Source organism: Sulfitobacter mediterraneus, assembly GCF_016801775.1.
In the GTDB taxonomy this organism is placed as follows: Bacteria; Pseudomonadota; Alphaproteobacteria; order Rhodobacterales; family Rhodobacteraceae; genus Sulfitobacter; species Sulfitobacter mediterraneus_A.
Genome location: NZ_CP069004.1, coordinates 229,146 through 341,188, shown reverse-complemented (window position 1 = coordinate 341,188; position 112,043 = coordinate 229,146). Strand labels below are relative to the sequence as shown.

Annotated in this window: 114 protein-coding genes, 3 tRNA genes and 1 other RNA gene (2 of these 118 cut by a window edge); 44 read left to right on the top strand and 74 right to left on the bottom strand. The window is 59.1% G+C overall.

Features of this window, described 5'->3' with window-relative positions; all coding sequences use genetic code 11:
* The 3 genes from JNX03_RS01620 to JNX03_RS01610 form a co-directional block, all read left to right on the top strand.
* On the top strand, positions 1-136 hold the 3' portion of the coding sequence (locus JNX03_RS01620; RefSeq protein ID WP_203210736.1) for an aminodeoxychorismate synthase component I. 995 nt of this gene lie to the left of the window's left edge; only the last 136 of its 1,131 coding nucleotides appear in the window; its start codon lies beyond the left edge, outside the window; it ends in the stop codon at positions 134-136.
* Positions 137-471: 335 nt separating this feature from the next.
* Positions 472-2,145 (top strand): cytochrome c oxidase subunit I, encoded by a 1,674-nt coding sequence (gene ctaD, locus JNX03_RS01615; protein WP_203210735.1) that lies wholly within the window; start codon positions 472-474, stop codon positions 2,143-2,145.
* Between the two features lie 203 nt (positions 2,146-2,348).
* A complete protein-coding gene (locus tag JNX03_RS01610; RefSeq protein ID WP_203210734.1) occupies positions 2,349-2,738 on the top strand; it encodes an MAPEG family protein in 390 nt (129 codons plus the stop codon).
* Here JNX03_RS01610 and JNX03_RS01605 read toward each other — a convergent pair.
* A complete protein-coding gene (locus JNX03_RS01605; RefSeq protein WP_203210733.1) occupies positions 2,735-3,982 on the bottom strand; it encodes an MFS transporter in 1,248 nt (415 codons plus the stop codon). The two genes, JNX03_RS01610 and JNX03_RS01605, sit on opposite strands and share 4 nt — an antisense overlap.
* Positions 3,983-4,260: 278 nt before the next feature.
* Between JNX03_RS01605 and JNX03_RS01600 the strand changes: the two genes are divergently transcribed.
* Positions 4,261-4,335, top strand: a tRNA-Gly gene (locus tag JNX03_RS01600).
* Positions 4,336-4,588: 253 nt separating this feature from the next.
* The gene (locus JNX03_RS01595; protein WP_203210732.1) at positions 4,589-5,581 is read left to right on the top strand and encodes a response regulator; all 993 of its coding nucleotides are present in this window, start codon (positions 4,589-4,591) and stop codon (positions 5,579-5,581) included.
* A 2-nt stretch (positions 5,582-5,583) separates the two neighbouring features.
* Here JNX03_RS01595 and JNX03_RS01590 read toward each other — a convergent pair whose 3' ends face one another.
* Both JNX03_RS01590 and JNX03_RS01585 read right to left on the bottom strand, forming a co-directional pair.
* Positions 5,584-5,931, bottom strand: a complete 348-nt coding sequence (locus JNX03_RS01590) for a hypothetical protein (RefSeq protein WP_203210731.1) — start codon at positions 5,929-5,931, stop codon at positions 5,584-5,586.
* Between the two features lie 2 nt (positions 5,932-5,933).
* On the bottom strand, positions 5,934-6,173 hold the full coding sequence (locus JNX03_RS01585; RefSeq protein ID WP_203210730.1) for an Lrp/AsnC ligand binding domain-containing protein: 240 nt from the start codon (positions 6,171-6,173) through the stop codon (positions 5,934-5,936).
* A gap of 130 nt (positions 6,174-6,303) precedes the next feature.
* Between JNX03_RS01585 and hisB the strand changes: the two genes are divergently transcribed.
* Both hisB and hisH read left to right on the top strand, forming a co-directional pair.
* Positions 6,304-6,891, top strand: a complete 588-nt coding sequence (gene hisB, locus JNX03_RS01580) for an imidazoleglycerol-phosphate dehydratase HisB (RefSeq protein ID WP_203210729.1) — start codon at positions 6,304-6,306, stop codon at positions 6,889-6,891.
* Positions 6,892-6,902: 11 nt separating this feature from the next.
* Positions 6,903-7,541, top strand: a complete 639-nt coding sequence (gene hisH, locus JNX03_RS01575; RefSeq protein ID WP_203210728.1) for an imidazole glycerol phosphate synthase subunit HisH — start codon at positions 6,903-6,905, stop codon at positions 7,539-7,541.
* On the opposite strand, the gene JNX03_RS01570 is transcribed toward hisH, so the two are convergent.
* Together JNX03_RS01570 and JNX03_RS01565 are read right to left on the bottom strand one after the other, a co-directional pair.
* Entirely contained in the window at positions 7,538-7,945 is a 408-nt protein-coding gene (locus JNX03_RS01570) for a DUF2147 domain-containing protein (RefSeq protein WP_203210727.1), read from the bottom strand. The genes hisH and JNX03_RS01570 overlap by 4 nt on opposite strands.
* 77 nt (positions 7,946-8,022) lie before the next feature.
* On the bottom strand, positions 8,023-8,409 hold the full coding sequence (locus JNX03_RS01565) for a DUF2147 domain-containing protein (protein ID WP_203210726.1): 387 nt from the start codon (positions 8,407-8,409) through the stop codon (positions 8,023-8,025).
* 133 nt (positions 8,410-8,542) lie between these two features.
* On the opposite strand from JNX03_RS01565, the gene hisA reads away from it, so the two are divergent.
* From hisA to JNX03_RS01550, 3 genes are all read left to right on the top strand, one after another.
* Positions 8,543-9,262: a 1-(5-phosphoribosyl)-5-[(5-phosphoribosylamino)methylideneamino]imidazole-4-carboxamide isomerase gene (gene hisA, locus JNX03_RS01560; protein ID WP_203210725.1), complete on the top strand. Its 720-nt coding sequence runs from the start codon at positions 8,543-8,545 to the stop codon at positions 9,260-9,262.
* A 93-nt stretch (positions 9,263-9,355) separates the two neighbouring features.
* Positions 9,356-10,117 (top strand): imidazole glycerol phosphate synthase subunit HisF, encoded by a 762-nt coding sequence (gene hisF / locus JNX03_RS01555; RefSeq protein WP_203210724.1) that lies wholly within the window; start codon positions 9,356-9,358, stop codon positions 10,115-10,117.
* On the top strand, positions 10,114-10,425 hold the full coding sequence (locus JNX03_RS01550; protein WP_203210723.1) for a phosphoribosyl-ATP diphosphatase: 312 nt from the start codon (positions 10,114-10,116) through the stop codon (positions 10,423-10,425). The genes hisF and JNX03_RS01550 overlap by 4 nt, the downstream gene beginning before the upstream one ends.
* Here the strand turns inward: JNX03_RS01550 and JNX03_RS01545 are convergent.
* The 3 genes from JNX03_RS01545 to rlmB all read right to left on the bottom strand — a co-directional run bounded on the left by JNX03_RS01545 (position 10,422) and on the right by rlmB (position 12,208).
* The gene (locus JNX03_RS01545; RefSeq protein ID WP_203210722.1) at positions 10,422-10,889 is read right to left on the bottom strand and encodes a CoA-binding protein; all 468 of its coding nucleotides are present in this window, start codon (positions 10,887-10,889) and stop codon (positions 10,422-10,424) included. The two genes, JNX03_RS01550 and JNX03_RS01545, sit on opposite strands and share 4 nt — an antisense overlap.
* Positions 10,890-11,110: 221 nt before the next feature.
* The gene (locus JNX03_RS01540) at positions 11,111-11,422 is read right to left on the bottom strand and encodes a hypothetical protein (RefSeq protein ID WP_203210721.1); all 312 of its coding nucleotides are present in this window, start codon (positions 11,420-11,422) and stop codon (positions 11,111-11,113) included.
* A 9-nt stretch (positions 11,423-11,431) separates the two neighbouring features.
* Positions 11,432-12,208 (bottom strand): 23S rRNA (guanosine(2251)-2'-O)-methyltransferase RlmB, encoded by a 777-nt coding sequence (rlmB, locus tag JNX03_RS01535; protein ID WP_203210720.1) that lies wholly within the window; start codon positions 12,206-12,208, stop codon positions 11,432-11,434.
* Positions 12,209-12,319: 111 nt separating this feature from the next.
* Here rlmB and JNX03_RS01530 point away from each other — a divergent pair.
* Positions 12,320-12,403, top strand: a tRNA-Tyr gene (locus JNX03_RS01530).
* A 733-nt stretch (positions 12,404-13,136) separates the two neighbouring features.
* Here JNX03_RS01530 and JNX03_RS01525 read toward each other — a convergent pair.
* From JNX03_RS01525 to JNX03_RS20595, 3 genes are all read right to left on the bottom strand, one after another.
* The gene (locus JNX03_RS01525; RefSeq protein ID WP_203210719.1) at positions 13,137-13,664 is read right to left on the bottom strand and encodes a hypothetical protein; all 528 of its coding nucleotides are present in this window, start codon (positions 13,662-13,664) and stop codon (positions 13,137-13,139) included.
* A gap of 127 nt (positions 13,665-13,791) precedes the next feature.
* Positions 13,792-15,108, bottom strand: coding sequence for a hypothetical protein (locus tag JNX03_RS01520; protein ID WP_203210718.1), 1,317 nt, complete (start codon positions 15,106-15,108; stop codon positions 13,792-13,794).
* Between the two features lie 220 nt (positions 15,109-15,328).
* Entirely contained in the window at positions 15,329-15,967 is a 639-nt protein-coding gene (locus JNX03_RS20595; RefSeq protein WP_231024116.1) for a hypothetical protein, read from the bottom strand.
* Positions 15,968-16,062: 95 nt separating this feature from the next.
* Between JNX03_RS20595 and JNX03_RS01510 the strand changes: the two genes are divergently transcribed.
* Both JNX03_RS01510 and JNX03_RS01505 read left to right on the top strand, forming a co-directional pair.
* A complete protein-coding gene (locus tag JNX03_RS01510; RefSeq protein ID WP_203210717.1) occupies positions 16,063-17,067 on the top strand; it encodes a hypothetical protein in 1,005 nt (334 codons plus the stop codon).
* A 228-nt stretch (positions 17,068-17,295) separates the two neighbouring features.
* Positions 17,296-18,585, top strand: a complete 1,290-nt coding sequence (locus JNX03_RS01505; protein WP_203210716.1) for an O-acetylhomoserine aminocarboxypropyltransferase/cysteine synthase family protein — start codon at positions 17,296-17,298, stop codon at positions 18,583-18,585.
* An 85-nt stretch (positions 18,586-18,670) separates the two neighbouring features.
* Here the strand turns inward: JNX03_RS01505 and JNX03_RS01500 are convergent, their stop codons facing one another.
* Both JNX03_RS01500 and JNX03_RS01495 read right to left on the bottom strand, forming a co-directional pair.
* On the bottom strand, positions 18,671-19,105 hold the full coding sequence (locus tag JNX03_RS01500; RefSeq protein WP_203210715.1) for a hypothetical protein: 435 nt from the start codon (positions 19,103-19,105) through the stop codon (positions 18,671-18,673).
* A gap of 151 nt (positions 19,106-19,256) precedes the next feature.
* Positions 19,257-19,958: an SIMPL domain-containing protein gene (locus JNX03_RS01495; protein ID WP_203210714.1), complete on the bottom strand. Its 702-nt coding sequence runs from the start codon at positions 19,956-19,958 to the stop codon at positions 19,257-19,259.
* Positions 19,959-20,128: 170 nt separating this feature from the next.
* Here JNX03_RS01495 and JNX03_RS01490 point away from each other — a divergent pair, with 170 nt between their 5' ends.
* Complete coding sequence (locus JNX03_RS01490) at positions 20,129-22,606, top strand: hypothetical protein (RefSeq protein ID WP_203210713.1); 2,478 nt, start codon at positions 20,129-20,131, stop codon at positions 22,604-22,606.
* A gap of 79 nt (positions 22,607-22,685) precedes the next feature.
* Here the strand turns inward: JNX03_RS01490 and hppD are convergent, their stop codons facing one another.
* Complete coding sequence (gene hppD / locus JNX03_RS01485; RefSeq protein ID WP_203210712.1) at positions 22,686-23,780, bottom strand: 4-hydroxyphenylpyruvate dioxygenase; 1,095 nt, start codon at positions 23,778-23,780, stop codon at positions 22,686-22,688.
* Between the two features lie 141 nt (positions 23,781-23,921).
* Between hppD and JNX03_RS01480 the strand changes: the two genes are divergently transcribed.
* On the top strand, positions 23,922-24,380 hold the full coding sequence (locus JNX03_RS01480) for an Lrp/AsnC family transcriptional regulator (protein ID WP_203210711.1): 459 nt from the start codon (positions 23,922-23,924) through the stop codon (positions 24,378-24,380).
* Positions 24,381-24,399: 19 nt separating this feature from the next.
* Positions 24,400-26,310, top strand: a complete 1,911-nt coding sequence (locus JNX03_RS01475; RefSeq protein WP_203210710.1) for a cation:proton antiporter — start codon at positions 24,400-24,402, stop codon at positions 26,308-26,310.
* 349 nt (positions 26,311-26,659) lie between these two features.
* Here JNX03_RS01475 and cobT read toward each other — a convergent pair whose 3' ends face one another.
* Positions 26,660-27,673, bottom strand: a complete 1,014-nt coding sequence (gene cobT, locus JNX03_RS01470; RefSeq protein WP_203210709.1) for a nicotinate-nucleotide--dimethylbenzimidazole phosphoribosyltransferase — start codon at positions 27,671-27,673, stop codon at positions 26,660-26,662.
* Positions 27,674-27,755: 82 nt separating this feature from the next.
* Here cobT and cobS point away from each other — a divergent pair, with 82 nt between their 5' ends.
* On the top strand, positions 27,756-28,547 hold the full coding sequence (gene cobS, locus JNX03_RS01465; protein WP_203210708.1) for an adenosylcobinamide-GDP ribazoletransferase: 792 nt from the start codon (positions 27,756-27,758) through the stop codon (positions 28,545-28,547).
* 51 nt (positions 28,548-28,598) lie between these two features.
* Here cobS and JNX03_RS01460 read toward each other — a convergent pair whose 3' ends face one another.
* The 5 genes from JNX03_RS01460 to JNX03_RS01440 form a co-directional block, all read right to left on the bottom strand.
* Positions 28,599-29,111: a CarD family transcriptional regulator gene (locus JNX03_RS01460; protein ID WP_025046802.1), complete on the bottom strand. Its 513-nt coding sequence runs from the start codon at positions 29,109-29,111 to the stop codon at positions 28,599-28,601.
* A 309-nt stretch (positions 29,112-29,420) separates the two neighbouring features.
* Entirely contained in the window at positions 29,421-29,759 is a 339-nt protein-coding gene (fdxA, locus tag JNX03_RS01455) for a ferredoxin FdxA (RefSeq protein ID WP_203210707.1), read from the bottom strand.
* Between the two features lie 52 nt (positions 29,760-29,811).
* Complete coding sequence (locus JNX03_RS01450; protein ID WP_203198694.1) at positions 29,812-30,198, bottom strand: RNA-binding S4 domain-containing protein; 387 nt, start codon at positions 30,196-30,198, stop codon at positions 29,812-29,814.
* On the bottom strand, positions 30,199-33,057 hold the full coding sequence (locus tag JNX03_RS01445; RefSeq protein ID WP_238936654.1) for a helicase-related protein: 2,859 nt from the start codon (positions 33,055-33,057) through the stop codon (positions 30,199-30,201). It lies immediately after the preceding gene.
* A gap of 87 nt (positions 33,058-33,144) precedes the next feature.
* Positions 33,145-33,702 (bottom strand): tetratricopeptide repeat protein, encoded by a 558-nt coding sequence (locus JNX03_RS01440; protein ID WP_203210705.1) that lies wholly within the window; start codon positions 33,700-33,702, stop codon positions 33,145-33,147.
* 75 nt (positions 33,703-33,777) lie between these two features.
* Between JNX03_RS01440 and JNX03_RS01435 the strand changes: the two genes are divergently transcribed.
* From JNX03_RS01435 to JNX03_RS01410, 6 genes are all read left to right on the top strand, one after another.
* Positions 33,778-34,068, top strand: a complete 291-nt coding sequence (locus tag JNX03_RS01435) for an SCP2 sterol-binding domain-containing protein (protein ID WP_203210704.1) — start codon at positions 33,778-33,780, stop codon at positions 34,066-34,068.
* Complete coding sequence (locus JNX03_RS01430; RefSeq protein ID WP_203210703.1) at positions 34,068-35,015, top strand: alpha/beta fold hydrolase; 948 nt, start codon at positions 34,068-34,070, stop codon at positions 35,013-35,015. The genes JNX03_RS01435 and JNX03_RS01430 overlap by 1 nt, the downstream gene beginning before the upstream one ends.
* A gap of 58 nt (positions 35,016-35,073) precedes the next feature.
* Positions 35,074-36,087, top strand: a complete 1,014-nt coding sequence (locus JNX03_RS01425) for a ligase-associated DNA damage response exonuclease (RefSeq protein WP_203210702.1) — start codon at positions 35,074-35,076, stop codon at positions 36,085-36,087.
* The gene (locus JNX03_RS01420; protein WP_203210701.1) at positions 36,084-37,682 is read left to right on the top strand and encodes an ATP-dependent DNA ligase; all 1,599 of its coding nucleotides are present in this window, start codon (positions 36,084-36,086) and stop codon (positions 37,680-37,682) included. The genes JNX03_RS01425 and JNX03_RS01420 overlap by 4 nt, the downstream gene beginning before the upstream one ends.
* 59 nt (positions 37,683-37,741) lie before the next feature.
* Positions 37,742-39,562: a M3 family oligoendopeptidase gene (locus tag JNX03_RS01415; RefSeq protein ID WP_203210700.1), complete on the top strand. Its 1,821-nt coding sequence runs from the start codon at positions 37,742-37,744 to the stop codon at positions 39,560-39,562.
* Positions 39,563-39,646: 84 nt separating this feature from the next.
* The gene (locus JNX03_RS01410; RefSeq protein ID WP_203210699.1) at positions 39,647-40,000 is read left to right on the top strand and encodes a YbaN family protein; all 354 of its coding nucleotides are present in this window, start codon (positions 39,647-39,649) and stop codon (positions 39,998-40,000) included.
* 4 nt (positions 40,001-40,004) lie between these two features.
* Here JNX03_RS01410 and JNX03_RS01405 read toward each other — a convergent pair whose 3' ends face one another.
* From JNX03_RS01405 to JNX03_RS01395, 3 genes are all read right to left on the bottom strand, one after another.
* Complete coding sequence (locus JNX03_RS01405; protein WP_203210698.1) at positions 40,005-40,274, bottom strand: DksA/TraR family C4-type zinc finger protein; 270 nt, start codon at positions 40,272-40,274, stop codon at positions 40,005-40,007.
* A gap of 215 nt (positions 40,275-40,489) precedes the next feature.
* Positions 40,490-41,386, bottom strand: coding sequence for an RNA polymerase sigma factor RpoH (gene rpoH / locus JNX03_RS01400; RefSeq protein WP_203210697.1), 897 nt, complete (start codon positions 41,384-41,386; stop codon positions 40,490-40,492).
* A gap of 182 nt (positions 41,387-41,568) precedes the next feature.
* Positions 41,569-42,600, bottom strand: a complete 1,032-nt coding sequence (locus JNX03_RS01395) for an RluA family pseudouridine synthase (RefSeq protein ID WP_203210696.1) — start codon at positions 42,598-42,600, stop codon at positions 41,569-41,571.
* Here JNX03_RS01395 and JNX03_RS01390 point away from each other — a divergent pair.
* On the top strand, positions 42,599-42,886 hold the full coding sequence (locus JNX03_RS01390) for a DUF6476 family protein (RefSeq protein WP_203210695.1): 288 nt from the start codon (positions 42,599-42,601) through the stop codon (positions 42,884-42,886). The two genes, JNX03_RS01395 and JNX03_RS01390, sit on opposite strands and share 2 nt — an antisense overlap.
* A 137-nt stretch (positions 42,887-43,023) precedes the next feature.
* Entirely contained in the window at positions 43,024-43,653 is a 630-nt protein-coding gene (locus tag JNX03_RS01385) for a hypothetical protein (protein WP_203210694.1), read from the top strand.
* A 120-nt stretch (positions 43,654-43,773) separates the two neighbouring features.
* On the opposite strand, the gene JNX03_RS01380 is transcribed toward JNX03_RS01385, so the two are convergent.
* Both JNX03_RS01380 and JNX03_RS01375 read right to left on the bottom strand, forming a co-directional pair.
* A tRNA-His gene (locus tag JNX03_RS01380) sits at positions 43,774-43,850 on the bottom strand.
* 66 nt (positions 43,851-43,916) lie between these two features.
* Entirely contained in the window at positions 43,917-44,399 is a 483-nt protein-coding gene (locus JNX03_RS01375) for a GNAT family N-acetyltransferase (RefSeq protein WP_203210693.1), read from the bottom strand.
* 81 nt (positions 44,400-44,480) lie between these two features.
* Here JNX03_RS01375 and JNX03_RS01370 point away from each other — a divergent pair, with 81 nt between their 5' ends.
* Positions 44,481-44,669, top strand: a complete 189-nt coding sequence (locus JNX03_RS01370; RefSeq protein WP_203210692.1) for a DUF6324 family protein — start codon at positions 44,481-44,483, stop codon at positions 44,667-44,669.
* 3 nt (positions 44,670-44,672) lie between these two features.
* Here the strand turns inward: JNX03_RS01370 and JNX03_RS01365 are convergent, their stop codons facing one another.
* The gene (locus JNX03_RS01365; protein WP_203210691.1) at positions 44,673-45,143 is read right to left on the bottom strand and encodes an MmcB family DNA repair protein; all 471 of its coding nucleotides are present in this window, start codon (positions 45,141-45,143) and stop codon (positions 44,673-44,675) included.
* Positions 45,144-45,379: 236 nt separating this feature from the next.
* Here JNX03_RS01365 and JNX03_RS01360 point away from each other — a divergent pair, with 236 nt between their 5' ends.
* The 3 genes from JNX03_RS01360 (at position 45,380) to ssrS (ending at position 46,317) form a co-directional block, all read left to right on the top strand.
* Positions 45,380-45,700, top strand: coding sequence for an ArsR/SmtB family transcription factor (locus tag JNX03_RS01360; RefSeq protein ID WP_203198683.1), 321 nt, complete (start codon positions 45,380-45,382; stop codon positions 45,698-45,700).
* Positions 45,697-46,119: an SRPBCC family protein gene (locus tag JNX03_RS01355; protein WP_203210690.1), complete on the top strand. Its 423-nt coding sequence runs from the start codon at positions 45,697-45,699 to the stop codon at positions 46,117-46,119. Before JNX03_RS01360 ends, JNX03_RS01355 begins: the two co-directional genes overlap by 4 nt.
* A 43-nt stretch (positions 46,120-46,162) precedes the next feature.
* Positions 46,163-46,317, top strand: a non-coding RNA gene (gene ssrS / locus JNX03_RS20705) — 6S RNA.
* 14 nt (positions 46,318-46,331) lie between these two features.
* On the opposite strand, the gene JNX03_RS01350 is transcribed toward ssrS, so the two are convergent.
* The 6 genes from JNX03_RS01350 to JNX03_RS01325 form a co-directional block, all read right to left on the bottom strand.
* Complete coding sequence (locus tag JNX03_RS01350) at positions 46,332-46,625, bottom strand: hypothetical protein (RefSeq protein WP_203210689.1); 294 nt, start codon at positions 46,623-46,625, stop codon at positions 46,332-46,334.
* A gap of 54 nt (positions 46,626-46,679) precedes the next feature.
* Complete coding sequence (nusB, locus tag JNX03_RS01345) at positions 46,680-47,162, bottom strand: transcription antitermination factor NusB (protein WP_203210688.1); 483 nt, start codon at positions 47,160-47,162, stop codon at positions 46,680-46,682.
* Positions 47,159-47,710: a 6,7-dimethyl-8-ribityllumazine synthase gene (locus tag JNX03_RS01340; protein WP_203210687.1), complete on the bottom strand. Its 552-nt coding sequence runs from the start codon at positions 47,708-47,710 to the stop codon at positions 47,159-47,161. The genes nusB and JNX03_RS01340 overlap by 4 nt, the downstream gene beginning before the upstream one ends.
* Positions 47,711-47,715: 5 nt before the next feature.
* The gene (gene ribB / locus JNX03_RS01335) at positions 47,716-48,840 is read right to left on the bottom strand and encodes a 3,4-dihydroxy-2-butanone-4-phosphate synthase (protein ID WP_203210686.1); all 1,125 of its coding nucleotides are present in this window, start codon (positions 48,838-48,840) and stop codon (positions 47,716-47,718) included.
* A 111-nt stretch (positions 48,841-48,951) separates the two neighbouring features.
* The gene (locus tag JNX03_RS01330; protein ID WP_203210685.1) at positions 48,952-49,527 is read right to left on the bottom strand and encodes a hypothetical protein; all 576 of its coding nucleotides are present in this window, start codon (positions 49,525-49,527) and stop codon (positions 48,952-48,954) included.
* Positions 49,524-50,117, bottom strand: a complete 594-nt coding sequence (locus tag JNX03_RS01325) for a riboflavin synthase (protein ID WP_203210684.1) — start codon at positions 50,115-50,117, stop codon at positions 49,524-49,526. The genes JNX03_RS01330 and JNX03_RS01325 overlap by 4 nt, the downstream gene beginning before the upstream one ends.
* 137 nt (positions 50,118-50,254) lie before the next feature.
* Between JNX03_RS01325 and JNX03_RS01320 the strand changes: the two genes are divergently transcribed.
* The 3 genes from JNX03_RS01320 to JNX03_RS01310 all read left to right on the top strand — a co-directional run bounded on the left by JNX03_RS01320 (position 50,255) and on the right by JNX03_RS01310 (position 54,843).
* Positions 50,255-51,547: a capsule biosynthesis protein gene (locus JNX03_RS01320; protein ID WP_203210683.1), complete on the top strand. Its 1,293-nt coding sequence runs from the start codon at positions 50,255-50,257 to the stop codon at positions 51,545-51,547.
* A gap of 116 nt (positions 51,548-51,663) precedes the next feature.
* Positions 51,664-52,797, top strand: a complete 1,134-nt coding sequence (locus JNX03_RS01315; protein ID WP_203210682.1) for a polysaccharide biosynthesis/export family protein — start codon at positions 51,664-51,666, stop codon at positions 52,795-52,797.
* Positions 52,798-52,806: 9 nt separating this feature from the next.
* Positions 52,807-54,843: a capsular polysaccharide biosynthesis protein gene (locus JNX03_RS01310; RefSeq protein WP_203210681.1), complete on the top strand. Its 2,037-nt coding sequence runs from the start codon at positions 52,807-52,809 to the stop codon at positions 54,841-54,843.
* A gap of 5 nt (positions 54,844-54,848) precedes the next feature.
* Here the strand turns inward: JNX03_RS01310 and ribD are convergent, their stop codons facing one another.
* From ribD to JNX03_RS01230, 16 genes are all read right to left on the bottom strand, one after another.
* Positions 54,849-55,937, bottom strand: coding sequence for a bifunctional diaminohydroxyphosphoribosylaminopyrimidine deaminase/5-amino-6-(5-phosphoribosylamino)uracil reductase RibD (gene ribD / locus JNX03_RS01305; RefSeq protein WP_280526495.1), 1,089 nt, complete (start codon positions 55,935-55,937; stop codon positions 54,849-54,851).
* On the bottom strand, positions 55,934-56,404 hold the full coding sequence (gene nrdR, locus JNX03_RS01300) for a transcriptional regulator NrdR (RefSeq protein WP_025046768.1): 471 nt from the start codon (positions 56,402-56,404) through the stop codon (positions 55,934-55,936). Before nrdR ends, ribD begins: the two co-directional genes overlap by 4 nt.
* Positions 56,405-56,556: 152 nt before the next feature.
* The gene (locus JNX03_RS01295) at positions 56,557-56,967 is read right to left on the bottom strand and encodes a secondary thiamine-phosphate synthase enzyme YjbQ (protein ID WP_203210680.1); all 411 of its coding nucleotides are present in this window, start codon (positions 56,965-56,967) and stop codon (positions 56,557-56,559) included.
* 40 nt (positions 56,968-57,007) lie between these two features.
* A complete protein-coding gene (locus tag JNX03_RS01290) occupies positions 57,008-57,421 on the bottom strand; it encodes a hypothetical protein (protein ID WP_203210679.1) in 414 nt (137 codons plus the stop codon).
* Entirely contained in the window at positions 57,418-57,807 is a 390-nt protein-coding gene (locus tag JNX03_RS01285; protein WP_203210678.1) for a hypothetical protein, read from the bottom strand. The genes JNX03_RS01290 and JNX03_RS01285 overlap by 4 nt, the downstream gene beginning before the upstream one ends.
* Positions 57,801-58,241: a hypothetical protein gene (locus JNX03_RS01280; protein ID WP_203210677.1), complete on the bottom strand. Its 441-nt coding sequence runs from the start codon at positions 58,239-58,241 to the stop codon at positions 57,801-57,803. The genes JNX03_RS01285 and JNX03_RS01280 overlap by 7 nt, the downstream gene beginning before the upstream one ends.
* A gap of 161 nt (positions 58,242-58,402) precedes the next feature.
* Complete coding sequence (gene rpoD / locus JNX03_RS01275; protein WP_203210676.1) at positions 58,403-60,391, bottom strand: RNA polymerase sigma factor RpoD; 1,989 nt, start codon at positions 60,389-60,391, stop codon at positions 58,403-58,405.
* Between the two features lie 136 nt (positions 60,392-60,527).
* Positions 60,528-62,495 carry a DNA primase gene (gene dnaG, locus JNX03_RS01270; RefSeq protein WP_203210675.1) on the bottom strand — a complete coding sequence of 656 codons (1,968 nt, stop codon included), beginning with the start codon at positions 62,493-62,495 and terminating at the stop codon, positions 60,528-60,530.
* An 81-nt stretch (positions 62,496-62,576) separates the two neighbouring features.
* The gene (locus tag JNX03_RS01265; protein WP_203210674.1) at positions 62,577-62,885 is read right to left on the bottom strand and encodes a hypothetical protein; all 309 of its coding nucleotides are present in this window, start codon (positions 62,883-62,885) and stop codon (positions 62,577-62,579) included.
* 53 nt (positions 62,886-62,938) lie between these two features.
* Positions 62,939-63,481 (bottom strand): sarcosine oxidase subunit gamma, encoded by a 543-nt coding sequence (locus JNX03_RS01260; RefSeq protein WP_203210673.1) that lies wholly within the window; start codon positions 63,479-63,481, stop codon positions 62,939-62,941.
* Positions 63,474-66,410: a sarcosine oxidase subunit alpha family protein gene (locus JNX03_RS01255; RefSeq protein ID WP_203210672.1), complete on the bottom strand. Its 2,937-nt coding sequence runs from the start codon at positions 66,408-66,410 to the stop codon at positions 63,474-63,476. Before JNX03_RS01255 ends, JNX03_RS01260 begins: the two co-directional genes overlap by 8 nt.
* Entirely contained in the window at positions 66,407-66,679 is a 273-nt protein-coding gene (locus JNX03_RS01250) for a sarcosine oxidase subunit delta (RefSeq protein ID WP_037909270.1), read from the bottom strand. Before JNX03_RS01250 ends, JNX03_RS01255 begins: the two co-directional genes overlap by 4 nt.
* A gap of 73 nt (positions 66,680-66,752) precedes the next feature.
* Positions 66,753-68,006: a sarcosine oxidase subunit beta family protein gene (locus JNX03_RS01245; protein WP_203210671.1), complete on the bottom strand. Its 1,254-nt coding sequence runs from the start codon at positions 68,004-68,006 to the stop codon at positions 66,753-66,755.
* A 115-nt stretch (positions 68,007-68,121) separates the two neighbouring features.
* Complete coding sequence (locus JNX03_RS01240; RefSeq protein WP_203210670.1) at positions 68,122-68,886, bottom strand: isocitrate lyase/PEP mutase family protein; 765 nt, start codon at positions 68,884-68,886, stop codon at positions 68,122-68,124.
* Positions 68,880-69,962, bottom strand: a complete 1,083-nt coding sequence (locus JNX03_RS01235; RefSeq protein WP_203210669.1) for a bifunctional transcriptional activator/DNA repair enzyme AdaA — start codon at positions 69,960-69,962, stop codon at positions 68,880-68,882. The genes JNX03_RS01240 and JNX03_RS01235 overlap by 7 nt, the downstream gene beginning before the upstream one ends.
* A 133-nt stretch (positions 69,963-70,095) precedes the next feature.
* A complete protein-coding gene (locus JNX03_RS01230; protein WP_203210668.1) occupies positions 70,096-71,526 on the bottom strand; it encodes a Glu/Leu/Phe/Val family dehydrogenase in 1,431 nt (476 codons plus the stop codon).
* A gap of 349 nt (positions 71,527-71,875) precedes the next feature.
* On the opposite strand from JNX03_RS01230, the gene JNX03_RS01225 reads away from it, so the two are divergent.
* The 3 genes from JNX03_RS01225 to JNX03_RS01215 are packed head-to-tail and all read left to right on the top strand — an operon-like array spanning position 71,876 to position 74,420.
* Entirely contained in the window at positions 71,876-73,300 is a 1,425-nt protein-coding gene (locus tag JNX03_RS01225; protein ID WP_231024114.1) for a Tad domain-containing protein, read from the top strand.
* A complete protein-coding gene (locus JNX03_RS01220) occupies positions 73,297-73,836 on the top strand; it encodes a TadE/TadG family type IV pilus assembly protein (protein WP_203210667.1) in 540 nt (179 codons plus the stop codon). The genes JNX03_RS01225 and JNX03_RS01220 overlap by 4 nt, the downstream gene beginning before the upstream one ends.
* Positions 73,836-74,420 (top strand): TadE/TadG family type IV pilus assembly protein, encoded by a 585-nt coding sequence (locus tag JNX03_RS01215; protein WP_203210666.1) that lies wholly within the window; start codon positions 73,836-73,838, stop codon positions 74,418-74,420. Before JNX03_RS01220 ends, JNX03_RS01215 begins: the two co-directional genes overlap by 1 nt.
* On the opposite strand, the gene JNX03_RS01210 is transcribed toward JNX03_RS01215, so the two are convergent.
* The 5 genes from JNX03_RS01210 to JNX03_RS01190 all read right to left on the bottom strand — a co-directional run bounded on the left by JNX03_RS01210 (position 74,417) and on the right by JNX03_RS01190 (position 77,042).
* Positions 74,417-74,917, bottom strand: a complete 501-nt coding sequence (locus JNX03_RS01210) for a hypothetical protein (RefSeq protein ID WP_203210665.1) — start codon at positions 74,915-74,917, stop codon at positions 74,417-74,419. The genes JNX03_RS01215 and JNX03_RS01210 overlap by 4 nt on opposite strands.
* 86 nt (positions 74,918-75,003) lie before the next feature.
* The gene (locus JNX03_RS01205; RefSeq protein WP_203210664.1) at positions 75,004-75,513 is read right to left on the bottom strand and encodes a periplasmic heavy metal sensor; all 510 of its coding nucleotides are present in this window, start codon (positions 75,511-75,513) and stop codon (positions 75,004-75,006) included.
* A gap of 4 nt (positions 75,514-75,517) precedes the next feature.
* The gene (locus tag JNX03_RS01200) at positions 75,518-75,871 is read right to left on the bottom strand and encodes a hypothetical protein (RefSeq protein WP_203210663.1); all 354 of its coding nucleotides are present in this window, start codon (positions 75,869-75,871) and stop codon (positions 75,518-75,520) included.
* The gene (locus tag JNX03_RS01195; protein WP_419584921.1) at positions 75,858-76,448 is read right to left on the bottom strand and encodes an RNA polymerase sigma factor; all 591 of its coding nucleotides are present in this window, start codon (positions 76,446-76,448) and stop codon (positions 75,858-75,860) included. The genes JNX03_RS01200 and JNX03_RS01195 overlap by 14 nt, the downstream gene beginning before the upstream one ends.
* A 48-nt stretch (positions 76,449-76,496) precedes the next feature.
* On the bottom strand, positions 76,497-77,042 hold the full coding sequence (locus JNX03_RS01190; protein ID WP_203210662.1) for an EF-hand domain-containing protein: 546 nt from the start codon (positions 77,040-77,042) through the stop codon (positions 76,497-76,499).
* A gap of 228 nt (positions 77,043-77,270) precedes the next feature.
* On the opposite strand from JNX03_RS01190, the gene JNX03_RS01185 reads away from it, so the two are divergent.
* Genes JNX03_RS01185 through JNX03_RS01175 form a run of 3 tightly spaced genes read left to right on the top strand, consistent with a single transcriptional unit; the run spans position 77,271 to position 78,815 of the window.
* Positions 77,271-77,663, top strand: coding sequence for a DUF983 domain-containing protein (locus JNX03_RS01185; protein ID WP_231024167.1), 393 nt, complete (start codon positions 77,271-77,273; stop codon positions 77,661-77,663).
* A 38-nt stretch (positions 77,664-77,701) separates the two neighbouring features.
* Entirely contained in the window at positions 77,702-78,397 is a 696-nt protein-coding gene (locus JNX03_RS01180; RefSeq protein ID WP_203210660.1) for an NUDIX hydrolase, read from the top strand.
* 13 nt (positions 78,398-78,410) lie between these two features.
* Positions 78,411-78,815: an ACT domain-containing protein gene (locus tag JNX03_RS01175; protein ID WP_203210659.1), complete on the top strand. Its 405-nt coding sequence runs from the start codon at positions 78,411-78,413 to the stop codon at positions 78,813-78,815.
* 9 nt (positions 78,816-78,824) lie between these two features.
* Here the strand turns inward: JNX03_RS01175 and JNX03_RS01170 are convergent, their stop codons facing one another.
* Positions 78,825-79,742, bottom strand: a complete 918-nt coding sequence (locus JNX03_RS01170; RefSeq protein WP_203210658.1) for a DMT family transporter — start codon at positions 79,740-79,742, stop codon at positions 78,825-78,827.
* A 14-nt stretch (positions 79,743-79,756) separates the two neighbouring features.
* Complete coding sequence (locus tag JNX03_RS01165; RefSeq protein ID WP_231024113.1) at positions 79,757-80,731, bottom strand: fatty acid desaturase; 975 nt, start codon at positions 80,729-80,731, stop codon at positions 79,757-79,759.
* Between the two features lie 98 nt (positions 80,732-80,829).
* Here JNX03_RS01165 and JNX03_RS01160 point away from each other — a divergent pair, with 98 nt between their 5' ends.
* Positions 80,830-81,690 (top strand): helix-turn-helix domain-containing protein, encoded by an 861-nt coding sequence (locus JNX03_RS01160; protein WP_203210657.1) that lies wholly within the window; start codon positions 80,830-80,832, stop codon positions 81,688-81,690.
* Here JNX03_RS01160 and JNX03_RS01155 read toward each other — a convergent pair.
* From JNX03_RS01155 to JNX03_RS01140, 4 genes are read right to left on the bottom strand one after another with little or no spacing between them, the layout of a single operon-like run.
* Positions 81,687-82,433 carry an SDR family oxidoreductase gene (locus JNX03_RS01155; RefSeq protein ID WP_203210656.1) on the bottom strand — a complete coding sequence of 249 codons (747 nt, stop codon included), beginning with the start codon at positions 82,431-82,433 and terminating at the stop codon, positions 81,687-81,689. The genes JNX03_RS01160 and JNX03_RS01155 overlap by 4 nt on opposite strands.
* Positions 82,430-83,902 (bottom strand): carnitine 3-dehydrogenase, encoded by a 1,473-nt coding sequence (locus JNX03_RS01150; RefSeq protein WP_203210655.1) that lies wholly within the window; start codon positions 83,900-83,902, stop codon positions 82,430-82,432. The genes JNX03_RS01155 and JNX03_RS01150 overlap by 4 nt, the downstream gene beginning before the upstream one ends.
* The gene (locus JNX03_RS01145) at positions 83,899-84,372 is read right to left on the bottom strand and encodes a lipocalin (RefSeq protein ID WP_203210654.1); all 474 of its coding nucleotides are present in this window, start codon (positions 84,370-84,372) and stop codon (positions 83,899-83,901) included. The genes JNX03_RS01150 and JNX03_RS01145 overlap by 4 nt, the downstream gene beginning before the upstream one ends.
* On the bottom strand, positions 84,369-85,280 hold the full coding sequence (locus tag JNX03_RS01140) for a 3-keto-5-aminohexanoate cleavage protein (RefSeq protein ID WP_203210653.1): 912 nt from the start codon (positions 85,278-85,280) through the stop codon (positions 84,369-84,371). The genes JNX03_RS01145 and JNX03_RS01140 overlap by 4 nt, the downstream gene beginning before the upstream one ends.
* A 33-nt stretch (positions 85,281-85,313) precedes the next feature.
* Between JNX03_RS01140 and JNX03_RS01135 the strand changes: the two genes are divergently transcribed.
* On the top strand, positions 85,314-86,309 hold the full coding sequence (locus JNX03_RS01135) for a GlxA family transcriptional regulator (protein ID WP_231024112.1): 996 nt from the start codon (positions 85,314-85,316) through the stop codon (positions 86,307-86,309).
* A 24-nt stretch (positions 86,310-86,333) separates the two neighbouring features.
* Here JNX03_RS01135 and JNX03_RS01130 read toward each other — a convergent pair whose 3' ends face one another.
* Positions 86,334-87,377: an aldo/keto reductase gene (locus tag JNX03_RS01130; RefSeq protein WP_203210652.1), complete on the bottom strand. Its 1,044-nt coding sequence runs from the start codon at positions 87,375-87,377 to the stop codon at positions 86,334-86,336.
* A 171-nt stretch (positions 87,378-87,548) separates the two neighbouring features.
* On the opposite strand from JNX03_RS01130, the gene JNX03_RS01125 reads away from it, so the two are divergent.
* Together JNX03_RS01125 and metG are read left to right on the top strand one after the other, a co-directional pair.
* Positions 87,549-88,769 carry an MFS transporter gene (locus JNX03_RS01125; protein WP_203210651.1) on the top strand — a complete coding sequence of 407 codons (1,221 nt, stop codon included), beginning with the start codon at positions 87,549-87,551 and terminating at the stop codon, positions 88,767-88,769.
* Between the two features lie 81 nt (positions 88,770-88,850).
* Complete coding sequence (gene metG, locus JNX03_RS01120) at positions 88,851-90,563, top strand: methionine--tRNA ligase (RefSeq protein ID WP_203210650.1); 1,713 nt, start codon at positions 88,851-88,853, stop codon at positions 90,561-90,563.
* 129 nt (positions 90,564-90,692) lie between these two features.
* On the opposite strand, the gene JNX03_RS01115 is transcribed toward metG, so the two are convergent.
* Both JNX03_RS01115 and JNX03_RS01110 read right to left on the bottom strand, forming a co-directional pair.
* Positions 90,693-93,290 carry a methyl-accepting chemotaxis protein gene (locus JNX03_RS01115; protein WP_203210649.1) on the bottom strand — a complete coding sequence of 866 codons (2,598 nt, stop codon included), beginning with the start codon at positions 93,288-93,290 and terminating at the stop codon, positions 90,693-90,695.
* 173 nt (positions 93,291-93,463) lie between these two features.
* Positions 93,464-94,369, bottom strand: a complete 906-nt coding sequence (locus JNX03_RS01110; RefSeq protein WP_203210648.1) for a hydrogen peroxide-inducible genes activator — start codon at positions 94,367-94,369, stop codon at positions 93,464-93,466.
* A gap of 94 nt (positions 94,370-94,463) precedes the next feature.
* On the opposite strand from JNX03_RS01110, the gene katG reads away from it, so the two are divergent.
* Together katG and JNX03_RS01100 are read left to right on the top strand one after the other, a co-directional pair.
* Positions 94,464-96,689, top strand: coding sequence for a catalase/peroxidase HPI (gene katG / locus JNX03_RS01105; protein WP_203210647.1), 2,226 nt, complete (start codon positions 94,464-94,466; stop codon positions 96,687-96,689).
* 146 nt (positions 96,690-96,835) lie between these two features.
* Entirely contained in the window at positions 96,836-98,881 is a 2,046-nt protein-coding gene (locus tag JNX03_RS01100) for an NADH:flavin oxidoreductase (protein WP_203210646.1), read from the top strand.
* Positions 98,882-98,884: 3 nt separating this feature from the next.
* On the opposite strand, the gene JNX03_RS01095 is transcribed toward JNX03_RS01100, so the two are convergent.
* The 12 genes from JNX03_RS01095 to JNX03_RS01040 all read right to left on the bottom strand — a co-directional run.
* A complete protein-coding gene (locus tag JNX03_RS01095) occupies positions 98,885-99,838 on the bottom strand; it encodes an FAD:protein FMN transferase (RefSeq protein WP_203210645.1) in 954 nt (317 codons plus the stop codon).
* 18 nt (positions 99,839-99,856) lie between these two features.
* Positions 99,857-100,384, bottom strand: a complete 528-nt coding sequence (locus tag JNX03_RS01090) for a nitrous oxide reductase accessory protein NosL (protein WP_203210644.1) — start codon at positions 100,382-100,384, stop codon at positions 99,857-99,859.
* The gene (locus JNX03_RS01085; protein WP_203210643.1) at positions 100,381-101,211 is read right to left on the bottom strand and encodes an ABC transporter permease; all 831 of its coding nucleotides are present in this window, start codon (positions 101,209-101,211) and stop codon (positions 100,381-100,383) included. The genes JNX03_RS01090 and JNX03_RS01085 overlap by 4 nt, the downstream gene beginning before the upstream one ends.
* A complete protein-coding gene (locus JNX03_RS01080) occupies positions 101,208-102,110 on the bottom strand; it encodes an ABC transporter ATP-binding protein (RefSeq protein ID WP_203210642.1) in 903 nt (300 codons plus the stop codon). The genes JNX03_RS01085 and JNX03_RS01080 overlap by 4 nt, the downstream gene beginning before the upstream one ends.
* A complete protein-coding gene (locus JNX03_RS01075) occupies positions 102,107-103,372 on the bottom strand; it encodes a nitrous oxide reductase family maturation protein NosD (protein WP_203210641.1) in 1,266 nt (421 codons plus the stop codon). Before JNX03_RS01075 ends, JNX03_RS01080 begins: the two co-directional genes overlap by 4 nt.
* A gap of 11 nt (positions 103,373-103,383) precedes the next feature.
* A complete protein-coding gene (gene nosZ, locus JNX03_RS01070) occupies positions 103,384-105,300 on the bottom strand; it encodes a TAT-dependent nitrous-oxide reductase (RefSeq protein ID WP_203210640.1) in 1,917 nt (638 codons plus the stop codon).
* A 72-nt stretch (positions 105,301-105,372) separates the two neighbouring features.
* On the bottom strand, positions 105,373-107,580 hold the full coding sequence (locus tag JNX03_RS01065; RefSeq protein ID WP_231024111.1) for a NosR/NirI family protein: 2,208 nt from the start codon (positions 107,578-107,580) through the stop codon (positions 105,373-105,375).
* A 135-nt stretch (positions 107,581-107,715) separates the two neighbouring features.
* Entirely contained in the window at positions 107,716-108,582 is an 867-nt protein-coding gene (locus tag JNX03_RS01060; protein ID WP_231024110.1) for an alpha/beta fold hydrolase, read from the bottom strand.
* Positions 108,579-109,661, bottom strand: coding sequence for a branched-chain amino acid ABC transporter permease (locus JNX03_RS01055; RefSeq protein WP_203210639.1), 1,083 nt, complete (start codon positions 109,659-109,661; stop codon positions 108,579-108,581). Before JNX03_RS01055 ends, JNX03_RS01060 begins: the two co-directional genes overlap by 4 nt.
* Before the next feature lies 1 nt (position 109,662).
* Positions 109,663-110,655, bottom strand: coding sequence for a branched-chain amino acid ABC transporter permease (locus JNX03_RS01050; protein ID WP_025046718.1), 993 nt, complete (start codon positions 110,653-110,655; stop codon positions 109,663-109,665).
* Between the two features lie 9 nt (positions 110,656-110,664).
* Positions 110,665-111,369, bottom strand: coding sequence for an ABC transporter ATP-binding protein (locus JNX03_RS01045; RefSeq protein WP_203210638.1), 705 nt, complete (start codon positions 111,367-111,369; stop codon positions 110,665-110,667).
* Positions 111,366-112,043: the 3' portion of an ABC transporter ATP-binding protein gene (locus JNX03_RS01040; protein ID WP_203210637.1), read on the bottom strand. The gene runs 90 nt beyond the window's last position; 678 of the gene's 768 nt are visible here — the last part of the coding sequence; its start codon lies off the right edge, out of view; the stop codon is at positions 111,366-111,368. The genes JNX03_RS01045 and JNX03_RS01040 overlap by 4 nt, the downstream gene beginning before the upstream one ends.

Sequence of the window (112,043 nt, the reverse complement as noted above, 5' to 3'; positions counted from 1 at the left end):
CGTGGCAATCCGCACTTTGATCTGTGGACCCACCGGCCAGGCGCGGCTGAATGTCGGCGGCGGGGTGGTGTATGACAGCAACGCCCAAAGTGAATATGACGAAGCCTTGCTCAAATCCGCCTTTGCGCAACTTTAGCCCCCTGCCCGATCAGCTCCTGCAGGGATGACCCTTTGGCACGATTGAGCGCGATCACCGCACGTTTCATTCGGCGGGGAATCATTGTGCAGGCAGATCCCCCCCTTGGCGGTCCTCCGCGCTGCGAACTCCGCCCGATTTTGGGCATTCCGACGCTTTGCCCCAAGATCAAGGCAAATCGGCACGCTTTCCAACGGACTTGGCAAAAATAACCTGCTCCTGCGGCAAACCCGCCCATTGCCCCCCAGCGAAAGCCGCACTAGAACAAACGGGACTGCGCACCGCGTCAGCCAACAGGCGTGGTGTATCAAAAATCTTTATCTAGGAGGCACCGCATGGCAGACGCAGCCATTCACGGCCAAGACCACCATGACGATCGCGGGTTCTTTACCCGCTGGTTCATGTCCACAAACCACAAAGACATCGGTATTTTGTACCTGATCGTGTCAGCCGTCGTCGGCTTTATCTCGGTCGCGTTCACCGTTTACATGCGGCTTGAACTGATGGATCCCGGTGTCCAGTACATGTGTATGGAAGGCGCGCGTTTCTTTGCCGATGCATCGGCAGATTGTACGCCAAACGGCCACCTGTGGAACGTTCTGATCACCGGCCACGGCATCTTGATGATGTTCTTCGTGGTTATTCCGGCGCTCTTTGGCGGCTTTGGCAACTACTTCATGCCATTGCAGATCGGCGCACCTGACATGGCGTTCCCGCGGATGAACAACCTGTCGTTCTGGCTTTATGTGGCCGGTACAACACTGGCTGTTTGCTCGGTTCTGTCACCTGGCGGCAATGGCCAGCTGGGGTCCGGCGTAGGCTGGGTTCTCTATCCGCCGCTGTCCGTCAAAGAAGGCGGCATGTCGATGGATCTGGCGATCTTTGCGGTGCACGTTTCTGGTGCCTCGTCGATCCTGGGTGCGATCAACATGATCACCACCTTCCTGAACATGCGTGCCCCGGGCATGACCCTGTTCAAGGTGCCACTGTTCAGCTGGTCGATCTTTGTCACAAGCTGGCTGATCCTGCTGTCACTGCCTGTTCTGGCGGGTGCGATCACCATGCTGTTGATGGACCGTAACTTTGGCTTTGCCTTCTTCGATCCAGCGGGCGGCGGTGATCCGGTTCTTTACCAGCACATCTTGTGGTTCTTCGGCCACCCCGAAGTGTACATCATCATTCTGCCCGGCTTTGGTATCATCAGCCACGTGATCGCCACCTTCAGCCGCAAGCCGATCTTTGGCTATCTGCCAATGGTCTGGGCGATCATCGCGATTGGTGCATTGGGCTTTGTTGTGTGGGCGCACCACATGTACACCGTGGGCATGACCCTCAACCAGCAGGCTTACTTCATGCTGGCCACGATGGTGATTGCGGTGCCGACAGGGGTTAAAGTCTTCTCTTGGATTGCCACCATGTGGGGCGGTTCGGTTGAGATGAAAACACCCATGCTTTGGGCCTTTGGCTTCTTGTTCCTGTTCACCGTTGGCGGCGTGACCGGTATCGTTCTGTCGCAGGCTGCTGTGGACCGCTATTACCACGACACATACTACGTTGTGGCGCACTTCCACTATGTGATGAGCCTTGGTGCGGTGTTCGCGATCTTTGCAGGGGTATATTTCTACTTCCCCAAGATGACGGGCCGTATGTATCCTGAATGGGCGGGCAAGCTGCACTTCTGGGCGATGTTCATTGGCGCCAATCTGACGTTCTTCCCACAGCACTTTCTGGGTCGTCAGGGCATGCCACGCCGCTACATCGACTATCCTGAGGCCTTTGCCTATTGGAACCAGTGGTCGAGCTGGGGCGCGTTCCTGAGCTTTGCCTCGTTCATCTTCTTCTTCGGGATCATGGCTTATTCCCTGCGTCGCGGCGCGATCAGCACGGCCAACAACCCATGGAACGAATATGCCGATACGCTTGAGTGGACTTTGCCAAGCCCACCACCGGAGCATACCTTCGAAATCCTGCCCAAGCAGGAAGACTGGGACAAACAACCCGGCCACTAAGGTGACGTTTAAATAACAGCAAAGGCTCCAACGGCGGTTGGGGCCTTTTTCTTTGGCGGGTTGGCGCCCACCGCTGCGGGTGCGTTTCAGGCAAATCGGGCTCTTGAGTTTTTCTTGCCAAATGAAGCAGCGGGCGGCGCGACGCAGGGTCAGGCTTTGCCACTTGGCAAAACGGGTTAGGGTTGGCGCAAAGGAGCCCGATCATGACCCTGTCCATCACGCCAATTTATGCCGCCCTTATCGTCTTGCTGTTCCTTGGCCTCAGCTGGCGGGTGATCCTGTACCGGCGGGCGAACCGGTTGTCCCTCGGCGATACCGGAGACAAGAACCTGCTCAAACGGATGCGGGCGCAAGCCAATTGCGCGGAATATGCGCCGCTGGCCCTGTTGCTGATGGTGATGAGCGAGTTGATGGGCAGCCCTGCCGTGGCGCTGCATTTGATGGGGCTGACGCTGGTGGCGGGGCGTGTGCTGCATGCGCTTGGCTTTGCCGCCACGCCGCAAAAGATCATCCTGCGGCAGTTGGGGATGCTCTTGACCCTGTTGATGATGGCGGTGACTGCCTTGGGCCTGTTGGCCCATGCGGTGATCTAGGCAGGGAACCAGCGGTTCAGGGCGCGCCACCCCATTGCCCCCAAGGCCGCCGCCCCCAAGGTGCCGACCCAGAACGGCGCGGTCAGGGCCAGATCGCGGCCAAGCGGCGCTTCGGCAATGCGGACAATTACCCCGGAAAGCAACAATCCGACGGGCATCATGCCCCAGGCCATCAAACGATACAGGCTGTTCACCCGTCCCAACATCGCATCGGGGATCGCGCGTTGCCGGTAAGACACCGAAACCGTGTTCCAGACCAGACCGGTAAAGCTGAAGAGCATCAGCACAACACCCAAGGCCACAGGACCGGGCGCGAGGGCCATGCCGGCAAAGGCCGGTGCCGACAGTGCCAGCATCCATTGCGCGGTGCGCTTGCCGCCAAAGCGGCGGATGATCGGATCGCCACACCAGCCGCCAAAGATGCCGCCCACCGCCCCTGCCGCGAGGATCAGGCCATAGGCCTGCGCCCCGATGTTCAGGTTCTCCTGTGCGTGCAGGATCAGCCCGATGGCGACCATTTCATAAAGCAGGTTCCAGAAGCCGGTGATCCATGCCAACGCCATCAGCAGCGGCTTGCTGCGCAGAAAGTGCACCGCCTGCATCAATTCGCGCCGCCAGTGGCGGTCGGGCTGGCTCTCTGGGCGGAAGCTTCCTGCCATCTGCCAGATCAGAACAACGGCCATCACATAGGCGAGCGCGTTCAGGGCAAAGGGCAAGGGCACGGCAATCGCGATCAGCGTCGCCCCCACGGCAGGGCCCAATAGCGCATTGCCGACCAGTTCGACGCTCCACAACCGGCCATTGGCCTTTTCCAAAGCCTCATGCGGGACAATCGCCGGCAGCATCGTTTGGGCGGCATTGTCGCGGAACACCTCCGCGACGCCCACCGCCATTGCGGCCAACAAAACCATACCGAACACCGCAGGATAAGATGTGCCGGTCTGCGGCGCATCCACCAGCGGTGCAACCGACCACAGCACCAGCGCAACAACCACGAAGGCCAAGCCGCGCAGGACATCCATCCACAAGATCAGTTTGCGGCGGTCGACCCTGTCGGTGATGATCCCCGCTGGAATGGCGCAAACAAACCACGGCAGCCTCAAGGCCACAGGGACAAGGGCAATCATCAAAGGATCGCGGGTCAACAGCGAAGCCAGCCAGGCCCAGGCCACTGTCGCGACACCATCTGCAAGGTTGGTCACGCCGCTGGCTGTAATGAATCGGACAAGAAGTGACTTTTGCATCGGCGCCCCTTTTTGGGCAGGCCACGATGAATACCGGGCAAGGTCAAGCGCCGATCGCCTTCGCGGCAACAACAGGGCGCGGGTGTTTCGAAAGAACCGCAGAGCCCTGCCAATTTACGCCCTGCCCCGGCAGACAGGTCAAAATTCCAATGCAGACTGGCCGCCCCAACTCGGTCAAAACAAACAAAATCCGGATCAGATAAAAAAAGTGCAGTTTGGCTGTTTTTCCCTCTTGCAGCCCCCAGCGCAGATGGGTATTCCCCCCATATCCGAAGGATGCGGGCGTAGCTCAGGGGTAGAGCATAACCTTGCCAAGGTTAGGGTCGGGCGTTCGAATCGCCTCGCCCGCTCCATTCGGATCCTGTCACCCAACAGGACATCAAAAGGCCGCCTTCGGGCGGCCTTTTTGGTTTTTACGGACGGATTAAGCGATCTTGCAAATCGGCAACAATCTGCGCGTGTGCCACATATCACCTCGAAAAACCCAAAATGTGCGGGCAATGTGGGCAACAGCGTCATAATTTCGCCGATTTCTCAGGGTTAATGGATAACAAGAACGACAATCCACTTGCCAGAAGGCGCGGGAATAAATCGGAAAGGTACGCAATGAGACTCTTGGCTGTTGATGATGATCCACTGATCCTTGATCTTTTGCCGCTTGTGTTCAAACAAGCTGACCTGCCGGATATTACCCTGGCCAGCAACGGGCCGGCCGCGCTGAACCATCTGGCCGATCCGGATGTTGAATACGATTGCCTTTTGCTGGATGTCGAGATGCCTGAAATGGATGGTATCACATTGTGCGAGCGCATCCGCGCCCTGCCCCGGTATCGCAATACGCCGATCCTGATGCTGACCTCGGTTACAGATCACAAACGCATCGAAAACGCCTTTGCCGCGGGTGCCAACGACTACATCACCAAACCTTTTGACGTCAAAGAGATGGTTACACGGGTGCGCGTTGCCCGCCGGATGACAGAAACCACGGACCTCGTCCCGCGTCTTGATCCGCTGGAGCAGATCGTCGCAGAACCGGGCCAACACCCCTTTGACCTGAGCGATCCTGTCCGGATTTCCCATCTCAACCAGTTGATCCTGCCGTTTTCGCTGGGCAATTACCTGTCGCAGCTTTCGCGCCGCCGGCTCGACGCCTGCACCATCTTTGCCACCAAGATCGAAGACATCGACGGGCTGTTTGCCCGGTGCCAGACCCATGAATTTGCCATTGCCTTGACCGAGGTTGTCGATGCCATTTCAGAGGTTGTCGATTGTCCACATATGCTGATGAGCTATCAGGGCGACGGCGTGTTTTTGTCGATCATGCAGGGCAGCGAGCCACCACAATGGCCCGAAATCGAAGATCAGGTGCATGCGGTTCTTGACCAGGGTGCGGCCCTCTTTGATGACGGCACCTCGATGGGGCTCAGCGTGTCTATCGGCAATCCGATCACCCCGAATGCCAGCCGCAACCAGCGGGTCAAAAAGACATTTGACCGTGCCATTGGCCGCGCCATGATGCGCGAAAAGAGCAAAGCCAAGATTGGCCGGGCCTCCGCTGCGGCGCGCAAGGCGATCACACCGGGCGTTCATCTGGTCTGATCCTAGTTGATCGGAAATTGCGCCAGACACCGTGCGGCGTTGCGCCTGTAGTCTTCCAGAGTGTCGGGAAAGCTGCGCCGGTCGCGGACAATCTCCAGCGCGGCTTTCTTTTGCCGCCATGTGCCGCTGACGTGCCGCTCAAGGATCAACACGGTCACGCCCAGCATGATCTCTTTTTCCTGATCCCCGATCAGATCCGCCCCGGCCAATACAACAGCGGTCAGCGCCAGCATATTGGCACAGCGCAGCGCCGCGGCCTCCTCCCCTTCGTAGGTGCGCGCGGCAGAGGCCGGATACGCAAGCAAACAAACCGCGAGAACCGCAGCCCATAGCGCCAAAGGTCGGCGCAAGATCAAAAGACCTTGAATGTCATCGTGGTGAGCGAGCGTTCAATCCCGTCGATATCCAGCAATTTGTCGTTGATATAGACGCCAACATCCTCCCCCTTGGGGATATAGAGCTTCATCAACAGATCAAAATCGCCCGACGTCGAATACAGCTCCGAATGGATTTCACGCAGGGCGATTTCTTCGGCCACACGGTAGGTCGAACCGGGACGGCAGCGGATCTGGATAAAAACACAAGTGGTCATGACAGCCTCATTCTGGTTTGGTCCAGACTCTCACATGCCCCAATGCGCCGCAATCCCTGATCGCAGGTGCCATTGCCCTTGGCCTGCCCGCCTGCGCTGGTATAAGGGCGCGAAACCGCAGGAGATCCCCATGCGCACAGCGACCCTGACCCGCACCACTGCCGAAACCGATGTCACGGTTGAGATCAATCTCGACGGCACCGGCGCATATGATAACCAGACCGGCGTTGGCTTTTTCGATCACATGCTCGATCAACTGGCGCGGCATTCGCTGATTGATATGAAAATCCGCGCCAAGGGTGATCTGCACATTGATGATCACCACACGGTTGAGGATGTGGGCATCACACTGGGTCAGGCACTGGCCAAGGCCTTGGGCGACAAACGTGGTATCCGCCGTTATGGCGCCTGTCTGCTGCCGATGGATGACGCACAGATCCGTACGGCGCTGGATCTGTCGGCGCGGCCCTTCCTGATCTGGAACGTGGATATTCCCACCTCCAAGATCGGGACTTTTGACACCGAACTGGTGCGCGAGTTCTTCCAAGCCTTCGGCACCCAGGGCGGTATTACCCTGCACGTTGATATGCTGCATGGGATCAACAGCCACCACATCGTCGAGGCGGCGTTCAAGTCCGTAGCGCGGGCGCTGCGCGAGGCGGTCGAGGTTGATCCGCGCAAATCGGGTGATATTCCGTCGACCAAAGGCGCACTCTGAGGAAAAGCTCCATGCTGACCGCGATTATTGACTACGAATCCGGCAATCTGCATTCCGCGCACAAGGCGTTTGAGCGGATGGCAGGCGAGGTTGGCGCAGGCGAGGTGATCGTCACTGCCGACGCCGATGTCGTGGCAAAGGCCGACCGGCTGGTGCTGCCCGGCGATGGCGCATTTCCGGCCTGCATGGCGGCGCTCAAGGGCTCGGGCGGGCTTTATGATGCGATGGTCGAGGCGGTTGAAGAGAAAGGCCGCCCCTTTCTTGGCATCTGCGTCGGGATGCAGCTGATGGCGACATTGGGCCGCGAATATGCTGACACGCCGGGTCTGGATTGGGTTGGCGGCGAAGTGACCAAAATCACCCCGGCGGACCCCGGTTTAAAGGTGCCGCATATGGGCTGGAACGATCTGGTGATCGATCATCCTCACGCGGTGTTTGATGGGATCATGACCGGCGATCACGCCTATTTTGTGCATTCTTATCATATGGTTGTGCAAGATGAAGCACAGCGGCTCGCACATGTCGATTACGCCGGTGATGTGACCGCGATCATCGGACGCGGTACCATGCTGGGCATGCAGTTCCACCCGGAAAAGAGCCAAGCCACTGGCCTGCGGCTGATCGCCAATTTCCTCAATTGGAAACCTTAACGCAGCCGTTTCCAAACCATATCTCGGCACCCTTCCTCACCGCAGGCCCGCACCTGCAATTTACCAGCACGTTCCTCGATCCGTGTTTCAGGATGCCAGATGCCGCGGGTGTCGATCATTTTGCCCAGAAAGCTGCCGTCGGGCTGCGGCTTCATATCCCAAAGTATCTTTTGCCCCACCATGGTGGAGGGCGTGTCATAGCCGCGCCGGTCCTTGACCCGCTCCACCCGGCCGCACATCGCGCGACCGCATGGTTTGGTGCGTACATTCAACACCACGCCGAGGCGGTCCGGCTCTGACTTCCACAGGCCCAGCGGCACCTCAACCTGCGCATTTTGCGCCAGCGCGGCTCCGCCTGACATCATGGCAAGGGCCGCAACGGCAATCAATTTGCAAAGGCTCATGTTCAGCTTCTCCCCCAACAGAAAAGGCGCAGAAAGAAATACCTCTCTGCGCCTCAACTTTCAATGTCTCGCCGAACCTAGTTCAGTCGCTGCCATGTCTGTTTTGAGCAAATCAAACCGCCGGCGACGCAACCAGACAGTTTCAAAGAATTGCCAGAGACCGCCATCTTGCCGATATAGATCTTGTCATTGGAAGGCCGCCAAACCTTGCCTTTGTATTTGCCGCCCCCCTCCGGTTTCATGTCGATCACAAGGGTCTTGCCCAGATTTTTGGATTTGTATTCGCCGCTGTCATTGAACGTGCGAGCGATTTTGCCGCAGACTGCGTTGCCGCAAGGCGCCATTTTGACATGGGCATATGCCCCGTCATCGACTTGTGTTTTCCACGTACCAATCGCAGGTTCGGCCAACGCGCCCCCTGCCAATCCAAAGGCAAACAGCGCCGCAGTGATTATCGTTTTCATGTCATTCCTCCCCGTTTTCTGAGGCCAGTTTGTGCGATCACCCCCCTTTCAGGCAAGGCTGACCTTGGGTCGCGTTGCAAATCGCCCCGCAACATGCATAACCGGACCCAACTTCAGATCATAAGGACAGGCCATGATCCTCTATCCCGCAATTGACCTCAAAGACGGCCAGGCTGTGCGCCTTGTACATGGCGATATGGACCGCTCGACCGTGTTTAACGACGATCCCGCCGCGCAGGCCCGCAGCTTTGTTGAGGCGGGCTGTGAATGGTTGCATCTGGTTGATCTCAATGGCGCTTTTGCCGGAACACCTGTGAATGCGGCGCCGGTTGAGGCGATCCTGAAGGCTTGTGACGTGCCCGCGCAATTGGGTGGCGGCATCCGCGACATGGCCACCATCGAGGGCTGGCTGGAAAAAGGGCTGGCGCGGGTGATCCTTGGCACGGTTGCCGTCGAAAACCCCGATCTGGTGCGCGAGGCTGCAAAGACCTTTCCGGGCCAGGTTGCAGTGGGCATTGATGCCCGCAATGGCCGCGTAGCCACCAAAGGCTGGGCCACAGAGACCGATGTGATGGTCACCGATCTTGCCAAATCCTTTGAGGACGCAGGCGTTGCGGCCATCATCTACACTGACATCATGCGCGATGGCGCAATGGGCGGGCCAAACATCGAGGCCACCGCCGAACTGGCCCGCGCGGTCTCGATCCCGGTGATTGCCTCGGGCGGCGTGTCTTCGCTGGACGATCTTATTGCGCTCAAACAGACCGGCGTGATCGAGGGGGCCATTTCAGGTCGCGCACTTTATGATGGCGCCATTGATCTCAAGGCTGCTCTCTCGGCCCTCGCCCCCTGACTTCATTTGGCTCAAAAACCTCTGCGGGGGGTCCGGGGGGCGCAAAGCCCCCCGGCGCTTGCCCCAAGGACAACAGCGGATTAAACCACCCTCATGCTCAAAACCCGCATCATCCCCTGCCTTGACGTTGCCGATGGCCGCGTTGTCAAAGGCGTGAACTTTGTCGGCCTGCGTGATGCGGGCGATCCGGTGGACGCCGCCATCGCCTATGACGCCGCTGGCGCGGACGAGCTGTGCTTTCTCGACATTCACGCAACCCACGAAAACCGCGGCACCATGTTTGATCTGGTGCGCCGCACAGCCGAACATTGCTATATCCCGCTGACAGTGGGGGGAGGGGTGCGAACTTCTGCCGATGTGCGGGCGCTGTTGTTGGCGGGGGCGGACAAGGTCAGTTTCAACTCCGCTGCCGTGGCCAACCCGGATGTGATCGCCGAGGCCGCCAACCAATTTGGCAGCCAATGCATCGTCTGCGCGATTGACGCCAAAACAGTCTCGCCCGGCAAATGGGAAATCTTTACCCATGGCGGCCGCAAGCCCACAGGCATAGACGCGGTGGAATTTGCCCGCACCGTGACAGCGAAGGGCGCGGGCGAGATCCTGTTGACCTCAATGGACCGGGACGGCACAAAACAGGGGTTCAACCTGCCGCTGACCCGCGCCATTTCGGACGCTGTCCATGTTCCGGTGATCGCCTCTGGCGGGGTTGGCACGCTTGATCATCTGGTGGATGGCGTGACCCAAGGCGGCGCCTCTGCGGTGCTGGCCGCCTCGATCTTTCACTTTGGCGAATATACCATCGCCGAAGCCAAGGCGCATATGGCCGCCGCTGGCATCCCGATGAGGCTGACATGACCCTGGACGATCTTTACGCTACCATTCTCGCCCGCAAGGATGCGGATCCATCCAGCAGCTGGACCGCACAGCTTTTGGCCAAAGGCCCGGAGAAATGCGCCGAGAAATTTGGCGAGGAGGCCGTGGAGGCCATCATCGAAGCGGTCAAGGGCGACCGCGATGCCCTCACCGGCGAAGCGGCAGATGTCCTCTATCACCTGCTGGTGATGTTGGCTGCCCGTGATGTGCCGCTGTCCGATGTGCTGGAGACGCTCGCCGCAAGGCAAAGCCAGTCTGGCATCGCTGAGAAAGCTTCTCGCGCGCCCTAAAGCTTGCTGGAAATCACGCCCGTGGCAAAGCCGCCCTGCCGCAGTTCTCCGAACAGCCGTTGATATTCGATTTTGGGACAACGGTTTTGTACCACATCGACGCCGCGCGCCTCGGCCTTGGCCGCAGCTTCGGCGTGCTCAACCCCGATCTGCATCCAAATGGTTTGCAGGTTGGGAAACGCCTCCAGCGCCTCATCGACAATTTCCGGCACCGCTTCGGAGCGCCGGAAAATATCCACCATATCAACGCTGCCTTCGATCTGCCGCAGATCGGTAACCACCGTTTGGCCAAACAGCGTTTCACCGGCATGGCGCGGATTGACCGGGACGACCTGATAGCCGCGCAGGCCAAGATACCGCGCCACATAATAGCTGGGGCGCACCGGATTCATGGAAACACCCACAACAGCAATGCGTTTGGTGCGGGTCAGGATGGTTTTCAGCCAGGCATCAGAATAGGTCATGTCTCACCCTACCCTCGTGCATCAAAAGAAAAAAGCGCCCCGATTGCCAAAGGGCAAGGGGGCGCGAAGGTACGGAACGAGGGACAGTAAAGCATCAGCCGGCGGTTCCAATCCGGCCTGCACATAAAAGGTAAGTTTCCTGCGCTGCTTTCAAAGGGGTAGCAGGGCGCAGATGAACAATCTGTTAAAAAACGGGCAATATCCCGCCGATCCGCGCGGTTTCAGTCAAAGATGTCTTCGACAAAATCGAACAGATCCTCGGCGAAGTCCTTGAACTTGCCACCGAAGATCTTCTTTTTCTTGGGCTTTTTTCGCCGCTTGCGCTGCGGCTGCGCCTGCCCTGCAAAATCGCGCAGGGCCGGCTGATGGCTGATCGCCGCCGGACGCGGCGCGGGTTTCACCGGCAAGGCCTTCAACTGCCGCAGGGGTGCGCCGCAGCTTGCGCAGGACAGCTCATGCCGTCCTTTGCCCAGTTTCAGTGCCGCCTTGCTGCCGCAGTGGCAGCAGGTCGCGATCTTGGTTGGCCCGGCCATTGCGCCCTCTTAGAAATGCTCCTTGGTGGCATATAGGGCGATTGCGGCGGCATTGGAGACATTGAGCGATCCAAACTGCCCTGATGCGTCAATCCGTACCAGTGCATCCACCGTTTCGCGGGTTTTTTCCCGCAAGCCCGGCCCCTCGGCCCCCAACACAAGCGCTACGGGGCGGTCGCGTTTGCCCTCCACTGCCGCCTCGATGGTTTGGGTCGCCTCACCGTCAAGGCCCAGTACCAGATAGCCCATGTTCTGTAACGCCCGGATCGCATCGGCCAGATTACGCACCCGCAAGTAAGGCTGCCGTTCCAGCGCACCAGAGGCGGTTTTGGCCAGCGCCCCGGTTTCCGGCGCGGAATGGTGCCGTGTGCCCACCACCGCAGAGGCGCCCAGCACCTCGGCAGAGCGCAGGATCGCGCCCACGTTATGCGGATCGGTCACGCGGTCCAACAACAGCACACGCGGCGCTGAATCGCCGATGCAGACATCCTCAAGCCGCCCCCAGTTGAGCGGTTTGACCTCCAAGACCGCCCCCTGATGGACCGAACCGGGGTCAATCGGCGGATGGAACTTGCGCGGATCGACGACCTGCGGCGTGATGCCCGCAGTTGCAATGGCCTCTTCCAGTTTGATCTGCGCATTTGGTGTGACCATCAACGTCAATTTCTCCCGCGCGGGGTTCACCAACGCATCACGCACCGCATGCAAACCAAAGAGCCAAAGCGTCGTATTTGCCTCGGCTTTTTTGTCCTGCTCTTTCTGCACGACCCACTTTGGTTTTTTCATTGTGCCATCCTCAAAAAATTGTCGCGCCCTTTGGTCGGTTTTCGCCTTGACGCCTGTCAGGGTCGCTTGTAATCACGCCTCCACGTTCGGTGCAATGCACAGAAGGTAAGTGGGCGACAGGCCGCAAGGTGTGGCAGGGGACTGTAACTCCCTCGCGGAGACGCACGCCTGGTTCGATTCCAGGGTCGCCCACCATCAAACCATTTTTCAGCGAAAAAATTGTTTGAGTGCGCAAAGTCATTTTGCACACCAAAATTACAGCGCACAGCCTCTCAAATCAAACGCCAAGAACACCCCGATTGATCCCCCGGATCAATCCTGCGCGTTTCTTCGTGGCAGGGGCCACCTGCGGTTCCCTCGCGGAGACGCACGCCTGGTTCGATTCCAGGGTCGCCCACCATCAAACCATTTTTCAGCGAAAAAATTGTTTGAGTGCGCAAAGTCATTTTGCACACCAAAATTACAGCGCACAGCCTCTCAAATCAAACGCCAAGAACACCCCGATTGATCCCCCGGATCAATCCTGCGCGTTTCTTCGTGGCAGGGGCCACCTGCGGTTCCCTCGCGGAGACGCACGCCTGGTTCGATTCCAGGGTCGCCCACCATCAAACCATTTTTCAGCGAAAAAATTGTTTGAGTGCGCAAAGTCATTTTGCACACCAAAATTACAGCGCACAGCCTCTCAAATCAAACGCCAAGAACACCCCGATTGATCCCCCGGATCAATCCTGCGCGTTTCTTCGTGGCAGGGGCCACCTGCGGTTCCCTCGCGGAGACGCACGCCTGGTTCGATTCCAGGGTCGCCCACCATCAAACCATTTTTCAGCGAAAAAATTGTTTGAGTGCGCAAAGTCATTTTGCGCAGCAAAGTGACAGCGCACACCCTCTCAAATCAAACGCCAGGAACACCCCGATTGATCCCCCCGGATCAAAGCCGTTTGAATTTCGTCAAATCGAGCGGAGTCCATGTGGTGACCGACAACCGTCCCTCTTTGTAGGCAAAGGCCAAACTGAAGGAATTGCGCACAACACGTATGTCAATTGCGCCGATGGGCCACATGTTGCCTTCAAACAGAACTCGGGCCGATCTTTCGGCTGTGACATCCATGATATGAAACCGGGCCTTTTTGGGAAAAGACTGGCGAAAGGTCTTCTTGATGTCTTTCTTGGAACGCCACAATGCACTGCCGATGGCAAAATGCTCGTCAAACGGGCCGATAATGTACCAATCGAGCACATTGTCGCCGCCCATCAGGTTCAGATTTGCGAAGATGGTGTCCATCTCCTCCTGCGTCGTACCCGGGCTGACATGAACGCAAAGCATCCTGCTGCCAAAAAGACCAACGATGCCAAAGCATTGCGCGATACCGGGGAACCTGACGCTTTCTTCCGCGATCCCCATCACATATTCGGTAAGATCCTGGTCGGCGGCTGGGTTCTTGACCCTAATTCTCATGTTTTTTCCAATGGTTCAGGCCGTTCGCAGGCGGTTATGCTGGGGGGCATGGTGGTTTGGTCTTGCAAACCAATCAAGCGATTTAGTGATTTTCGGCGTTTTGCCCGTCACGGAACGTCTATCCGCCTCAACAATACAGCCGGATATGCGCCCGCGTCATCGCGTTCACCAGCAGCGCCAGTTCGGAGTTCATCCGTTCCGGCAAAAACCCAATAGCGCCGCGCCACCCCGTGCCGCCTGCCCTTTGCTCTTTCACCGCAGATTCGTAATTTGCCATCAATTGCGGCAATTGGACTTGCGCGGTGGCATAGTATTTTGACAACCATTCGAGCCGCCGCGCATAGGCCGCCGTGAACCCGGTCACATGGGTCTGGGCATGGCTATATTTTGCGTCCAGGTCAGACAGGCTCTCGTTCAACTCCCGCGTGACCGCCTTGGCCGACGCCAGACTGGTGATCGATTTGCGTATGCTGGTCAGATCGGTCTCGCCCGTTTCAGCGCCAACCGCAACGCGCAGCATCATGATCTGTTTGGTGGTCAGGGCCGATCCGCCGATCTTGGTGTTATAGGCCTCCTGCTTGGCCGAGACTTCGGCCAGTTTGTTGGCCTCCTGGAATTGTTCGATCGCATCAACAATGGCCACCAGCGCCTCAATGATATTGCCAATGATGCCAAGCGTTTCCATCCCGCCAACGAACTGATCGGCAGAGGCTTTCATCGCCGCCTTGGACGCGCCGGCCTTGAACATGCTGCTCTGCTCGATCTCTCGGCAGGCCAGCAACAGGGATTTGGTTGCCTTCATCATTTTGACCATGACATCGGCGGCAGATTTCATCGAGGCGTCCGGTTTTCTGTCTGACAGACCGGCAAGCGCAAAAACCGTGTCAACGATATCGGCAAAATCCCGCGTCGCACTTGATAATTTCAAAAGCGCCTGCCCGCCTTTCTCGCCAGCCTCTTTGCCCTTGCCCGCTGCCATCGCCCGAACCGCCTCTTGGCTGTCCTTGCCAATGTCCAATGCGGTCTTCAGCCCTTCGGCCTTTGCAAATATCTTGGACCCCTTGGTCAGCGCCTCAAACTTTCGTAGCACCTTGGCCCCGGCGATAAAGCACTCCGCCAGCTTGCCTGCCGCAACCAGCGCATAGGCCGTTCCGGTGGCCCGGCGGATCGTGACCCCCTCGCGCTGCAATGCCAGTTGTTCGTTCCCTGCCCGGACAAGCTGGTGATAACCGGTGTACATCCGGACCGCACTGGCCCGCGCCTCGGACAGTTCAGCCAGCCGTTTTGGCGCCCAGTCTTCCATCTTTTTGCCCTGTGCGTATCGTTGTTCCAGCCGTGTCAGATCTCGCAGGCTGTATTCGATTTCCTTGCGGGTCTGTTGAGCGGCTGTGAGGATTTGATCGGCAGTACTGGCAACTTGTTTTTCATTGGCTGTGGCCGGCATGGCGGTGTCCTTCCATTGGTCTGTATGAGATCAGAATTCAGCAGGCGGCATTGCCCTTCGCCGCATGCGCCATGCGTCAAAGGGGGATCCAATGGTGCCTGCGCCAATGGGTCGGTTGGGTAACTTTAGTGGAAAACGGGCTTCAGGTCCAACGCCGCGACGCTCAGGGCCGGGCTTGCGCACCGCCGAAGCGGGCGCAAATGCATCCAGGGCCGCCCCATCAGGGGATCAGAACATCGCCGCGCTGGAAGGTTGCGACATCCATGCTCAGATCATCATAGACAACTTGGATCGTGATAGAATGCACCGCGCCTTGCTTTAGCTTGAGATAGGGGAAACCGTCATCTTCCAAAATCGCGTTGGGCGTTGAAAACTGCGTGTGACAGGGCGGCAGCGGCCAATTCTGCATCGGCTCGTTATTGACGGAGATCGCCATCGCCGCCAGCCCGCACCGCCAGCTCCAAAGGTGCGTGACATACAGCAGATCATTGCCATCATAGTCGCGCACCGCCACCCAATTGCCCTTCGTCGCATTCAGGATCGGCTTGACCTCGGCTGCGGTGGTGAACTTGCCGGTCGGGGTCTGTGGTTCAGCAACCAGCCCGGCAGGCACAACGGCCATGTTGAACCCCGCCCCGACTGCGGGCGCCTGCACCTGCGGCACTGCGGGCACAGCAGGCACGCTGGCGGTTGCCGTTGCGCCGCCAATTTGAACGCCCTCGCCCATCACAACGGATTGCTCTGAAATCACCACGCTGGGCGCGGCGCTCTGGCTCTCGGCCAAGGCGCTCTCGTCCGCGCCGGATCCGTCCGCCGCGTTCAACCCTGCCGCCATCATCGCGAAAAAGAAATCGATCATATTCTATCTCCCCCTGGCCGCGGCTCAATTGCCGTCTTTTGCCATGCAACATCTGCCCCTATAGTGGTCACAAAAGACCAAAGGGCAGAACAAGTATGGCACGCAAAACGGCCAAGCCGCAAACCTTCAACGTTGTTGTTGTCGGCCAACAGGGCAGATTGTCTTATGAAGCACTGATTTTTGCTGCCTCCCTGCGCCAGTGCAGCCCCGATTTTTCCGGCCGCCTGCTGATCGCGGAACCCCAAGCGGGGTCCCTGTGGGAGGGAAACCCCGCAATCCAGAACGTCGCCCTGCGGGAGGCGCTTGAGGACCTGGGTGCCGAGATCATCCCGTTCAGTAATGCGGTTTTTGGCGAAAACTATCCCTATGGCAACAAGATCGAAATGCTGCAGGCCCTGCCCAAGGGGGAGCCATTTGTGTTCTTTGACACCGACACGCTCATCACGGGCGATCTGTCCCGCGTGCCGTTCGATTTTGACAAGCCCAGTGCCTCTTTGCGCCGCGAAGGCACTTGGCCCCAGCCCCAGCTTTACGGTCCGGGCTATGCTGGCCTGTGGAAGTCTCTCTATGACAAATTTGGCTTGGATTTCGACAGCAGTCTCGATCTCAGCCAACCGGACGAATACTGGAAACGCTACCTCTACTTCAACGCAGGTTTTTTCTTTTACCGCTGCCCGCATGAGTTTGGTGCGTTGTTCCTCGAATACGCCCGCGCCATCCGCGACACGCCCCCCGTGGAGCTTTGCGCCCAAAGCCTTGATCCATGGCTCGACCAGATCGCGCTGCCATTGGTGATCCACGCGCTCGGCGGCGGGCGCGATACGCTGCCAGAGGGCCTTCTGGATGGCGAGGTGTCCTGCCACTACCGGGTTCTACCGCTGCTATACGCCCGTGAAAACGACCGCGTGGTCGAGGTGCTCGAACAGGTGACCGCACCCAACAAGATTAAAAAAGTGCTCAAGGGCTATGACGCTATCAAACGCATGATCTATCAGGGCCGCGGCCAGAAAGTCCGCGCCCTCTTTGATCGCGACAACCTGCCCCGCAAGGAACAGGCGATCCGCAACAAGATCAAATCCAACGGCTTCTGGATGCGCTGACCGCTGTCCCTTTTTGGCAATAAATACTCCACGGGGGTCTGGGGGTGTGAAACCCCCAGCGGCTGGCCGCAAATACCATCCAAAACATATGTTCGCGAACGCGCGCCCAGACAGAACGCAGGTTCTTTCGCGCATCGCCACGCCGCATAGGTTCCCTGAAAAACACCCTTCTCTTGTGCGCCCATAGCCATTGCCGTAACCATATTCCCAAACAGAGGAGAGACACCCATGACAGATGCCACATACGGCTTTGACACCCTGCAAATCCACGCCGGCGCAAGGCCCGATCCGGCCACCGGCGCACGGCAAACGCCGATCTACCAGACCACCGCCTATGTGTTTCGCGATGCCGATCACGCGGCGGCGCTGTTCAACCTGCAGGAGGTGGGCTACATCTACTCGCGCCTGACCAACCCGACGGTTGCGGTATTGCAGGAACGCATTGCCACCCTCGAAGGCGGGGTTGGCGCGGTTTGCTGTTCTTCGGGCCACGCGGCGCAGATCATGGCGCTGTTTCCGTTGATGGGTCCGGGCAAGAACATCGTCGCCTCAACCCGGCTTTATGGCGGCACGGTCACCCAGTTCAGCCACACGATCAAACGCTTTGGCTGGTCCTGCAAATTTGTTGATTTTGATGATCTGGACGCGGTGCGCGACGCCATCGACGATGACACCCGCGCAGTCTTTGGCGAGGCGATCGCCAACCCGGGCGGCTATATCATGGATGTGCGGGCCGTGGCCGATGTGGCCGATGCCGCTGGCATTCCGCTGATCATCGACAACACCTCGGCAACGCCGTTCCTGTGCCGCCCGATTGATCTGGGCGCGACATTGGTTGTGCATTCCACCACCAAATACCTCACCGGCAACGGCACCGTCACGGGCGGCTGCGTTGTGGATTCGGGCAAGTTTGACTGGTCCGCCAATGACAAGTTCCCCTCGCTCAGCCAGCCGGAACCGGCCTATCATGGCCTCAAATTCCACGAGACCTTTGGCAATCTTGCCTTCACCTTCCACGGCATTGCCATCGGCCTGCGCGATCTGGGCATGACGATGAACCCGCAGGCGGCGCATTACACGCTGATGGGCACAGAGACCCTGTCCCTGCGGATGGAACGCCATGTGGAAAACGCTGTGAAGGTTGCCAAATGGCTCGAAGCGGACGACCGCATTGATGCTGTGACCTACGCCGGTCTGGAGTCCTCGCCCTATTATGATCGTGTCGCCAAGGTTTGCCCCAAGGGCGCCGGTGCCCTGTTCACCATTGCGGTCAAGGGCGGCTATGACGCCTGCGTCAAGCTGGTGAATTCGCTTGAGATCTTCAGCCATGTGGCCAACCTCGGCGATACCCGTTCGCTGGTCATCCACTCGGCATCCACCACCCACCGCCAGCTGTCCCCGGAACAGCAAGAGGCGGCCGGCGCAGGTGCCAATGTGGTACGGATTTCAATCGGTACGGAAAATGCCGATGATCTGATTGCCGATCTCGATCAGGCGCTGGCCCAAGCGACAGGCTGATCGCCTGCCTCATGCGTGTTTTGGCCCCGTCTGCAAAGGCGGGGCCTTTCTTATGTGAAGGATTGTCAGCTCCGAGCCCATATCGTTAGAGGTTACCTGTTCCACATAGCCAAACTATGATCCAATCGTATTTACGGACTGGACGTGATTTCGCATGGGCATCTTCGTAATACCCATCAGTCACTCGATAACCTTCTTTCAAATGATCGACATACAGTACTCGTGAGGTAGATGGACCCAGGAAGCCTCTTACCTGTGCCATACGAATTCGACTTTCCGGCTTTTTTATATCTCTACGATAACTGGTAATCCCGTCTTGGCTTGAAAGTTTCGCAGATGCCTCAAAACACACAACAAATTCTTCGTAGCTGCCCTTAAATTGTAGTGCCTTCGGAAATGGAACAACTGATAGAACTGTAGTTTGAAGCGCGCACAGAAATATGAATGCGGATGCAATGAAGATACCAATCCACTTTGAAATTCTTTCTGCGGATTGTTGCCGTTTTTGCCAAGCTTCCATGTTTTAGCTCTTCCAGAGTACTAGATCACAATCCAATGAACTGCACCTCAAGGTGTTAATCACATACGGCCATACCAAATGGCTTTCAGTTCGCACCTCAGATATTAAGCATAGACCACAGGCAGCCGCGCCACCGTCCAGCACGCAATTTTTAAGGCTGGCGGATTTCAAACACCAGCGTCACCCGCGCCTCTACGCCCACTTCTCCGCTTGCGATGGCGCTGTCCATACTGGCGCGTCCAGCCGACATTTCCATCATCCGCGGTCCGGCATGGCTGCCGACCTCGCTGAGCCGCACCAATGGGCCAAGCTCAATACCGGCCGCCTGTGCCAGTTCTTCGGCCTTGGCCCGCGCATCCGCCACGGCAAGTTGCCTGGCCAAGGATTGCGCAGCGCTGGGATCTTGAAGATCGAATCGCAAGCCATTGAATTCATTCGCTCCGATCTCAATCACCGCATCAAGGGTCGATCCCAGAATCGACAAATCCCTTACCCGCACCGTCACAGTGTTTCCGGCCTCATAACCCACAAGATCAGGCGGAGATCCATCGTTGATACCGCGGGAGTTATAGACCGGTCGCAGGTAAAACCCGCTGGTCTGTTGATCGATGCCTGCGACGCCCAAATTGGTCAATGCGCCCAGAATGCCCGCGACGTCTGCAGTCACCCGCGCCATCGCCTCTTGCGCCGTGTCTCCTCTGTGGCGCACGCCCAGGGTGATGGCCGCCATATCCGGCGCCAGGGCCACCCGCCCCTCACCCGTTACGATGATCCCGGTCTCGGTGGCGGATTGCCCCCATGCGGCAGGCACTGCCAACAGCCAGATCGCAGCCGCCCAATTGATCCATCTCATACCATTTAACCTTTCATGCGCTATAATTGGTCTCACAATGCCCCCGCGCCATCCATGGGGGCAAGCCTCGCCGCCGCCTTTCCCTTTCCTTAGGCAAAGACCCGCGCTATTCTTGAACCTGACCGGAGCTGTCTCGATCCGGGTCCGTGCAATATGTTAAAGATCGCCCAATGAAGCCGAATTTTGCCCTATCCCTGTCATTCCAAGGAATCAGGCTCTTGCACCGTGCGGCGGGTGGCTGGCGCGTGGTGGGCGAGGTGCCGCTGGATGTCGCCGATCTGGGTGCTGATCTTGAGGGCTTGCGCCAAAAGGCGCTGACGCTCGATCCCGGCGGGGTCGAGACCAAGCTGATTTTGCCCAATGACCAGATCAAATATCTGACCATCGACACCCCCGGACTGGACGCGGCGGCCCGCCGCGAGGCCGCCGCGCGGGCGCTGGATGGGGCCACCCCCTATGCAGTGTCCGATCTGGCCTTTGATATTTGCATTGATGGCGACCAGACCCATATCGCCGCAGTGGCGCGTGAGACGATGGCCGAGGCCGAAGGTTTTGCCACACAATACCGGTTTCACCCGCTGTGCTATGTCGCGGTGCCGGACGACAACCCCTTTTTGGGAGAGCCCTTTTTTGGACCAACCGCCGCTTCCGACGATCTGCTGGAGCCGGGTGACACGGTAGAGCCGGACGGCATTGCCGTTGTGGTGATCGGGGATGTGGAATGGCCCAAGGCCAATGCCGAAGACCCCGCCGCCGTACCAGCGCCTGAATTGGTTGACGGTTCAGCAGCAGAAGAAAAAGACACCGACATCGCTGATGTCTCCCGAACATCTGCGCCGGAAGACGCGGCAGAAACAGAACCGGTTGCGGATCAATCTATTGGTCAGGGCGAAGGTCACACCGATGCCGCGCCGCAAGAGGACAGCCCTCTGCCGGTGCTGCCGCCGCTGAACGGTGTCAAAGAGGTCCGCAGCGACGCGCCGCCCGTTGAGGATTTGCCGCCCCCGCCCAGTCGTGAAGGCGCCTCTGCCGGATTTGCCAGCCGTCGCGGCAATGGTGCATCAAAGGCTCCGGTTCTGGGGGCCGCCAGTCGGGCAGTGCCGCCGCCACCGGTTCCTGCCCCGGATGCATCCGTCACCGCGCCGGGCATTCCGATCGAGCCTGACAGCAGCTCTTTTGCGGATCCTGATCCAGCACCCCCAACCGCCCCGGCCAAAAGCGGCTTTCTGAGCCGCCGCAAGGCCAAGCCTGAAGGATCCGTCACCGCGCCGCAGGGCGACAACGCCACCTCCGAGACAGAACGGCTGACCGTGTTTGGCGCACGCAAATCCGACGTGCGCGGCAAGCCGCGGTTCCTTGGCTTGATCCTGACTGCCGTGTTGCTGATCTTCCTGGCAGGTGTCGCGGCCTGGGCCTCCGTGTTTCTCGATGAAGATTTCAGCCTGTCACGCCTCTTTGGCGGCAAAGCGACCGTGGAACAGGCGCAGGATACACCACCAGCCGCGCCTGCCGAAGATCCGGTAACAGAGGCGGCCATTGAAACAGCCTCCCTTGATCCGGCGCTGTCGGATGAGGACGGGGCGGTGCTGGATGCCCTGCGTGAGCCGGTGCAGCCTGCTCCGCCAGAGGTGATGACCGAGGCAGAGCTTGAGGCGCATTATGCCACCTCCGGTATCTGGCCGCGCGCCCCTGACGTACCGCCAGAGCCTGCAAGCCTGATCGACATTGACGACTTTTACCTGACCAGCATCGACCCTGTGAGCACAGCAAACGATGCGGTCGCCCTGCCCCCCGCTGACAAATACGCAACCGACGTGGCCTTGGCGTCCGTGTCATCGCCGGTGGCCGCTGGCACCCGCTTTGCGCTGGATGCACGCGGGCTGGTGCGGCCCACGGTTCAGGGGGCCCTCAGCCCGGATGGCATTACCGTATTTTTGGGCAAGCCGCCGATTGTTCCGCCCGCCACGCCAACCCGTTTTCAATCTGCCCCGCAAGATTTGGGTGTGCGAGATGCGCTGGCCGCATTTAGGCCCAAGCTGCGCCCCGGTGATCTGGAAGAGCAGACCGAGCGCGCCCAACTGGACGGCTTAACCCGCAGTGAATTGGCAGGATTGCGCCCGGTTCTGCGCCCCCTGTCGGTGCAAGAAGCCGCCCGTGCCCAATTGGTCAGCCCAGCCGACACCAACGAAGCGGTCGCAGCTGCGCTGGCCGTGCCAGAAGCGACCGAAGACCCATTTGACAGCGCCACACGCCAAGCGGTTGCCGCTTCTATCCGGCCCGATACCCGCCCGCGGAACTTTGCGCGGATCGTCAAACGCGCCGAACGTAGCGCCCCCAAAGACGAGGTGCGCGTCGCCAGCGCGGCCGCCGTGGCACCGCGGACTGTCAAACCCAAGATCCCGACGAAAACGTCCGTTGCCAAGCAGGCAACCGTGAAAAACGCCATCAACCTCAAGAAGGTCAACCTCATCGGCGTTTACGGAAAACCGTCCAGCCGCCGCGCCTTGGTCCGGCTCAGCAATGGCCGCTACAAAAAGGTTGTTGTGGGAGATCGGATCGACGGAGGCCGGGTGTCCGCTATCGGTGACAGCGAATTGCGCTATACCAAACGCGGGCGCAACGTTGTCCTGAAGATGCCCAAAGGATAACGCCGCACCCAGTGGATGCGGCGTTCCCAGTCAGGGGTTGATCCCCTGTTGTCCGAGGCAGAGAGGCCCCTCGGTTTTATTATGTTTCTGCAAGCTCGCCCGTGTCGATCTGCTCTTGCTCGATGCTTTCAAACAGGGCTTTGAAATTCCCCTCGCCAAAGCCGTCGTCGCCTTTGCGTTCGATGAACTCAAAGAAGATCGGACCAACCATGGTTTTCGAGAAAATTTGCAGCAGGATGCGGGTTTCGCCGCCGTCCACCACACCTTCGCCGTCGATCAGGATGCCGTGTTTCTTCATCCGGTCGAGCGGTTCTTCATGGCCCGCAACGCGGTCCTTGCTCATCGTGTAATAGGCATCCGGCGGTCCGGGCATGAACTTCAGGCCGTTCTCGGCAATCGCATCGGTCGAATCGTAAATGTTGTTCGAACCCACCGCGATGTGCTGAATGCCTTCGCCGTTGTATTTTTTGAGATAGGCCACGATCTGGCCTTTCTCGTCACGGTCCTCGTTGATCGGGATACGGATACGCCCGCAAGGCGAGGTCAGCGCGCGGCTGGTCAGGCCGGTGAACTTGCCCTGAATGTCGAAGAACCGGATTTCCTTGAAGTTGAACAGATCACCGTAGAACTTGAACCAGACGTCCATATTGCCTTTGAAAACATTATGGGTCAGGTGATCGAGGTAATAAAACCCCACACCCTCCGGCTTGGACTGGGCGATCCAATCGTATTCCCAGTTGTAGGGCGAGGTGTCGTAATACTGATCCACAAAATACAGCAGCGAGCCGCCGATCCCCATAATCGCAGGTACATCCAGCGCCTTGCCGGGACCGGTGTATTCTTCGGCACCATTGGCCACCGCATGGGCCAATGCCTTTTGCGCATCGACAACGCGCCAGCCCATGGATGGGGCGCACGGCCCATGCTTTTCCACAAATTTGGCGGCAAAGCTGTCGGGATCAGCGTTCAGAATATAGGTCACATCGCCCTGCTGCCACAGCTCGATCTTCTGGGTCTTGTGATTGGCGACATGGGTGTAACCCATGCGAAGGAAGGAATCGCGCAGCTCTTGCGGATCGGGGCTGGCGAATTCAACAAATTCAAAACCGTCGGTACCGGCAGGGTTCTCTTCAGAGATCACTGATTTGGGGGCGTCGTGAGGGAAAGGGCCCATTGTGTCACCTTTTCTTAACATGAGGGGTATTAAAGCGAAGATATGCACAAGAGCTTGCCAATTCTGCGCATTGATGGGCTTCTTTCTGGCAATTTTTACGGATATGCCGCATGATACCGGAAAAACACGCGGGAAACCTGCATGAATTTGGATGAAACCGACACCAGGCTGCTGGCCGCGTTGCAAAAGAACGCCCATCTCACCGCACAGGAGCTGGGCGAACAATTGCACCTGTCTGCCTCGCAGGCCGGACGGAGGCGGCAACGGCTGGAGGCGGAAGGATTTATCCAGGGCTACACCGCCCGGCTTGATCCGGTAAAGCTGGGCCTGAACGTGCAAGGCTTTGTTCAGGTGCATCTGGACACCCACGGCCCGCAAAACTCGGCGACATTTGGCCGATTGCTGGCCACCCGCCCCGAGATAGTGAGTGCCTGGACCATGACAGGGGATGCGGACTATCTCTTGCGGGTCTATTGTGAAGATCTGCCCAGCCTGAACCGGCTTATCCATGAGGTGCTGTTGCCCCATCCGGCGGTCTCACGGGTGCACAGTCAGATCGTGATGGACCAACTTAAACGCGACGGGCCTTTGCCCACCTGATCCTCCTGAAAGGACCACAATGGAAGGTTTCCTGTTTCAAGCAAGTATCTATCTGGCGGCGGCGGTCATTGCGGTGCCCATCGCCTCGCGCTTGGGGCTTGGGTCTGTGTTGGGCTATCTGGCGGCGGGCATCCTGATTGGTCCGGTGCTGGGGCTGGTCGGCGCAGAGACCAAGGATCTGCAACACTTCGCCGAGTTTGGCGTGGTGATGATGCTGTTCCTCATCGGGCTTGAGCTGGAACCGCGTGCCCTTTGGGACATGCGGCACAGATTGTTGGGCCTCGGCGGGCTGCAGGTGGCACTGTCCACCGCCGCGCTGATGGGTATTGCGATGGCCTATGATCAGGCGTGGAATGTGGCGTTGGCCATTGGTCTGACGCTGGCACTGTCCTCCACGGCGATTGTGTTGCAGACCTTATCGGAAAAGAACCTGATGCAAACCAGCGGCGGGCGTTCTGTCTTTTCGGTGCTGCTGACGCAGGATATCGCGGTCATCCCCATCCTTGCCTTTTTGCCGCTCCTGGCGGTGGACACAATTGGCGGGCTGTTGCCGGACGGATCGATATCGCTGAACCCGGAAGAGGTGGAAAAAGCCCATGAACACGGCGGCCACAGCGGATCAGAAGCCGCCGACGCCGCGTTCAGCTTTGTACAAAGCCTGCCGGGCTGGGGCGTGACCCTGCTGACCATCGGGGCGGTGATTTCCATTATCGTAGTGGGCGTATTTTTTACCCGTCCCGTGTTCCGCTATATCCATTCTGCCAAGCTGCGCGAGATGTATACAGCGCTGGCGCTGTTGATTGTGGTTGGCATTTCCTTTGTGATGATGCTGGTGGGGCTCTCCCCTGCCCTTGGCGCATTTCTGGCTGGTGTGGTCTTGGCCAGTTCCGAGTTCCGTCACGAGCTGGAAACCGACCTTGAACCCTTCAAGGGGCTGCTCTTGGGCCTGTTCTTTATCACCGTCGGGGCGGGCATCAATTTTGAGCTGCTGTTTGCGGATTTCGTGATCATCATGGGCATGGCCCTGCTGGTGATCATCGTCAAAGGGTTGATCCTTTATGCGCTTGGCTGGGCCTTCAAACTGCGCGGGCGCGACCAATGGCTGTTTGCGCTGGGTCTGGCGCAGGCGGGTGAATTCGGCTTTGTCCTGATCAGTTTCTCCGTGGCCACCGGCGTGATGCCCAATGGCGTCGCGGAAACCCTGCTGTTGGTGATTGCCCTGTCGATGTTGATCACACCGTTGCTGTTTATCCTGCACGAGATGATCAGCCGCCGTTTTGATGAATCTGCCCCCTTCGTTCCCGATGAGATTGATGAAGAAGGCCCAGTGATCATCGCGGGCATTGGCCGCTTTGGCCAGATCGTGAACCGGCTGTTGCAAGCCAGTGGCTTTCAAACCGTTGTTCTTGACCACAACCCCGAAACCATCGCCGTGATGCGGCGGTTCGGGTTCAAGGCGTTTCTGGGCGATCCCACCCGCCCCGACATCCTGCGCAAAGCCGGGTTGAAAGACGCACGGGTTCTTGTCGTCGCGCTCGACAGCCCCGAAGCCGCGCTGCAACTGATCACCTATGCGCGCAAGCAACGGCCGGATCTGCACATCGTCAGCCGCGCCCATGACCGGACGGATGTCTACCGCCAGTATCAGGCCGGTGCCAATGACATCGTGCGCGAGATGTTCGACAGCTCGCTGCGGGCGGGGCGTTATGTGCTCGAAAACATGGGGCTATCGGAATACGAGGCGGCAGAGGCGCAGCGCATGTTCTATGCCCATGACCGCCTGTCGGTGCGTGAATTGGCGGCGCTGTGGCGGGCCGATGTCGAGCCATCGCAGAACAAGGCCTATGTCGAGCGGGCCAAGGAGCTACAGAAAGATCTGGAAACCGCGTTTCTGAACCGGGTTGATGAGGAGGATCAGAAACGGGCCTAGGCGGGTTTTGGGCAGTGGCGTGGCATTGTTTGGCTGCGCCATGAGCGGGAACTGGTTGATCGAACGGCTGACTGGAATTGCCAGATGTTGGCTTGGAGCCCCAAAATGCCCTTAGAAACGGAGCACGATTTGCCAAATCACCGATTTGGCAGCGCCCGAACCGCCCCGTTTTGCCGAAGGCAAACCTACGGTTTGACGGGGCGGGCGCTTTGCTTCCTGCCCCTCGGTTCGGGCGCGGTGGCACTTTATGGGCAACAAAGTCCACCGAGCCGACATTGCCCCAGCCCTAGGATAAGCATGACCCGTCCAACGCACCGCAAAAAATGTGCCATTGCCAGAAGATCCAGCCCTAGCCGTCGCTGACGCCCGCTTGGGCAAATGTCGCCATGCCCGCATGACATGCCATTGCCCCCTTCATCACCGCAATCGCCAAGGCGCCGCCGGAAGCCTCGCCAAGGCGCAGGCCCAGTTGCAGCAGGGGGTCTTTGCCCAAGGCCTCCAGCAGGCGGGCATGGCCGCCCTCGGCGCTTTGATGGCCAGCCACTGCGTGATCCAGCGCGCCTTTTTGCGTCTGCTCAAGGCACAGCGCCGCTGCGCAGCAGATGAAGCCGTCGAGGATCACCGGAATGCGCAGGGCACGGGCCCGCGCCATCGCGCCTGCCATTCCGGCCAGTTCACGCCCGCCCAAGCGGCGCAAGGTCTCAAGCCCGTCGCCCTGCCCGCCATGCAGCGCCACACCTTCGGCAACCACGGTGGTTTTCAGCGCCAGCCCTGCATCATCGACGCCGGTGCCGCGACCGGCCCAGTCACCGGCCTCTCCGCCAAGCAAGGCACATGACAGCGCCGCCGCCGATGTGGTGTTGGCGATGCCCATCTCGCCCACCACCAGCAGATCGGCGGTTTCATCTACCTGATCCCAGCCCGCCTTGAGCGCAGCCACCAGATCCTCCTCCGACATTGCGGGGCCTTGGGTGAAATCCTGTGTCGGATTGTCCAGATCCAAGGCCACCACATCCAGCTTGGCCCCGTTTGCGCGGGCAATCTGGTTGATCGCGGCGCCGCCATGCTGAAAATTCAGCACCATCTGTTCGGTGACTTCCGCCGGAAAGGCCGAGACACCCCGCGCGGCGACGCCATGGTTGCCCGCAAAGACGATCACCTGCGGCGCGGAAATCTCGGCCCGATCGCCGCCGCGCCAACCGCGATACCAGATTGCCAGATCCTCTAGCCGCCCCAAGGCACCGGGGGGCTTGGTCAGCTGCATGTTGTGATCCTGTGCCGCTGCTGCGGCGGCCTCGTCAACAACATGTTGCGCGGCCAGAAGGGCGCGGAATTCAGGCAGGGTTGCGAAAGACTGGGACATGGGCACGCTCGGCTTGCAAATTGAACTGCGCCCATGTCTAGCTGCGGCAGGGCCGGGCCGAAAGTGCGGGAGGGGCAAAATAATGGATGATAGCGACATCAAAGGGTTTGGAGCAACGTTTCGGCGTTCAGATCTGACCGTGGCGCTGGGTTTGTTGACCCGTCTGCCGCTGCCCTATCCGGCTTGTGACGCCAGCTCAACACGTCCCGCGGCGCATGCGGCCTGGGCCTATCCTCTGGTCGGCGTGGTGATTGCGGTGATTGCGGCCCTCATTGGCGGGATTGGCCAATGGTTTGGCCTGCCGCCGATGGCGCAGGCCGTGCTGGTCTTGCTGGCTCTGATCGTCACAACGGGGGCGATGCATGAGGATGGTTTGGCCGATTGCGCCGACGGGTTCTGGGGCGGCTGGACCCGCGAGCGGCGTCTGGAGATCATGAAAGACAGCCAGATCGGCAGCTACGGTGTGATTGCACTGGTGCTGTCCCTGCTGCTGCGGTGGGCGGCGATCAGTCTGGTGATTGAACAGGGCGTTTTATGGCCCGCGTTGATTGGCGCTGCGGTTCTTTCGCGCGGGGCGATGGTGGCGGTGATGTACCAACTGCCGCTGGCCCGCAAAGGCGGGCTTTCGGGCCAAACCGGGCGGCCAAGCGGGACAGCCACACTGGCCGCAGGGGCGCTAGGCCTTGTGGCGGCACTGTGTCTCCCGGGGGGTTCGTTTCTTTGGATTTTGATGACAACAGCGGCGATCCTGCTGGGCCTTGGCAGGCTGGCAAAATCCAAGATCGGCGGACAGACCGGCGATGTGTTGGGCGCCACTCAGCAGATGACAGAGGTTGGCGTCTGGCTGTGCCTGATCGCCGCACACAGCCCCTAAACGCAAAACGCCGCACCAAAGGCGCGGCGTTTGGTCTGATTTTTCAAAAGCTTAGGCTGCGACGCGGCTTTCCAGAACGTCACCAACCTGTTTCGCAGCAGCCAGTTCGTCACCACCGCCAACAGCAGCGACTTCGCGGGTCAGCCGCTCGAGGGCGGCTTCGTACAACTGACGCTCGGAATAGCTTTGCTCACGCTGGTCATCGGTGCGGTGCAGGTCACGCACCACTTCGGCGATGGCAATCAGATCACCGGAGTTGATCTTTTGCTCATATTCCTGTGCGCGGCGCGACCACATGGCGCGTTTGACCTTGGCCTTGCCCTTGAGGGTCTTCATCGCGTGGGTGATCACATCCGGCGAGCTGAGCGCGCGCATGCCGATCTCGGTTGCCTTGTGCGTTGGCACCCGCAAAGTCATCTTGTCTTTCTCAAACGCAATCACAAACAGCTCCAGCGTGATGCCGGCGACTTCCTGCTCTTCAATGGAGACAACCTGCCCAACGCCATGCGCGGGATAGACGACAAACTCATTGGGGCGGAAATCAAGCTTTTTCGATTTGGTCATGTAGTGGCTCCTGTGGCGCGGGCGGACCCGCAGTTGAATTCATGGGCTGAAAGACGTCAAAAACACAGGCGGGCGGCGGCCCCTTGGCCCGCGTCCGGTTGCGTTATTCTTAGGATGTGGGTGTCAACCTTGGCAGCTTGGTTGTGTCACACGTATGTCCGTAGAGTTCGACCGTCAGTTTCAGCTTTGGATAACTATACCACAAAAACCGGCCCACCGAAAGCTGCCCCTACGGAAACAACGAGAAAACGGATATTTCTCAGTAATTTGCAGCATTTTCTTCACGTATCACGCGAATCAAAGGCCGAATCAGCCACCCTCGCCCGGCGCTTCGGAAAAGTACTTTTCCAATTTGCCGGATTCGCCGTCACGCTCTTCCGCTTCGGGCAGCGGGTCTTTCTTGGTGATGATCACCGGCCACATTTCGGAATACTTGCGATTGAACTCGACCCATTTTTCCATATCCGGCTCCGTGTCGGGGCGGATTGCATCGGCCGGGCATTCAGGCTCACAGACGCCGCAATCGATGCATTCATCGGGGTGAATCACCAACATGTTTTCCCCCTCGTAGAAACAATCCACTGGGCAAACTTCCACGCAATCGGTGTATTTGCAGGCGATGCAGGCGTCGTTGACGATATAGGTCATGTGATGATCTTCATCCGATTTGTTTGTGGACTAGCTATTCCAGAGTGCCCGATCATTCAAGATGGCGCGATTTAGAAAGATCAAGCTGCCGCCGGTCACGTTTGGTCGGGCGGCCTTTTCCCTCAAAGGCGGGATTCTCGGGGGGTTTGTCCTTTGAACGCGGCTCTGGCGGGGACAAATCGGTGTAAAGCGCCTGTGCTTCGGGCGCCGGTCCCCGGCGGGTGCCAAGCGCATCGATCTGGATCACGCGGATATGATCGCCCTGTGCAAAGGTCAGCACATCACCGGGGCTGATGGTGCTGGCACGTTTCTGGGTGATGTCTCCATTGATGCGCACAGTACCCGCCTGTACGCGGGCTGCGGCAAGCGATCTGGTTTTGAAAAATCGCGCATGCCACAGCCATTTGTCCACGCGCAGTTTTGCGCCCGGTTCTGCCACTTAGGTCTTGTCCTTGAGCCCCATGAGGGCGGCGGCAAAGGGGTTGTCCGGATCGATGGGCTTTTCCTTGCGGGGCGGACGCGCCGAGAAACTCTTGGCTTTGTCGCCACCCTTGTCGCCGCGCGGGCCACCTTTGCCGCGACCTTTGCCTTGGCCTTGCGGGCGGCCTTTGCCGCCTTTGCCCTGCGGGCGCTCACCACCACCGCGGCGGGCGTTTTGCTGCCCGCGTGGGGCGCGGCCCCAAGTGAAGGTATAGAAGGTCTCCATCTCGGTGTCTGCAATGGCCGCATCGGCGGCAGTGCCTTGCGGCACCTCCCCTTCGGATTGGGCGGGGATCCCATCGGCAACCGCAGGCGTTTCCGCCGCTTCGGCCGCAACAGGTGCAACGCCTGCATCCGGAATATCGGCAAGCTCAGCCGGTGTGTCTGCCGGTGTTGGCGTCTCTGCAACCTCGGTTACGCCGCCTTCGGGGACATCTGCGGCCACATCCATAACCGGCGTGTCGCCCGCGTCTGCCGTACCTGCCCCGTCTTTGGGCACAACGGCATCCACCGCCTTGACCTTCACCCGTTCACCTTTTTCGGCCTTGTAGCCGAGACCCTGCATCAGCTCCGAGAATTGTTCCAGCGTCATACCCGTGATCGACAGCATATCTGCCTTGGCCTCGAACCCGCCGCGCGAATCCTCTGCCCGCAGCATGTCAGCCAGGCGTTCCAGCATGTCGATGCGGATCGCGCGGCTGCCTGCGTTGCGGTAGCCGGACATCGTGTCGGCCCCTTCGGGCGCGTCTTTTTCAACAGGGATCGTGACCAGACCGGGAGGCGGGCTTTCCGGGAATTCGGCCAGACCTTTGGACAGCGACCACAGCACCAGACGCAGGCGCGTAGGTGCGGGCTTCAGCAAAAGCGGCATAAAGATCGTGAATTGCCCAAACCGGATGCCGTGCTTGCGCAACGCGCCGCGGGCGTCCTGATCCAGCGCTTTGACGTCATCGGCCACCTGCGCACGCGGCAGCAGGCCAAAGTTCTCGACCATCTGGAAGGCAAAGCCGCGAGCAAGCCCCGTCAACGCTTCGTCTTTGGACAGGTTCAGCAGCGGTTCAAACAGGGCCGCGACTTTGCGATCAATGAAATGCTGCAAGCGGCGCTGCACCTTTTGGGCGACTTCCGGCCCGGCCACATCATCCACAAAAACCTCGACCTGCGGCTTAAGCGCATCAGAGCCTGCCACCAATTTACCAACCGCAGAGTTGCCCCACATCAGGCCGCCCTGTTCGGTGAAATCAATCTCGGTGTCCGGCGCGTTATAAAACCGATCCGCCCGCAGATGGAACTGGGGTGCCAGCGCCTGCAATGCAGCCGCTTTGATGGTTTTCTCTTCGGCCCCGCCAGCGCCCTTGTCTGCGCGGAAACGGAATCCGTCCAGCTTGCCTACGTATTCACCTTCAACGGTGACTTCACCGGTCTCGTTTACATCGGCCACCATGGCTTCCTTCTGTCCTAGCCGGCGCAAAAGCACGGATGTGCGCCGGTCTACAAATCTTTGGGTCAGACGTTCGTGCAGCGCATCTGACAAGCGGTCTTCTACGACACGAGTGGCCCCGCGCCAATGGCTTTCGTCTTTGGTCCAGCCCTTACGTTGAGCGACATAGGTCCATGTGCGGATAAATGCCAATCGCTTGGACAACGCATCAATGTCCCCGTCGGTTCGATCAATGCGCTTGATTTGCCGGGCAAGCCAGTCATCGGGGATTGTACCACGCTGATGCAGATCGTTGAAAATGATCTCCAGCAAATTTGCGTGTTCGGCATGGCTGATGCCGCGAAAATCGGGAATGCGGCACACATCCCAGAGCAATTTCACCGATGGACCATCGGTGCAGCGGGCAAAAACCTCATCCACCTGCCCCAGCACCTTGAGCGCCCGAAGGTCGTCCGCTTCACGCGCCTTGACCAATCGTTCGTGGTCCGGCGGTGCCTCAAGTGTCTGGATCAATCGGTCGATGGAGCCAAATTGCAGCGCCGGATTGCGCCAGTTGATCTTGTTTTGCGGCGTGAACGAATGATCCATGATCGCCCGCGCCACACTGTCATCCAGGGGCCGCGCATCGCCGGTGACGCCAAATGTTCCGCTTTTGAAGCCGCGCCCGGCCCGGCCAGCGATCTGCGCCAGCTCATTGGGGGCCAAGGGGCGCATGCGGCGTCCGTCAAACTTGGCCAGCGCGGAGAAGGCCACGTGATCCACATCGAGGTTGAGCCCCATGCCGATGGCATCTGTCGCAACGAGGTAATCAACCTCGCCGTTCTGGTACATGTCTACCTGCGCGTTGCGGGTGCGCGGGCTGAGGGCGCCCATGACCACCGCCGCGCCGCCCTTTTGCCGGCGGATCAGTTCCGCGATGGCGTAGACGTTTTCTACGGAAAATCCGACAATGGCAGAGCGGGGGCGCATGCGGCTGATCTTCTTCTGACCGGCATAGACCAGCTCTGACATCCGCTCGCGGCGGATAAATTCGGATTCGGGCACCAATGACGCGATGGTGCCGCGCATCGTATCAGCCCCCAGAAACAGCGTCTCATGCAGGCCGCGCGACCGCAGCAACCGGTCGGTGAACACATGCCCGCGCTCGGGATCGGCGCAAAGCTGGATCTCGTCGATGGCAACAAAATCCGCGCCCATCCCTTCGGGCATCGCCTCGACCGTGCAGACCCAGTATTGGGTGCGCGGCGGCACGATGCGTTCCTCGCCCGTGACCAGCGCCACGACAGAGGGGCCGCGCAGGGCAACGATCCGGTCATAGACCTCACGCGCCAAGAGCCGCAGGGGCAGGCCGATGATCCCGGTCCGATGGCCCAGCATCCGCTCAATGGCATAGGTTGTCTTGCCAGTGTTGGTCGGGCCCAATACGGCCACGACACGTCCATTCCTTGCCACGTTGTTCCCCGTTCAGAGTTCGCGCCCGATACCGTCCCGTTTCAGACGGGACAGCGCGGTTTGTGCATTTTCATGATTGGGGTGAATTGCCAAGACACGGCGGTACAATTCCGCCGCGCGGCGCAGATCTCCAAATTCCTGCACCATCACGGCGAAGCCAAAAATTGCCTCGTAATGCTGCGGATCGAGCGCCAATGCGCGTTCCAGATCGGCGAGCGCCGGCCCATAAAGATCGCTGCGGAAATAGGCACGGGCGCGAGCGTGGAACCCTTCGGCAAAGTCAGGAGCGTGGTCGGTCAGCGCGGTGAGATGTTCGATAGCCAGCCGGTTGTCGCCTGCCTCCATCGCCTCACGTCCCCGTTTGAGCAGCAGATCCATCGAAGCAGAGCCGGAGCGCGACCAGATCCGCGTCACTTCGCCTTCGATCCGCTTAGCCTCCGCAGGTTCGGCCTCGCGCAGCTTGTCGAACAGTTCTGGCGGCGGCACATCGGCCAAAGCCATGCCGGACAGCAACAGCAACGGCCCAATTGCCGCAACGGTATGTTTGAGGTTGACGGGTCTGTTGCGCATAACAAGAGTGAATGTAACAGGCTGCCGCCGCAATTCCAGACGTGACGGTGACCAATTAGGCAAAAAGGGCCCAAAATGAGCGATATTGTGAACGAAGCGGTAACCGCACTGAATGCAAAGATGGCAGATGCCGATTTTGACGGCACGGCAAAGTTCGACATCGAAGGCGAAGGCGCAGTGATGATCGACGGCTCCGGTGCACGGGCTGCCGATGAAGACGCGGATGTGACATTGAGTGCGGACGCAGAGACCTTTCGCGGCATTCTTGAGGGCGACACCAACCCTACGTCTGCTTTCATGACCGGCAAGCTGAAGGTTGACGGCGACATGGGTATGGCGATGAAACTGGCCTCTGTTCTGTCTTGATGGAACTTGCCCCTGCCCCCTTTTTTACCGATGTGTACCCCGGACCAGAGGGGGGGCAGGCCCATTGGGCGCAAACGTCTGATGGAAAACGTATTCGTGTGGGCCACTGGCCTTTGTCCGGGGCCAAGGGCACGGTGCTGCTGTTTCCCGGACGTACCGAATATATCGAAAAATATGGGGTGATTGCACAGGATCTGGCGGATCGCGGGCTGGCCACCATCGCCATTGACTGGCGCGGTCAGGGTTTGGCGGAACGTTTGTGTGATGATCCGCGCATCGGCCATGTGGATGCCTTTTCCGATTATCAAAAAGACGTCTCGGCCATGTTGAGGGCGGCCCGTGAGCTGGCTTTGCCCCGGCCCTATTTCCTGCTGGCGCATTCGATGGGTGGCTGCATTGGCCTGCGGGCCGTGATGGAAGGGCTGCCGGTCAAGGCGGCGGCATTCACCGGCCCGATGTGGGGCGTATTTATTGCGCCACATCTTCGGGCGGTGGCTGGCATGATGGCCCGGGTGATGCCCGCCCTCGGCAAGGGGTTAAGCTTGCCGCCCGGCACCAAGATCGATCCTTACGTGACGGTGCAACCCTTTGAGGACAACATGCTGACCACGGACAGCGAAATGTACGACATGATGCGCGATCAACTGGCCGCGCATCCCGAGCTGGCCCTTGGTGCGCCCAGCTTTATCTGGTTGCGCGAGGCGCTGGCCGAAACCCAGCATCTGGCGGGGCGATCCGCGCCCAATTTGCCCGCCGTCAGCTGGCTTGGCAGCAACGAACGCATTGTTGAAACCGGCCGCATTCATCAACGGATGGAAACATGGAAGGGTGGCCGCCTTGAGATCGTCGAGGGCGGCGAACATGAAGTTTTGATGGAAAGCCGTGCCATGCGTACCCCCATTATGGACGATATGGCCAAGCTGTTTCTGGACACCGTCACCAGCTAAACGTGCAAAAATCGCTTGCGGGTCTGTTCCTTTCGGCATGCCCGCCTAGATTGGATGCATGACACAAACCGGCGTGCTGATCTTTACCGACAAGGGCATTTATTGCCCTGCGGGCGATTTCTATATCGACCCGTGGCGGCCCGTGGCGCGGGCCCTGATCACCCATGGCCATGCCGATCATGCAAGATCGGGCATGGGCAGCTACCTTGCCACCCATGCCGCCCTGCCGGTGATGCGTCACCGCTTGGGCGAGATCAACGCCGAAGGCATCGCCTATGGTGAGGTCAGGCGCATTGGCGGGGCAGATGTGTCATTTCACCCTGCCGGACATGTGCCGGGTTCGGCGCAGATCCGGGTTGAGGTTGCCGGTGAGGTCTTTGTCGCCTCTGGCGATTACAAAATCATTGATGATGGGTTTTCCGAAGCCTTCGAGCCGATCAAGTGCCACCATTTCATCACCGAAAGCACCTTTGGCCTGCCAGTGTTCAACTGGCAACCACAAGCGCGGGTGGCGGATGAGATCAACACATGGTGGGCAGGCTGCGCCGCACAGGGTAAAACCGCGTTTCTGGGCGCCTATGCCTTGGGCAAGGCACAGCGGCTCTTGTCGATGTTGAACCCAGAGATTGGCCCGATCCTCACCCACACGGCGGTGGAAAACACCAATGCGGTGTTGCGCGGCCAAGGATACGGACTGCCCGAAACGGTGCTGGCCGGACCCGACATTGCACCCAAGGGCCACCCTGGCGCTTTGGTTCTGTCGCCGCCCTCCGCGTTGGGCAGTCAATGGGCGCGTAAATTCGGCCCCTCGGAAAGCGCGTTTGCCTCAGGCTGGATGGCATTGCGCGGCGTGCGCAGGCGCCGTGCGGGAGACCGCGGATTTGTCATTTCCGACCATGCAGACTGGCAAGGTTTGATTTGTGCAATCCGCGAAACAGGTGCGGAAAATATTTACGTTACACATGGTTACACTGATGTCTTCACGCGGTTTTTGAATGACAAGGGCTGGAAGGCTCAAGTTGTCCCCACCCAGTTCGAGGGGGAAAGTTTGGACAGCGGAGATGCCGCATGAAGGAATTTGCGAAACTCTTTGCCGCCATTGACCAAAGCACCAAAACCACGGTGAAAGTGGCCGCACTGGCCGATTATTTCGGCGAGGCTCCCGAAGAGGACCGTTTGTGGACCGTTGCGCTGTTTTCCGGCCGTCGGCCCAAGCGGGCCGTGACCACCACCCGCCTGCGTGAATGGGCGGCCGAGATCGCAGAGCTGCCACTGTGGCTGTTTGAAGAAAGCTATAGCGTTGTTGGCGATCTGGCAGAAACAATTGCCCTTATCTTGCCGCCGAACCCTTCTGTGGACAACCGATCTTTGACGTTCTGGATCAATGCCTTGCGGGGGCTTGCGGATGTGGACGATTCCCAGCGCAAGACCTTTGTGCTGGAGGCCTGGCAACGGCTTGGCGGGGCGGAGCGATTCCTGTTCAACAAGTTACTCACAGGCGGTTTCAGGGTGGGGATAAGTCAAAAACTGATGACCCGCGCGCTGGCCAGAGCCACCGGCAAGCCCGAGGCGGAATTGGCGCACAGGTTGATGGGCAACTGGCACCCCGACGAGGTAAGCTGGCACAGTCTGATCGAAGCCGAAGACGCCAGCGCGGATGCCTCCCGACCCTATCCGTTTTATCTGGCCTATGCGCTGGAAGACGGACCAGAAGCCTTGGATGATCCTGCGAACTGGCGGGCCGAATGGAAATGGGACGGCATTCGCGGGCAATTGATCCTGCGCGATGGCAACTATTTCGTGTGGTCACGGGGCGAGGAGCTGATGACGGATCGCTTTCCCGAACTCGCCCGCGCCATTGATCACCTGCCGCCCGGAACGGTGCTGGACGGGGAGTTGCTGGTCTGGCAAGAGGGCGCTGAAAAACCTTCCTCTTTCAACGCGTTACAGAAACGGATCGGGCGCAAAACCGTGCCGAAAAAGCTGCTGGCGGAGGCACCCGTGGTGCTGCATGCCTATGACCTGCTCGAATGGGAAGGTGCCGATGTACGCGATCGCCCCTTTTCCCGGCGGCGCGGCCTTCTGGAACAGGCCACATCCGCCCTGCCCGACGATGCGCCGGTGCGCCTGTCGCCGCAACTGACGTTTGACACATGGGATGATCTGGCCGCCTTGCGCAGCGGCGCACGGGAGGCCCATGCCGAGGGTCTCATGCTCAAACGCGCAGACAGCCCCTATCTGGCAGGTCGCAAAAAGGGCGATTGGTGGAAATGGAAGCTAGAGCCGCTGACCATCGATGCGGTGATGATCTATGCGCAGGCCGGATCAGGGCGACGGGCCAACCTGTTTACTGATTTCACCTTTGCGGTCTGGAACGGCAATGATCTGGTGCCCTTCACCAAGGCCTATTCCGGCCTGACGGACGCAGAGTTCCGGCAAATCACCGCTTGGGTGCGAAAAAACACCCTGCAACGGTTCGGTCCGGTGCGGCAGGTCACGCCGCAGCATGTGTTTGAAATTGCCTTTGAAGGGATCCAGGCCAGTCCGCGCCACAAATCCGGCGTCGCCTTGCGGTTCCCGCGTATGAAACGCTGGCGTCAGGACAAGCCCCTGCAAGAGGCCAATACGCTGGATGATCTAAACGAAATGCTGCGCATATACGGGTAAAAGGTTGTTCCCCCTGCCCCTCGCGCATAGGTATTCCCAAACACCAAATGAGGTCCAATATGTTTCAGCTGCCCTTTCCTGTTCGTGATGCCAATGCCGCCGGAGGCAACAGCCCCTTTGGCGATCTGCCCGAATGGGATCTGAGCGATCTTTACACCGGCGAGGATGCACCGGAACTCAAACGCGATCTCGACTGGTTGGAGCAGGCCTGTGCCAGCTTTGCCGCGGATTACGAAGGCAAATTGGCCGATCTGGACGCGGCAGGTTTGCTGGATTGTGTGCTGCGCAATGAACGGATCAATATGATCGCCGGGCGCATCATGTCCTTTGCCGGGCTGCGCTATTACCAGCTGACCACCGATGCGGGCCGGGCAAAATTTATGTCTGACTGCCAGGAGAAGATCACCAATTTCACCACTCCGCTGGTGTTCTTCACGTTGGAACTGAACCGGCTGGAAGACAACCATCTGGACGGGCTGTTAGCGCAGAACGCGGATCTGGCCCGTTACAAGCCGGTGTTTGACCGCATCCGGGCGATGAAGCCCTATCAATTGTCTGATGAGCTTGAAAAATTCCTGCACGATCTGGGGGTTGTGGGGGATGCATGGGAACGGATGTTCGACGAAACCATCGCCGGGCTTGAATTTAATGTGCTTGGTGAGCCGTTGAATATCGAAGGCACTTTGAACCTGCTCACCGATCCGGACCGCGAAAAGCGTGAGGCCGCCTCGCATGAGCTGGCAGATGTTCTGGGCGCGAATGTCAAAACCTTTGCGCGGGTGCACAACACCCAGACCAAGGAAAAAGAAATCATCGACCGCTGGCGCGGCATGGAAACCCCGCAGACCGGCCGGCATCTGAGCAATCAGGTGGAGCCCGAGGTGGTCGAGGCGCTGCGCAATGCGGTTGTGCAGGCCTATCCCAAGCTGAGCCACCGCTATTATGAGCTGAAACGCAAATGGCTGGGTCTGGACGTGATGCAGGTCTGGGACCGCAACGCGCCCCTGCCGATGGAAGATCCGCGCGTGGTGGATTGGGACACGGCGCAAAAGACCGTCATGGATGCCTACACCGCCTTTGATCCACGTATGGGAGAGCTGGCCGAGCCGTTCTTTACCAAAGGCTGGATCGACGCGGCGGTGAAACCGGGCAAGGCGCCCGGTGCCTTTGCGCATCCTACGGTAACGGATGTGCATCCTTACGTGATGCTGAATTATCTGGGCAAACCGCGTGATGTGATGACCCTGGCGCATGAATTGGGCCACGGCGTGCATCAGGTTCTGGCGGCGGGACAAGGTGAAATGTTGTCTTCCACCCCGCTGACGCTGGCCGAAACCGCCAGTGTGTTTGGCGAGATGCTGACCTTCCGCAAGATGCTGGACGGGGCCAAGACCAAGGACGAGCGCCGGGTTCTGCTGGCCGGCAAGGTCGAAGACATGATCAACACCGTGGTGCGGCAGATCGCGTTCTACGACTTTGAATGCAAGTTGCACGAGGCCCGCCGGGGCGGAGAGCTGACGCCCGATGACATCAACGCGCTTTGGATGTCGGTGCAGGCGGAATCGCTTGGGCCTGCCTTTGAATTCATGGATGGCTATGAGACCTTCTGGTCCTACATCCCGCATTTTGTGCATTCGCCGTTTTATGTCTACGCCTATGCCTTTGGCGACGGTTTGGTGAACGCACTTTATGCGGTTTACGCCGAGGGTGAGGCGGGCTTTGAAGAGAAATACTTCGATATGCTCAAAGCGGGCGGCTCCAAACACCACAAAGAGCTGCTGGCGCCCTTTGGCCTTGATGCCTCGGACCCGGCGTTCTGGGATAAAGGCTTGTCGATGATCTCGGGCTTTATTGATGAGCTGGAGGCGATGGAGGAGTGATCCTTTTTCAACGGCGCGGCACCAACTGATAACCGCCGCGCCACCTTTGCCAAGCGAGCGACAGCCGGAGGAAAGACAGACAGAATGACCAAACTGATCTGGACGGCCTGCGGACTTATCGCCCTTGCATTGGGTGCGATTGGCGTTGTGCTGCCCGGATTGCCAACCACGCCCTTCATCATCCTCGCGGCGTTCTGTTTCACCAAAGGGTCACCGCGGTTGGCGGCGATGTTGGATGGTCATCACATCTTTGGCCCGATTTTGGAGGACTGGCGCGTGCGGGGGGCAATTGCCCCGCGTTTCAAGGCGATTGCCGTGGTGATGATGGCACTGACCTTCGCCGTTAGTCTGGCGCTGGGTTTGCCAATTGTGCTTCTGGTCATTCAGGCGATTTGCATGTCGGGCGCGGCGGTCTATGTCCTCAGCCGGCCGAATTGACCCCTCACTTCAACTGACTGTCCTTCGATCCACGCCGGTTGATCCCGCCCCGCGCCTTGAACTGGGCATCCCGTTCCTGCACGCAATCGATGCATAGCTTTACCCCCGGAAGGGCCACTCGCCGCGCCTCCGGGATCGGCTCTTCGCATTCCGCGCAATGTGTAAGGCTCTCGCCCTGCGGCTGTTTGCGGGCCTTGAGACGGGCCAGTTCATCGTTGATCGACGCCTCAATCTGTTCGCTCACCGCGCCGTCTTTTGCCCATCCGCCTGCCATGACATGCTCCCGCTGATTGTTCGCCCTACGGTACGTCACCCTTGCCCAGCCGCCAAGGTTGATAAGCCTGCGGGTAATTCATTGCGGAACCGGACGGTTTCCAAAAAGCGGTTGGGGGACGTTTGGCGCCTTCGTTGAAATTGACGGCGCGTCTGATCTCTAGTCCGCCGCCTGCCATTGGCAGACGGCGGCGTCTCTTTCAGCTCAAGCCGGGATCAGGCGTTGGCAAGCATCCCTTTTTCCTTGGCCAGTTCGCGCATCCGCTTTTGCAGCTTTTCAAAGGCGCGGACTTCAATTTGCCGAATGCGCTCGCGGCTGACGTCGTATTGGCTGCTCAGGTCTTCGAGCGTGATGGTCTCGTCCGACAGGCGGCGTTGGGTCAGAATGTCCTTTTCCCGGTCATTCAGCACATCCAAAGCCTCAGCCAGCATCTCGCGGCGGGTCTCCAGCTCATCCTTCTCGGCGTAATCACCCGCTTGATCGGCGTCTTCGTCTTCGAGCCAGTCCTGCCATTGCATCGTGCCTTCACCGTCAGAGCCGACCTGCGCATTCAGTGACGCATCGCCGCCCGACATCCGCCGGTTCATGGAAATCACTTCGGCTTCGGTCACGCCCAGATCGGTTGCAATCCGTTTCACGTTTTCGGGGCGCAGATCGCCCTCTTCCAAGGCGCCGATCTTGTTCTTGGCCTTGCGTAGGTTGAAAAACAGTTTTTTCTGCCCCGAGGTCGTCCCAAGTTTGACCAAAGACCAGGACCGCAGGATATATTCCTGAATAGAAGCCCGGATCCACCACATCGCATAGGTCGCCAGACGGAACCCCTTTTCTGGGTCAAACCGTTTGACCGCCTGCATCAGGCCGACATTCGCCTCCGAAATCACTTCGGCCTGCGGCAGGCCATAGCCGCGATAGCCCATGGCGATCTTGGCTGCCAGACGTAGGTGTGATGTGACCATCTTGTGCGCGGCTTCGGTATCTTCCTGCTCAACCCAGCGCTTGGCGAGCATATATTCCTCTTCAGGCTCCAGCAGCGGGAACTTGCGGATTTCCTGCATATAGCGGTTCAGCCCGCCTTCCGGTGTTGGTGCCGGTAAGTTTGCATAATTGGCCATCTTTGTCCCTTTCCCCATTGTTTCGGGGCTCATGTTTATGAGCTTAACATAGATATGGTAGCGGTATCGGCGGTTTCAAGACCCTGTCTTTACGCTTGTTGCGTTAATATTGGCATAAGACATGTGAAAGATAAGTTACGTTACCGTGTCCTCACGGGCTCGTGCACTTCGCAACATCTGGCTCAGGACGTACTGCGCAAGGCACAAAGCAAATCCTGCATATCCAGTGGCAATGGCGCTTCGAACCGGAGGTTTTCTTTGGTTACAGGATGCTCAAATCCCAAAACCGCCGCATGCAGCGCCTGACGCGGAAAGTTGCGCACATGGTCGGCTGCGGCTTCGGGCATGGCCGCCTTGGGCAACTTGCGCTTGCCGCCATAAGTGGGATCGCCGACCAATCCGTGTCCCGCATGCGCCATATGCACTCGAATCTGATGGGTGCGCCCGGTCTCAAGCCAGCATTCCATCAGGGCAATCACTTCGGGCATTCCAAAGCGTTCCACCGTCCGCGCCCGGGTCACCGCGTGACGCCCACCGTTGAACAGCACCGCCTGTTTCTGGCGATCGGTCTTATGGCGGGCCAATTGCGTGGTCAGCTTGAGAATATTGCCCGGCTCGAAGGACGCCCCCTTGATACCGCGCAACCGCGGATCATTGGCATCGGGCACACCGTAGACAACTGCGCGGTAATAGCGCTCCACCGAATGGGCCTCAAATTGCTTGGCCAAACCCTGATGCGCGGCATCCGATTTGGCCACGACCAGCAGACCGCTGGTCTCTTTGTCGATCCGGTGCACAATGCCGGGGCGCTTCAAACCGCCAACGCCGGACAGATTGTCACCACAATGGGCCAGCAAGGCATTGACCAAAGTGCCCGACGGCGTACCGGGCGCAGGATGCACCACCATGCCGGAGGGTTTGTTGATCACGATCAGATCGTCATCCTCAAAGATCACGTCCAGCGGGATCGCCTCCGGCAGGATATGGCTGTCCTCGGCCTCCTCCACCGCGATGGCGACCCGGTCCCCCTCGGCCACCTTGGCGCGGGGGTCTTGCACAACCTGTTCATTGATCTGAACAGAGCCGGCCTCAATCAGACGCGCCATGCGGGTCCGTGACAGGTTTGCATCCTCTGGCACATCCCGCGCCAGCGCCTTATCAAGACGGGATGGCGGCGCTTCGCCAAAAACAAAGGTAACAAGGCGGTGTGACATGGATGATCCGATTGAGCCTGCAAATCTGCGGTTTCTGCGGCGGCTGGTAACTGTGCTGACCACCGTAATGATTTGCGGGGTTCTAGTGGTGATTGGCCTGCTTGTCACGCGGCTGAACCGCAATAGCCCGATTTTGCCCCAGGAAATCGCGCTGCCAGAAGGCGCCAGCGCTGTTGCCTTCACCCAAGGGCCCGATTGGTACGCCATTGTCACCAACCGTGACGAGATCCTGATCTATGATCGCCTGACCGGAACACTCCGCCAAACGGTGACGATCACCCCCTGAACCCTTTTTGGCCCTAAATACTCCGGGGGTATGGGGGCTGGCCCCCATGCACGCCCGCCGCAGGCGAATAGTCCAGGCCATTTCACCTTACAGGGAAATCAGTCTATTATCCTTTGGCCCGTGCGAAGGACGTTACAATGCCGATCAACGATGCCGATTATCCAGATGGCCAAGCAAGCCAGGACGCAAAACTGGGGGCCCTGGGCTTTGACAGGTCAGGCCATCGCGGCGGCGGTATAGAACGGCCCATCGTGGTCACGTTGCCGGCAAATGCTGTTCTGCTTCGCCTCTATAAGCCGGTGCTGAACAAGAGGGATACGCCCGGCGATTTCGGCGCTTGGTGGTTTACACCCTTCGAGTACCGGCGGATCAGCGACCATTTTGGGGTGGACGGCAGCGCTCTTGTTCAGGGACGTTCTGCCGGGGCTTCGGCGCTGCATGGCGTTCTGGCCCTTTTGCATGAATGGTACGGCGGGGATCCCGCGCAACTTTCCTATATCAACGCTGTCCGGCTGAAGGCGCCATTGTTGGCCTGCTATGGGCCAGGTGCACCCGCCAATGCAGACGGCTACAGCCGGACGCTGAAACCTATCCGTTTGAACGGCGGCACATCCGCGCGGCAGGTCTATATTCACAAATGCTGGCAGTATCAGGCGGCGATGGAACGGCTTTTGCCTGTCAATGCGCTGACGGACAGTGTTTTGGGGGCCGTGCAAGGCGCCGGAACGGGGATTGCAGCAGCGCCCCGGCTTGGATTTGAGGCTTGAAGACGGCTTTGCTTGAGCCAAAAGGTATCGCCTGCGGCGGACGCATATGGGGGCCAGCCCCCAAACCCCCGGAATATTTAGGGCCAGAAAGGCGCAAAAATTACAGATGGGGGTGAAGGGTGGTACCACCTCCCCGGCTCGAACGGGGGACCTCCTGATCCACAATCAGGCGCTCTAACCTACTGAGCTAAGGCGGCACTGGGGCGGATTTAGCTGCCGTGCCCAAAGATTGCAAGACCCTAAGCGCCCGATCAATTGAGAAGTTAGAGGGCAATCCGCCAGGTTTGTTCGACATTTTCCTTGCCGAATGAGATCACATGCTTGGTTTCTCCCAATTCCCAACCCGCCTTGGCATAGAGCGCCCCTGCCGCGCGGTGAGATTCGTGGGTCCACAGTTGCATCTTCCGGTAGCCTTGGGTGCGGGCAAAAACCATGCAGGTGTCGAGCATCCGGCGGCCCAGTCCGGTGCCGCGGGCCTGGGGCACCAGCAGGAACAGCCTGAGTTTGGCGGTTTGTTCGTCGAGCTTCACGCAGAATACACTGCCAAGCCGCTGTCCCCCCTGCCATGCGATCCAGCCGGCCTCGCAGCTTGGATCGTGATCTGCTATAAAATCATCGAGGATCGAGCCGACCAGCGCTCCAAAGCTGTCATCAAAACCCTCTTCAGTGGCGTAATGCACTTTGTGCTGCTCATGCAGCCAATCCCGGTCCTGCGGGGTAAACTTGCGAATCTCTATCTTGTCCATCGGTGTAGTCTGCGCCGCAGTCCGCTTGCCTTTCAAGGCCGGGCAGGATAGCGATATCGCCCAGCAAGACCGGAGAGTGACATGGGTATCAACACCGAACGCGATATCGAAGCAAACCTGCAAATCGGGCCAACCGATGCAGGAATGGTGCGGCTTTTTGTCGAGGGTGACGGCATCGAAATTCCGATGGATTTCACGCCGGAAGAGGCCATCGAAATTGCCGAAGAAATCACAGCGGCTGCGCATCGCGCAGGCGGCGGCAAGCGGTGATCTCTAGCTGTCGCTGAACCGCATTTCCGGGTCGCGCAGGTGGTGCAGCCTGCGGGCGGCGTGAAATGCGAACTTTTGCAACATGACTTTGCGCCGCGCCGGGGCCAGTTTGGTTTCCGGCCCCATGCGCAGGATCTCTCCTCCATAGGCATCGGCAATGATCAGCCCGGTCTCATCCGGCAGTAGTTCTGTCGGGAAGACATCATCCACGGCCCAAAAAAACCGGTCGGCCCATTCCAGATAACCCCGCCATTTGTTGTCTGATGTAAAATCGGCGCGGGAGGATTTGCATTCCACCACCCAAATCTCGCCTTTTGGGCCAAGCGCCATCACATCAACGCGCAGCCCGCGTGCCGGCACCAATTCCTCAACGCAGGCAAAGCCGTGGCTGACCAGATGCCGCGCCACGCCACGGGCCAGCAATTGCCCGGGTTGCGGGGTCGGTGTGTCGGGGGAGAGGTCAACATATGCCATGGTTCAATTTATGAACATTACGTGAACATTTGCAAGGCCACCTATCGAATCTGAAGGTGTCAGGCCGAATCTCGACCCCTTAGCAGCGGCTATCTGGCTTTCCAGCGGTTAATAAAAACGGCAATTTTCCTAGCAAAAACAGTGCTCTGAGGCCGCTCTTTTGCCAGAGTTGACATAATACCATATGGTTTCTAATTTAATGATACCAAAAAGTATCACAAAAGGACCCCGACACGATGCCCGATCCCGCACAGCTTTGCTTTCGCGCTTTGGCAGATCCGACGCGGCGCGACATTCTCAAGATGCTCAGTCAGCAAGACATGACCATCGCAGATGTTGCGGGGCGTTTCGATATGACCCGCGCAGCCGTCAAAAAACACCTCACCGTTCTGAGTGATGGCGGTCTGATCACGGTCGAGCCGCGTGGCCGCGAACGCATCAACAGCATCAACCCGCTGGGCTTTGGCCCCGTTCTGAGCTGGTTCGACTATTTCGACGGCTTCTGGGACGACCGCCTGAGCGATTTGAAAACTGCCATTGAAAAGGACAAGACATGACTGAGACAAACATCCGCAAAACCATCTTTCTGGAGGCCGATCGCGCGGCGGTCTGGGACTATCTCACCGAGCCAGAACATCTGGCCAAGTGGTTTCATGCGCCCAAGACAGCATTGGCCGCCGGGGCAAAGCTGGAAATGTTTGGCACCGAAAGCGGTGATTTGCTGATCTGGGGCGAAGTGACGTCAGCCCGCAAGCCCGAGTATCTGGAATATTCCTTTACCGTCAAACCCATGGGTGATGCGGTCAGTACCGTCAAATGGACCCTGACCGAGGTGCCTGGCGGCACGAAACTGGCGCTGGAGCATGACGGATTGCCACAGGGCGAAGCGGCATTCGGCCTCACACTGGCGCTCGACAAAGGGTGGGACGATCATATCGGGCGGATGCGCGCGCACATTCACGAAAAAGCGGACTGACCCCTTGCCGCCTCCCCGTTACGGGCCTACCTAAGGTCCGTGACGGGTACTGCCCTGTGCGTGTGACGCTACATTCCAGTGGCCTTAAGCAAATCCGAGGGAGCTGGCTCTGTCTGAGCCCTGGTTCATTTATCTGGCGCCCACCTGTATATACAGGTCCTCGGGAATAAAAAGCTGACCGGCAGGTGCGGTCCCGTCACACTCCCCCGATTTCAAGGTCGGCGTGCCTGAGCCAAAACCGGCACAGCGATGCCTTTGCCGCCCTTTGGTCCGTCGTCTTCGTCGCTTTCGCTCATCAACAGGACGGCCACGGCGGTTTGGGCCCCTGAAAAGACAATCCCATTGAAAAACCAAAGCAAAAACCCGGCCAGCAGCCCGATGTCAGAGGTGCTGATCAGGTGCCAGAGGTTGGCAACGTTGAAATAGAGCAGCCCCGCGATGAATGCAGCTGAGGTGACAAATCCAATGATGGTGTGTTGAATGTAGAACCGAACGATCACGGGCATGGGCAGTCCTCCTGCAATGAAGACTAGCCCATTTTGCCTAAGGGTCAAAAGGTGTCAGAATGCCTCGGGCTGGGCCTCACGGGCCATATGATCAAGGACCGCGTTCACAAAGCTGGGTTCTTTGCCATCGGGAAAGAACGCGCCTGCGATGTCGACATATTCCTTGATCGCCACACGCGGCGGCGTGTCGTTGCCGCGCAGTTCAGCGCCAGCGGCGCGAAACAGGGCCCGCAATGTCGGGTCGATCCGCGCAATCGGCCATTTTGCCACCAGCGCCCGGTCGGTCATCTGGTCAATCGCCGCCTGATGGTTGACGGCGGTTTCCAGCACGGTTGAGAAATGATCCAGATCGCCGTCCAGCATTTCGCCGTCTTCATAGACAGCGCCAAAGCGGTGTTCGATAAATTCGCGGCGCACGAGGTCAATGGTCTGCGAGGAATGTTCCATCTGGAACAGCGCCTGCACGGCATAAAGCCGCGATGCCGATTTCATCTTGCGTTTCTGGTTGCCGGACAGGCCGGGTGCCGATTGGGTCATGCGTGTGTGTTTCCGTCCGTATCGCCCGCCATAAGCGTGTCAGCGCCCAGCGGTTTAAAACCGATGCCTTTGCTTTGGCTGCCCCACTTACGGCTGAGCGCAATGAGATGCAAGGCCGCTGCCGCCGCACCGCCGCCCTTGTTTTGCCCGCCCGGATCGGCACGCACCTCGGCTTGGCTGCGGTTTTCCACTGTCAGGATGCCATTGCCGATGCACAGCCCCTGAAGGCCCAGCAATTGCAGCGCCCGAGAGCTGTCGTTGCAGACGGTTTCATAATGCGTGGTCTCCCCCCGGATCACACAGCCCAGCGCGACATAGCCGTCAAAGTTGCTGCGCCGGTCCGAGATGCCGATGGCGGTGGGGATTTCCAGCGCGCCCGGCATTTCGACCACCTCGTAACTGGCCCCTGCCGCCTCAAGCTCGGCTTTGGCACCGGTCAGCAGGCCGCCCGCGATATCGCTGTAATAGGGTGAGACAACGATCAGAACCTTCAGCGGTTTGTCAAAGCTGGGACGCGCCAGAACGGTGTGATCTTCGGTTGCTGCCATGTGAATTACTCCGCCGTGATGGGCCGGGTGCCCACGATTTCGATGTTATAGGCATCAAGGCCCAGATAACGGGTTTCGGGATTGTCGGTCAGCAGGATCAGCTGATGCAGCCCCATGGAAGAAAGGATCTGCGCGCCAAGGCCAGTGCGTTTGACGGTGCGCGGCGCGTCTTCTTCGTCGTCGTCCAGACGCAGGCGCGGGAATGGATCGCGGAACAGGATCACTGCGCCTCGGCCTTCGTCCGCGATAATCTGCATGGCGCGGGGCAGCTCGTCCGCAGGGCTGGGCCCCAGTCCAAGGATATCTTCGAGTGCATTGATCGCATGGGTCCGAACCAGCACAGGCGCATCGGTGCTGATGTCACCTTTGGTCAGGACAACGTGATCGGTGCCGGTGATCTCGTCCGCGACAATCCGCATATCCCATTCCCCGCCATAGGCGGAGGTTACTGTGCGGCGGTCGCGTTCTACCAGCAGGTTGTCATGCTTGTGGCGGTAGGCGATCAGATCGCTGATCGTCCCGATCTTGAGGCCATGCTCTGCGCCAAAGGTCACCAAATCCGGCAGGCGGGCCATGGTGCCGTCTTCCTTCATGATCTCGCAGATCACGCCGGAGGGGTGCAATCCGGCAAGGCGGCTGATGTCCACGGCGGCCTCTGTGTGACCCGCACGGACCAGCACGCCGCCGTCACGGGCCCGCAGGGGAAAGACATGGCCGGGGGTGGCGATGTCCGCCGCGCCGAGGTCTTCGTTGATGGCCGTGGCCACGGTCAGGGCACGGTCGCCAGCGGAAATGCCGGTGCTGACCCCTTCGCGGGCCTCGATGCTGACGGTAAAGGCGGTCTCGTGGCGGGAGGAATTGTTGACCGCCATCATCGGCAGTTCCAGCGTCTCAATCCGTGCAGCCGTCATCGGAAGACAGATCAGGCCGCGGCCGTGGGTGGCCATGAAATTGATTGCATCGGCATTCGCAAACTGTGCCGGGATCACCAGATCGCCCTCGTTTTCGCGGTCCTCGTGATCAACCAGAATAAACATCCGGCCTGCGCGGGCCTCTGCGATGATCTCTTCGATCGGGGCAATGGCGCTTGCCAGCCCTTCTTCGACCGGTCCGGGTGTTTCAAAATTCATGACATATCCTATCGCCGTTCTCGCCCGCACATAGCTCAAGCGCCCGGCGATGGCCAGAGGTGCCGCAGCATCACTGCCGTCAAAGCCCAACAAAATAGAGCGGATTTGCCCTCAAGCGCCCGCGCCGAAATACCGCGCGGCATCGACATATCCGGCGGCGCGGGCGGCGGCGCTCCAATCTCGCTCAAACGTGGTGTCGCCGATGATCAGCACCTGATCCGAAACCAGCCTGCGGCTGGTGATCACCCTGCCCAGATGATCACGCATGTCTGACCAGCTGTCTGTGAACTTTGGCGCCGCATCCACATGATCCAGTGCCGGATTGGCCTGCGCCACCTGCCCCGCATGCAAGGGCCGATGCACGAGCGCCAGTTTCTGTGCACCTTCGATGGCTGAGACGGCCTCACTGCGTGGCAAGGGCATCTGCGGCTCTGATGCCTTAACCACGCGCAGCGCGTTGGAGGAGAACAACAAGCCCATAATGTCACGACCGCTGGCTTTGCGGATTGAGGCATATGTCGGATAATCAAGCCCCAGCGCATGGGCGCGCCGCACATGCATGCGCACCACCATCAAAGGCATGGTCTTGGGCATCGCCGCCTCACGCGCCTTTTTCCACTGGAAGGCGCGGAACCTCTGGCCGCGCTCCATGCTTGGCCCCTGATTATGCCCGATACCCGGTGTCACGACATTTCTGCCAGCCGCGCGACATAGCGGGCCAGCGTATCGATCTCAAGATTGATCTGATCGCCCACTTTGACATCGCCCCATGTGGTGACGTCCTTGGTGTGGGGGATGAAGTTGATGCCAAAATCGCAACCGTCCACCTCATTTACGGTCAGGGACGTGCCGTTCAACGCAACAGACCCTTTGGGCGCGATGAACCGGGCCAGATCGGCAGGCGCACGCAGGGTCACACGGGTGCTGTCGCCCTCGTCCTGCATCGCGACAATCTCGGCCACCCCGTCCACATGGCCCGACACGATATGCCCGCCCAACTCGTCGCCGACTTTCAAGGCCCGCTCAAGGTTCAGCCGTTTGCCCTTGTGCCAGCCATTGCCGCCAATGTTGGTTTTCTCGACCGTTTCCGCACTGATCTGAACCTCATACCAATCTGGCCCAAGATCCACGACCGTCAGGCAAACCCCGTCGCTGGCGATAGAGGCGCCCATATCAATGCCGGAGGTGTCATAGCCGGTTTTGATCCGCGCCCGCAGATCGCCTTCCTGCTCCAGCGCGATAACCTCGCCTACGTCGGTGATAATCCCGGTGAACATGGGTTTTCCTCTTTTTCGCAATCGTCGTTAACTTTCCGTAACCTTCACCTGTGGTACAGGCAAGTGAAAGCACAGTGTTGTTGCGACAGGGGCCATATCCTGATTAAAAATATGGCATGCAAAGATGAAAGGGCAGAATGTCCTCTGAAGATTGCCAAAACCGGGTCTTTTTGTTCCTGCAAGGGCCACACGGGCCGTTCTTTGACAGGCTTGGCCGGATGCTGCGCCTTGCGGGCGCTGAGGTCTGGCGGGTCGGATTCAATGCGGGGGATCAGGCGTTTTGGCGCGACAAGGCCAGCTATATCCCGTTTTCCGCGCCCAGTGACGATTGGGAGCCTTTCCTGTCCGATCTGATGGTCGAAAAATCTGTGACCGACATCGTGCTATATGGCGACACGCGCCCGATCCATGCCTGCGCTGTTGCGGCGGCCAAGGCGGCAGGCATTGCGGTGCATGTCTTTGAGGAAGGCTATATGCGGCCCTATTGGGTCACTTACGAACGGGGCGGCAGCAACGGCAATTCGCATCTGATGGGGATGAGCATCGACCAGATGCGCAGCGTCATGGCCCAATCCGACATGGAAGCGCCCCTGCCCCCCGGCCATTGGGGCGACATGCGCCAACACATCTTTTACGGGGCCGCCTATCACTGGTTCGTTATGTTCGCGAACCGCAAGTACCGGCATTTCCGCCCCCATCGCAGTTTGCCCGTATCGAAGGAATTCCAACTCTATCTCAAACGGTTGCTCTTGATGCCGGTGATCTGGTTACAGCGGTTCCTGGCCACCTGGCGGGTGAGAAACGGCGGCTTTCCCTATCATCTGGCCCTGCTGCAACTGGAACATGACAGCTCATTCCAGATGCATTCGCCCTTCGGCACGATGACGGAGTTTCTGGCGCTGGTAATCGACGGATTTGCCAAGGGGGCGCCGACCCATCATCATCTGGTGTTCAAGGCGCATCCGCTTGAGGACGGCCGCGTGCCCGTACGCCGCGATATCAAACGTCTGGCCCGGACAGCCGGTGTCGCAGACCGGGTGCATTTTGTCCGCGGTGGTAAGCTGGCCCGACTTTTGGACGATGCCCGCACCGCTGTCACGGTCAACTCGACCGCCGGACAGCAGGCTCTTTGGCGCGGCATTCCGCTGAAGGTGTTTGGCGATGCGGTCTATGCCAAGCCCGAGTTTGTCTCAGATCAATCCCTGCCAGAGTTTTTCAAGGGGCCAAGCCGTCCCGATAGCCGCGCCTACAAAGATTACCGCCGCTATCTTCTTGAAACCTCACAAATTCCGGGGGGTTATTATTCCTCCAAGGGGCGGCGGCAATTGCTGCGTCTGGTGGTGGATATGATGCTTGCTGGCGAGGATCCCTATCAGGCCTTTGATCAGGGTACCGCGGCCCCAAGGCAACAGTTGCGCATCGTCACCTGAGCCAAGCACCTCTGCACGCTAGATTTTTACAGACAACTGCGGTAGCTTGGCCGCAATTACGCCGAAAAAACCGGCGAATACTGAGGCAGAAGTGAATAGGTCGAGGAGACCGGGCAGTGAAATCCGTATCTTTCCGGTGGGCGCACCCCATCGCAGCAATCGCGGCGTTGGCCGTTGTTTCGTCTTGTGGTTTGCCGCAGGTCGGCCCCAACAAACGCCAGATTTTCGCAGGATCCGTGCAAAAGGAAGGCGACGCCTTTGTCGTCTCCGTCAATGACCGCGTGACCCGCGCCACGGCCCTGACCCCGGCCTTGGGCTTCTCTGAAGAGTTCAAACGCGCAGCTCCGCTTGGGTCTGACACGATCCGTCCTGGCGACGTTCTGGGCATCACGGTCTATGAAAACGTTGACGATCCGCTTCTGGGCGTCGAAGGCTCCCCCGCGACCCTGCTCGAAGAAGTGCAGGTTGATGGCGCGGGCTTTATCTTTATCCCCTATGCAGGCCGGATCAAGGCGGCGGGCAATACCCCTGACGCCATCCGCCGTATCATCACCACCAAACTGGGCGAACAGACCCCTGACCCACAGGTCGAAGTGCGCCGCGCCGCCGGAGATGGTTCAACCGTTTCGCTGATCGGGGCGGTCGGGGCGCAGGGCGTTTATGCGATTGAACGGCCGACGCGCACCTTGGGCACCATGATGGCCCGTGCGGGCGGTGTTTCGATCGAACCCGAGATTGCCCAGATTACGGTGATCCGCGGCAAGATGCGCGGCAAAATCTGGTTGCAGGATCTGTACGATCATCCCGAACTGGACATCGCATTGCGTGCCGGAGATCGCATCCTTGTCGAAGAAGACACACGGTCCTTCACCGCATTGGGCGCCACCGGCAGCCAGGCGCAGGTGCCCTTTGAGTCGCAAAATCTGTCCGCGCTTGAAGGTATCGCACAGGTTGGCGGGCTGAGCGCGTCTTCGGCGGATCCGACCGGCGTGTTCATTTTCCGCAACGAACCGGCAGAGATTGCCGGGCAAGTGCTGGGTCGCAACGATTTTCAGGGCGCACAGCGGATGGTCTATGTTCTGGACCTGACCAAACCCAACGGCATGTTCATGGCCCGCGATTTTGTGGTGCGGGACGGCGATACACTTTATGTGACAGAGGCACCGTTCACGCAGTGGAGCAAGGTCATCTCGGCCATCACAGGCACAGCCGGATCTGCGGCCAGCCTGACATCGCTCACTGGCGAATAACCCCTGATCATGGCTCTCGGGCCTGAAATATATGACACACCGGCCGCCGGACCTGACAGGGACCGGCGGCTTTTTGTCTATAATGGCGGGTTCCTGACCCAAAGGCGCGTCCGCCGCATTCTGCAGCTTTCGGGCTATTCCCTGCATCTGGGACTGCCAAAGGAAGGCGATGCCGTTGCGGTTTGGGGCAATTCGCCCACCGCGCATCGCGGACTTGCTGTTGCCGCCAAACATGAGGCCCCAATTGTGCGGGTTGAGGATGCATGGATCAGATCCTTGCATCCAGGGCGCGCGGGCGAGCCGCCCTTGGGCCTGTTGGTGGACCATCGCGGCGTACATTTTGATCCCGCACAGCCATCAGACCTTGAGATGCTGCTGGCCGAACACCCACTGGATGACACCGCGCTTTTGAACCGCGCACGTGGTGCGATGGCACGGATGGCCGAGGCGCAACTGACCAAATACAGCGGGTTTGATCCGGGTGCCCCGGCCCCGCCGCCCGGCTATGTGCTGGTGATTGACCAGACACAGGGCGATGCCTCTGTCACCGCCTCTGAGGCCCACCGCGGCCGGTTCCTTGAGATGCTGGTGTTTGCACAAGAGGAACACCCCGGCGCCAGGGTCATTATCAAAACGCACCCCGAAACTGCGCAGGGCCATCGCGTGGGGTATTTCACCGAGAAAGACATCAATAACAAGATCTCTCTGCTTACTGATCCGGTCAGCCCCTGGGCACTGTTTGAAGGGGCTGTGGGGGTCTACACCGTGTCCTCACAGCTTGGCTTTGAGGCAATTTTTGCGGGCCACAAACCGCGCGTGTTTGGCAAGCCGTTCTATGCCGGATGGGGCCTGACCACGGATGAATTTCCGGTGCAGCGCCGCCAGCGCAGCCTGACGCGGGCCCAGTTGTTTGCGGCGGCGATGATCCTTTACCCAAAGTGGTATGATCCGCACCGTGATCAGCTTTGCGAGCTGGAAACCGCCATCGAGGCGCAGGCCGCGCAGGCCCGTGCGTGGCGCGAAGATCATCGCGGCTGGGTGGCCTCAGGTATGCGGATGTGGAAACGTCGTCCGCTGAACAAGATGTTCGGACAGTTCAAACCGCTGATATTCCAAGATGATCCGGCCAATGCGCGCAATACGGGACGTCCCTGGATGGTTTGGTCTGGTCAGGCACAGGTCGGCCATGAGGATGCCATACGGGTCGAAGACGGCTTTTTGCGGTCCAAGGGATTGGGCGCCGCGCTGGTGCCGCCGCTGTCGTTGGTTTGTGACGATCTGGGCATTTACTACGATCCCTCCCGCCCCAGTCGTTTGGAACATTGGATCGAAACGCGGGCACAGATGCGGCCCGATCAGACAGCTCGCGCCCGCGCCTTGATCACCGCGCTGACCTCAGCCGGGCTGAGCAAATACAATACAGGTGCGGCAAGTGATTTGGGCGATGGTCTCGAGCAAAAGCGCATTCTGGTGCCCGGCCAGGTGGCCGATGATGCCTCTGTCCGTCTGGGCACGCAGGACATCTCGGACAATCTTGCGCTATTGCAAGCCGCCCGTGCGGCCAACCCCGATGCCTACCTCATCTACAAACCGCATCCAGATGTGGAAGCGGGTCTGCGCGATGGTGTGATTGATGCCACCGGTCTTGCCGATCACATCGCAGCAGGCATTGATCCGGCGGGTTTGCTGGGCCAAGTGGATGGGGTTTGGACCATGACTTCGCTCTTGGGGTTCGAGGCGTTGCTGCGCGGGGTGCCTGTCGTGACCTTTGGCGCGCCGTTTTACGCCGGATGGGGGCTTAGCGAAGATCGCGGCGATGTGCCACCACGGCGGCGGATTGACGTGCCGCTTGAAGGGTTGGTCCATGCAGCCCTGATTGATTATCCGCGTTATTTCGATCCGCAAACCGGCTTGCCCTGCCCCGTGGAGGTGATCGTCGACCGCCTGATTGCGGGCGAGGTGTCCGCGCCGGGATTGGGCCTTCGGATTTTGTCAAAATTACAGGGACTTATGGCCAGCCGCGCCCATCTTTGGCGGGGCCGTTGAGCGGTCTAGGGCCGTGTCCAGACGTGCAGGATATCCGGACCGCAAGCCAGTGTTTGGCGCAGATCAAAACGGGGCGCGTTGCGCAGGGTCTCCAGCCCCATCGCGCCAACCCCCGGCAAACCCTCGGCCCCGATCACCAGACCGGCGGTGAAGCCGACCAATTCATCCACAAGATCGGCTTCCAGCAAAGACGCCGCCAAGGCGCTGCCACCCTCACAGAATACGCGGGTCAGCCCATGGGCGCCAAGTTGTTGCATGATATCCGCCGGATCAAGCTGTCCGCCCCGTGCCGCGCAAGGCAGCAAAACCGCACCCAGATCGCGCCATGTTTGCACCAGCATCGGATCGGCGTCTTTGCCATGGCACAAAATCACCGGGATCTCAGCCGCCGTGCGGGCCAGTTGCCCCATCAATGGGATATCCAGGCGGCGGGATACCACCACGCGGGCGGGTTGGTGATCCACACCCAAATCTCGCACTGTCAGACTGGGATCATCCGCCCGCGCGGTGCCGCCGCCCACCATTACCGCATCATGGCGGCTGCGCATGGCATGTACCACGCGCCGCGCTTGCGGGGCGGTGATCCATTGGCTTTCCCCCGTGCCGGTGGCAATGCGGCCATCAAAGGAACTGGCCAGTTTGAGGGTCAGCAGCGGCCGCCCCAATTCAACACGCCGGAAGAACCCGGCATGATCACGGCGGGCCTCGGCCTCGCCCACTCCTAGGGTTACCTCGATGCCTGCATCACGCAGCATTTGTAGACCCTGCCCATTTACCCGCGCGTCGCTGTCGGTGGTGGCCACGACGACACGCGCCACGCCCGCGTCGATCAGGGCCTGTGCGCAGGGCGGGGTTTGTCCGTGATGGGAACAAGGCTCAAGCGTGACGAAGGCCGTCGCACCGCGCGCTGCAGCGCCCGCTTGCGCCAACGCTTCAACCTCGCCATGGGGCCGCCCGCCCGGTTGGGTCCAGCCCCGCCCGACGATCCGGTTTTGCGACACGATCACACAGCCGACCGCCGGATTGGGCCAGACACGCCCCTGCCCGCGCCGCCCGAGGGACAGCGCCAGCGCCATGTATCTTTGGTCGCTCACTCTTCTTCTACAGGGTGATCTGGCCGCAATTCCTGAACAAATTTGTCGAAATCGTCTGCCGCCTGGAAATTCTTGTAAACGCTTGCAAATCTCACGTAGGCAACGGTGTCGATCCGGGCCAGAGCCTCCATCACGATCTCGCCGATCTGTTTGGAGCCTATGTCGGTTTCGCCCATGCTTTCGAGGCGCCGCACGATGCCGCTGATCATTTGATCAATCCGTTCGGGGTCAATCGGACGTTTCTGCATGGAGATGCGGATGGAGCGTTCCAGCTTGTCGCGGTCAAAGTCTTCGCGTTTGCCGCTGGTTTTGATCACCACCAGATCGCGCAGCTGGACCCGTTCGTAGGTGGTAAATCGCCCGCCGCAGGCTGGGCAGAACCGGCGTCTTCGGATTGAAACGTGATCTTCTGCCGGACGGCTGTCTTTCACTTGGGTGTCGATATTTCCGCAAAACGGGCAGCGCATGGGCCGTCCCCCTCTTTGTCATTCCGCCTCTATAGGGGCGCAACCCGCCCTCTTGTCTAAACTTATAGGGGGTTCACGAGGTTTTGGGTAGGGGGCAATTTGACCACTACATCTGGGGCCATGATGCGACTAAACTGCGGCTTTCGCCAACCTCAGGCAAAATGCGCTGCGATCTGGCGGCTGTGCGGGGCCGTGCGGTGCTCAAAAAGATAAATGCCCTGCCACGTGCCAAGGGCCATGCGCCCTGCGGTGACCGGAATGTTCAACGATACCGGCATCATCGCGGCCTTGATGTGGGCGGGCATGTCGTCCGGTCCCTCCATCGTATGCCGCAGATAGCGCATGGCTGGATCATCCGACGGCGGCACAAGCCGGGCAAAATAGGCCAAGAGATCACGCTGCACATCTGGATCGGCGTTTTCCTGTATCAAAAGCGAGGCAGAGGTGTGCTGCACGAACAATGTCAGCAGGCCATCGCCCTGCCCCTTCAGCCACGAGGAAACTTGCGGCGTAAATTCGTAAAGACCCTGACCATGGGTCGAAATGGAGAACCGGGTTTGCATGGGCAAAGGGTGACTTGCACGGGCCGGAATGGCAATCGCTCTATTTTGTGGAACGGGTAAATGCATCACGGCAATACCGCCGCGCATTGACTGATTTCACCATCGCGCCCGGCTGTTTGACAGTGAGCGTCAACCGCGCGGGGTCATCGGGCGGCAGGCCGGCTGCGCTGAGGGAAAAGGTCACGGCCTTGCGCCCTGCCGCGGTCCGCGACGGGCCTCGTGGGCGTTTGAGATAGATCGGGGTGGTTTCGGACAGGCCAAGGCGCCGCTCAACATAGCTGGCCGCGCCGCACCAGAACTCTGCCGCGCCCATGTTCATGCCTTGCACTACCTCGAAATCCGAAGTGGTCAGCGGGTTGATCACCAAGATCCGGTCTTCCTCTCCTTCGGTGCCAGCGCCTGCTGCGATGGGCAAATACATCGCCAACAGTGCAAAGCAGACCCCGCGTATCATCGGTTGATCAGACGCGCATCTGCACAAAAGCTTTGCGCATGGGCCAAGGAAAGGTTGGCCCCGGCAACGCGCAGAGATTGCGAAAGGATCTGGACTTGCCTGGGAGAAACGTCCGACGGATCGAGCGAGAAGGTCACAGGCGCATCAAATGAAAGGCGCGGCCCGACCACATAAATCCGTGCAGTGCTGCGGGCACCCAGAACGTCATCGGCGTAATCCGCGGCGGCGCACCACATGCCGCGTGCGCCAAAGCCCGCACCATCCGCGATTTGAAATCCGCCAGCTACAGGCGTGACCGTTACACGGTTTTCCGCTCGGAAATCCTGTGCTGTTGCGGTGGTGGCACCGGCAAGGGCGAGCAAAAGGGCAGATGCAAATTTTACCATGCGTCCGCCCCCAACCGGCGAAGTTTGATGTCGCGCAGTTCAATCAGATAATCTTTGCAAAAGAGATAGGCATGCTGGATCGGAAGGCCCTGACCGACCTGACGCACGCTGACCGACACCGAGGCGCTTGGCGGCACAGACAGGGCGGAGGGATCAGCCGTGAACACCACGCCCTTGCGGCCCAGACCGCTGATCGAAGGGCCGCGCGCGGTATGTACATAGATGCGACCACCCTGTGTCAGCCCCAAACGTTTCTGGGCAAAGTCAGATGCCGCGCACCATATGCCCCGCGCGCCCTCGCCGCGAGCTTCGATCACTTCGAAGGTGCTGTTGTTGAGCGGAACCACCTTAAGCTGGTTCACAGCGGTGAAAGATTGCGCAGCGGCAAGGCCGGGCGCGAGTGTGATCGCAAGCGCAAGAAGAGCAGACCGCATAAGGAGACCTTTCATTGTTGCCTTACAAATAGGTGCTCCGGGCCGGAGTTCAAATTCAAACCGTCTCACATCGGCGGCATTTGGCGCAGGCATCACCAAACGCCATGCACAAAAAAACGCCCGGAAACCGGGCGTTTTCTGTCTGTTCACGTCAGGCTATCTTACTGATCGAGGAACGACCGCAGCTTGCGGGACCGGCTTGGGTGCTTGAGCTTGCGCAGCGCCTTGGCCTCAATCTGGCGGATCCGTTCACGTGTTACGCTGAACTGCTGGCCGACCTCTTCAAGTGTATGGTCGGTGTTCATGCCGATACCGAAACGCATCCGCAGAACACGTTCCTCACGCGGGGTGAGCGAGGCCAGAACACGCGTCGTGGTTTCCTTGAGGTTTTCCTGAATGGCACTGTCGAGCGGCAGCACGGCATTCTTGTCCTCGATGAAATCGCCCAGTTGGCTGTCTTCTTCGTCACCGATGGGGGTTTCAAGGCTGATCGGCTCCTTGGCGATTTTCATCACCTTGCGGACCTTCTCAAGCGGCATCTGCAGCTTTTCGGCCAATTCTTCCGGCGTGGGCTCGCGGCCAATCTCATGCAACATCTGGCGGCCTGTGCGCACCAGTTTGTTGATGGTTTCGATCATATGCACCGGAATACGGATCGTGCGGGCCTGGTCGGCAATCGAACGGGTGATCGCCTGACGGATCCACCACGTTGCATAGGTGGAGAATTTATAGCCGCGGCGATATTCGAATTTATCGACCGCCTTCATCAGGCCGATGTTACCTTCCTGAATCAAATCAAGGAATTGCAGACCTCTGTTTGTGTATTTCTTCGCGATGGAAATCACGAGGCGCAGGTTTGCCTCGACCATTTCTTTCTTGGCCTGACGGGCCTCTTTTTCGCCTTTCTGAACCTGCTGCACGATGCGGCGGAATTCAGAGATATCCAAACCGACATATTGGCCCACCTGCGCCATATCGGCGCGCAGTTCTTCAACCTTGTCGCTGGAGCGTTCAATGAACATCTGCCAGCCGCGGCCGGTCTTTTCGGCCATCCGCTCCATCCAGTTTGGATCGAGCTCATAACCGCGATAGGAATCCACAAATTCCTTGCGGTTGATCCGGGCTTGGTCGGCCAGCTTTACCATCGCGCTGTCGATCTGCATGATCCGGCGGTTGATGCCATAAAGCTGGTCAATCAGGGCTTCGATACGGTTGTTGTGCAGGTGCAATTCGTTCACCAGCAGCACAATCTCCGCCCGCAATTTCTGATAGGTGTCTTCCTGCTTTTTCGAAAAGGAGCCATCCTCGTTCAGGGTCGCCGAAATCCGGCTGTCCTGCATCTCGCTTAGCTTGACGTAGTCGTCCGCGATGATGTCCAGCGCCTCAAGCACCTGCGGTTTCAGCGCCGCTTCCATGGCTGCGAGAGACATGTTGGCCTGTTCGTCCTCATCATCGTCGTCGTCGGTGGTGATGGGGTTGCCGTCCGCGTCCAGCTCTTGCTTGGTCTCTTCGGTCTTGGTTTCGGACGCTGCGGCACCGGCGGCAGGAACAACAGGTGTTGTTTCTTCTTCGTCGCCCATCTGGTTGCCAAAGGTCGCCTCCAGATCGATCACATCACGCAGCAGGATGTCTTCGGACAAAAGTTCGTCGCGCCAGATGGTGATCGCCTGAAAGGTCAGCGGGCTTTCGCACAGGCCCGCGATCATCGTGTTCCGGCCAGCCTCGATACGCTTGGCAATTGCGATCTCGCCTTCACGGGACAGCAGTTCAACCGACCCCATCTCGCGCAGGTACATGCGCACCGGATCGTCGGTGCGGTCCAGTTTTTCGCTGGTGCCAGAGGACAGCGCGACCTCTTTGTTGCTGTCGGTCGTTGTCAGCTCGGTAGAGCCCTTGGCCTCTTCCTCTTCGGCGTCTTCATCTTCGATAATGTTGATGCCCATCTCAGACAGCATCGACATCACGTCTTCGATCTGTTCAGAGCTGACCTGATCGGGCGGCAGAACGGTGTTCAGCTGATCATAGGTGATATAGCCCTTCTCGCGGGCCTCACCGATCATCTTTTTGACGGCAGCCTGGGACATATCCAGCGAATGGCCGCTGTCGTTCTCGTCCCGCTTGGCGTCGTCGTTTGTATCCTTGGCGGCCATGTCGTCTCCTCCGGCGCAATCGCGCGAATCATCTGGGGGTGATTCGAATTTTCCGAATCATGAGGGGTTCGGGGTGATTCTTAAACCCGTTACCCTGCTTTTTCCTAAAGTACCTGCCAAAAGGTCACGGAGCGGTTTACCTCCGGCGTTTTGGCTTTTCGTATTTGATGTTTCCAAGCAGTGTATCCAGCGCACTGCGTTCGTCTCTGCTCATGCGGGCGCCATTGTCGCCCACCTCGTATTCCGCCTTGTCTTCCTGCCCTGTGCGGGTGGCTTGGTCCGCGGCCCGTGCCGCTTCGCTGAGCCGCCAAGTGACGCCTTCGTCGGCCACGCCGGTCAGGTCTTCCATCGCTTCGGCAATTTCTGCATCCAGTCCCCGCATCGCGCTTAACTTGGCCAGTTCTTCGGCCACGGTCATCGCGGCCATCTCAGCATCGCCCGGATTTCGAATGCAGGGTGTAATGGCGACATGGCGCTGTGTGATCAGGTTTTCAAGGGCGTCATAGCCCAGTGCGTCGGATATTTTTTCGCGCAACACCACTTCGCCGTCCGGGCCATACCGGAGGATAAGATCACGCAGGCGCGCATGAAAGGGATCAGCGCAGGTCATCGTTTCCAGCCCGCTTTCAAAGTCTTCGACGATTTGCGGACAGGTCAGGAACGCCGCCAAGATCACCGCCTCGCGCAGGTGTTCTGTGGTTCTGTCATCCGCTGCCTTGGCCAGCACCGATGCTTTGGTCGATGGCACGGGTGGCTGTGGCGCATTGGATTGCCAGCGGCCCTTGCCGCCCCGCCCCATAGGCCGCGATGCGTTGCTTTTCGGGCGAAACAGCTGCCAACGCAGATCTTTGATTTCCTGTCCGTAGTGGCTGCGGATGGACGGATCTTTGATCAGTTTGATCTTTTCGCGCAGCGCCTTGTCGAGCGCCGCCTTGCGTTCTGGGCTGTCAAACACCTTGCCGTCCGTTTCGCGCTGCCACAGCAGCTGAACCATCGGCATCGCCTGATCAATCAGTTTCTGCAAAGCCGGTGCGCCCTGCGCCTTGAGCAGGTCATCTGGATCGAGCCCCTCTGGCATCACCGCAAAGCGCAGTGATTGCCCGGCCTCCAGCAGTGGCAGCGCCAAATCCACCAGCCGCATCGCTGCGCGTTGGCCTGCGGTGTCACCGTCCAGTGTGATGATCGGTTCGGGCGCGATGCGCCACAGCATCTGAAGCTGGCTTTCGGTGATGGCGGTACCAAGGGGCGCGACCGCCGCCTCGAACCCCGCGCCATGCAGGGCAATGACGTCCATATACCCTTCAGCGACCAACAGCGGCATGCCCTTGCCCGCCGCAGTGCGGGCCTCGCGCACGTTGTAGAGGCTGCGGCCCTTGTCAAAAAGTTCGGTCTCGGGTGAGTTGAGGTATTTGGCGTTGTCGTTGGGGTCCATCGCCCGCCCGCCAAAGGCGATCGCCCGGCCCCGCGCATCCCGGATCGGGAACATGATCCGCCCGCGAAACGTGTCATAGGGCTTGCCGCCCTTGGTCGACGGCTTGGCCAGACCCGCGCTCAGGATCAGGTCATCTTCGACCCCTTTGCCTTTGAGCGCATCCCAAAGTCCCTGCCATTGATCCGGTGCAAATCCGATTTCCCAGCGTTCCAGCGCATCGGCGTCTAGCCCGCGCCGGTCCAAGTAATTGCGTGCCTCCTCCGCCGCACCGGTGCGCAGTTGCAGCCGGAACCAGCGCACCGCCAATTCCATAACCTCGGCAAGCTGCGTGCGTTTGTCCGCTTTTTCCTGCGCTTTAGGGTCTTGCTTGGGTACCGGCATCCCGGCCTCACGGGCAAGGATCTCCACCGCTTCCATGAAGCCGACATTCTCTGTCTCGCGCACAAAGGAAATGGCATCGCCCTTGGCGTGACAACCAAAGCAATAATAAAAGCCTTTTCGGTCATCCACATGAAAAGACGCAGATTTTTCCTGGTGAAAAGGACAAGGCGCCCACATGTCGCCCTTGCCCTGATTGGATTTGCGCGGATCCCATATAACTTTGCGGCCGACCACCTGTGACAGGCTGGATCGGCTGCGCAATTCGTCCAAAAATCCGGGTGGCAGGCTCATACCACTTTATATTGGGTCCCGTGGATCAAAGTCCACAGAGCGGCGCTGCCTTTTGCAAATTAGCACCGCCTTGCGTGAGCATCAGTTTGCCAGACAGGCTGCTTTCCACTGCGCGCCCAGATCGGTCTTGCGCAGATCACGCTTTTTCAGCTTGTAGATCTCTCCGGTAAACAGCGGAATCGCGGCATTGTAGCGCTCTGGCCATGTGACCTCACCGGCCAAGACTGCCTCTTGTACCTTGCGTTCCTTCACCCGGTCCATGCGGGCCTTCTGGATCGCCGACACAATCGCCGCCTGATGGCCGCAGTCTTCTTCTTTGGCCGCGTCTGCCGCCACGGATCCTGCGCTCAGGGCCAATGCCCCAGCCAATGCCAATGCAACATGCTTCATCGTTAATGGTCTCCACTTAGGTTTACCTGCGGGATTCGCACCCCGCCCATAGGTTAACCGCGAGAGGCCACCGCTGCCATAGCCGCCTTGAGATCATGCACCAAGGTGCCTGCCATCGACCGAAACACCAGGATCATGAACTTCTCCGGGCCAAGCCGGGTAATGGATGCCGCCATGTGAAAGACCTGCGTCCGGATGGAATGGCCGCGCTTGAACTGGCTGTCGCGCAGGTCCGCAGGCACCAACCGGGCCAGAACATCAACCGCCGCCGGCCCTTCGAGCAAGGCCACCGACCAGGCATCGGATATATCCACCACCGCGCCATGCTTGTTCAGGCTTGCGTCCGGTGCAGGCCCCATCAAAAGCGCCTCGCCCCGGCCAAACCAGATGCACCTTGCCCCCTCTTTGCCGGTGGACCGGTTGGGCTTTGGCAAGGCCATTCCATGCGCCTTTTCAAGCGCCGCTGCCATCGCCTTTTCCTCACCCAATGGCGACAGGGAGGTTAGGTTGCCCGCATCCATTTCTGTCAGCTTGGCCTGACCAATGGTCAGCGGAAGCAAGCCTTCAAACGGTGTTTTCGCTTTGAGTTCAACCACGTACCCGCTCCCCTTCTTGATCGACAAAGACTGTGCTGCACACCTCGACATCGCTTTCCAGCCCGCGCACATGATCCACCATGCGGATCACCTCCCCCATGCGGTCACGGCCCCGTTTGAGGAACCCCATGCCAATAAACGTGCCCACATCCGGCGAGAACCCGACCGAAGAGATATGCCCTTCCAGATTGTTTGCGACGGCCTCTGCGCCCTGCGGGTAAAGCTGTGCGCCCGCGGTCAGTTTCTTGACCGCGCCGACAGGCTTGAGGCCCACCAGTTGGGGACGATCTTCATCCACCAAGCCGGGCCGCGCGGCCATGGTCTTGCCGACAAAGTCTTTCTTTTGTGACATCATCCCTTGCATCCCGATGTCAAAGGCGGTCGCCCGACCTTCGATCTCAGCGTGCGTGAGAAAGCCTTTCTCGATCCGCAGCACGTTCAACGCTTCCATCCCGTAGGCGCCGCCGCCCATCTGGCTGGCGCGTTCCACCAGCAAATCAAACAGCGCCGCGCCGTAGCGGGCTGGCACAGCAACCTCATAGGCGTGTTCACCCGAGAACGAGATACGGAACAAGCGCCCGTCGACACCGCAAACCTTTGCCGGACCACAAGCCATGAACGGCCAGCTTTCGTTGTCAATCTCCTGCTCCAGAATGCGGTTCAGCAGATCGCGGGATTTTGGCCCCGCCACGGCAAACTGCGCCCATTGTTCGGTAACAGAAGTAAAGGACACCTGCCACTCCGGGTGCAAACACTGGGTCACAAAATCCAGATGCCGCATCACCAGCCCCGCCGCAGCGGTGGTGGTGGTCATGACATAGTGGTTTTCGCCCAGCCGCGCACAGGTGCCGTCGTCCATGACATAGCCATCTTCGCGCAGCATCAGCCCATAGCGCACCCGCCCTTCCTTGAGGGTCGAGAACATATTTGTGTAACAAAAGTCGAGCAGCGCCGCGGCGTCCGGCCCCTGAATGTCGATCTTGCCCAATGTGGATACGTCGCAGATACCAACCGCATTGCGCACATAGCCAACCTCGCGGTCGCACGATTGCCGCCAGTTGGTTTCGCCCGATTTCGGGAAATAGCTGGGGCGATACCACAGGCCGGCCTCGATCATCGGCGCGTTCATGCGCAGGCTGGCTTTGTGGCTGGTGGTGAACCGCTGCGGGGCAAACCCCTTGCCCTGCGCCCCTGCCCCCATCGCGGCAATGGCCACTGGTGAATAGGGTGGACGGAATGTGGTCGTGCCGGTTTCGGGAATGCCGCGCCCGGTGGCATCTGCCAAAACCGCCAGCGCCCCCACGTTGGAGTTCTTGCCCTGATCGGTTGCCATCCCTTGCGTGGTATAACGCTTCATATGCTCGACCGAGCGGAAATTTTCGGTGGCCGCCTGTTTGACATCCTTGACCGAAACATCGTTCTGGAAGTCCAGCCAGGCACGCCCCTTGCCTGCCACAGCCCAAAGCGGTGAGAGGTTATAAGGTGCATCCTCGGCTTGCGGCAAGGTCACATCGGCCGACTTCTTGCCCAATGCAGACAAGGCGGTTTTTGCGGCCTCAACCCCTGCCTGCAAACAGCCGTGGGTCGAAAACGTGCCGTTACAGGCCCCAGCCACGGTCATATCGGGGATCATGCCTTCGGTTGGCACAAACGCCTGAATGTCTGGCCGCCAAGTGGGCCGCCCGTTCATGTGACAGGTCAAATGCACCGTCGGGTTCCAGCCGCCGGACATCGCCAGACAATCGGTCTGGATGGATTGCTCGCCGCTGGTGGTGCGGATGGTGATGCTTTCCAATTCCTTGCGCCCACCGGAGTTGCAAACCTGCGCACCGGTATAGACAGGGAAATCCGCCCCTTCGATGGCCGCGTCATGGCGGCTGTCGATCAGGGCCGCAACGCGCACACCTGCCGCCGACAGATCAAGGGCGGTGCGGTGCGCATCATCGTTGTTGCCAAAGACGGTGACGGATTTGCCGGGGCTGACACCCCAACGGTTCAGGTAAGACCGCACAGCGGAGGCCGTCATGATGCCCGGACGGTCGTTGTTGCGGAACGCCACGGGGCGTTCAATTGCACCTGCGGCCAGGATCGCCTGTTTCGTGGAAATCCGCCAGAAGGTCTCCATCGGGGCGCCGCCGCCGCGTTTCCCGGTGTGGTGGTTGACCCGTTCAAGCGCGCCATACATCCCGCCGTCATAGGCCCCTGTGACCGTGGTGCGGGTCATCAGGCGCACGTTGTCCATCGCGCCGAGTTCCGCAACGATCTCTGCCGCCCAAGCCGCACCGGACTGGTGGCCGATCGCGCCGGTTTCGGCATTCAGCCGCCCGCCCATAATCGCGTCTTCGTCGGCCAGGATCACATCCGCGCCGGACCGCGCGGCGGTCAACGCGGCCATCAGGCCCGTTGGCCCCGCGCCGATGACCAGCAAATCGCAATAGGCATAGGCCCGCTCGTAACTGTCTTCGTTGGTCTCGCCGCCCAGCGCCCCGAGGCCCGCCGCATTGCGGATGATTGGCTCATAGACCGCTTCCCAAAACTTTTTGGGCCACATGAAAGTCTTGTAATAGAACCCAGCGCCCAGAAATGGTGCGGCCAGATCGTTGATCGCCATGACGTCAAAATCCAGCGACGGCCAGGCGTTCTGGGACCGGGTAACCAGCCCATCATAGAGCTCTTGTACAGTGGCGCGGACGTTTGGATCCTGCTGCGCACCGCGCCCCACGGTGATCAGGGCGTTTGGTTCTTCGCTGCCTGCGGTCAGAGGGCCACGGGGGCGGTGATATTTGAAGGACCGCCCCATCAGCTTGACCTCATTGGCCAGCAAGGCCGAGGCCACCGTATCCCCGGCATAGCCGCGATAGGACTTTCCATCAAAACTAAAGCTGACCGGTTTGGACCGGTCGATCAGACCTTTGCCATTCACTCTCATGACATCGCCCCCTTCACATCACTGGCCAGCTCGACCTTGTGAACCGCATGGGTGACTGTATCGCGGGTGACCACAAGCCATGACCCGCAACCGCCCTCATGATGCCACAGATCGCGGGTCTCCCCTGCCGGGTTGTCACGCAGATGCACATAGCTGTCCCAGGCCGCCTCGCCCGCGTCCGGCGCCGGGCGATCCAGCGCCACAGCGGCACCTTGATAGTAAAACTCACGCCGGTCACGGCTGCCGCAGATCGGACATTCAATTCTCACAACAGGCTCCCCGAGGGGCGCTGCGCCCCTGCTTCATCTGGCCAAAAAAACTCATATTCCATGCTCTCAACCCTCAGTGCAGGTTGTGCTGAGACCCGGTGGCCTCTTCATCCATGATCCCGCGTCCAGTGCGGAACCGGTCAAGACGGAACCGCGCGGCAGGCGCATGGTGGTTACCAGTCGCCATCAGATGCGCAAAGCTGAAGCCGGATCCCGGCACCGCCTTGAACCCGCCGTAACACCAACCGCAATCAATGAACAAACCATCCGTGTCAGTCTTGTCGATGATCGGGCTGCCATCAGGGGTCATGTCCATGATCCCGCCCCAGGACCGCAGTACCTTGGCCTTGGCGATCATCGGCATCAGGGTCATGCCCGCTTCCATCACATGTTCCATCATCGGCATGTTGCCGCGCGAGGCATAAGAGGCGTAGAAATCCAGATCGCCGCCAAAGACGAGACCACCCTTGTCCGACTGGCTGATATAGAAGTGGCCCATGCCAAAGCTGACCACATGGTCGATCACCGGCTTGATGCCTTCGGTGACAAAGGCCTGAAGGATGTGGCTTTCGATCGGCAGGCGCATCCCGGCCATCGCCGCGACCTGTCCTGACCGGCCCGCCACAACGATGCCGACCTTCTTGGCCTTGATCGCGCCGCGGGTGGTTTGCACGCCGCGCACCTGACCGTTTTCGATATCAATGCCGGTGACTTCGCACTGCTGGATGATGTCCACGCCCCGGTCACTGGCCCCGCGGGCATAGCCCCAGGCCACCGCGTCGTGCCGCGCTGTTCCGCCTCGCCGGTGCAGCAGCCCGCCGTAGATCGGAAAGCGGACGTTGTCGAAATCGAGATAAGGCAGGTGTTTGCGCACGCCTTCGCGGTCCAGCAATTCGGCATCATCGCCCTGCGCAATCATCATATTGCCGCGCCGCGCAAAGGCATCGCGCTGCCCGTCGGAATGGCACAGGTTGATGATCCCGCGCTGCGAATGCATGGCGTTGTAGTTCAGGTCCTGCTCCATCCCCTCCCAGAGTTTAAGGGAATGGGAATAGAACTCCGAGTTGCCCGGCTGCATGTAGTTGGCCCGCACAATCGTGGTGTTGCGGCCCACGTTGCCGCCCCCGATATAGCCTTTTTCCAGCACCGCAATGTTGGTCATGCCGTGGTTCTTGGCCAGATAATAGGCCGTGCTGAGGCCATGACCGCCGCCGCCAATGATGATCGCGTCGTATTCCGCCTTGGGTTCGGCATCCCGCCAATGGGGGGCCCAACCCTTGTTACCGGTCAAACCTTCACGCAAGACGCGCAAGCCAGAAAACCGCATCAGATACTCCTGTTTCGTGCAGACTGTTCACTCTAGTCAGCTTGAGACAGAACTATCAACGTCCCTGCCGGATTTTGCAGCAATTAGCGTCATGGATCATCCTAGCAGCGACCAATCACTGGTAAAGCTGGGCCGCTGCTTTGGTCAGGGTCTCCATGGCCGCGATATAGGGGCCGGGGCCATGGCTGATCCGGGCGGCACCTGCCGACGCCAGGTCAGCAATGGCTGTGCCGCCGCCCATCCGCATGATGTTCACCGGCAGGCTTTGGGCGTCGCAAAGTGATTTGATCAGGTTCAGATCTGACAGTCCGGGAACAAAGATCCCGTTTGCCCCTGCCTCTGCATAGGCGGCCGCGCGGGTCAGGGCCTCTTCCATCAGATCGGCATGTGGCAGACTGTCTTTTTGAAAGAACACATCGCTGCGGGCGTTGATGAACAATGGCACGCCCGCGGCATCAGCCGCGGCGCGGATGGCGGCGATCCTGCGAGCCTGATCTGCCACGGGATGCAGTCCGTCGCCCCCTACAATCCGGTCCTCGAAATTCAGTCCAATGGCACCGGTCTCCAACAAACGTGCCGCGTTTTTCCCGACCTCATCTGCCTCAACCCCATAGCCGCCCTCAAAATCAACACTCACCGGCAAATCAACAGCGCCAACAATCTGACCGGCGGTTTGCAAGAGCAGATCCAGCGGCAAGGCCTGCCCGTCCGCATAGCCCTGCGCCGCTGCGACCGACCAGCTGCCTGTTGCAATCGCGGATGCACCGCCCTGCGCCACGGCCTTGGCTGATCCTGCGTCCCAAGCATTGAACAAAACCAGCGGTGCGCCTTTGACGTGCAGTTTTGCAAAGGCCAACGCCTTGTCTGTTTGATTTACCATCGGGATGTCCTTTTCTGAGGGGTATCTGCACCAAATTGGCGTTCCAGATCAATCAGCGCCTGCTTGCGCCACAGCCCGCCGCCATATCCGGTAAGCGCCCCATCCGCCCCCAGTATCCGGTGGCAGGGGATGGCAATGGCAATCGGATTTGCACCATTGGCGCGGGCCACGGCGCGGGTGGCATCGGGGCGGCCCATGGCGCGGGCCAGATCGGAGTAGCTGCGGGTCTGGCCCGCGGGGATCTCTCGCAAGGCCTGCCAGACCTGTTTCGAGAATGGCGTACCAAGAGGGGCCAGCGGCGTTTCAAAGCGGGCGCAGCGCAGATCAAAAAACGCCTCCAGCTCTGCTTCGATCTGGTCGGTGGGGGCAAAACGGCCAAAGCCAAGACTGCCCTTGGACATGGTATAAAGTTTCTTAAGTTCACCCGGCAAAGCACGGCGTTCAGCAAATTCGAGCAGGTGCAGCGCGTGGGCGTCACTGACCGCAATCATCACACCCAGTTTGGTGTCGATCCAATCGGCGCGCAGCATGGCATCCTTGGCAAAACGTCCGGGCGGCATCCCCATCCAGCGGGCAAAGGCACTGCGGAACGCGGCGGGGCTGTCGTACCCGGCCTCAAGCTGTGCGTCGATCACCCGTGCCCCATTGGGCAACTCAGCCGCCCCCGTGCGCAGCCGCGTGAGCCGGGCCAATTCAAGAAAGGTCATGCCGAAATGCCGTTTGAAACTGCGGCGCACGGTGGAAGGGTCAAGGCCCAGTGCCTGCACATCCGCCTCACCCCAACGGCGCGCGGGATCGGCCTGCAACGCCTGCATCAATTGCACGATCATCGGGTCTGCCTCTGCCGCCGTGCCGATGGGATGGCAACGTTTGCATGGTCTGAACCCGGCCTCGACACAGGCGGCAACGGTTCCAAAAAAGCGGCAGTTCTCGCGCTTGGGTTTGCGGGCCGGACAGGTTAACCGGCAAAAGACGCCGGTCGAGGTGACCCCGACATAGGCGCGGCCATCAAAATCCGCGTCACGGTCCAGCAACGCTGCATAAAGCGCGTCGTCATCAGGCAAATCAAACAACATAGCCGCACCTTATGCGCAGGTTCGCAGGCTGTCCGCCTCAGATCGGGCAGCTATTCCAATAAGTGCCGATTTGGGAAAATTGGGCTGGTGGCAGCAGGGCGAGAACGCCCGCCCTGCTCCGGTTGTCATTGGATCACAGACCTTTGGCGCGATAGCTGGCGGCAACCTTGTCAATCGACACCAGATAGGCTGCGGTGCGCAGATCATCGACATCATCGCGGCTGTGCCAGACCTCTGCCATGGAATCGTAGGCCGTCGACATCGTGTCATCGAGGCCGGAGCGGACCAATTCCAATTCACCCGCGCCGCGCAGGTATTGTTCCTTGAAATTGGGGCTCAGTTGCCAGCCGATGCCGCTGTCCGCAGACAGCCGCTCCAGCTCGTCCACCACCAGCTGGTGGCGCGATTCCTCTTGGCGGCGCTGCATCCGGCCAAAGCGGATATGGCTGAGGTTCTTGACCCATTCGAAATAGGACACCGTTACGCCGCCTGCGTTTGCGTACATGTCAGGGATGATCACCGTGCCCTTTTTGCGCAGGATCTCATCCGCACCCGCCGTCACCGGACCGTTGGCCGCCTCAATGATCAGCGGCGCTTGCACACGCTCGGCATTGCTGAGGTTGATAACGCCTTCCAGAGCGGCAGGGATCAGGATGTCACATTCCCCCTCCAACAGCTTGGCACCATCGGCCTCGCAATTGGCGCTTGGATAGCCGGTGATGGTGCCATGCTTGGCGATCCACTGATAAACGGCATCGACGTCGAGACCATCATCGTCATGCAACGCGCCGTCGCGTTCGATGATGCCGACAACCTTGCAACCATCCTCTTGGGACAGGAATTTCGCCGCGTGATAGCCCACGTTGCCCAGACCCTGAACAATGACCTTTTTGCCATCCAGCTTGCCCTCAAGGCCGGCTTTCTTCTTGCCCTGTTCGTCGCGGAAGAAGGCGCGCAGCGCATATTGGACACCGCGGCCCGTGGCCTCTGTCCGGCCTTGAATGCCACCCGCGTTGGTCGGCTTGCCCGTCACACAGGCCACGCCATTGATGTCGGTGGTGTTCATGCGTTTGTATTGGTCCGCAATCCACGCCATCTCACGCTCGCCCGTGCCCATATCGGGTGCGGGTACGTTTTGCGCGGGGTTGATCATGTCTCGTTTGATCAGCTCATAGGCAAAGCGGCGGGTGATCAGTTCCAGTTCATGATCGTCATATTCGCGAGGATCAATGCACAAACCGCCCTTTGACCCGCCAAAGGGTGCCTCAACCAAAGCGCATTTATAGGTCATCAGCGCCGCAAGCGCCTCCACCTCGTTCTGGTTCACGGCCATGGAATAGCGAATGCCACCCTTTACCGGTTCCATATGTTCCGAATGCACCGAACGGTAACCTGTGAAGGTCTGGATCTTGCCGCGCAGGCGGACCCCGAAACGCACGGTGTAGGTTGCGTTACACACCCTGATTTTCTCTTCCAGGCCCGGCGGCAGGTCCATCAGTGCAACAGCACGATTGAACATCATATCAACGCTGTCGCGAAAGCTCGGCTCGTTGGAGGGGTTCATTGGGGGCTCCTGTATTATTCCAGTGATGCAACCTATGCAGGACGACTCAGTTGGTGTTACCCTGCGTCACCACACTAACCGCCAGAATTGCAAGGTGCGACAATATTCATAGTTAATGCTCAATTTGTAAGCACAAGCGGTGATTCGCCGGAAACCGGCCTTTTTGTTCCCAGGCTGGAAACAGAGCAAAGCAAGCATCTGCATTGACGCTAAAATGTCCGTCAAAAGGGCCCGCATTGACACGCAATGGCCCTATTTAAGACACGTTTCAGGATCACAACCTTCTTAAGGCTAAGTGCGTAATCCGCGCTGCGGGCTGGAAACAGCCTATCCATGAAAAGGTGACGAAATGAAACCAGATATGAACCTACAAATGATCGATGCGATCATGCGGCAACCGCGGAAATTTGCCCGCGAAGAGGACGGTACAATTACCATCTTCGCGATGTTCATGGTCTTGATGATGGTGATGATCGGCGGCATTGGCGCAGACATGATGCGCCACGAAATGGAGCGCACGCGCATTCAAGCTGTCTCTGACCGGGCCGTGCTGGCCGCGGCCGACCTTGACCAGACCCTGGATCCCGAAGCCGTTGTGCGCGACTATTTCGATAAATCGGGCATGGCCGGTTATGTGTCAAACGTCGACGTCGACGAGGGGCTGAACTACCGCACAGTGACTGTTGATGCCGAGATGACCATGAACACACAGTTTATGGACACCATGGGTGTCGAAGAGCTGAACGTGCCCGCCCGTTCAAGAGCGCAGGAAAAAATCAACAAAGTCGAAATCTCTCTGGTGCTCGATATCTCCGGTTCGATGAAAAACAACAACAAGATGGAAAACCTGCAAGATGCGGCCTCTGATTTCATCGACACTGTCTTGACGCCGGGCAACCGTGATTTGATCTCGGTCTCCATGATCCCCTATTCCGAACATGTGAATGTGGGCCAAAAGATTATGGACCAATTGAACGTCAATCAGGTTCACAACTTCTCGCATTGCCTCGAAATGCCTGACACAGAGTACAGCCACGCGTCCTTGAACCGTGGGCGGACCTACGACCAGATGCAGCATTTCCAGTGGAACTATTATTCCAACGAGTCCGGCAGCACGCGTAACACACGTTACGACACGGTCTGCCCGCGCAACTGGTACGAAGAGATTGTGCCGTTCAGCCAGGATGCGAACGATCTGAAGAACCGGATTGATCGGTTCAAGCCACGTGCCGGTACGTCGATTTTCCTTGGCATGAAATGGGCCGTTTCGATGTTGGACAATTCCTTCACGACCATTACCGGCCAATTGTCCGACGCAGGTCACGTGGATGCGGTCTTTGCCGACCGTCCAGCGACTTATGGTGATCACGAAACTCTGAAAACCATCATTCTGATGACCGATGGCCAGAACGACCAAAGCTATCGGATCTCAGACCGCTACTACAACTCCGACAGTGAGTATGCGCATTGGAACCGCTATAACCTGCAGTACTACCTGTACAACTCCGTCAGCTCGTCGCGCCGTTCGCGTTACTACTGGCGCCGGTACACCGCATCGCTGGGTGACAGCCTGCTGGACAACATCTGCGACGCGGCCAAGGTGCACAGAATGGTTATTTGGTCCATTGGCTTTGAGGTCACCGACCACGGTGCATCCGTGATGCGTAACTGCGCCTCCTCGCCCAGCCACTTCTTCCGTGTGGAAGGTGTGGAAATCAGCGAAGCCTTCTCGGCGATTGCCCGCCAGATCAACCAGTTGAGGCTGACTCAATGAAGACGGTTCTTAAAAAACAGTTGCGGCGCTTTCGCCGTGACGAGGACGGCTCGGCGCTGGTCATCGAATTCTGCATCTTCGTGCCTATCTTGTTTGGTGCATTCCTGATGTCGGTCGAAATGGGCCTTTATTCCATGCGCCAGATGTATCTGGATCGCGGGCTTGATATTGCCGTGCGCTATATCCGGTTGAACACCAATGTCGCCATGACCCATGACCAGATCAAAACCATGATTTGTGACAATGCCGGGTTCCTTGAGGATTGTGATTCCTCCCTGCGCCTTGAAATGACGCCGGTCGATCCGCGCAACTTTGCAACCTTTGATCAGCAAGCGGACTGCGTGGACACCGCAGAGCCGGTCCAGCCGGTGCGCGGGTTCACATTGGGCCAACAACACGAGCTGATGATGCTGCGGGCCTGTGTGCGCTTTGATCCGGTCTATCCGACCAGCGGACTTGGCTATGCGTTTGAAAAGGACGGTTCTGGCAAGGCCAGGATGCTCTCATCCTCCACATTTGTTCAGGAGCCGGGTTAATGCTTTACCAGCGTTTCAAAGTCACTCTGAGATACATCGCACGCGCGGACTTCATGCGCCGCGAGGACGGTGTGATCGCCCTTGAGGCCATGATCATTCTGCCCGCCATGTTCTGGGCATTCCTGACGATGTTTTCGATCTTCCATTCGTTTCGCACCCACGGTCTGACGCAGCGGGCGGCTTACTCCCTGGGCGATGCCATTTCTCGCGAGACGGTTCCGATTGATGGGGAATACCTGACCGGTTTGCACCAGCTGTTTGAATACCTCAGCAACAGCCAGGGCGATTCAACGATCCGCGTGACGTCGATCTTGTATGATCAGTCCGAGGATCGCTATTATCGGGATTGGTCGCAAACCCGTGGTGGCGGTGCTCTGCCGCTCAGCAATTCGGATGTCGAGAACTGGCACAATGTTTTGCCGGTGATGCCCGACCGCGAACGCATTATTGTGGTTGAGACATTCACGACTTACGAAGCCCCTTTCAAAACTGGGCTGGAAGAGCGTGAGATCCGCAACTTTGTGTTTACACGGCCCCGTTATGCACCGCGCGTGTGCTGGGAAACCTGCCCGGACGGCACCTAAATCTCAGGCATATCCGCATCGCGGGTGGCCATCATTGCCGAGATAATCTCGGACATGAATTTGGTCTGGCTGCCGGGGGTCATCCCGCCGATGCCGATCCGGCGGCCAAATCGCCACCACAGCCCCGGTCGCCAGTTGCGCGTGCTGCCGCTGCTGACCTTCAGCAAAAACCCGTTTGATGGTTTGAACGCGAAGAATCCGCGGTCCATTCCGACGATATCCGCCACCTCTGCAATCACGGTGCCATCCGCATCGCGCAGCACCAATGGCGTCAGCTCAACCGCGCTGGCCGTGGCCCGCCACATCGCCTGCGCCATCCAAAGCGACGCGGCACCGATGCCGATGAGGAACAGCTGCCATTCCCAGCCCGGAGAGCGCAGCATCGCGATATAAATCAGCAACACGCCCAATATCCCAAGCGAGACAACGCCCAAAAACCGCCGTCCTGAAGACGCCTGCACAGTGGCAAGCACTTCGTCATTGTCTTTGAACTTCATCGGCTGCTCCAATTCATACCGCCTGTGCCTATCGCGCCGGTCCAAAGAGAGCAAGTCAAGCGCGACACGGTCAGGGACACCTGACCCTAGTCTCGCAGCGGCTTGCGCAATTTACGTTTGGGCTTTTTCAGCTCCCGCTCAAGCCGGTCTGCGTAGGATTGCCGTTCTTCTGCAGACATGGCGCTGATCCGGTCAAGCCATGCGCGATGCGCAGCCGTTTGCATCCCGTGGGCAGCAGCGCCCTGCGCCTTGAGAATGTCCTGCACGGCGTCAACCTCGAACGGCTCGGCCCGAAGCACGGACAGCATGTTGTCATACTGGGCGCGCCGCTCTGCCCGTGAGGGCCGCCCAGCGCCATTGTTCTTCTTCAGATACGCGTGCAGGTCACGTCGGTCCTTGCGGGGCAAGGCGCGAACGTAAGGGGTGCCATAGCTGCGCAGGTCGGGGGCGTGATGCCGGTCCAGCCCAGGCCCGCCCGCGTTGCGATAAATCGCGCCGCCAATGGCACCGACAAACAACAGGTTCACTGCCAGCGACAGGCCCAAGGCCCAGCGCATCTTTCGGCTGGCCTTGGATGTGGGTGTCTGATGGTCCATAGATCTATCCCTCTTCGATATCCCAGCCAAAGCTGGTCAGATCGCTGTCGTCAATGTCCGCGCTGGATTGCAGGTTCAACAGTTGCCCGGCCAGATCTGGTAGATTGGAAGGCGGTGCGACGCCGATCCAGAACCCGACACAGGTGGCGAAAACCAGCCCGCCGACACCCGGCCCCCCGCCCAAGGCCCGCAGCCACGACATCACGCCGCCTTGCACCGGCTGGACCGGCTGCATTTGTTGCGCATCGGCCAAGACCCGCATCATCAGGGCATCCGGCACGCGCGGCGCGGCGGATCGCGCCGTGGCGAACAAAGTTTCGATATCTGTTTCGGATGTGTTCTTGTCAGATGCTGTCATCTTCAAACCCCAATGCGTCCCTTTGCCCCTCAAGTGCGGATTTCAGCGCCCGTTTGCCTCGCGCTGTCAAACTTTCCACGGCCTCCACGCCGATCTCCAGAATAGCGGCGATCTGCATGTTGCTAAGTCCGTCAATATGGCGGAGCACAACCGCCTGTCTCTGCCGGTCCGGCAAGGTATCGAGCGCGGTTTGCAAGGCATCAAGCCTTTTTGCCTGTTGCATGCCCTGCACAGCCGAAGGTGCCGGATCGGCCGGTTCGGCGACATCGTCAAGCGGGACACCGCCGCGTTTGCGCAGGCGGTCAATGCACAGATTGGCCACCACACGGTACAGCCATGTGCTGACCTTTGCCTCGCCTGCCCGCCACTCCGGCGCAATGCGCCAGAGCCGCATCATCGCATCTTGCGTCACGTCCTCGGCGTCGGCCTGATCTCCCAAAACCCGAAGCGCATGGGCAAATATGCGCGGCGTCACCTGTGCAGCCAACAGTCGGGCCGCCGCAGGATCACCCGCCGCGTAGCGGGTCAGAAGCTCCGCCTCAGTGTCCGGTTCGGTATGGCCCGCGTGCATATTCATCAGTGCTAGGCTGTGGGGGCGATCATGACAAGCGCCCCCTGCCCGATCTCAGTCAGAGCCGTAATTGCCATGGCGTTTCTTGCCATGTTTGCGCATTTCGGCAAATTCATCGGCGCTCAACGTGCCGTTGCCGTCCTTGTCCAAGGTTTTGATCATCTTGGCCGGATCCCGTCTGGCGGTCATTTCCTCCAGCGCCAGCTTGCCATCGTCATTGGCGTCCAGACGCGACATCATACGTTTGCCGCGTTTGCCTTGGCGGCTTTCTGCTGCGGCCTCAAGTTCGGAGGCATCCAGCGATCCATTGCCGTCTTTGTCGAGTTTCTTGAGCATCTTTTCGGCATGTTTACCGCCATGTGCCTTGCGGGCCGACAACATCTCATCGGTGGTCAGAAAGCCATCACCATTGCTGTCAGCCGCAGCAAAGCGGGCGGCGGCATGGGCGCGCATTTCGGCCTCGGTCACCTGTCCGTTGCTGTCGCTGTCGATCTCGGCAAATTTGGATGCCTGGCCATCGCCCTTGGCCACGGCGGCCTGGCCCCCGATGGCAATCAATGCGGCCAAAGACACGATGTGAAGGGTTGCTCGAACAGTCATGTGTGATCTCCTTGGTTTCGTTTTCTGCGCCCCCTTTTGAGGTGCGATACAGGTCAAACGGAGCCCAACAGAATTTCCGTCGAAGTTTTTTTGATAAAATCCTTGAAGAGAATTTGCGACATCCCGCCGCAAGCGAGAATTGCCCTCTTTCTTTTTGCCCGCGTTCCCCCCATTTAGGACCGATCAAAGGATGCTGAAATGACCCAGAACGTGATCGCAGAGGCCGATATGCAAACCTACGCCACAGATGCCGAAGGCGGACGTGCGCGCGGCGCGGCAATGCTGCGCGGGTGGCGGCGCAAATGCCCCAACTGCGGGTCTGGTCCCTTGCTCAAGAGCTACCTGAAGGTCAGCGACAATTGCACTGTTTGCCATCAGGAATTCCACCATCACCGCGCCGATGACGGCCCTGCCTATCTGACGATTTTGATCGTGGGTCATTTGATGGCGCCGCTGCTGCATATCGTGTTTGTGCAATGGCGCCCCGAGCCGCTGACGCTGTTCACGATTTTTGCGGTTGGATGTGTCGGCCTGTCGCTTTACCTTCTGCCCAGACTGAAGGGGGCCATGATCGGCTTTCAATGGGCCAAGGAAATGGGCGGCTTCGGCAGCGGCACCTGATCTGTCCCTTCGGTCCGAGGCAGGACGGGGAACCACAGATGACCATCGACAAAAGCAAGATCCGCAATGCGGCCACCGTGATCGTTTTGCGTGATCGCCATGACGATCCCAAGATCCTGATGGGTCAACGCGGCGCAAAAGCGGCGTTCATGCCCAATAAATTTGTGTTTCCCGGCGGTGCTGTGGATGCAGAAGATGCACAAATCCCGCTGGCCGCCCCTCTTCCCGAAACTTGCGCCGCCCGCCTGCGCGAAGACGCAGATCCGGCGCTGGCCCATGCAGTTGCCGTGGCCGCGGTGCGGGAGTTATGGGAGGAAACCGGTCTGATCCTTGGCCAACCCGGCACATGGGACATCGAGCCGCCCGCCGATTGGGCCAGCTTTGCTGCCACCGGGCATTTGCCCCATGCCGCGCCGTTGCAGTTCGTGTTTCGTGCGCTCACGCCGCCGGGCCGCCCGCGCCGCTTTGATGCGCGGTTCTTCCTTGTGGACGCCGAAGACATCGCCAGCGATCTGGATGATTTCGGCGCCGCCTGTGATGAGCTTTCACACCTGCAATGGGTCGCGCTGAGTGAGGCACGTTCCTTTGACATGCCGTTCATCACAGAGGTGGTCCTGGCAGAAGTGCAGGCCCGCGCCCGCGATCTGGCCCCGCCCGCATCGGTGCCGTTCTTCAAAAACAACGACGAAGAAAGCCTGTTCTTGCGTTTGCGCGGCCATCCGATGACCGATTGAGAAAGGCAGATTGATGCCAAAGATCGCCCATACCGCCGCCGATATGATCTCTGGCATGTCGCCTGAGTTGCGACCGGGCATTTTTGTCTTTGCCACTGTGGATGATCAGTTGGCCGCCGGCCTGATCGGACAGGCGATTTCGGTGTTTCGTGAGGATGAAGGGCTGTCCTTGCTCTTGCCCGTGTCAGTTGCCAAGGCGGCAGGCCTGCCCGTAGATCACCCCATGCGCTGCATCACCCTGAACGTCTATTCATCGCTGGAAGGGGTTGGCCTGACGGCGGCGGTTGCCACTGCCCTGGCCGCCAACGGGATCGCCTGCAACATGGTCGCCGCCTTCCATCACGACCATGCCTTCGTCCCCGAAGCATTAGGCGAGACCGCGATGCAGGTGCTGAAAGCATTGCAATCGTCCGGCTGACAATACGTTTTAGATTACGAGGACCAGCATCAAGATTGACCCCATCAGGATCGCCATACCCGCCCATTCGCGCGGGGTGATTTTCTCTTGAAAAAACAAGGTGGAGGCTGCGACAGACAGGATCAGCTCTGCCTGACCTACCGCCTTGACGTAGGCTGCGTTTTGCAAGGTAAACGCAATAAACCAACACAGCGAGCCCCCCATCGAGGTCAGCCCGATCCAGATCGCAACCTTGCGGGCAGACCAGACCGCAGTGATTTCTCCGGGTTCGCGCAGACGCAGCCAGATCACCATGATCAGCGTTTGCATCGTCACCACCGCCGCCAGCGTGACCGCCGCCCGCAGGATCGGGTCGGTTTCAACCACGGTCAGAGACGCGCCCCGATAGCTGACCGCAGAGATCGAAAACAAAATGCCCGAAGCCAGCCCAAGGCCCGCCGCACGGTTGCGCAAATCGCCAAGTCGCCAGCCCTTGGCCTCTGGCCCGCCAGACAGCAACAAAAGCCCCACGATACCAAGTGCAATCGCGGCAAATCCAAGGGTCGACACCCCCTCGCCCAGCAGGATCCATCCCATCAGAACGGTTTGAATAACTTCGGTTTTCTTGAACGTGATGCCCACGGCAAAGTTGCGCTGTTTGAACAGCAGGACCACACAGACAGTCGCCAAAATCTGCGCTGTGGCCCCCGCCAAACCATAGATCCAGAACCCCGCACCGATCTGGGGCATCGGCTTGCCAGAAATCAACAAATACGCTGCCAGCAGCGCCAGAATGAAAGGGATCGAATAAAGAAACCGCGAAAAGGTCGCGCCGCCCGCCGACAGGGTTGCCGTCGCAAGGTGCTTTTGCAGCATGAAACGGACAGTCTGAAAGGCGGCCGCAGCCAGAGAAACGATGATCCAAAGATCAGGAAACGGGATGTTCATCCCTTCCTATAGGCTCATTCGCCCTTCGGCTTCCAGAGCGGATGCGCCACCGGATCTTTGCTGCGCAGCAGGAACTTTCCGAAAATCTCGGCGTATGATGAAAAGACATAGCCATGATTGCGCCGCAAGAACCGATCCTTCTGGGCGCGGTACAGACCCGGCAGACGATACCATGCAACGGTGGGGTGCATGTGATGCACCACATGCAGGTTGTTATTCAAAAACAGCAAGGCAAGCGGCCCGCGATCCTCAATCACCACCGATCGTCCCGAAGCGCGTTCATGGGCCTGATGTTCCAGAAACGTGCGGATTTTCAGGATCGACAGCGCGGCATAGCAGGCCAAAAGATAGACCCAGAGCGGCAGCGCCGAAAGGCTCACCAGCCAAAGCGTCAAGACAACGCCTGGCAGATGCAAAATCCAGTGCATCGCCACGTCCAGATGCCCTTGCCGGATCTGCTTGATATCTGATTTGACAAAACACAGGGTGCCAAAGGCCGGACCAATCAGCATCCGGCCCAGCAAAGTGTTGTTGAACAGAAGGATCTGTTTTTGCCAGCCTGACATCTTTGCCCAAACGGCCGGATCAAGGTAGTTGGTTTCGGGGTCGTCATAGGGATCCGTCAGCCGCGCATCGTGATGGTGCGCAAGGTGCAGCGCCTTGAACCGCAGATAGGGCACAAACAATCCCGGCTGAAACAGCCCGAGCAAGGTGCAGGCCCATTCGGCGCGAAAGGGATGCCCGTGCAGGATTTCATGGCTCAGCGAGGAATGCTGCGCCAAGGCCGGCACCAGCAAAAGCAAGGCCAGCGGCCACCATCCCGCAGGCAGGGCAAGCGCAACAATCCAAAGCGCGGCGCAAATTGCCAAAAGGCAAACCGTTGGCCATTCGAAAGACAGGTTCTGGGTATTCGGGACGGGGTCTGTGTCCATCCGGTCAGGAAAAATTGTCGCCTGCACCTGTTCCGCCTGCATATAGTCCCGCTTCATTTTTTGAATTGTAACGGTTTTGTGATGACTGGATTTTTCCCGTCTGCCCACCCAGATAATGATTAACAAAGCGATCAGACTGTGACAAAAGTCATCAAATGAGTAGTAAAGACAGCAAACTCGACCGCGCCGCCCAATTTCGCGCCCGCCTGACGCAGGCCATCAAGGATGCCAGCATTTCGCAAAGCGCCCTTGCACGTGCCATAGGGACAGACAGATCCACCTTGTCTCAGGCCCTGACAGACAGCGGCGCACGGATGCCGGGCGCACATGTGGTAGCGGCCTGTGCACAGGTTCTGGGGGTGTCGTCCGATTGGCTTTTGGGTCTGTCAGACCGGCCCGAAACGGCGGCTGATCTGGTAACCAACAGCTTTGAAGTATCCCAAGCCCCCCGCGCATTGGTGGATGAACAGATCTTCAGCTGGCATCGGGAGGCTGCAGGTTACAAAATCCGCCATGTGCCCGCGACCCTGCCGGATATGCTCAAGACGCAAGACATGCTGGAATGGGAATACGGGCCGCATCTGGGCCGAACCACGCAGCAGGCAATCAATGCCTCTCGGGACAGGCTGGATTGGATGCGCGGTGCGGGGTCGGAATACGAGATTGCCATGCCCCTGCCGGAGATCGAATGTTTTGTGCGCGGTGTCGGATATTATTCCGGGTTATCGGCCCCTCGGCGCATTGCCCAGACCGACCAATTGATCGCCCTGTCGCGGCAATTGTACCCGCGGTTGCGCATCTACCAGTTCGACGCCCGCCAGATGTACAGCGCCCCTGTTACCGTCTTTGGCCCCTTGCTGGCGGTGCTGTATACGGGCGGTCATTACATGGCCTTTCGCGACCGCCAGCGGATCGAAACCATGACCGAAGATTTCGACAATCTGATCCGCGAAGCCAGCACCACCGCCCGCGAGTTTCCCGATTTCCTGACCGAAATGCGGGCGCTGATCCGTTAAAGTTTCGGGTCGGGGTTTTCCGTATGGCCATCCACTGCGATCACCTGACCTGACACCATCCGCGCCTGATCTGATCCCAGAAACACCGCCATATCTGCGATATCCTGCGCGGTCACAAAGCTGCGCATCGAGGTGCCAGCGGCGTAACCTTCATAGACCTGATCACGGGTCATGCCCTTGGCTGCCGCTTCGCGCTCCAGCACCCCTTCCATGCGTGGCCCTTCCACCGCGCCCGGACAAATCGCATTGGCGCGAATGCCAAAGGGGCCCAGCTCCATCGCGAGGGTTTTCATCAGTCCGATCACCGCCCATTTCGCCGCCGCGTAGGGTGCACGATTGGGATAGCCATAGATCCCTGCCGTAGACGAGGTCAGGATCATTGCGCCGGATTTTGCCCGTTTCATCAGGGGGGCGGCGTATTTCGCGGCCAGAAATGCCCCTTCCAGATTGACGCTGACACAGGCCTGCCAGTCGGCCAAAGCCACATCCTCAACCAATGCTGTTGGTCCGGCAATCCCTGCATTGGCGCACAGCACATCCAGATGATCCATCTGGTCAAACACATCCCGCACGGCAGTTTCTTCTGCTGCATCGGCGTGGTGGCAGAGCCAGTGATCGGGGCATTGATCCAAGGCGTCCGCATCAACATCCGTCACCCAGACCTCATAGCCCGCCGCATCGAACCCATCGGCCATGGCGCGGCCAATACCGGCCGCGCCTGCAGTGATCAGCGCCCGCTTCATCGTGGCGCGCCAATGGCCCGGCCTAACCCATCGGGCGCGGGCAGTTGCGCATGCCCCTTGGCAAACCGCACAAGATTAGCCTCAATCTGTGGCGACGGCGGCGAGGGCTTGCGGGTCTTCAGGTCCACATGGAGCAGGAAATGTTCCCCGGTCGCCAACAACCGATCCCCTTCGCGCATTTCATGGAACAGGTGCATCTTCTTGCCTTCTCCCAAGACAACCCGTGTTGCGATCGTGATCACCGCCCCGGCATGGACCTCATCGAGATGGCGAATATGGGTTTCGGCCGTGAAATAGCTGCCTCCCGAAGAGATATAGGCCGCATCACAGCCGATGAGTTCCATGAACCGGTCCGTGGCATCGGCAAAGGCGTGCAGATAGCGGCTCTCGGTCATGTGGCCGTTGTAATCGGTCCAATCGAGCGGCACTGTGCGCCGCGCCGTTGGCACGGGCTGGTCCGCTGGCAGGTCGGCGGCGCTTGCCCCAAGATCGGTGCCTTGCCGCATCAGGGCTTCTTGCTGGTTCAGCAACGCCCCTGCCCCCCAATCCTGCGCCTTGAGCCCGCGCATCATGGTCACAAGATTGTTGTCGCGTGTCCGTTCCAATTCCCGGATAGACATATGGCCCGATTGCGCATCCGACTGGCCCGCGATCAGGTCAACCAGTTCGTCGGTAAACTCCGGCACATCCATCAGCTTGGTCCATGGCCAGCTCAGACAGGGGCCAAACTGCGCCATGAAATGTTTCATGCCCGCCTCACCACCCGCCACGCGGTAAGTTTCAAACAGCCCCATCTGCGCCCAGCGAATGCCAAAGCCATAGCGGATCGCATTGTCGATTTCTTCCGTCGTTGCGATGCCGTCTTTGACCAGCCACAGCGCCTCGCGCCAGACCGCTTCAAGAAAGCGGTCCGCGACATGGGCGTCGATCTCTTTCTTGAGGTGCAGCGCATACATGCCGATGCCGGACAGCAATGATTTGGCCTGCTCAATCAAAGCCGGATCGCCCGCATCCCCCGGCACCAGTTCCACCAGAGGCAGCAGGTACACCGGGTTAAACGGATGGGCGACCATGATCTGGCCCGGGCGGCTTACCCCCTCCTGCAACTGGGAGGGTTTGAAGCCCGAGGTCGACGATCCAATCACAGCATTCGCCGCGCAGTGGGCCTGTATTTCGGCAAAGGTTTTGTGTTTGATCTCAAGCCGTTCCGGAACGCTTTCTTGAATCCAGTCCACGCCTGCCACGGCTTCGGCGATTGTGCGGCAGAACCGGATCTCGCCTTCCTCGGGCAAAGCCACATCGGTCAATCCAGGCAAAGACCGGCGCGCGTTGGCCATGACCTCACCAATTTTACGCTCCGCTTCCGGGTCGGGGTCAAAGACATTCACCGTCCACCCGTTCAGCGCAAACCGCGCGGCCCAGCCGCCACCGATCACGCCGCCGCCGATAATTGCTGCTGTCTTGGTCATTTGTTCACTTTCCGAAGTTGGCTGATGTCCCAGCCGTTGAAATCCAATATCTCAGTGGCCGCCTTGATCCGGTCAGGCGAGGATGTGGCGCTGCGGTCAAGGATCGCGGCCCAGCGGCCATTGGCATCCCCAACGGCGGCCGTCCTGAACCCTTCGTCCACCCACATCACCACAAGCGTTTGTTCAGGCGTTTCAGATCGCAGAACGCCGGGGGCCGTGACGGTGAACAGAGTTTGATCCGCCCCGGTCTGCCGCCGTATTTTCCCGCTTGCACCAAGGTCATAGCGCACCTGCGCCGCGCAGTCCCCAAGGCAGCGCAGCACATGCCAATCCCCGGCAAATCGGGCCGCGTCAAACCGGCTGGTTCCGCCGATGGGCGCGGTTGGGTTGCGCAAGCCGATACCGACATCCTGCAAAGGCGCTGCCGCGCACCCCGCCAGCATCAGCACAAGGGCCAGCGCCCGTTTCACTTGGGCGCCCGTTTGGTCAGGCCCAGTTTTTCGCGCACCTCAGCCGGGCCAATGACCCGCGCACCCATGTTTTCGATGATGGTTTGGGCGCGTTCCACCAGTTGGTAATTCTCGGCCAAAACGCCCTTTTCCAGCCACAGATTGTCCTCAAGACCCACCCGTACATTGCCGCCAGCCAGCACCGCAGCGGCCACATAGGCCATCTGGTTGCGCCCGAGACCGAAGGCAGAAAAGGTCCAGTCGTCTGGCACGTTGTTGACCATCGCCATAAAAGTGTTGAGATCATCGGGCGCGCCCCATGGCACGCCCATACAAAGCTGCACCAAGGCAGGGCTGTCCAGAACACCATCGGCAACCAATTGTTTTGCATACCAAAGATGGCCGGTGTCGAAGGCCTCAATCTCGGGCTTGACCCCCAGATCGGTCATCATCCGCCCCATGGCTGTCAACATACCGGGGGTGTTGGTCATCACATAATCGGCCTCGGCAAAGTTCATGGTGCCGCAATCCAGTGTGCAGATCTCCGGCAGGCATTCGGCCACATGGGCGACCCGTTCCGATGCACCGGCCATATCGGTGCCTTGCTGTGACAATTGCATTGGATGTTCCACATCGCCGAAAACCAGATCGCCGCCCATGCCTGCAGTCAGGTTCAACACCACGTCTGTGTCGCTATCCCGCACCCTGTCAGTGACTTCGCGGAACATGCGCAAATCGCGGCTGGGCGCACCGGTTTCAGGGTCGCGCACGTGGCAATGCACAATCGCCGCTCCTGCCTTGGCTGCCGCGATGGCGCTGTCGGCGATTTGCTTGGGGGATCGCGGCACATGCGGGCTGCGATCTTGGGTGCCTCCCGATCCGGTCACGGCACAGGTGATAAAAACATCTTTGTTCATTTTGAGCGGCATTGTCAGGCTCCCTTGATCTGAGTTGAGACAACTATGAGACAGCTTGATCTTGCAGACTTTGCGAAATACGAAGATGACTTGATGAAATCCGGTAAAATCACACACACCACTCTTCTGGTTCTCGACGATTGCAACACGCTGAGTTTTGCGGCGGCGGTTGATCCGTTGCGGGCCGCGAACCGGCAAGCGGGCCGGACCCTGTTTGACTGGCAATTTGCGACGCCTGGCGCGGCCCCCGTGACCCTGACCAGTGGTGTGACGATCCCCGCCGCGCCCTTGCAGAAGGTCACGCGCACCGATCTTTTGATCATCGTTGCAGGTTTTGACCTTGAGGCCCAATCGACCCCGGCCTTGATTGCCAGTTTGAGGCGCCTGGAAGGGCAAGGCAGTGTGATCGCCGGTATTGACGGCGGGCCTTGGGTGATGGCAATGGCCGGGCTATTGGATCAGCATCGCGCGACAACCCATTGGGAAGACTTGGAAAAGTTTACGGAGCGTTTTCCGCTGATTGATGTGGTCAACAGCCGGTTCGAGATCAGCGGCAGCCGTCTGACCTGCGCCGGCGCGGCCCCGGCGATTGAGATGATGCTGGATCTGATTGGCAGACAGCATGGGGTCACATTGGCGCAAAAGATCGCCGGGACGTTCATCTATGATCCCGCCCCGCCAAAGCCGCAAAGCCGCAGCAGCGATCCGCGCCACAACGCAGTCACCGCGAAAGCCCAGCAATTGATGGAGGCCGCACTTGATGAACCGCTGCCCGTCGCGCAGCTTGCACAGCGGCTTGGCCTCAGCCAACGGGCGCTGCAATTGCAATTTCAAAAGCGATTGGGCCGCAGTCCGCAGGCGCATTACCTGCAACTGCGTTTGACAGAGGCGGAAAGACTGGTCCGCCAGACGCAGCACAGCTTGCAGGATATTGCGTTCGCAACCGGATTTGCGTCTCAGGCCAGTTTTGCCCGCGCATTTCGGGCCCAATTTGGGATGTCTGCCACCAAGATGCGCCAAGAGCAAAGCGGCGGGCGCTGATACACGCCGCGAAACCGGACCCACTCAATACGGGAGCGGGTGCGATTTATGTGCGTCATCAATGGCACTGATAACCTGATCCGGCAAATCCAGATCCCCTGCCCCGATGGCACGCTCAAGCTGGTCCATATTTGTTGCGCCAAAGATGACAGAGCCCATGAAGGGGCGCTGCCTGCACCAGGCCAGCGCCATCTGTACCGGATCAAGGCCGTAAGCCTGCGCCAAGGACAGATAAGCATCCACCGCATCAAAGGCACGTTCGGTCTTGCGCCCGCCCAGTTCCGCATTGAGCGACATGCGTGATCCGTCAGGGACGGCGCCGCCTTGGTACTTGCCGGTCAACAGCCCCGCCGCGAGGGGGGAAAACGCCAGCATATCAATGTCCTCGTTGATGCAAGTCTCTGACACATCGGTATCGGCCATCCGGCACAGCAGCGAATATTCGTTTTGCACTGACACCGGGCGTGGGCCGCCAACCCGCTCTGCCACGTTGACCCACTGGGTCAGACCCCAGGCGCTTTCGTTGCTGAGACCAAAGGCGCGGATCGTGCCGCGTTTGACCTCTTTTTGCAGGGCTTCCAGCGTGTCTTCCATATGGGCAATTGTCTCTGCCCGGTTTTGGTTTGAGGGATCATAGCTCCAGTTCTTGCGGAACATATAGCTGCCGCGGTTGGGCCAATGGAATTGATAAAGGTCGATATAATCGGTCTTGAGGCGGCGCAAGGAGCCCTCAATCGCCTCGGGAATGGTTTTTGAGGAGATTGGCGCACCATCGCGGGCATGGGTCATCCCCTCGCCCGAGTGTTTGGTGGCCAGCACCATATCGCTGCGGCGGCTGTCGCGTTCGAACCACAGGCCGATAATGCGTTCGGTTCGGCCAATGGTCTCTGCATTCACCGGATTGACCGGATACATTTCCGCTGTATCGACAAAGTTGATGTCCGCGTCCAGCGCGCGGTCGATCTGTTCATGCGCCTCTTCTGCCGAGTTTTGGGTGCCCCATGTCATCGACCCCAAACACAGATCAGACACTTCGATATCGCTTTGGCCGAGTTTGTTCCGCTTCATTCCGCCTCTCCTTTTGGCGACACACTAAGCCCTCTGCCGGCCGTCGCAAGCCACTTTCCCGCAAGCCTATGTCTGTGAAAAACGTTAAAAAGTGCTGTCGCTTTTCGAAAACGACCGGATTTTGTCGTTAAACCTCTTGGGGTTGCCAGTGCATTCGGCCTATCAGCAGGTATGCGCCTGCTCCTTTCATTTGCCGCCCTCTTTTTTTCCGTCATTCTGCTGCAACTTTCCTCTGGTGGCACTGGCCCCTTGGACGTGTTGTCGGGCACTGTTCTGGGCTTTTCCCGGCAAGAGATCGGGATGCTCGGTTCGGCGCATTTCTTCGGCTTTTTTATTGGATGCTGGTGGGCGCCGCGCCTGATGGGATCGGTGGGCCACAGCCGCGCCTTTGCCGCCTTTACCGCGACCGGTGCGATTGGCCTCATGGCGCATATGGTCATCATTGATGCCTATGCCTGGGCCGTGATGCGCGTGGCCTCCGGCCTGTGCGTGGCGGGCTGTTACACGGTGATTGAGGCATGGCTGCAATCCAAAGTCACGAATGAGACCCGCGGCCGCGCCATGGGCATTTACCGCGTTGTGGATATGACAGGATCATTGGGCGCACAGATGATCATCGGCATTCTGGCACCTGCCAGCTATATCTCCTACAACCTGTTGGCGATGGGATGCTGTGCTGCGCTTTTGCCGCTGACCTTGACCAAGGTGCAGCAGCCAGAAACACCCGAATCCCCCCGGCTGCGGCCCATGCTGGCGGTCGCGCGATCCCCTCTTGCGGCGGCGGGCGTGGTGGTTGCCGCCCTCTCCAGCGCGTCGTTCCGGATGGTTGGTCCGATCTACGGCCAGGAAGTCGGGCTGAGTGCGGGCCAGATCGCTTGGTTCCTCTCGGCCTTTGTTCTGGGCGGGGCTTTGGCGCAGTTTCCCATTGGCTGGCTTGCGGACAAATACGACCGCCGCGCCGTGTTGATCTGGTTGTCGGTTGCGGCCATGGCCAGTTGTTTCATCACCGTGATGGCGTCGGGGATGGGCACCGTCGGCATCATGCTGACCGCCGGATTGTTCGGATTGACGACCTTTCCAATTTATTCTGTCGCCGCTGCCCATGCCCATGATTTCGCCAGCAGCGAAGAACGGGTGGAACTGTCCGCCGCCTTGATGTTTTTCTTTGCCCTCGGCGCGATTTTTGCGCCCTACCTGGCCTCGGTCCTGATCGAGAACTTCGGCGCATCGGCGCTGTTCTTGATGATATCAGCCGGCCACGCCGTGCTGGTGATCTTTGGCCTGACCCGGATGCGCGCCCGGCCCACCCGCAAGGATCGCACCCGCTATGTCTATGCGCCGCGCACCAGCTTTCAGGTAGGGCGCCTTTTGCGCCGCAGCCGCGAGAAATAGGGGATGCCGTTTGTGCAGGCTGGCAAGTGATCCCGCCGCCTGCTAAAGCAGCATCAAACAACGGCTAAAGGCATTTCGCGCGTGACCCGACATCTGATTACATCGGCCATCCCCTACATCAACGGGATCAAACATCTGGGCAATCTGGTGGGCAGCCAACTGCCTGCGGATCTCTATGCCCGTTATCTGCGGGCGCGCGGCAATGAGGTTCTTTTCCTCTGCGCCACGGATGAACACGGCACCCCCGCCGAGTTGGCCGCCGCCAAGGCCGGCAAGCCGGTCGCTGAATATTGCGCTGAAATGCATGCGGTGCAGTCCAGGATCGCGGATGGGTTTGGCCTGTCTTTTGACCATTTCGGCCGGTCCTCCAGCCCGCAAAACCACAAGCTGACCCAGCATTTCGCGGGCGTTCTGGCCGATCAAGGTCTGATCGAGGACGTGGTGGAACAGCAGGTTTATTCCGTCGCTGACGGGCGCTTCCTGCCTGACCGCTATATTGAAGGAACTTGCCCCAATTGTGGCTTCGACAGCGCCCGAGGCGATCAATGTGACAATTGCACCAAGCAGTTGGATCCTGTTGATTTGATCGACGCCCGAAGCACCATCTCAGGCTCGACCGAGCTTGAAATGCGCGACACCAAGCATCTGTTTCTCAAGCAGAGCAAGATGAAGGACCGCCTGGATCAATGGATTGACAGCAAGGCCGATTGGCCTGTGTTGACCACGTCGATTGCCAAAAAGTGGCTGCATGATGGTGACGGACTGCAAGATCGCGGCATCACGAGAGATCTGGATTGGGGTGTGCCGGTCAAGCGCGGCGAGGCGGAATGGCCGGGCATGGAAGGCAAGGTTTTCTATGTCTGGTTTGATGCGCCGATCGAATACATCGCCTGTGCGCAGGAATGGGTTGATGCGGGCAAGGGGACGGATTGGCAGCGCTGGTGGCGCACCGATCAAGGCGCAGATGATGTGCGCTATACCCAGTTTATGGGCAAGGACAATGTGCCGTTCCACACGCTCAGTTTCCCCGCAACGATCATGGGGTCGGATGAGCCGTGGAAATTGGTCGATTACATCAAATCTTTCAACTACCTGAACTATGATGGCGGCCAGTTCAGCACCTCGCGCGGTCGCGGTGTGTTTATGGATCAGGCGCTTGAGCTGTTGCCTGCCGATTACTGGCGCTGGTGGCTTCTGAGCCATGCGCCGGAAACTTCGGATGCGGAGTTCACCTGGGAGAACTTCCAGACGTCGGTAAACAAGGATTTGGCCGATGTTCTGGGCAATTTTGTCAGCCGGATCACCAAATTCTGCCGATCCAAGTTTGGTGAAACCGTGCCCGAGGCCGGCGAATTTGGTGATGCGGAAACGGCATTGATCGCAGATTTGACGGAACGGGTTGCGCGGTATCAAGGTCATATGGATGCGATCGAAGTGCGCAAGGCCGCGCAGGAATTGCGGGCAATCTGGGCAGCAGGCAACGAATATCTGCAGGCACAAGCGCCTTGGACAACCTTCAAGACCGATCCGGACAAAGCCGCAGCGCAAGTGCGTTTGGCTTTGAATCTGATCCCATTCTACGCCAACCTGTCGGCGCCGTTCATTCCTGATGCGGCCGCCAAAATGCTGTCAGCCGTGCATCTTTCGGATCAGGTCTGGCCGGACGATGTGCCTGCCACGCTATCCGTGATGGCGCCGGGTCATGCATTCGAGGTGCCCGAGGTGTTGTTCGCAAAGATCAGCGATGAAGATCGCGAAAACTGGGCAGAGCGTTTTGCCGGAACACGCGATTGATCAACATTCGTTTTTTGAAGGGACGTCCGGCTTACAGTGCAAACCACTTCCGGCAAGCGGCCTTCTGTATTCCAGCGGACTGTTTTTAAACGGCTCATTTGACGACCGTCCCGGGCAACGGTTACTTCACTAGAATTCCTCCCATCCATCCGCATCGGCGGAAAGGTTCAGGGCGGCGTTGCCTTGGCTTGTAGGCAAAGCTGGCATGGGTGGTTTCGCTTGGCTCACCGGGACGGGCGTTTTTATGGTCGCAGGGTGCGCCGTATGGCTGCTGCCCAATCGGAACCGCGCAACCGCTTGTGCCAATGCATCGGCCTCACTGGTCAAAGCATGGCTGGCCGCAGTGGTTTCTTCGAACATGGCCGCGTTTTGTTGGGTGACGTGATCCAACTCGTTGACCGCTGTGTTGATCTCGGCCAGTCCGCTGGATTGTTCCCTTGCGGATGCTGCGATATTCGAAACCCTGTTGGAAATCTCTGAAACAGAAGTCACGATGGAAGCCAGCGCACTGCCGGTGCGATCCACCAGATCGACGCCTTGGCGCACCTGTTCACCGCTTGAAGAGATCAGGGTGTTGATCTCGCGCGCCGCGTCGGACGACCGTTGGGCAAGCGCCCGGACTTCGGTCGCGACCACGGCAAACCCGCGGCCTGCCTCCCCTGCCCGCGCGGCCTCAACCCCGGCATTGAGCGCCAGAAGATTGGTCTGAAACGCGATGTCATCGATCACGCTGGTGATCTTGGAAATCTCCTGTGACGAATTCTTGATCCCGTCCATCGCCTCGACAGCCTGGCGCGCCACTTCGCCGCCCTGCTCGGCATTTTTCTGGGCATCTGCCGACATTTTGCTGGCGTCATCTGCACCCTCAGCCGCAGATCGCACAGACACCGTCAATTCGTCCAATGCTGCGGCTGTTTCTTCCAATGTCGCGGCTTGCTTTTCGGTGCGCCGCGACAGGTCGTCGGCGGCTGAGGTGATCTCATTGGTTTCACTGCGGATCGAGTCCGAATTGTGGATCACGGTGGAGATGGCGTTGCGCAGGCTGTCCACCGTGCCGTTGAAATCCGAGCGCAGCTTTTCGTAGGCAGGCGGCACATGATCAGAGATTTCCGCCTCCAGATCGCCATCCGCAAGTCGGTTCAACGCCTCGCCAAGCAAGGCCACGACATTGCCTTGCTCTTCTGCAGATTTTGCATTGCTTTGCTCCGCCGCCCGCATTGCCTCATCCTGGCTGGTCACATCAGCCCCCAAGAAAATAACCTTTTCCGGTGCACCACTTTCATCCTTGATCACGGCAAGGCTGCCTTCGACAACAAACACCTTGTCGGCGTGCATACTGTAGGCCTTGAACCGACCTGGAGGAATTCTGCCTGCGCAGGCTTCAGCCGCGAAGCGCCGCCCGTCCGTGTCTCCTTCCAGATTGTTCGCAAACATCGAGAAAAGCGAGCAAACTTCCGTGTCTTTCTTGGTGCCATTGATCATTTTCAGGAAATTGTCGTTGGCATCCAGAACTTGCCCATTGATCGAGAATTCCACGCTCAACTGACCTGTGTTGATTGCGTCCAGCAAGGCGGCATTGTGTTGGATTTCCGTGCGGTCAGTCCATTCGACCACGCATCCGATCACATGGCCGTCCGCATCACAGGCCGGGTTGGTGCGGATCCGCAAGATCCGATCCGCGACCCGCAAAGTCACTTCAGTTTCGCCGGATGCGGCGGGTGCATCGTCTCCGTCCAGTATGCCGGTGATCGCAGATTGCATCCCGTAAAGTTCCGTCAGCGGCGCACCAACAAGGTTCTGAGGCGAAATGCCCGGCCAATGTTCTTCCAGTTCGGGCATCAGGCTTTCGATAATGGCGATGCAGGCGGGATTGGCAAAAATCACATTGGCGTTCTCGTCGACAACCATCAAGGATGCAGAAGACCCTGCAAAAGCCGCACTTTTGAAAGCATTTTCGCGTTGCGCCTGATGTGCCTTACTCAAAGACCCGCGAAACGCATCCAGCTTGCCTGCCATCTTGCCAATCTCGTCGCGACGGTTGATGAAGGGGACCGTCGTTTCATAGTCTGCGCCCGCAATCCGCTCCATCGCGGCTTCCAACGCGCCGAGGGGTTGAGACATCCGTGTGCGCAGATAATACGCCGCGACCCCCAATGCAGCGAGGAGAATGGCCAGCGCGACCGCCAGCGTTATCACATTTTCCTGCGCCAAGGCTTGCAGGGCATAGGCATCGCTCCATGCGGTGACAACGGAACCAACCACCGCGTTCTCCCGGCCGAAGCGCAGGGGCATTGCGATCATTTTCCCGTTGTCCGCCGAGACAACTTCACCGCTGGACAACGACTGCCGCGCCAGTTCTTCGGCGGTCTCGCGCAGGGGTTCAAACTCGGGTGTCTCACCTTGAAATACAATATTTCCTTCGAGATCAATCACAACCGCGCCAACGGCCTCCCGCCGCGCCTCGGTCACAACGCCGCTGACGATCCCTTCAACCGCGTCTGTGTTGCCAAATTTCACCGATCCACCCATTTGAACCGCCAGCAGGTTTGTCACCTCTTCGGCGCGTTCGGCGATGTTTTGCTGTGTCTTTGCGCGGACATAAACGTTGTTTCGGAACTCGATAACCGCCACGACAACAATCACACAAATTGCCACCATGAATGTGCATTTGAAGAACAGCGAGTGAATGGGGTTCATCCGCGGTTTCTGGCTGTCGCTTTCAGACATATGGTGTTCCTTCGACCTGCACGGACGGCCATGTCCGTTTGGGGCATCTAGAACATCAGTCGTTACAACCAGATTAACGTGGACGAGTGAGTTGAATGGCACAGGAAGGCGTCAACACTTTGAAATCAAAACATATTGCCTCATACGCCGCCCAAATCACCATGGCTTTTTTCTTAGTTTGTGCGTCGTTGATCCTGCGCCGCCAATCGCACGACTTCGGACAATTCTTGCAATTGTGATGCCAGCGGGGTCGTGCGCCGCCAGATCATTCCAATTGTGCGCGAAGGTTGTTGACCCGCAAACCGCGCACAATCCACAGCCGCAGAACGGGTCTCAACTGACCGCGCCATTTCGGGGATCATTGTCACGCCGATGCCCGCGCCGACCATCTGTACCAATGTTGCAAGTGAACTGCCGTCCAGACCGTTCCGAGGGGGGCTGGCATCCGCCTGACAAAACGACAAAGCCTGATCGCGAAAGCAATGCCCTTCTTCGAGCAGAAGAAGCCGCATATCGCGCAATTCTTCACGGGTTGGCACCGGCGCATCGGCTTGCGTTGCCGGGCGCACCAGAAGGAAATCTTCAGAAAACAATGGTGTCTCAATCAGGGACGGCTCGGACACCGGCAATGCCACGATCGCCGCATCAAGGCCGCCCTCCAGTAACTCTTGCACCAGCCGTGCTGTCAAGGTTTCGCGCAGATGTAGGTCCATCCGCGGATAGCGCCGCGTCAGATCGCCAATTAGCCGGGGCAGCAAATAAGGCGCGATGGTCGGGATGACACCCAACCGGAACGTGCCGGCCAATCCGTCCTGCCCCGCACGGGCGAAATCGCCCAGATCATCCACCGCACTTAGGATACCGCGCACCTTTGCGCTGATTTCGGCCCCAAATGCGGTGAGCCGCACCTCGCGGGCGCCACGTTCAAACAGGGGTCGGCCCAATTGGGTCTCCAACTCTTTGATCTGCACGGACAACGCGGGCTGCGAGATGGAGCAAAAGGCGGCGGCGCGGCCAAAATGTTGCTGCTGCGCCAAGGCTTCGAAATAGCGGAGCTGTTTCAGTGTTAGATTTATCATAACCTCAAACTATCAAAGCCATCCGAAAATCCAATTTTTATTTACCGCGCCACCTTGTTAGAAAGATTCCAAATCACACAAAAGGGAGAGACCAATGGACGGCAATGACATGGATACAGGTGGCAAATGCCCCGTGATGCACGGCGCGGCCAAGCATACGACACAAAGCGTCCGGTCCAACCGGGACTGGTGGCCCAATCAGCTTAACCTGCGAATTTTGCATCAAAATACCCCCCTGTCTGATCCGATGGCCAAGGACTTTAACTATGCCGAAGCGTTCAAATCTCTGGATCTGGACGCGCTGAAAAAGGATCTGGCGGATCTGATGACAGATTCGCAGGATTGGTGGCCCGCCGATTATGGTCACTACGGCCCGATGTTCGTGCGCATGACCTGGCACTCTGCCGGCACTTACCGCACTGGCGACGGTCGCGGCGGCGCCTCTTCCGGCTCGCAACGGTTTGCGCCTCTGAATTCCTGGCCTGACAACGGCAACCTCGACAAGGCCCGCCGTTTGCTGTGGCCGATCAAACAGAAATACGGCAATGCGATCTCTTGGGCCGATTTGTTTGTACTGACCGGCAATGTCGCCATGGAAACCATGGGTTTCGAGTGCTTTGGTTTTGCCGGTGGCCGCGAGGACATCTGGGAGCCTGAGGAAGACATTTACTGGGGAACCGAAGAGGAATGGCTGGCCACGTCAGACAAACCCGGCAGCCGGTATTCCGGCGAACGCGATCTGGAAAACCCGCTGGCCGCTGTGCAGATGGGCCTGATCTACGTGAACCCCGAAGGCCCGGACGGCAACCCCGATCCGCAGGCCTCAGCCCATGATATCCGCGACACCTTTGCGCGGATGGCGATGAATGATGCCGAAACCGTTGCATTGGTTGCTGGTGGTCACACCTTTGGCAAGGCGCATGGCGCGGGCGATCCGTCACTCGTGGGGGCAGAGCCGGAAGCAGCGCCGATCCACGAGATGGGTCTTGGCTGGCGCAACACATTTGAAAGCGGGCTGGCGGCGCATACCACAACCTCCGGCATCGAAGGCGCATGGACCCCGACGCCGATCACTTGGGATATGAGCTATTTCGACACTCTGCTGAACAACGAATGGGAGCTGACCAAAAGCCCCGCAGGCGCCAACCAGTGGAAGCCCAAGGGCGATGCAATGGCGGGCACCGTGCCGGATGCGGCCAGCGGCGAGAAAAAGTATCAACCGATGATGACCACCGCCGATTTGGCACTCAAGGTTGATCCGGAATACGCCAAAATTTCAAAGCATTACCATGAAAACCCCGAAGAGTTTGCCGATGCCTACGCGCGGGCCTGGTTCAAGCTGACCCACCGCGATATGGGGCCAAAAGCCCGCTATCTGGGCAAGGAAGTGCCGGCTGAAGATCTGATCTGGCAGGATCCCATCCCTGCCGTCGATCACCCGTTGGTGGATGCGTCAGACATCGCGGCCCTCAAGGGTAAGATTGCCGAGACTGGCCTGTCCACCGCCGATCTGGTCAAGACCGCATGGGCCTCTGCCGCGACCTTCCGCGGTTCTGACAAACGCGGCGGCGCGAATGGCGCCCGTATCCGTCTGGCCCCGCAGAAGGATTGGGAAGTCAACGAACCGGCAACGCTGTCCAAAACGCTGGATGCGCTGGAACAGATCCAATCCGACTTCAATGCATCTGCAGCTGCCGGCAAGAAAGTCTCCCTTGCCGATCTGATCGTGCTGGCCGGGTCTGTCGGGGTCGAACAGGCGGCCAAGGCGGCAGGCCACGACATCGAGGTGCCGTTTACGCCGGGCCGCATGGACGCCTCTGCCGATCAGACCGATGCCGAAAGCTTTGACGTGCTGGAACCGCAGGCAGACGGGTTCCGCAACTATCTCAAGGTGGATTATGCGGTGCCAACAGAAAAGCTGTTGGTGGACCGTGCGCAACTGCTTACCCTGACCGCGCCCGAAATGACCGTTTTGGTTGGTGGGATGCGGGCGATTGGTGCCAATGCAGGCGGTTCAACCCATGGCATCTTCACCGACCGTCCCGGTGCGTTAACAACCGATTTCTTTGTCAACGTTCTGGACATGGGCACCGAATGGAAACCTGTAGACGACAAGGAAGAGGTGTTTGAAGGGCGTGACCGCGCAAGTGGTGAGGTCAAATGGACCGCGACGCGAACCGATTTGATCTTTGGTTCCAACTCGCAATTGCGCGCCTTGTCAGAGGTGTATGGCGCAGCGGATGCCAAGGATACCTTTATCCCGGATTTCGTCGCGGCATGGACCAAGGTGATGAACGCGGATCGGTTTGATCTGGCCTAAATCCCGGCCAAGGCCCCAATACCAATGAAAAGCGGCGTTTCCTGCTCATGGAAGCGCCGCTTTTTGTTTTTCGATTGTTCAAAAGGGACGCTAAGCTTTGCCCATGCGGGCGCAATACTGGCCCGCGCAATCCGATGGTGAGGCCCATGTCAAAAGATCCACTGCTCCAGCCTTTTCAGCTCAAACACCTGACGCTCAAAAACCGGATCATGACCACGGCCCATGAGCCCGCCTATCCCGAAAACGGCATGCCCAAGGACCGCTATGCCGCCTATCATGCAGAGCGGGCCAAGGCCGGTGTTGCGCTGGCGATGACCGCCGGATCCGCGACTGTAAGCCGGGACAGCCCGCCAGTGTTCAACAATATTCTGGCCTACCGCGATGACGTGGTGCCATGGGTGCGCAAACTGACAGATGCGGTGCATGAACATGGCTGCGCGGTGATGATCCAACTGACCCATCTGGGGCGGCGCACGGGGTGGAACAAGGGCGATTGGCTGCCTTCTGTGTCGTCCTCCAAACACCGCGAACCGGCGCACCGGTCCTTTCCCAAGCTGTTGGAAGATTGGGATATTGACCGGATCATCACAGATTTTGCCGATGCCGCAGAACGGATGAGAGACGGCGGCATGGATGGGATTGAATTGCAGGTTTACGGCCATCTTCTGGATCAGCTTTGGTCGCCTCTGACCAATGATCTGACCGGGCCTTATGGCGCCGATACCCTGGAAAACCGGATGCGGTTTCCGATGGATGTGCTGGAGGCGATCCGCAAACGCGTCGGGTCGGAATTCATCGTGGGCCTGCGCTATACCGCCGATGAGGCGCAGGCGGGCGGGATCTCTGCCGAAGAAGGCCTTGAGATTTCCAAGCGGCTGGCAAACAGCGGTCAGGTGGATTTTCTCAATGTGATCCGGGGGCGCATTCATACCGATCCGGCGATGACCGACATTATCCCGGTTCAAGGCATGCAATCTGCCCCGCATCTGGATTTTGCCGGATCGGTCAAGGCGGCAACCGGCATGCCAACCTTTCACGCCGCCCGCATTCCCGATGTGGCCACCGCGCGGCATGCGGTGGCATCCGGCCTTTTGGACATGGTTGGCATGACCCGCGCCCATATGGCGGACCCACATATCGTGCGCAAAATCACCGAAGGGCGCGAGGATGACATTCGCCCCTGTGTCGGGGCAACCTATTGTTTGGACCGGATATATCAGGCCGGCGAGGCCCTGTGCATCCACAATGCCGCCACGGGACGAGAGCTGAGCATGCCGCATGATATTGCCCCAGCGCCGCAGCCGCGCAAGGTGGTGATCATCGGGGCAGGCCCTGCCGGATTGGAAGCAGCCCGGGTTGCCGCGATGCGCGGTCATCAGGTGACGGTGTTTGAGGCCGCCGCAGACCCCGGCGGGCAGATCCGACTGACCGCGCAATCGCCACGGCGGCGCGAGATGATTGGCATCATCGATTGGCGCATGGCGCAATGTGCGGCGCGGGATGTGACTTTCCACTTCAACACATGGGCCGAGGCGGCAGACGTCACTGCACTGAACCCCGCTGTGGTGATCGTTGCCACAGGCGGGCTGCCGAACACCGAACTGTTCGAGACCGGGCGCGAGGCGCCGCATGTGATCACCAGTTGGGATCTGATCTCGGGCGATGTGAAACCTGCCGGGCATATCCTGATCTATGATGAAAGCGGTGACCACCCTGCCCTGCAAGCCGCTGAACTTGCGGCACAAAGCGGTGCATCCGTTGAGATCATGACACCCGATCGCAGCTTTGCCCCCGAGGTGATGGGCATGAACCTAGTGCCCTATATGCGCAGCCTTCAGGACAAGGATGTGACCTTTACCGTCACGCGCCGCTTGGTGGATGTGGCCCCGGCGGGAAACAAAATGCGGGCCACCATCGGGACCGACTACTCTGATCACACCTATGAGAAAGACTATGATCAGGTGGTTCTGAACTACGGTACACTGCCACTGGATGATCTCTATTTCGACCTCAAACCGCAGTCATCCAATGGCGGCGCGGTGGATTATGAGGCACTGATCGCGGGACAGCCTCAGGGGATCCTGACCAACCCGGAGGGCCAGTTTCAACTCTTCCGGATTGGTGATGCCGTGTCAGCCCGCAACACCCATGCGGCGATTTATGATGCGCTGCGGCTCGTGAAAGATATCTGAACGTCAGGTCACGCGCAGCCGCAGCTGGCGTCCTTCCGGCCCTGCCGCGATAACATCAACGCAGGCGAAGCCCTTGATACAGCTACGCATTTGATCTGCCTGCATCAGGCTCGCGGCGGTCGAGAGCCCGTCGGCTATCGCAGCGGATGGATGGATCACGCTGATCCGGCTCCAATATTGCGGGGCGGGGTTGCCTGTTCGGGGATCAAGAATATGGCTGGCCCGTCCGGCGATTGTCATGCCCTGCGGGGCAGATGTTGCCACCGATTTATTGCTCAGCCGGATAGACTGCGCCGCCGGTTGATCACTTTTCTCAGCCAGCCCGACGCGCCACGCCTTTTGGTCCGGCCCATGCCCCATCGCCGAAATCTCGCCCATATCGACCACGGCATCTTTCACACCGTTGCTGCGCAACAACGCGGTGATGCGGTCGGTGATATAGCCCTGCGCGATGCCGTTGAGGGTCAGTTGCATGCCCTCTTGGTCAAAGGATATTTCCCCGGTGTCCATGCGAACTTTTGCCCAGCCGATCTTGGCATGGGCGGAGGCAATTGTGTCCGGTGTGGGCGTCCCGTTGGCATTGGCATAGGCGGTCCAGAGCGGTTGAATGGTGGGATCAAAAAGGCCATCCGTGGCGCGGTGGATCGCCCCGACCTGCCCCAGAAGTTCCAGCATTTCAGGCGGCGGCGCTTGCAAGCGCCCCTTGGCGTTTAATTGCGACAGTGCACTGCCGGGTTGATAAAGGCTAAAAAGTTTTTCCAACCGCAACAATTCATTGCGGGTGATTTCAATCAGATGTGCCGCATGGTCCTGATCCAGCCCGACAAGCCGCAACTGCACCCGAGCGCCCAATGCAACGCCTTGCCAATCCGCCGTGGCTTGGGCGGCACTGGCCTGCCCTGAGACCAATGCAAAACCAGCGGTGATCGCGATAAATCGGCGGCGTGAAACAGTCATGGCCTGCGTCCTTGTTTCTTAAGAATCCTGAAAACCCAGTTCAACCGGACCCAGCACATAGTCATCGGGGATCTGGTGAAGTTGCAGCACACGGCCGCCGTGGATCTGGGCAAAGTCATTTGCGGCGGCCTGCGTTCCGAAAGGCACAGCCTCAGGCGCGCCCATGCTGCCGGTGCGGGTGCTTTCGATCACAAAGAACGCCTCGTAGAGATCAATCCAAGTGTCGTCTGCGGGAAAATCCCAATCTGCCGCGCGGCCCATGTCATTGACATAAATCGCCACGGGCTCCTGCGTTTCTTCGGGCAAGCGGGTAAAGGCGATGGCGTCGCGGACCTGCGAGAACCAGATCGGATGGTCGATGCCCTTGAGATGGATCTGCGCCTTGGGTCCGGTGTGTTCCAGAATGGTCATGTTGCAATAATGGCCAACCGCCTCTTCGGTCATGGCGATGGCAACGGGGCGTTCGGCGGCTAGCTCTTCCTTGCATCCCGCAAGGGCAGCGCAGGCACAGATCGCCAGGGCGGCCAGCTTCAAATGCTGTCTCATGGTTTGATCCTCCGCATCATCACAACAGTCAGTGCAAGTGCCACAACGATCCAGATGAACGGGCTGGCAATGGCAAGCTGAGGCGCGAAGGGCAGAACGTCACCGCCCGCCGCAAACCCGGTGCTGGCGCCAGCAGCATCAAGTGCGGTCAGGTTAAACAGGCGAAAGGCATCTGCCGGATTGGCCACAAGAAGGTAAGGAAACAGATCGGTGGCAAAAATCCCTTCGGGATCGGCCAGCAAGCCGCCCAGCAGCGCCATATCATACAGAACCACCGCAAAGAGCCAGATCGCAATGGCCAGGGCCGCAGCCGTGCCGGTCTGGCGCACACAGGCGCTGGCGACATATCCGATGCCGACGAATGTGGCGCCCAGGGCAATACTGGTGCCAATCACCCGCGCCAGATCCAGAACACCTGCCAAGGCCACGTTGTCGATGGCGAAGAAGGCACAGACCCCCGCCAAGCCATAGCCGATCAATACCGCAATGGACAAAACGATCACATGACCCAGAAACTTTCCCATGACCACCGCGGCGCGGCTGACCGGGCTGGCAAGGGTCAGTTGCAATGTCCCGCGATCAATTTCCCCGGCAATCGCGTCAAATGACAGCAACAGGGCGATCAACGGCACCAGATAGACCGAAAGTGTCGCGAGGCTGGCGGAGATGATCGTCAATCCGTCCGTGCTGCTAGAAGTGGCGGGGCCAGAGCCAAGAAGAACCAGCAACAGCGCGAACACCAGCAGGATCGCCGTTGCCAGCATGATCCATTTGTTGCGCATACCGATGCGCACTTCGTTCTGGGCGATGGCGATCAGGCCGCTCATTGTCTTGTCTCCGTATCCGCCGAATAGTGGCGGTAAATGTCATCAAGGCTGGGTGGGTAGACCTCCACATCCCGTACGACCGTGCCAAGGGCCGAGATGGCTGTCAGGCGCTGCATTTTTTCGGGATAGCGGCATTCCAATTCGACCGTGGCGCCGTTGATCCGCTGGCCGCCCATTTGCTGGTGCACTTTATCGACATGCGCCGTGTCGGCTTGCACCCGAATGCGCAGCGGCAGGTTTGCCGAATGTTGCAGATCGGTCAGGGGCGCATCCGCCACCAGCTTGCCTTTGCGCAGGATCGCGACGCGGTCGGTGCGCGCTTCGATCTCGCTGAGACCATGAGAGGACAGCAAAACCGCAGTGCCGCGTTCCGCCATTTTCGAGATCAGGTGGTAGAACCGTTGCCGCGCCAGAGGATCCAGACCTGAGGTTGGTTCATCCAGCAAAAGCAGTTTGGGATCGCCCAGCATCGCCTGCGCAAGGCCAAGCCGCTGGCGCATGCCTTTAGAATAAGTGCCACATCGTTGATCTGCGGCCTCCGTAAGGTCCACATCGTCCAGAACCTGATCCACCGCAGCGGGCGCAACGCCCTTCAGCTTGGCGTAAAAGGCAACTGTTTCGCGGCCCGTCAGAAGCTTGGGGAAAGACACGCTTTCTGGCAGGTAGGACACCGTATTGCGGGCCGCCGATGTGCCGGGCGCCGCGCCATTGATGGTGATCTGTCCGTCGCTGGGGCTCAAAAAACCCAAAATGATGCGAAAGAGCGTGGTTTTACCCGCGCCATTGTGGCCCAGCAGGGCCACCCGTTCACCCGGCGCCACATCAAAGGAGACATCTGACAGGACGTCGCGGTGGGCAAAGCACATGGAAACGTTGGAGATACTGAGCAAAGAGGTCATCTGAGGGAGGCCTGTTGTACGAGAGGGGCTGCCGGCTGCGGCGGCGGGTTCATCAGGGGGGCGTCATCAACCACACCGCCGGGCAAAAGCGCGGGAAACTCTTTCTGCGCCCAGCGGATCAACTGGATCGCAGGACTGCCCAGCAGCAGTTTGGCCGAAGGCTGTGTCCACAAGATGTGATCCATCGCGTCATTGGGGCGGAACGCCTGATCCGCGATGCCGTCGCCGTTGACATCATAGGCGCTGTGATCGCTCCAGTAGTTGCCGGTCCAGACATGGTCTTTGGTACCGACATATTTGACCTGGGTCTTACTGCCGACAAAGGCGTTTCCGGCAATGGTATTGCGGTCCGATCCAGCAGTGAAATGAATGCCGATTTGACATTTCTCGAAGGTGTTGTTCAGCAGTTTGTTCTTGTTGGCATTGTACATGAAAAGGCATTTTTCGCCGCCCTCTCGCACGATGTTGTCCTTGATCACCGATGAATTGGCGTAGTTCAGCATGATGCCGTGGTCGCGGTCACGGATAGAGGTGTTGCCGATCACCTTGACCCGTGTGCTGAACATGATGGCAAAGCCGAGGTGATTGCCGATCGAAATGTTGCCGGACACTTCGGTGTTGTCCGCATACATGTAATGCACCGCAAAGCGTAGATCCTCGAAGCGGTTGTTCGAGAACACGTTTTTGCGGCTGGAGTTCACAAAAATACCGTCCCGCCCATAGCGAACGGAATTGCTGACCACCTTGGTGCCCGGCGCATTCCAGATATAGATGCCATTGCCGCGGCGGTTCATCAAGCGGTCGCGGCGGCCAATGATTGTGTTGTTCTCGACCAGCGCGTTCTTGGCGCCATGCACATCCACGCCGTAAAGATTGCCCTCGAACCGGTTGTCCGTGATCTGTGCGCCCTTGGCCTTTTTGGTCAGCTGCACGCCGCTGTCGATATTCTGGTGGTCCGATCCGGAGCCACGAATGGTCAGGCCCGCAATGGTCACATCAGGCGCATCGACGGTGATCACCGATCCTGCGTCTGGGCCGATCACCTCTGATCCGTTCTGTCCAATGATGGAGAGTGTTTTTCCCAAAGTTACGCCACCGCCATAGGTGCCAGCCTGCAAGATCAGACGGTCGCCGGCGTCAGCGGTTCGGATGGCCCCGGCCAAGCTGCCCTGCCCCGGTGCCACCGGGATATCTGCCGCAAGGGCAGACACCGGCAGCGCTAGGCTGAGCACGCTCGCAAAGGTCAGGGCCATCCGCTTCATGTCAGCTTGCCTTAAGTTGCTCGAGGTTCAACAAACATCCGGCCGCGCATTTCCATGTGCAGCGCGTGGCAGAACCACTGGCAATAGAACCAGTGCACGCCCGGACGGTTGGCCACGAAGGTCACCGAAGAGGTTGCTTGTGGCGCAACTTCCATCGCGATGCCGTGGTTGGAGAGGCAGAAGCCGTGGGTCACGTCATCCACATCATCAAGGTTGGTCACGTAAACGGTGACTTCATCGCCTTGCTTGACAGTGAATTCCTCAAGACCGAACTGCGGCGCGACAGAGGTCATATAGACCCGCACCTTGTTGCCGTCGCGGATCACCACATCGTCGGATTCCAGATCCACACCGTCAGCTGCGGCTTGCTTGACCGCATCTGCAAAAACCGGATCAGCACGATCCCAGACATTCACAGGCTTCACAATGTCGGCGCGAACGATGATGGAATCATGTGGCTCGGCAAATGTTGGGCCGTCATGCACAACAGACATCTCGTCGCCCGAGGCAATGTCGATCAGCTGTTCGTTCTCAGGCTTCAATGGGCCTACGTTGATGAACCGGTCCTTGGAGAACTTGTTCATCGAGATCAGCCATTCGCCATCCGCTTCAGATGTTTCGCCCATCGAGGTGGAGTTGTGGCCGGGCTGGTAGTGAACGTCCACTTTGGAGATGATCGGATCGACATCTTCGCCCGCAAAGGCGCGGATGGCTTTGTCGATGTTCCATTTCACAACCTGGCTGTCGAGGAACAGCGTGGTAAAGGCGTTGCCTTTGCCGTCATAGGCGGTGTGAAGCGGGCCAAGGCCCAGCTCTGGCTCGCCAACGATACAGGACCGTGGGTCGATATCGCTTTCGAACAGCGCATCCAGTTTTTCAACGTCGATGATCGACACTGTCGGGGACAGTTTACCGTTGATCACCACGTGGCGTTTGTCCGGTGCGGTGTTCACGCCATGCGGGCTGTTCGGGATCGGGATATAGCGGGTGTATTTCTTGTTCTGACCTTTGCGGCCATCGACAACAGGCACACCGTTCAACATCTGCACGTCACCGGCCTTGACGCCCTCTTCAATGGCTTTGAGGTTGAATACAACCACGTGGTCCATCTCTGCTTCGGTCATATCGGCAAGGGTCATACCCATTTCAGAGTTGTAGCTGGTCGAGAAGGCGTATTTGCCCTGATAGTCACAATCGGTGTTATCAAGGTTGCCGCTGACGATCACCTGCCAGGCCACTTTCATCTCGTCACCATCAATGGCGGTGAAGATATTCACGTATTTTTCAGGCTCGTTCAGGATCTGGCCATCATTGACCAGCGGCACTTCGTGTTCACCGTTGGCAAAGACGTAACCGGTGCGCGGGTATTTCTGCGGACGCATGCCGTGGATGTCTTGGGCGTTCGGGATTTCGATGATCTTGTCGCATTTCATCACATCACAACGGATACGCGCCACGCGGGTGTTGGCCTTGTCGTTGGCAAACAGATAGCGGCCATCATAGGTGCCATCGGTGAAGGACATATGCGGGTGGTGCAAATCGCCGTTGTCGTAGGTTTTCATGCCTTTGGCGGCAAGAAATTCCTTGGTTTCGGGCATCAGGCCTTCGGTCAGGATTTTCAGACTTTCGTTGGTCTGGCCCCATCCGGTGGCCGAGCAACGGTTGAACACCGGAATACGCATCAGCTCGCGCATGGAAGGAAAGCCGAGAATGCGCACTTCACCGGTTTGGCCGGACGACCAAAAACCGTAATAGGGGTCCAACTCACCGGGGGCGAGGTTCACTTTGGACGCACCAGCCGCCGCAGCAGGCTTGGCAGACCCAGGGACGAAGCCGGACGCCAGACCGGCACCGGCAGCAGCAGCGGCACCCGCTGTCAGCACACCGCGCCGCGAGAAGCCTTTTTTCCGGGTTTCTTCAGCAGACATATCTCTCTTCCTTTTTCAGATATTAAATCTTGAATATGTTTCCGAGATTCGGTAACATTAAGGACTGAGTACCTAGGTCGATTCTTTCTGTCTTTGATCTGGGACAACAAATGCATTTGGATGGTTTGCCTTGTCTCGCGCCCGGCGCACGGCCTTCTTGATGCAGACAGGACAATCCTTTTCACTTTGATATAAAACCTGACAGTGCAGGCACTGATGGCATTCGTTGGGATTGATATTTCCTTCAGGATGAATGGCTTGCACCATGCATTCCTTGGCACAGCGCTGGCAGGGGCTGCCGCATTCCTTGTACCTTTTGAGCCAATCAAACATCCGCAACCGGCCCGGGATCGCCAGCGCCGCGCCAAGAGGGCACAGATAGCGACAATAGAACCGTTCGATAAACAGCCCAGCCCCGAGCAGTGCCACAGCAAACAGAACATAGGGCCATGAGCGTTGGAATTTCAGGATGATCGCGGTCTTAAACGGCTCGACCTCGGCATACCGTTCGGCCATCTCAAGCGAATAGAGCGACAGGCCAAAGAGCCCCAGAAAGATCATGTATTTGATCGGCCAAAGCCGTTCGTGCAGGCCCCAGGGCACGGTGATCTGCGGCACTTTGAAGAACCGTGCGATCTTGTTTGAAAGCTCCTGCAATGCGCCAAACGGGCAGAGCCAGCCACAGAACACCCCCCTGCCCCAGAACAACAGTGACGCGGCCACCGAGAACCAAAGGATAAAGACAAGCGGATCCATCAGGAATGCGGACCATGAGAAATCTGTCGTCACCGCCGCAAAAAAAGCCAGAACGTTCACCACCGACAATTGCGCGTTGGAATACCAACCCAGCACGATCAGGGTAAAGCTGAGGAACCCGATGCGGAACCAATAGGCAAACCGCGCATTGCGTGTGACCTGCATCTGGAAAAAGAACACCACCGTCAGCACCCCGATGGCCGCGACCAGCAGCGCCACTTCGATCCTTTTTTGATCCCAGATGCGCAGCCACAAGTGGCTCAACTCATCCGGATCGCTGGAGGCCGCAATCGATCCGCCGTTTGTCGGCGCCGCAGCGGGGGTCACGGTTTCAAGATGGCGGTCAGGCAGACGGTAGCCCAGATCGAAGGTGATGAAGGTCTTGTCAATTGCCCCCACGGCCCTCTGCACCAGCAGTTGCAGGCGAAATGGCTCTGCGGGATCAAACTCGACATCGGCAGGTATCTTGAAGATGTCCAGCTCTGTAAAGGAGGGCGCATCTTCGGGGGCCAGCCGGCCAAGGCGGCGCTGCTGCCTGTCAAAGAACCGTGCCGAATTGTCCTGCTGGATCAGTTGTATGCGGTCAAAAATACCGCCCCGCACATAGCCCGAGCCTTTGAACGAATATTTGCCGCGGCCCAGCACGAGGATCGCTTCTTCTCCTTCGTCCAGCCACTCTAGCAGGTTGGCATACTCATCATCGCCCAAAAGCGTGCGCCCGATCTCCGGTGCGCTGGCCAAAGCGACGTGCATCTCGATGAATGTATCCTCAGGTGCGCCCTTGTCGGGCCGTGCAATGGCGCGAGCATCGCCGCTGTCGATGAAGGCTTGGTTGACCTGCCCTACGTCCAGTCGCAGCGTCCGGATGGAGCCATCCCCGTCAAGAGTTTGCCAATCGGAAACAGGTGCCTCTGCCGCATCGGGCCGCTTGATGGTTTTTTGCGGACCGCTGTTGCGAACAGTCGGTTCTAGCCCGCCAAGGCCAAGCTGCCGTGCGACTTTGATCCCTGCCCGCACGATGGAATCGTCGATAACCATGATCGTCACCGTGGCACCCGAGACGATATCGAGCTCATGCGCGCTGCCGCCGCTCGCTGCTTCTTCGGTCAGATCCATGCCTTTATAGCTTTCGGTGACGGCCCTGATCTCGGAGTTCGGAATGCCGATCAGAACAATGGGTTCGGAATGTTTGACAAGGTTCACCCCCGTCACCTTGGCGTCCTGATCCACCCCCATCAGCACATGAATGGGCTTACCCGAATAGCCGGTCGTCGTCACGAAATCCGAGGTCAGGAAGACATAACCGATTGTTTTACCGTCTTTTTGCGCGGGTAAAACTGGCAGATCCGCGTGCATTTTTCCGTAGGCATCGGCGCCCGGCACCAATTCACCCACGGGTACCTTGCCAATGAACTTTTCGACAATCGGTTCACTCTGTGCCGCACCAGAAAGCAGCATCACACAGACCAAGGCATAGCCGATCAAACCCAAGATCGCGTTCCCCCAGTGTCTACAGCTTGCCATGTCATTGATCCTTTGTTCCGTCGGCACCGCAGCCGCATTTGTTCAATGCGGGTCTAACGGCTTTGCCGGGCGGTCACGTTGATCCATATCAAGACCGAAACAGGAAAAGTCTTGCAGGTTTAAGGGGCCCCGCCCCTAGCCGCAGCGGGTCTGCAATCTCGCCACAACCTCGCGGACAAAACCTACATCACCGGGCAGGGAAAGGCTGGGCGCATGGCCGCATCCTTGCATCGTGGTTGATGTCGGGCGAGGGCCGCTGGCGCACATGCGCTGCAAGATCTGCGGTGACAGAATGTCGGAGTTTGCGCCCTGAAAGACATGCATGGGCACCCCAATCCGGTCATAGCGTTCCCAAGACAGCAACTCTTCGGCCGAGGCAGTGAATTGCACAACGATCTTGGGGTCATAGTGCAGGGTCAGCCTGCCGTTGCCCATCCGCCTGAGAGATGTCATGGCCATGCGCTGCCAAAACGGATCTTCCGCCGCACCAAAGGGGGCGTAGGTGGTCCTGAGCCATGCTTCGCCCTCTGACACGGTGGCAAAGCTGGGAAGATCCGCGGCATAGGCCAATATCCGGTCAATGGCCGGTTGCGGCACTTCCGGGCCGATATCGTTGATGATCAGATAGCGAAGCCGATCCGCCATCGGGCCGGACGCGATGCGCATCCCGATCAATCCGCCCATGGAGGTGCCGAACCATCCGGCCTTGGCCATTCCGTAGTGGTCCATCACGCCCAATGCGATCCGGGCGTAGTGTTTGATTGAATACTCCGCTTCAGGGTTTTCCGACCAGCTGGATTGCCCACGGCCAATGGTGTCGGGACAAATGACAAAATGATCAGCGGCAAATCCTGCCGCCAGTTCATCAAAATCGCGGCTCGTGCGGGCCAGCCCATGCCACATCACCAGCGGCGGCGCGGATCGGTCGCCCCATTCCGTGACATGCACCTCATGCCCCAGCACAGCAAAGAATGCATGGCGCGGCTGTGCCCTCTGGCTCACCGAGGGGCCCCTTTGGCCAACACCGTGCCCGCAATCCCTTTGGGGAAGAAATAGACCAGCAGGATAAAGATGATGCCCAGCCAGAACAGCCAGCGATCAGGGTCCAGCACATGCGGCAGGACCGGAATATCCACCGTGGCCTTGGCCGCCGCCCCCATCAGATCGCGCAGGTAATATTGCGCCAACACCAGCATCGTCGCGCCGATCACCGCGCCCCACATTGTGCCCATGCCGCCGATCACCACCATCAACAGGATGTCGATCATGATCGCAAAGCTCAGCGCGGTGTCCGGTCCGGTGTATTTGAGCCAGATCGCGTAGATCGTACCCGCCAGCGAGGCCACCAGCGCCGCGATGCAAAACACGAAGGTCCGGTAACTGACCACACGGTAGCCAATCGCCTCAGCCCGCGCCTCGTTCTCCCGGATCGCTTTCAGGACCGTCCCAAGCGGCGATCCAACCATGCGCAGCATCATCACAAACAGGGCGAGGCAGGTGAAAAACACAAAGTAATAAGCCGCCAGCTTGCCATTGATTTTGACGCCGAAGACCCGCAGCACCTTGCCGTTTTCATCCAGCATCAGCTTGGTCGCGGTCTTGAACAACGCCGGTGCGCGGTAGGTGATGCCATCTTCGCCACCGGTAAAATCGCTCAGCTGTGAGGCCAGAACCAGCGCCACACTGGCCGTGGCAAGGGTGATCATCGCAAAGAAGATCGCCTTGACCCGCAGGGACAGCAGGCCAATCGCTACCGCCACAATCAGCGAGACCGCCATCCCGGCCAAGGCACCGACAAGAACGGCATCCCAACCCGGCCCCATCTGTTTGAGGCTGATCGCAGCGCCATAAGCGCCAAAGCCAAAAAACATCGTATGGGCAAAGCTGACGATCCCGGTATACCCGATCAGCAGGTCGTAGCTTGCCACCAGAACGATAAACACACAGACCCGCGCCGCAACTTCCAGCGCCCGCACATCCTGAAACAGGAAAGGTGCAAACAGCAGCAGGGCAAAGATCAACAAAACGGCGGCTTTCACGGCCTTGGTGCCGCTGGTGGTGGTTTGAGACAACGCGTTCATCTTACTTCACCGCCGGTTTGAGGCCATTGGGCCGCCACAGAAGGATCGCCACCATCAGGATCATGTTCGACGCCAACGCCAGCTTGGGCGCAAGATACCCGATGTAGTTGGCCATCAGCCCGACCATGATCGCGCCCAGCAACGTTCCCTGGATCGACCCGAGCCCGCCAATGATCACCACGATGAAGACGACGATCATCATCTCGGCGCCCAGCGCAGGTGTGATCAAGGTCTCATAGCCCGCCCACATCGCGCCGCCCAGGGCCGCAAGGGCAGAGCCAAGCATGAACACCGCCACAAACAGCCGGTCCACGCGAAAGCCCAGCGCCTCCACCATTTCACGGTTTTCCACCCCGGCACGGATGAGCAAACCAATGCGCGTCCGGTTCAACGTCAGATACAGCGCGGCATAGACCCCCAGCCCCAGAAGAAAGGCGAAGATCCGGTAAATCTCGATCGTGATATCCCCGATCAACAGCGATCCTTCCAAAAACTCAGGGCGTGGCACAGACACCGGCGTGCCACCCCAGATCGCAAGGATCATCTGCTCGGCCACAATAAGTGCCCCCATGGTGATCAGGATCTGGCGCAGGTGGTCCTTGTAGACAGGTTTGACGATTACAGTTTCAAAGAACCATCCGGCCACCAGCCCAAAAAGGATCGCCGCACCAAAGGCCAGAAACAACGCAGCAATGTTGAGCGAGACCGCATCTGCCTCAAGCCAGCCAGAAAGCCAGGCCAGCACGCTGGCCGCGATAAACGCGCCAAAGCTGACAAAAGCCGAATGACCGAAATTGAGCACATCCATCAGGCCAAACACCAGCGACAAGCCCGAGGCCATCAGGAAAATCATCATCCCCATCGCCAATCCGGCCACCGTGAGCGTCACCCAAGACGACGGCGCCCCGATCATCACAAAGGCCAGCGCCGCCACCACAACCGGCAAGAGGTACACCCCGCCCAACCGGCCTGCAAAATCGTTTATCTGTTGCATCATTCTTCCTCAGGCTGACAGGCTCAACAGCCGGTCTTGCAGCGCCGTATCTGCGGCGAAATCGGCCATCGTGCCGCTGTGGGCAATCCGGCCGTCGTCAATCACCGCCATGTCGCGGCCCAGCGATTTGGCAAATTCAAAGTTCTGTTCGACCAGCAGGATTGTCGTGTTCTGCGCGATCTCGCGAAAGGCATCGGCCATCGCATCCACAATCGCGGGCGCCAGCCCCTTGGTCGGCTCGTCAATCAGGATCAGCGCACGCGGTTCGATAATGGCGCGGGCCACGGCCAGCATTTGTTTCTGCCCCCCTGACAGCGACCACGCCTGTTTGGTCCAAAAGGTCTCAAGCGCGGGGAACAGCTCATAAATCCGTTTCAGACGGGCAGGATCAAACCGGCCTTTGGCGGTGGCAAGGATCAGGTTTTCCTCAACGGTCAGGCCTCCAAAAACACCCATATTTTCAGGGACAAAGGCGATATCCAACCGGGCGATGTCTGCCGTGTGCATCGCGGTGATATCTTTGCCATTGAACAGCACCGACCCCGGTGAAGGTTGCCACAAGCCCATGATCGAGCGCAGCGTGGTTGTTTTACCCGCACCATTGCGGCCCAAGAGGACAAACACGCCACCTTCGGGCACATCAAGGGTCACATCATGCAAAACCGCATATTGGCCGATGTTGGTTTTCATCGCATTGAGGGTCAGAAGGCTCATGCGGGCACCGCCGATTTGCCAAGGTAGACATCGCGCACGATATCGCTGGACATCACAGCATCCGGTGCCCCATCCGCAAGCAGCTCTCCATTGTGCAGAACGATGATCCGGTCGGCGAGGCTGCGCACCACGTCCATCTTATGCTCCACCAGCAGAACGGTTTTGGTGGTGTCATTCTTGATGCCTGCAATCAGATCCAACACGTCCGGCGCGTGGTCCAATGACATGCCCGCGGTGGGTTCATCAAACATATAGATATCCGGCTCCATCGCCATCAAAAGCGCCACCTCCAGCTTGCGCTGATCGCCATGGGGCAAGGCCGACGCTGGCAAATGCGCGACCCCGCTCAGCTTGGCGGCTTCAAGGTAATGCTCGGCTTGTTCTTCGAGATGTCTCAGGCCCGCCACCTGCCGCAGCATCCGCCAGCCGTCGCCGGAGCGGGCCTGCACCGCAAGGCGGATGTTTTCAAGGACCGACAATTGAGGGAACAGATTGGTCAGTTGGAACGCCCGGCCAATGCCGCGCTGCGCCCGTGCAGAAGGGGACATGCGCGTGAGGTCGGTGCCGGATTTCATCACTTGCCCTCGCGTGGCCGCCAGTTGCCCCGAGATCAGGTTGAAATAGGTCGTCTTGCCCGCGCCGTTTGGGCCGACAATCACGGTCAATTCGCCGGG

Bases quoted from the DNA above. Each gene is read 5' to 3' on its own strand.
- JNX03_RS01265 (WP_203210674.1), bottom strand. From the start codon at position 62,885: ATGAAGCATGTTGCATTGGCATTGGCTGGGGCATTGGCCCTGAGCGCA.
- JNX03_RS01550 (WP_203210723.1), top strand. From the start codon at position 10,114: ATGACCCTGGACGATCTTTACGCTACCATTCTCGCCCGCAAGGATGCG.
- JNX03_RS01430 (WP_203210703.1), top strand. From the start codon at position 34,068: ATGGAACTTGCCCCTGCCCCCTTTTTTACCGATGTGTACCCCGGACCA.
- JNX03_RS01055 (WP_203210639.1), bottom strand. From the start codon at position 109,661: ATGAACGCGTTGTCTCAAACCACCACCAGCGGCACCAAGGCCGTGAAA.
- JNX03_RS01205 (WP_203210664.1), bottom strand. From the start codon at position 75,513: ATGGACCATCAGACACCCACATCCAAGGCCAGCCGAAAGATGCGCTGG.
- JNX03_RS01365 (WP_203210691.1), bottom strand. From the start codon at position 45,143: ATGGCATATGTTGACCTCTCCCCCGACACACCGACCCCGCAACCCGGG.
- nosZ (WP_203210640.1), bottom strand. From the start codon at position 105,300: ATGTCTGCTGAAGAAACCCGGAAAAAAGGCTTCTCGCGGCGCGGTGTG.
- JNX03_RS01440 (WP_203210705.1), bottom strand. From the start codon at position 33,702: ATGCGCAACAGACCCGTCAACCTCAAACATACCGTTGCGGCAATTGGG.
- JNX03_RS01255 (WP_203210672.1), bottom strand. From the start codon at position 66,410: ATGAGAGTGAATGGCAAAGGTCTGATCGACCGGTCCAAACCGGTCAGC.
- JNX03_RS01585 (WP_203210730.1), bottom strand. From the start codon at position 6,173: ATGACCACTTGTGTTTTTATCCAGATCCGCTGCCGTCCCGGTTCGACC.
- hisB (WP_203210729.1), top strand. From the start codon at position 6,304: ATGCGCACAGCGACCCTGACCCGCACCACTGCCGAAACCGATGTCACG.
- JNX03_RS01245 (WP_203210671.1), bottom strand. From the start codon at position 68,006: ATGCGGTTTTCTGGCTTGCGCGTCTTGCGTGAAGGTTTGACCGGTAAC.
- rpoD (WP_203210676.1), bottom strand. From the start codon at position 60,391: ATGGCCGCCAAGGATACAAACGACGACGCCAAGCGGGACGAGAACGAC.
- JNX03_RS01075 (WP_203210641.1), bottom strand. From the start codon at position 103,372: ATGAAGCGGATGGCCCTGACCTTTGCGAGCGTGCTCAGCCTAGCGCTG.
- JNX03_RS01520 (WP_203210718.1), bottom strand. From the start codon at position 15,108: ATGCCGGCCACAGCCAATGAAAAACAAGTTGCCAGTACTGCCGATCAA.
- JNX03_RS01200 (WP_203210663.1), bottom strand. From the start codon at position 75,871: ATGACAGCATCTGACAAGAACACATCCGAAACAGATATCGAAACTTTG.
- JNX03_RS01570 (WP_203210727.1), bottom strand. From the start codon at position 7,945: ATGAGCCTTTGCAAATTGATTGCCGTTGCGGCCCTTGCCATGATGTCA.
- JNX03_RS01375 (WP_203210693.1), bottom strand. From the start codon at position 44,399: ATGGACAAGATAGAGATTCGCAAGTTTACCCCGCAGGACCGGGATTGG.
- JNX03_RS01525 (WP_203210719.1), bottom strand. From the start codon at position 13,664: ATGAGAATTAGGGTCAAGAACCCAGCCGCCGACCAGGATCTTACCGAA.
- JNX03_RS01540 (WP_203210721.1), bottom strand. From the start codon at position 11,422: ATGGCCGGGCCAACCAAGATCGCGACCTGCTGCCACTGCGGCAGCAAG.
- JNX03_RS01475 (WP_203210710.1), top strand. From the start codon at position 24,400: ATGGAAGGTTTCCTGTTTCAAGCAAGTATCTATCTGGCGGCGGCGGTC.
- JNX03_RS01220 (WP_203210667.1), top strand. From the start codon at position 73,297: ATGAAGACGGTTCTTAAAAAACAGTTGCGGCGCTTTCGCCGTGACGAG.
- cobS (WP_203210708.1), top strand. From the start codon at position 27,756: ATGGATGATAGCGACATCAAAGGGTTTGGAGCAACGTTTCGGCGTTCA.
- JNX03_RS01180 (WP_203210660.1), top strand. From the start codon at position 77,702: ATGACCATCGACAAAAGCAAGATCCGCAATGCGGCCACCGTGATCGTT.
- cobT (WP_203210709.1), bottom strand. From the start codon at position 27,673: ATGTCCCAGTCTTTCGCAACCCTGCCTGAATTCCGCGCCCTTCTGGCC.
- JNX03_RS01325 (WP_203210684.1), bottom strand. From the start codon at position 50,117: ATGTTCACCGGGATTATCACCGACGTAGGCGAGGTTATCGCGCTGGAG.
- ctaD (WP_203210735.1), top strand. From the start codon at position 472: ATGGCAGACGCAGCCATTCACGGCCAAGACCACCATGACGATCGCGGG.
- JNX03_RS01240 (WP_203210670.1), bottom strand. From the start codon at position 68,886: ATGGTAAATCAAACAGACAAGGCGTTGGCCTTTGCAAAACTGCACGTC.
- JNX03_RS01165 (WP_231024113.1), bottom strand. From the start codon at position 80,731: ATGAAGCGGGACTATATGCAGGCGGAACAGGTGCAGGCGACAATTTTT.
- JNX03_RS01140 (WP_203210653.1), bottom strand. From the start codon at position 85,280: ATGCCGCTCAAAATGAACAAAGATGTTTTTATCACCTGTGCCGTGACC.
- fdxA (WP_203210707.1), bottom strand. From the start codon at position 29,759: ATGACCTATATCGTCAACGACGCCTGCATCGCCTGCAAATACACCGAT.
- JNX03_RS20595 (WP_231024116.1), bottom strand. From the start codon at position 15,967: ATGATCGATTTCTTTTTCGCGATGATGGCGGCAGGGTTGAACGCGGCG.
- JNX03_RS01235 (WP_203210669.1), bottom strand. From the start codon at position 69,962: ATGTTGTTTGATTTGCCTGATGACGACGCGCTTTATGCAGCGTTGCTG.
- JNX03_RS01385 (WP_203210694.1), top strand. From the start codon at position 43,024: ATGCCGATCAACGATGCCGATTATCCAGATGGCCAAGCAAGCCAGGAC.
- JNX03_RS01100 (WP_203210646.1), top strand. From the start codon at position 96,836: ATGTCAAAAGATCCACTGCTCCAGCCTTTTCAGCTCAAACACCTGACG.
- JNX03_RS01435 (WP_203210704.1), top strand. From the start codon at position 33,778: ATGAGCGATATTGTGAACGAAGCGGTAACCGCACTGAATGCAAAGATG.
- JNX03_RS01495 (WP_203210714.1), bottom strand. From the start codon at position 19,958: ATGAGATGGATCAATTGGGCGGCTGCGATCTGGCTGTTGGCAGTGCCT.
- JNX03_RS01610 (WP_203210734.1), top strand. From the start codon at position 2,349: ATGACCCTGTCCATCACGCCAATTTATGCCGCCCTTATCGTCTTGCTG.
- JNX03_RS01285 (WP_203210678.1), bottom strand. From the start codon at position 57,807: ATGGTAAAATTTGCATCTGCCCTTTTGCTCGCCCTTGCCGGTGCCACC.
- JNX03_RS01210 (WP_203210665.1), bottom strand. From the start codon at position 74,917: ATGAAGTTCAAAGACAATGACGAAGTGCTTGCCACTGTGCAGGCGTCT.
- hisH (WP_203210728.1), top strand. From the start codon at position 6,903: ATGCTGACCGCGATTATTGACTACGAATCCGGCAATCTGCATTCCGCG.
- JNX03_RS01115 (WP_203210649.1), bottom strand. From the start codon at position 93,290: ATGTCTGAAAGCGACAGCCAGAAACCGCGGATGAACCCCATTCACTCG.
- JNX03_RS01170 (WP_203210658.1), bottom strand. From the start codon at position 79,742: ATGAACATCCCGTTTCCTGATCTTTGGATCATCGTTTCTCTGGCTGCG.
- JNX03_RS01155 (WP_203210656.1), bottom strand. From the start codon at position 82,433: ATGAAGCGGGCGCTGATCACTGCAGGCGCGGCCGGTATTGGCCGCGCC.
- JNX03_RS01175 (WP_203210659.1), top strand. From the start codon at position 78,411: ATGCCAAAGATCGCCCATACCGCCGCCGATATGATCTCTGGCATGTCG.
- JNX03_RS01340 (WP_203210687.1), bottom strand. From the start codon at position 47,710: ATGGCAGCAACCGAAGATCACACCGTTCTGGCGCGTCCCAGCTTTGAC.
- JNX03_RS01215 (WP_203210666.1), top strand. From the start codon at position 73,836: ATGCTTTACCAGCGTTTCAAAGTCACTCTGAGATACATCGCACGCGCG.
- JNX03_RS01090 (WP_203210644.1), bottom strand. From the start codon at position 100,384: ATGAGACAGCATTTGAAGCTGGCCGCCCTGGCGATCTGTGCCTGCGCT.
- JNX03_RS01420 (WP_203210701.1), top strand. From the start codon at position 36,084: ATGAAGGAATTTGCGAAACTCTTTGCCGCCATTGACCAAAGCACCAAA.
- JNX03_RS01320 (WP_203210683.1), top strand. From the start codon at position 50,255: ATGTCCTCTGAAGATTGCCAAAACCGGGTCTTTTTGTTCCTGCAAGGG.
- JNX03_RS01355 (WP_203210690.1), top strand. From the start codon at position 45,697: ATGACTGAGACAAACATCCGCAAAACCATCTTTCTGGAGGCCGATCGC.
- JNX03_RS01130 (WP_203210652.1), bottom strand. From the start codon at position 87,377: ATGAAGCGGAACAAACTCGGCCAAAGCGATATCGAAGTGTCTGATCTG.
- JNX03_RS01280 (WP_203210677.1), bottom strand. From the start codon at position 58,241: ATGCGGTCTGCTCTTCTTGCGCTTGCGATCACACTCGCGCCCGGCCTT.
- JNX03_RS01395 (WP_203210696.1), bottom strand. From the start codon at position 42,600: ATGTCACACCGCCTTGTTACCTTTGTTTTTGGCGAAGCGCCGCCATCC.
- JNX03_RS01480 (WP_203210711.1), top strand. From the start codon at position 23,922: ATGAATTTGGATGAAACCGACACCAGGCTGCTGGCCGCGTTGCAAAAG.
- JNX03_RS01195 (WP_419584921.1), bottom strand. From the start codon at position 76,448: ATGAATATGCACGCGGGCCATACCGAACCGGACACTGAGGCGGAGCTT.
- JNX03_RS01045 (WP_203210638.1), bottom strand. From the start codon at position 111,369: ATGAGCCTTCTGACCCTCAATGCGATGAAAACCAACATCGGCCAATAT.
- JNX03_RS01160 (WP_203210657.1), top strand. From the start codon at position 80,830: ATGAGTAGTAAAGACAGCAAACTCGACCGCGCCGCCCAATTTCGCGCC.
- JNX03_RS01050 (WP_025046718.1), bottom strand. From the start codon at position 110,655: ATGCAACAGATAAACGATTTTGCAGGCCGGTTGGGCGGGGTGTACCTC.
- JNX03_RS01110 (WP_203210648.1), bottom strand. From the start codon at position 94,369: ATGATAAATCTAACACTGAAACAGCTCCGCTATTTCGAAGCCTTGGCG.
- JNX03_RS01295 (WP_203210680.1), bottom strand. From the start codon at position 56,967: ATGCAAACCCGGTTCTCCATTTCGACCCATGGTCAGGGTCTTTACGAA.
- JNX03_RS01185 (WP_231024167.1), top strand. From the start codon at position 77,271: ATGCAAACCTACGCCACAGATGCCGAAGGCGGACGTGCGCGCGGCGCG.
- JNX03_RS01065 (WP_231024111.1), bottom strand. From the start codon at position 107,580: ATGGCAAGCTGTAGACACTGGGGGAACGCGATCTTGGGTTTGATCGGC.
- JNX03_RS01445 (WP_238936654.1), bottom strand. From the start codon at position 33,057: ATGCTGGGCCATCGGACCGGGATCATCGGCCTGCCCCTGCGGCTCTTG.
- JNX03_RS01370 (WP_203210692.1), top strand. From the start codon at position 44,481: ATGGGTATCAACACCGAACGCGATATCGAAGCAAACCTGCAAATCGGG.
- JNX03_RS01135 (WP_231024112.1), top strand. From the start codon at position 85,314: ATGAGACAGCTTGATCTTGCAGACTTTGCGAAATACGAAGATGACTTG.
- JNX03_RS01490 (WP_203210713.1), top strand. From the start codon at position 20,129: ATGAAGCCGAATTTTGCCCTATCCCTGTCATTCCAAGGAATCAGGCTC.
- JNX03_RS01080 (WP_203210642.1), bottom strand. From the start codon at position 102,110: ATGACCTCTTTGCTCAGTATCTCCAACGTTTCCATGTGCTTTGCCCAC.
- hisA (WP_203210725.1), top strand. From the start codon at position 8,543: ATGATCCTCTATCCCGCAATTGACCTCAAAGACGGCCAGGCTGTGCGC.
- JNX03_RS01595 (WP_203210732.1), top strand. From the start codon at position 4,589: ATGAGACTCTTGGCTGTTGATGATGATCCACTGATCCTTGATCTTTTG.
- JNX03_RS01125 (WP_203210651.1), top strand. From the start codon at position 87,549: ATGCGCCTGCTCCTTTCATTTGCCGCCCTCTTTTTTTCCGTCATTCTG.
- katG (WP_203210647.1), top strand. From the start codon at position 94,464: ATGGACGGCAATGACATGGATACAGGTGGCAAATGCCCCGTGATGCAC.
- JNX03_RS01510 (WP_203210717.1), top strand. From the start codon at position 16,063: ATGGCACGCAAAACGGCCAAGCCGCAAACCTTCAACGTTGTTGTTGTC.
- JNX03_RS01505 (WP_203210716.1), top strand. From the start codon at position 17,296: ATGACAGATGCCACATACGGCTTTGACACCCTGCAAATCCACGCCGGC.
- JNX03_RS01310 (WP_203210681.1), top strand. From the start codon at position 52,807: ATGGCTCTCGGGCCTGAAATATATGACACACCGGCCGCCGGACCTGAC.
- JNX03_RS01500 (WP_203210715.1), bottom strand. From the start codon at position 19,105: ATGGAAGCTTGGCAAAAACGGCAACAATCCGCAGAAAGAATTTCAAAG.
- JNX03_RS01460 (WP_025046802.1), bottom strand. From the start codon at position 29,111: ATGACCAAATCGAAAAAGCTTGATTTCCGCCCCAATGAGTTTGTCGTC.
- JNX03_RS01390 (WP_203210695.1), top strand. From the start codon at position 42,599: ATGGATGATCCGATTGAGCCTGCAAATCTGCGGTTTCTGCGGCGGCTG.
- JNX03_RS01565 (WP_203210726.1), bottom strand. From the start codon at position 8,409: ATGAAAACGATAATCACTGCGGCGCTGTTTGCCTTTGGATTGGCAGGG.
- nrdR (WP_025046768.1), bottom strand. From the start codon at position 56,404: ATGCGCTGCCCGTTTTGCGGAAATATCGACACCCAAGTGAAAGACAGC.
- JNX03_RS01085 (WP_203210643.1), bottom strand. From the start codon at position 101,211: ATGAGCGGCCTGATCGCCATCGCCCAGAACGAAGTGCGCATCGGTATG.
- rlmB (WP_203210720.1), bottom strand. From the start codon at position 12,208: ATGAAAAAACCAAAGTGGGTCGTGCAGAAAGAGCAGGACAAAAAAGCC.
- JNX03_RS01605 (WP_203210733.1), bottom strand. From the start codon at position 3,982: ATGCAAAAGTCACTTCTTGTCCGATTCATTACAGCCAGCGGCGTGACC.
- dnaG (WP_203210675.1), bottom strand. From the start codon at position 62,495: ATGAGCCTGCCACCCGGATTTTTGGACGAATTGCGCAGCCGATCCAGC.
- JNX03_RS01290 (WP_203210679.1), bottom strand. From the start codon at position 57,421: ATGATACGCGGGGTCTGCTTTGCACTGTTGGCGATGTATTTGCCCATC.
- JNX03_RS01415 (WP_203210700.1), top strand. From the start codon at position 37,742: ATGTTTCAGCTGCCCTTTCCTGTTCGTGATGCCAATGCCGCCGGAGGC.
- JNX03_RS01150 (WP_203210655.1), bottom strand. From the start codon at position 83,902: ATGACCAAGACAGCAGCAATTATCGGCGGCGGCGTGATCGGTGGCGGC.
- JNX03_RS01095 (WP_203210645.1), bottom strand. From the start codon at position 99,838: ATGACTGTTTCACGCCGCCGATTTATCGCGATCACCGCTGGTTTTGCA.
- JNX03_RS01410 (WP_203210699.1), top strand. From the start codon at position 39,647: ATGACCAAACTGATCTGGACGGCCTGCGGACTTATCGCCCTTGCATTG.
- rpoH (WP_203210697.1), bottom strand. From the start codon at position 41,386: ATGGCCAATTATGCAAACTTACCGGCACCAACACCGGAAGGCGGGCTG.
- ribB (WP_203210686.1), bottom strand. From the start codon at position 48,840: ATGAATTTTGAAACACCCGGACCGGTCGAAGAAGGGCTGGCAAGCGCC.
- JNX03_RS01225 (WP_231024114.1), top strand. From the start codon at position 71,876: ATGAAACCAGATATGAACCTACAAATGATCGATGCGATCATGCGGCAA.
- JNX03_RS01230 (WP_203210668.1), bottom strand. From the start codon at position 71,526: ATGAACCCCTCCAACGAGCCGAGCTTTCGCGACAGCGTTGATATGATG.
- nusB (WP_203210688.1), bottom strand. From the start codon at position 47,162: ATGACCCAATCGGCACCCGGCCTGTCCGGCAACCAGAAACGCAAGATG.
- hisF (WP_203210724.1), top strand. From the start codon at position 9,356: ATGCTCAAAACCCGCATCATCCCCTGCCTTGACGTTGCCGATGGCCGC.
- JNX03_RS01350 (WP_203210689.1), bottom strand. From the start codon at position 46,625: ATGCCCGTGATCGTTCGGTTCTACATTCAACACACCATCATTGGATTT.
- JNX03_RS01190 (WP_203210662.1), bottom strand. From the start codon at position 77,042: ATGACTGTTCGAGCAACCCTTCACATCGTGTCTTTGGCCGCATTGATT.
- JNX03_RS01425 (WP_203210702.1), top strand. From the start codon at position 35,074: ATGACACAAACCGGCGTGCTGATCTTTACCGACAAGGGCATTTATTGC.
- JNX03_RS01545 (WP_203210722.1), bottom strand. From the start codon at position 10,889: ATGACCTATTCTGATGCCTGGCTGAAAACCATCCTGACCCGCACCAAA.
- JNX03_RS01360 (WP_203198683.1), top strand. From the start codon at position 45,380: ATGCCCGATCCCGCACAGCTTTGCTTTCGCGCTTTGGCAGATCCGACG.
- hppD (WP_203210712.1), bottom strand. From the start codon at position 23,780: ATGGGCCCTTTCCCTCACGACGCCCCCAAATCAGTGATCTCTGAAGAG.
- JNX03_RS01405 (WP_203210698.1), bottom strand. From the start codon at position 40,274: ATGGCAGGCGGATGGGCAAAAGACGGCGCGGTGAGCGAACAGATTGAG.